The organism is Thalassovita taeanensis (genome assembly GCF_900110775.1).
Classification (GTDB): Bacteria; Pseudomonadota; Alphaproteobacteria; order Rhodobacterales; family Rhodobacteraceae; genus Litorimicrobium; species Litorimicrobium taeanense.
Map to the genome: position 1 here is coordinate 1 of NZ_FOEP01000007.1, position 111,570 is coordinate 111,570.

Annotated in this window: 109 protein-coding genes, 3 tRNA genes, 2 rRNA genes, 1 other RNA gene and 2 pseudogenes (1 of these 117 only partly in view); 69 read left to right on the forward strand and 48 right to left on the reverse strand. The window is 60.4% G+C overall.

Going from position 1 to position 111,570, the window contains the following annotated elements:
* The first annotated feature begins 441 nt into the window (after positions 1–441).
* The 4 genes and pseudogenes from BSF79_RS10840 to BSF79_RS10855 form a co-directional block, all read left to right on the forward strand.
* Positions 442–3,867, forward strand: a 23S ribosomal RNA gene (locus tag BSF79_RS10840).
* Positions 3,868–3,959: 92 nt separating this feature from the next.
* Positions 3,960–4,074 (forward strand): 5S ribosomal RNA (gene rrf / locus BSF79_RS10845).
* Between the two features lie 70 nt (positions 4,075–4,144).
* A tRNA-Met gene (locus tag BSF79_RS10850) sits at positions 4,145–4,221 on the forward strand.
* A 232-nt stretch (positions 4,222–4,453) separates the two neighbouring features.
* Positions 4,454–4,780 (forward strand): annotated as a pseudogene (locus tag BSF79_RS10855) (hypothetical protein); the annotation flags it as partial.
* Positions 4,781–4,869: 89 nt separating this feature from the next.
* Here the strand turns inward: BSF79_RS10855 and BSF79_RS10860 are convergent.
* The 4 genes from BSF79_RS10860 to BSF79_RS10875 all read right to left on the reverse strand — a co-directional run bounded on the left by BSF79_RS10860 (position 4,870) and on the right by BSF79_RS10875 (position 7,784).
* Entirely contained in the window at positions 4,870–5,085 is a 216-nt protein-coding gene (locus BSF79_RS10860) for a hypothetical protein (protein WP_090269932.1), read from the reverse strand.
* A 424-nt stretch (positions 5,086–5,509) separates the two neighbouring features.
* Positions 5,510–6,244 carry an amino acid ABC transporter ATP-binding protein gene (locus BSF79_RS10865; protein ID WP_090269933.1) on the reverse strand — a complete coding sequence of 245 codons (735 nt, stop codon included), beginning with the start codon at positions 6,242–6,244 and terminating at the stop codon, positions 5,510–5,512.
* Positions 6,241–6,894, reverse strand: coding sequence for an amino acid ABC transporter permease (locus tag BSF79_RS10870; RefSeq protein ID WP_090269934.1), 654 nt, complete (start codon positions 6,892–6,894; stop codon positions 6,241–6,243). Before BSF79_RS10870 ends, BSF79_RS10865 begins: the two co-directional genes overlap by 4 nt.
* 107 nt (positions 6,895–7,001) lie before the next feature.
* Positions 7,002–7,784 carry an ABC transporter substrate-binding protein gene (locus tag BSF79_RS10875; RefSeq protein ID WP_245776379.1) on the reverse strand — a complete coding sequence of 261 codons (783 nt, stop codon included), beginning with the start codon at positions 7,782–7,784 and terminating at the stop codon, positions 7,002–7,004.
* Positions 7,785–7,900: 116 nt separating this feature from the next.
* Here BSF79_RS10875 and BSF79_RS10880 point away from each other — a divergent pair, with 116 nt between their 5' ends.
* The 7 genes from BSF79_RS10880 to BSF79_RS10915 all read left to right on the forward strand — a co-directional run bounded on the left by BSF79_RS10880 (position 7,901) and on the right by BSF79_RS10915 (position 16,541).
* The gene (locus BSF79_RS10880; RefSeq protein WP_090269936.1) at positions 7,901–8,569 is read left to right on the forward strand and encodes a cupin domain-containing protein; all 669 of its coding nucleotides are present in this window, start codon (positions 7,901–7,903) and stop codon (positions 8,567–8,569) included.
* A gap of 17 nt (positions 8,570–8,586) precedes the next feature.
* The gene (locus BSF79_RS10885; RefSeq protein ID WP_090269937.1) at positions 8,587–9,879 is read left to right on the forward strand and encodes an NAD(P)/FAD-dependent oxidoreductase; all 1,293 of its coding nucleotides are present in this window, start codon (positions 8,587–8,589) and stop codon (positions 9,877–9,879) included.
* A 221-nt stretch (positions 9,880–10,100) separates the two neighbouring features.
* Positions 10,101–11,171 (forward strand): plasmid recombination protein, encoded by a 1,071-nt coding sequence (locus tag BSF79_RS10890; protein WP_139246428.1) that lies wholly within the window; start codon positions 10,101–10,103, stop codon positions 11,169–11,171.
* 438 nt (positions 11,172–11,609) lie between these two features.
* A complete protein-coding gene (locus tag BSF79_RS10900) occupies positions 11,610–12,563 on the forward strand; it encodes a BMP family lipoprotein (RefSeq protein ID WP_245776380.1) in 954 nt (317 codons plus the stop codon).
* Positions 12,564–12,631: 68 nt separating this feature from the next.
* Complete coding sequence (locus tag BSF79_RS10905) at positions 12,632–14,143, forward strand: ABC transporter ATP-binding protein (RefSeq protein ID WP_090269941.1); 1,512 nt, start codon at positions 12,632–12,634, stop codon at positions 14,141–14,143.
* Positions 14,140–15,261: an ABC transporter permease gene (locus BSF79_RS10910; protein WP_090269942.1), complete on the forward strand. Its 1,122-nt coding sequence runs from the start codon at positions 14,140–14,142 to the stop codon at positions 15,259–15,261. Before BSF79_RS10905 ends, BSF79_RS10910 begins: the two co-directional genes overlap by 4 nt.
* Positions 15,262–15,266: 5 nt before the next feature.
* On the forward strand, positions 15,267–16,541 hold the full coding sequence (locus tag BSF79_RS10915) for an ABC transporter permease (protein ID WP_245776381.1): 1,275 nt from the start codon (positions 15,267–15,269) through the stop codon (positions 16,539–16,541).
* Positions 16,542–16,547: 6 nt separating this feature from the next.
* Here the strand turns inward: BSF79_RS10915 and dtd are convergent, their stop codons facing one another.
* Positions 16,548–16,985, reverse strand: a complete 438-nt coding sequence (dtd, locus tag BSF79_RS10920) for a D-aminoacyl-tRNA deacylase (RefSeq protein ID WP_090269944.1) — start codon at positions 16,983–16,985, stop codon at positions 16,548–16,550.
* A gap of 135 nt (positions 16,986–17,120) precedes the next feature.
* On the opposite strand from dtd, the gene BSF79_RS10925 reads away from it, so the two are divergent.
* On the forward strand, positions 17,121–17,537 hold the full coding sequence (locus tag BSF79_RS10925; RefSeq protein WP_090269945.1) for an Hsp20/alpha crystallin family protein: 417 nt from the start codon (positions 17,121–17,123) through the stop codon (positions 17,535–17,537).
* Positions 17,538–17,593: 56 nt separating this feature from the next.
* Here the strand turns inward: BSF79_RS10925 and BSF79_RS10930 are convergent, their stop codons facing one another.
* From BSF79_RS10930 to BSF79_RS10960, 7 genes are all read right to left on the reverse strand, one after another.
* Entirely contained in the window at positions 17,594–18,268 is a 675-nt protein-coding gene (locus BSF79_RS10930; RefSeq protein WP_090269946.1) for a nitroreductase, read from the reverse strand.
* Between the two features lie 15 nt (positions 18,269–18,283).
* Entirely contained in the window at positions 18,284–19,411 is a 1,128-nt protein-coding gene (locus BSF79_RS10935; RefSeq protein WP_090269947.1) for a TFIIB-type zinc finger domain-containing protein, read from the reverse strand.
* Between the two features lie 68 nt (positions 19,412–19,479).
* Positions 19,480–20,607, reverse strand: coding sequence for an SPFH domain-containing protein (locus tag BSF79_RS10940; protein ID WP_090269948.1), 1,128 nt, complete (start codon positions 20,605–20,607; stop codon positions 19,480–19,482).
* 27 nt (positions 20,608–20,634) lie between these two features.
* Positions 20,635–21,606, reverse strand: a complete 972-nt coding sequence (locus BSF79_RS10945) for a DUF2927 domain-containing protein (RefSeq protein WP_090269949.1) — start codon at positions 21,604–21,606, stop codon at positions 20,635–20,637.
* Between the two features lie 8 nt (positions 21,607–21,614).
* Complete coding sequence (locus BSF79_RS10950; protein ID WP_090269950.1) at positions 21,615–22,814, reverse strand: toxic anion resistance protein; 1,200 nt, start codon at positions 22,812–22,814, stop codon at positions 21,615–21,617.
* 58 nt (positions 22,815–22,872) lie between these two features.
* Positions 22,873–23,763: a 5-bromo-4-chloroindolyl phosphate hydrolysis family protein gene (locus BSF79_RS10955; protein ID WP_090269951.1), complete on the reverse strand. Its 891-nt coding sequence runs from the start codon at positions 23,761–23,763 to the stop codon at positions 22,873–22,875.
* Positions 23,764–23,971: 208 nt separating this feature from the next.
* Positions 23,972–25,054, reverse strand: coding sequence for a pseudouridine synthase (locus BSF79_RS10960; protein WP_090270087.1), 1,083 nt, complete (start codon positions 25,052–25,054; stop codon positions 23,972–23,974).
* Positions 25,055–25,177: 123 nt separating this feature from the next.
* Here BSF79_RS10960 and BSF79_RS10965 point away from each other — a divergent pair, with 123 nt between their 5' ends.
* The gene (locus BSF79_RS10965; RefSeq protein WP_090269952.1) at positions 25,178–25,645 is read left to right on the forward strand and encodes a nucleoside deaminase; all 468 of its coding nucleotides are present in this window, start codon (positions 25,178–25,180) and stop codon (positions 25,643–25,645) included.
* Here BSF79_RS10965 and BSF79_RS10970 read toward each other — a convergent pair whose 3' ends face one another.
* Positions 25,646–26,338 carry a metal-dependent hydrolase gene (locus BSF79_RS10970; protein WP_090269953.1) on the reverse strand — a complete coding sequence of 231 codons (693 nt, stop codon included), beginning with the start codon at positions 26,336–26,338 and terminating at the stop codon, positions 25,646–25,648.
* Positions 26,339–26,400: 62 nt separating this feature from the next.
* Between BSF79_RS10970 and BSF79_RS10975 the strand changes: the two genes are divergently transcribed.
* The 6 genes from BSF79_RS10975 (at position 26,401) to rnpB (ending at position 30,773) form a co-directional block, all read left to right on the forward strand.
* The gene (locus BSF79_RS10975) at positions 26,401–27,057 is read left to right on the forward strand and encodes a ceramidase domain-containing protein (RefSeq protein WP_090269954.1); all 657 of its coding nucleotides are present in this window, start codon (positions 26,401–26,403) and stop codon (positions 27,055–27,057) included.
* A 33-nt stretch (positions 27,058–27,090) separates the two neighbouring features.
* Complete coding sequence (gene gatC, locus BSF79_RS10980; protein ID WP_090270088.1) at positions 27,091–27,378, forward strand: Asp-tRNA(Asn)/Glu-tRNA(Gln) amidotransferase subunit GatC; 288 nt, start codon at positions 27,091–27,093, stop codon at positions 27,376–27,378.
* On the forward strand, positions 27,378–28,865 hold the full coding sequence (gene gatA, locus BSF79_RS10985) for an Asp-tRNA(Asn)/Glu-tRNA(Gln) amidotransferase subunit GatA (protein WP_090269955.1): 1,488 nt from the start codon (positions 27,378–27,380) through the stop codon (positions 28,863–28,865). The genes gatC and gatA overlap by 1 nt, the downstream gene beginning before the upstream one ends.
* 34 nt (positions 28,866–28,899) lie before the next feature.
* Positions 28,900–29,661: a hypothetical protein gene (locus BSF79_RS10990; RefSeq protein ID WP_342741865.1), complete on the forward strand. Its 762-nt coding sequence runs from the start codon at positions 28,900–28,902 to the stop codon at positions 29,659–29,661.
* A gap of 30 nt (positions 29,662–29,691) precedes the next feature.
* On the forward strand, positions 29,692–30,357 hold the full coding sequence (locus BSF79_RS10995) for an N-acetylmuramoyl-L-alanine amidase (protein ID WP_245776382.1): 666 nt from the start codon (positions 29,692–29,694) through the stop codon (positions 30,355–30,357).
* An 11-nt stretch (positions 30,358–30,368) separates the two neighbouring features.
* An RNA gene (rnpB, locus tag BSF79_RS11000) (RNase P RNA component class A) lies at positions 30,369–30,773 on the forward strand.
* Between the two features lie 9 nt (positions 30,774–30,782).
* On the opposite strand, the gene BSF79_RS11005 is transcribed toward rnpB, so the two are convergent.
* On the reverse strand, positions 30,783–31,541 hold the full coding sequence (locus BSF79_RS11005; RefSeq protein WP_217650058.1) for an SDR family NAD(P)-dependent oxidoreductase: 759 nt from the start codon (positions 31,539–31,541) through the stop codon (positions 30,783–30,785).
* A 203-nt stretch (positions 31,542–31,744) separates the two neighbouring features.
* Between BSF79_RS11005 and rpmG the strand changes: the two genes are divergently transcribed.
* Together rpmG and BSF79_RS11015 are read left to right on the forward strand one after the other, a co-directional pair.
* Positions 31,745–31,912 carry a 50S ribosomal protein L33 gene (gene rpmG, locus BSF79_RS11010; protein ID WP_007814563.1) on the forward strand — a complete coding sequence of 56 codons (168 nt, stop codon included), beginning with the start codon at positions 31,745–31,747 and terminating at the stop codon, positions 31,910–31,912.
* Between the two features lie 90 nt (positions 31,913–32,002).
* On the forward strand, positions 32,003–32,692 hold the full coding sequence (locus BSF79_RS11015; protein ID WP_090269958.1) for a VIT1/CCC1 transporter family protein: 690 nt from the start codon (positions 32,003–32,005) through the stop codon (positions 32,690–32,692).
* A gap of 76 nt (positions 32,693–32,768) precedes the next feature.
* On the opposite strand, the gene BSF79_RS11020 is transcribed toward BSF79_RS11015, so the two are convergent.
* Together BSF79_RS11020 and BSF79_RS11025 are read right to left on the reverse strand one after the other, a co-directional pair.
* Entirely contained in the window at positions 32,769–33,506 is a 738-nt protein-coding gene (locus BSF79_RS11020) for a Bax inhibitor-1/YccA family protein (RefSeq protein WP_090269959.1), read from the reverse strand.
* Between the two features lie 112 nt (positions 33,507–33,618).
* Complete coding sequence (locus BSF79_RS11025; protein ID WP_245776383.1) at positions 33,619–33,876, reverse strand: DUF1127 domain-containing protein; 258 nt, start codon at positions 33,874–33,876, stop codon at positions 33,619–33,621.
* Positions 33,877–33,958: 82 nt separating this feature from the next.
* Here BSF79_RS11025 and BSF79_RS11030 point away from each other — a divergent pair, with 82 nt between their 5' ends.
* Entirely contained in the window at positions 33,959–34,810 is an 852-nt protein-coding gene (locus BSF79_RS11030) for a LysR family transcriptional regulator (protein WP_090269961.1), read from the forward strand.
* Between the two features lie 4 nt (positions 34,811–34,814).
* On the opposite strand, the gene BSF79_RS11035 is transcribed toward BSF79_RS11030, so the two are convergent.
* Positions 34,815–35,774 carry an NADPH:quinone oxidoreductase family protein gene (locus BSF79_RS11035; RefSeq protein ID WP_090269962.1) on the reverse strand — a complete coding sequence of 320 codons (960 nt, stop codon included), beginning with the start codon at positions 35,772–35,774 and terminating at the stop codon, positions 34,815–34,817.
* Positions 35,775–36,051: 277 nt separating this feature from the next.
* Here BSF79_RS11035 and BSF79_RS11040 point away from each other — a divergent pair, with 277 nt between their 5' ends.
* From BSF79_RS11040 to BSF79_RS11050, 3 genes are all read left to right on the forward strand, one after another.
* Positions 36,052–36,423: a helix-turn-helix domain-containing protein gene (locus BSF79_RS11040; protein WP_090269963.1), complete on the forward strand. Its 372-nt coding sequence runs from the start codon at positions 36,052–36,054 to the stop codon at positions 36,421–36,423.
* A gap of 48 nt (positions 36,424–36,471) precedes the next feature.
* Positions 36,472–37,287, forward strand: a complete 816-nt coding sequence (gene hisN, locus BSF79_RS11045; protein ID WP_425443238.1) for a histidinol-phosphatase — start codon at positions 36,472–36,474, stop codon at positions 37,285–37,287.
* 89 nt (positions 37,288–37,376) lie between these two features.
* The gene (locus tag BSF79_RS11050) at positions 37,377–38,735 is read left to right on the forward strand and encodes an 8-oxoguanine deaminase (RefSeq protein ID WP_425443239.1); all 1,359 of its coding nucleotides are present in this window, start codon (positions 37,377–37,379) and stop codon (positions 38,733–38,735) included.
* A gap of 85 nt (positions 38,736–38,820) precedes the next feature.
* On the opposite strand, the gene guaD is transcribed toward BSF79_RS11050, so the two are convergent.
* On the reverse strand, positions 38,821–40,113 hold the full coding sequence (gene guaD, locus BSF79_RS11055) for a guanine deaminase (RefSeq protein ID WP_175545312.1): 1,293 nt from the start codon (positions 40,111–40,113) through the stop codon (positions 38,821–38,823).
* Between the two features lie 121 nt (positions 40,114–40,234).
* Here guaD and mgtE point away from each other — a divergent pair, with 121 nt between their 5' ends.
* The 3 genes and pseudogenes from mgtE to BSF79_RS20080 all read left to right on the forward strand — a co-directional run.
* Complete coding sequence (mgtE, locus tag BSF79_RS11060; protein ID WP_090269965.1) at positions 40,235–41,647, forward strand: magnesium transporter; 1,413 nt, start codon at positions 40,235–40,237, stop codon at positions 41,645–41,647.
* Complete coding sequence (locus tag BSF79_RS11065) at positions 41,644–42,201, forward strand: 5-formyltetrahydrofolate cyclo-ligase (protein ID WP_090269966.1); 558 nt, start codon at positions 41,644–41,646, stop codon at positions 42,199–42,201. Before mgtE ends, BSF79_RS11065 begins: the two co-directional genes overlap by 4 nt.
* 25 nt (positions 42,202–42,226) lie before the next feature.
* Positions 42,227–42,522, forward strand: a pseudogene (locus BSF79_RS20080) (IS5/IS1182 family transposase); the annotation flags it as partial.
* Positions 42,523–42,599: 77 nt separating this feature from the next.
* On the opposite strand, the gene BSF79_RS11070 reads toward BSF79_RS20080, so the two are convergent.
* Positions 42,600–42,674: transfer RNA gene (locus BSF79_RS11070), tRNA-Thr, on the reverse strand.
* Between the two features lie 116 nt (positions 42,675–42,790).
* On the opposite strand from BSF79_RS11070, the gene BSF79_RS19765 reads away from it, so the two are divergent.
* From BSF79_RS19765 to BSF79_RS11130, 13 genes are all read left to right on the forward strand, one after another.
* Entirely contained in the window at positions 42,791–42,952 is a 162-nt protein-coding gene (locus BSF79_RS19765; protein ID WP_175545313.1) for a hypothetical protein, read from the forward strand.
* On the forward strand, positions 42,952–44,223 hold the full coding sequence (murA, locus tag BSF79_RS11075) for a UDP-N-acetylglucosamine 1-carboxyvinyltransferase (protein WP_090269967.1): 1,272 nt from the start codon (positions 42,952–42,954) through the stop codon (positions 44,221–44,223). The genes BSF79_RS19765 and murA overlap by 1 nt, the downstream gene beginning before the upstream one ends.
* On the forward strand, positions 44,220–44,690 hold the full coding sequence (locus tag BSF79_RS11080; RefSeq protein WP_090269968.1) for a DUF2948 family protein: 471 nt from the start codon (positions 44,220–44,222) through the stop codon (positions 44,688–44,690). Before murA ends, BSF79_RS11080 begins: the two co-directional genes overlap by 4 nt.
* 110 nt (positions 44,691–44,800) lie before the next feature.
* Positions 44,801–46,102 (forward strand): histidinol dehydrogenase, encoded by a 1,302-nt coding sequence (gene hisD / locus BSF79_RS11085; RefSeq protein WP_090270092.1) that lies wholly within the window; start codon positions 44,801–44,803, stop codon positions 46,100–46,102.
* 223 nt (positions 46,103–46,325) lie between these two features.
* Positions 46,326–46,805, forward strand: coding sequence for a UPF0262 family protein (locus BSF79_RS11090; protein WP_090269969.1), 480 nt, complete (start codon positions 46,326–46,328; stop codon positions 46,803–46,805).
* Between the two features lie 5 nt (positions 46,806–46,810).
* Positions 46,811–47,269 (forward strand): arsenate-mycothiol transferase ArsC, encoded by a 459-nt coding sequence (locus BSF79_RS11095; protein ID WP_281248637.1) that lies wholly within the window; start codon positions 46,811–46,813, stop codon positions 47,267–47,269.
* Complete coding sequence (locus tag BSF79_RS11100; RefSeq protein ID WP_090269971.1) at positions 47,269–47,664, forward strand: ketosteroid isomerase-related protein; 396 nt, start codon at positions 47,269–47,271, stop codon at positions 47,662–47,664. The genes BSF79_RS11095 and BSF79_RS11100 overlap by 1 nt, the downstream gene beginning before the upstream one ends.
* Entirely contained in the window at positions 47,661–48,251 is a 591-nt protein-coding gene (locus BSF79_RS11105) for a GNAT family N-acetyltransferase (RefSeq protein ID WP_090269972.1), read from the forward strand. The genes BSF79_RS11100 and BSF79_RS11105 overlap by 4 nt, the downstream gene beginning before the upstream one ends.
* Positions 48,252–48,325: 74 nt before the next feature.
* On the forward strand, positions 48,326–49,207 hold the full coding sequence (locus BSF79_RS11110; RefSeq protein WP_090269973.1) for a carbon-nitrogen hydrolase family protein: 882 nt from the start codon (positions 48,326–48,328) through the stop codon (positions 49,205–49,207).
* A gap of 84 nt (positions 49,208–49,291) precedes the next feature.
* Positions 49,292–49,510, forward strand: coding sequence for a translation initiation factor IF-1 (gene infA, locus BSF79_RS11115; RefSeq protein ID WP_005978431.1), 219 nt, complete (start codon positions 49,292–49,294; stop codon positions 49,508–49,510).
* The gene (locus BSF79_RS11120; RefSeq protein ID WP_090269974.1) at positions 49,511–50,086 is read left to right on the forward strand and encodes a Maf family protein; all 576 of its coding nucleotides are present in this window, start codon (positions 49,511–49,513) and stop codon (positions 50,084–50,086) included.
* The gene (locus BSF79_RS11125; protein ID WP_090269975.1) at positions 50,083–51,105 is read left to right on the forward strand and encodes a ribonuclease E/G; all 1,023 of its coding nucleotides are present in this window, start codon (positions 50,083–50,085) and stop codon (positions 51,103–51,105) included. Before BSF79_RS11120 ends, BSF79_RS11125 begins: the two co-directional genes overlap by 4 nt.
* Positions 51,102–51,284, forward strand: coding sequence for a DNA gyrase inhibitor YacG (locus tag BSF79_RS11130; RefSeq protein ID WP_090269976.1), 183 nt, complete (start codon positions 51,102–51,104; stop codon positions 51,282–51,284). Before BSF79_RS11125 ends, BSF79_RS11130 begins: the two co-directional genes overlap by 4 nt.
* 34 nt (positions 51,285–51,318) lie before the next feature.
* Here the strand turns inward: BSF79_RS11130 and BSF79_RS11135 are convergent, their stop codons facing one another.
* From BSF79_RS11135 to BSF79_RS11145, 3 genes are read right to left on the reverse strand one after another with little or no spacing between them, the layout of a single operon-like run.
* Positions 51,319–52,530 (reverse strand): ABC transporter permease, encoded by a 1,212-nt coding sequence (locus tag BSF79_RS11135; RefSeq protein WP_090269977.1) that lies wholly within the window; start codon positions 52,528–52,530, stop codon positions 51,319–51,321.
* Positions 52,520–53,245 carry an ABC transporter ATP-binding protein gene (locus BSF79_RS11140; RefSeq protein WP_090269978.1) on the reverse strand — a complete coding sequence of 242 codons (726 nt, stop codon included), beginning with the start codon at positions 53,243–53,245 and terminating at the stop codon, positions 52,520–52,522. The genes BSF79_RS11135 and BSF79_RS11140 overlap by 11 nt, the downstream gene beginning before the upstream one ends.
* Positions 53,242–54,495 carry an efflux RND transporter periplasmic adaptor subunit gene (locus BSF79_RS11145; protein WP_090269979.1) on the reverse strand — a complete coding sequence of 418 codons (1,254 nt, stop codon included), beginning with the start codon at positions 54,493–54,495 and terminating at the stop codon, positions 53,242–53,244. Before BSF79_RS11145 ends, BSF79_RS11140 begins: the two co-directional genes overlap by 4 nt.
* A 74-nt stretch (positions 54,496–54,569) precedes the next feature.
* On the opposite strand from BSF79_RS11145, the gene BSF79_RS20225 reads away from it, so the two are divergent.
* Positions 54,570–54,698 carry a hypothetical protein gene (locus tag BSF79_RS20225; protein ID WP_281248638.1) on the forward strand — a complete coding sequence of 43 codons (129 nt, stop codon included), beginning with the start codon at positions 54,570–54,572 and terminating at the stop codon, positions 54,696–54,698.
* Between the two features lie 129 nt (positions 54,699–54,827).
* Here BSF79_RS20225 and BSF79_RS11155 read toward each other — a convergent pair whose 3' ends face one another.
* The 6 genes from BSF79_RS11155 to ectA form a co-directional block, all read right to left on the reverse strand.
* Complete coding sequence (locus tag BSF79_RS11155) at positions 54,828–56,867, reverse strand: TRAP transporter permease (RefSeq protein ID WP_090269981.1); 2,040 nt, start codon at positions 56,865–56,867, stop codon at positions 54,828–54,830.
* 74 nt (positions 56,868–56,941) lie between these two features.
* Positions 56,942–57,919 (reverse strand): TAXI family TRAP transporter solute-binding subunit, encoded by a 978-nt coding sequence (locus BSF79_RS11160; RefSeq protein ID WP_090270093.1) that lies wholly within the window; start codon positions 57,917–57,919, stop codon positions 56,942–56,944.
* A 440-nt stretch (positions 57,920–58,359) separates the two neighbouring features.
* Positions 58,360–59,784: an aspartate kinase gene (locus tag BSF79_RS11165; RefSeq protein WP_090269982.1), complete on the reverse strand. Its 1,425-nt coding sequence runs from the start codon at positions 59,782–59,784 to the stop codon at positions 58,360–58,362.
* Between the two features lies 1 nt (position 59,785).
* Complete coding sequence (locus BSF79_RS11170) at positions 59,786–60,184, reverse strand: ectoine synthase (protein WP_090269983.1); 399 nt, start codon at positions 60,182–60,184, stop codon at positions 59,786–59,788.
* Between the two features lie 5 nt (positions 60,185–60,189).
* Positions 60,190–61,482 (reverse strand): diaminobutyrate--2-oxoglutarate transaminase, encoded by a 1,293-nt coding sequence (gene ectB / locus BSF79_RS11175; RefSeq protein WP_090269984.1) that lies wholly within the window; start codon positions 61,480–61,482, stop codon positions 60,190–60,192.
* Positions 61,483–61,519: 37 nt separating this feature from the next.
* Positions 61,520–62,053, reverse strand: a complete 534-nt coding sequence (ectA, locus tag BSF79_RS11180) for a diaminobutyrate acetyltransferase (RefSeq protein ID WP_090269985.1) — start codon at positions 62,051–62,053, stop codon at positions 61,520–61,522.
* 227 nt (positions 62,054–62,280) lie between these two features.
* Here ectA and BSF79_RS11185 point away from each other — a divergent pair, with 227 nt between their 5' ends.
* Positions 62,281–62,793, forward strand: a complete 513-nt coding sequence (locus tag BSF79_RS11185; protein ID WP_090270094.1) for a MarR family winged helix-turn-helix transcriptional regulator — start codon at positions 62,281–62,283, stop codon at positions 62,791–62,793.
* A gap of 150 nt (positions 62,794–62,943) precedes the next feature.
* Here the strand turns inward: BSF79_RS11185 and BSF79_RS11190 are convergent, their stop codons facing one another.
* On the reverse strand, positions 62,944–63,138 hold the full coding sequence (locus BSF79_RS11190) for a hypothetical protein (RefSeq protein ID WP_090269986.1): 195 nt from the start codon (positions 63,136–63,138) through the stop codon (positions 62,944–62,946).
* Between the two features lie 227 nt (positions 63,139–63,365).
* Here BSF79_RS11190 and BSF79_RS11195 point away from each other — a divergent pair, with 227 nt between their 5' ends.
* From BSF79_RS11195 to BSF79_RS11255, 10 genes are all read left to right on the forward strand, one after another.
* Entirely contained in the window at positions 63,366–64,091 is a 726-nt protein-coding gene (locus tag BSF79_RS11195) for a sterol desaturase family protein (protein WP_090269987.1), read from the forward strand.
* Between the two features lie 264 nt (positions 64,092–64,355).
* Positions 64,356–71,117: a calcium-binding protein gene (locus tag BSF79_RS19485; RefSeq protein WP_139246429.1), complete on the forward strand. Its 6,762-nt coding sequence runs from the start codon at positions 64,356–64,358 to the stop codon at positions 71,115–71,117.
* A gap of 460 nt (positions 71,118–71,577) precedes the next feature.
* Complete coding sequence (locus tag BSF79_RS11220) at positions 71,578–72,867, forward strand: tyrosine-type recombinase/integrase (protein WP_090269988.1); 1,290 nt, start codon at positions 71,578–71,580, stop codon at positions 72,865–72,867.
* Positions 72,864–73,586, forward strand: coding sequence for a hypothetical protein (locus BSF79_RS19490; protein WP_139246430.1), 723 nt, complete (start codon positions 72,864–72,866; stop codon positions 73,584–73,586). Before BSF79_RS11220 ends, BSF79_RS19490 begins: the two co-directional genes overlap by 4 nt.
* A 90-nt stretch (positions 73,587–73,676) precedes the next feature.
* Complete coding sequence (locus BSF79_RS11230) at positions 73,677–73,862, forward strand: helix-turn-helix transcriptional regulator (RefSeq protein WP_217650059.1); 186 nt, start codon at positions 73,677–73,679, stop codon at positions 73,860–73,862.
* Positions 73,863–73,968: 106 nt separating this feature from the next.
* On the forward strand, positions 73,969–74,253 hold the full coding sequence (locus tag BSF79_RS11235) for a winged helix domain-containing protein (RefSeq protein WP_217650060.1): 285 nt from the start codon (positions 73,969–73,971) through the stop codon (positions 74,251–74,253).
* A gap of 94 nt (positions 74,254–74,347) precedes the next feature.
* The gene (locus BSF79_RS11240; RefSeq protein WP_090269991.1) at positions 74,348–75,454 is read left to right on the forward strand and encodes a bifunctional DNA primase/polymerase; all 1,107 of its coding nucleotides are present in this window, start codon (positions 74,348–74,350) and stop codon (positions 75,452–75,454) included.
* 199 nt (positions 75,455–75,653) lie between these two features.
* On the forward strand, positions 75,654–76,157 hold the full coding sequence (locus BSF79_RS11245) for a hypothetical protein (protein WP_139246431.1): 504 nt from the start codon (positions 75,654–75,656) through the stop codon (positions 76,155–76,157).
* A complete protein-coding gene (locus BSF79_RS11250; protein WP_090269993.1) occupies positions 76,147–76,416 on the forward strand; it encodes a hypothetical protein in 270 nt (89 codons plus the stop codon). The genes BSF79_RS11245 and BSF79_RS11250 overlap by 11 nt, the downstream gene beginning before the upstream one ends.
* A 214-nt stretch (positions 76,417–76,630) precedes the next feature.
* Positions 76,631–76,843 carry a hypothetical protein gene (locus BSF79_RS11255; RefSeq protein WP_217650061.1) on the forward strand — a complete coding sequence of 71 codons (213 nt, stop codon included), beginning with the start codon at positions 76,631–76,633 and terminating at the stop codon, positions 76,841–76,843.
* Positions 76,844–77,129: 286 nt separating this feature from the next.
* Here the strand turns inward: BSF79_RS11255 and BSF79_RS11260 are convergent.
* The 3 genes from BSF79_RS11260 to BSF79_RS11270 all read right to left on the reverse strand — a co-directional run bounded on the left by BSF79_RS11260 (position 77,130) and on the right by BSF79_RS11270 (position 81,823).
* A tRNA-Ser gene (locus tag BSF79_RS11260) sits at positions 77,130–77,219 on the reverse strand.
* Between the two features lie 310 nt (positions 77,220–77,529).
* Entirely contained in the window at positions 77,530–79,422 is a 1,893-nt protein-coding gene (gene prpE / locus BSF79_RS11265) for a propionate-CoA ligase PrpE (protein WP_090269994.1), read from the reverse strand.
* Positions 79,423–79,543: 121 nt separating this feature from the next.
* A complete protein-coding gene (locus tag BSF79_RS11270; RefSeq protein WP_090269995.1) occupies positions 79,544–81,823 on the reverse strand; it encodes an NADP-dependent malic enzyme in 2,280 nt (759 codons plus the stop codon).
* A 196-nt stretch (positions 81,824–82,019) separates the two neighbouring features.
* Between BSF79_RS11270 and BSF79_RS11275 the strand changes: the two genes are divergently transcribed.
* The 6 genes from BSF79_RS11275 (at position 82,020) to BSF79_RS11300 (ending at position 87,972) form a co-directional block, all read left to right on the forward strand.
* On the forward strand, positions 82,020–82,412 hold the full coding sequence (locus tag BSF79_RS11275; RefSeq protein ID WP_090269996.1) for a cytidine deaminase: 393 nt from the start codon (positions 82,020–82,022) through the stop codon (positions 82,410–82,412).
* A 4-nt stretch (positions 82,413–82,416) separates the two neighbouring features.
* Positions 82,417–83,721 carry a thymidine phosphorylase gene (locus tag BSF79_RS11280; RefSeq protein WP_090269997.1) on the forward strand — a complete coding sequence of 435 codons (1,305 nt, stop codon included), beginning with the start codon at positions 82,417–82,419 and terminating at the stop codon, positions 83,719–83,721.
* Positions 83,721–84,932, forward strand: coding sequence for a phosphopentomutase (locus BSF79_RS11285; RefSeq protein ID WP_090269998.1), 1,212 nt, complete (start codon positions 83,721–83,723; stop codon positions 84,930–84,932). Before BSF79_RS11280 ends, BSF79_RS11285 begins: the two co-directional genes overlap by 1 nt.
* Positions 84,929–85,915, forward strand: a complete 987-nt coding sequence (locus BSF79_RS11290) for an adenosine deaminase (protein ID WP_090269999.1) — start codon at positions 84,929–84,931, stop codon at positions 85,913–85,915. The genes BSF79_RS11285 and BSF79_RS11290 overlap by 4 nt, the downstream gene beginning before the upstream one ends.
* Positions 85,912–86,544: a uracil phosphoribosyltransferase gene (gene upp, locus BSF79_RS11295; RefSeq protein WP_090270000.1), complete on the forward strand. Its 633-nt coding sequence runs from the start codon at positions 85,912–85,914 to the stop codon at positions 86,542–86,544. Before BSF79_RS11290 ends, upp begins: the two co-directional genes overlap by 4 nt.
* 66 nt (positions 86,545–86,610) lie before the next feature.
* Positions 86,611–87,972 (forward strand): SPOR domain-containing protein, encoded by a 1,362-nt coding sequence (locus BSF79_RS11300; RefSeq protein WP_090270001.1) that lies wholly within the window; start codon positions 86,611–86,613, stop codon positions 87,970–87,972.
* 67 nt (positions 87,973–88,039) lie between these two features.
* On the opposite strand, the gene BSF79_RS11305 is transcribed toward BSF79_RS11300, so the two are convergent.
* Both BSF79_RS11305 and BSF79_RS11310 read right to left on the reverse strand, forming a co-directional pair.
* The gene (locus tag BSF79_RS11305) at positions 88,040–89,068 is read right to left on the reverse strand and encodes a hypothetical protein (RefSeq protein ID WP_090270002.1); all 1,029 of its coding nucleotides are present in this window, start codon (positions 89,066–89,068) and stop codon (positions 88,040–88,042) included.
* A gap of 115 nt (positions 89,069–89,183) precedes the next feature.
* Entirely contained in the window at positions 89,184–90,809 is a 1,626-nt protein-coding gene (locus BSF79_RS11310) for an AMP-binding protein (protein WP_090270097.1), read from the reverse strand.
* A 147-nt stretch (positions 90,810–90,956) separates the two neighbouring features.
* Here BSF79_RS11310 and BSF79_RS11315 point away from each other — a divergent pair, with 147 nt between their 5' ends.
* Entirely contained in the window at positions 90,957–91,610 is a 654-nt protein-coding gene (locus BSF79_RS11315) for a sulfotransferase family 2 domain-containing protein (protein ID WP_090270003.1), read from the forward strand.
* Between the two features lie 129 nt (positions 91,611–91,739).
* Here the strand turns inward: BSF79_RS11315 and BSF79_RS11320 are convergent, their stop codons facing one another.
* The 8 genes from BSF79_RS11320 to BSF79_RS11355 all read right to left on the reverse strand — a co-directional run bounded on the left by BSF79_RS11320 (position 91,740) and on the right by BSF79_RS11355 (position 99,572).
* Positions 91,740–93,941 carry a 3-hydroxyacyl-CoA dehydrogenase NAD-binding domain-containing protein gene (locus BSF79_RS11320; protein WP_090270004.1) on the reverse strand — a complete coding sequence of 734 codons (2,202 nt, stop codon included), beginning with the start codon at positions 93,939–93,941 and terminating at the stop codon, positions 91,740–91,742.
* Between the two features lie 51 nt (positions 93,942–93,992).
* On the reverse strand, positions 93,993–94,436 hold the full coding sequence (locus tag BSF79_RS11325; protein WP_090270005.1) for a hypothetical protein: 444 nt from the start codon (positions 94,434–94,436) through the stop codon (positions 93,993–93,995).
* A 3-nt stretch (positions 94,437–94,439) separates the two neighbouring features.
* Positions 94,440–95,651: an acetyl-CoA C-acetyltransferase gene (locus BSF79_RS11330; RefSeq protein WP_090270006.1), complete on the reverse strand. Its 1,212-nt coding sequence runs from the start codon at positions 95,649–95,651 to the stop codon at positions 94,440–94,442.
* An 18-nt stretch (positions 95,652–95,669) separates the two neighbouring features.
* A complete protein-coding gene (locus tag BSF79_RS11335; RefSeq protein WP_090270007.1) occupies positions 95,670–96,305 on the reverse strand; it encodes a glutathione S-transferase family protein in 636 nt (211 codons plus the stop codon).
* A gap of 135 nt (positions 96,306–96,440) precedes the next feature.
* Positions 96,441–96,653, reverse strand: a complete 213-nt coding sequence (locus BSF79_RS11340) for a hypothetical protein (protein WP_090270098.1) — start codon at positions 96,651–96,653, stop codon at positions 96,441–96,443.
* A gap of 108 nt (positions 96,654–96,761) precedes the next feature.
* On the reverse strand, positions 96,762–98,540 hold the full coding sequence (locus BSF79_RS11345) for an acyl-CoA dehydrogenase C-terminal domain-containing protein (protein WP_090270008.1): 1,779 nt from the start codon (positions 98,538–98,540) through the stop codon (positions 96,762–96,764).
* Positions 98,541–98,563: 23 nt separating this feature from the next.
* Positions 98,564–98,968, reverse strand: coding sequence for a MerR family transcriptional regulator (locus tag BSF79_RS11350; protein WP_090270009.1), 405 nt, complete (start codon positions 98,966–98,968; stop codon positions 98,564–98,566).
* Between the two features lie 229 nt (positions 98,969–99,197).
* On the reverse strand, positions 99,198–99,572 hold the full coding sequence (locus BSF79_RS11355; RefSeq protein WP_090270010.1) for a MerR family transcriptional regulator: 375 nt from the start codon (positions 99,570–99,572) through the stop codon (positions 99,198–99,200).
* Positions 99,573–99,684: 112 nt separating this feature from the next.
* On the opposite strand from BSF79_RS11355, the gene BSF79_RS11360 reads away from it, so the two are divergent.
* Genes BSF79_RS11360 through BSF79_RS11370 form a run of 3 tightly spaced genes read left to right on the forward strand, consistent with a single transcriptional unit; the run spans position 99,685 to position 101,955 of the window.
* The gene (locus BSF79_RS11360) at positions 99,685–100,107 is read left to right on the forward strand and encodes a PaaI family thioesterase (RefSeq protein WP_090270011.1); all 423 of its coding nucleotides are present in this window, start codon (positions 99,685–99,687) and stop codon (positions 100,105–100,107) included.
* On the forward strand, positions 100,107–100,616 hold the full coding sequence (locus BSF79_RS11365) for a PaaI family thioesterase (RefSeq protein ID WP_090270012.1): 510 nt from the start codon (positions 100,107–100,109) through the stop codon (positions 100,614–100,616). The genes BSF79_RS11360 and BSF79_RS11365 overlap by 1 nt, the downstream gene beginning before the upstream one ends.
* Positions 100,609–101,955: an MATE family efflux transporter gene (locus BSF79_RS11370; RefSeq protein ID WP_090270013.1), complete on the forward strand. Its 1,347-nt coding sequence runs from the start codon at positions 100,609–100,611 to the stop codon at positions 101,953–101,955. Before BSF79_RS11365 ends, BSF79_RS11370 begins: the two co-directional genes overlap by 8 nt.
* Here BSF79_RS11370 and BSF79_RS11375 read toward each other — a convergent pair.
* The 4 genes from BSF79_RS11375 to BSF79_RS11390 form a co-directional block, all read right to left on the reverse strand.
* Positions 101,928–102,725: a class I SAM-dependent methyltransferase gene (locus BSF79_RS11375; RefSeq protein ID WP_090270014.1), complete on the reverse strand. Its 798-nt coding sequence runs from the start codon at positions 102,723–102,725 to the stop codon at positions 101,928–101,930. The genes BSF79_RS11370 and BSF79_RS11375 overlap by 28 nt on opposite strands.
* A 189-nt stretch (positions 102,726–102,914) precedes the next feature.
* A complete protein-coding gene (gene arsC / locus BSF79_RS11380) occupies positions 102,915–103,253 on the reverse strand; it encodes an arsenate reductase (glutaredoxin) (RefSeq protein WP_090270015.1) in 339 nt (112 codons plus the stop codon).
* On the reverse strand, positions 103,250–104,308 hold the full coding sequence (locus BSF79_RS11385) for a quinone-dependent dihydroorotate dehydrogenase (RefSeq protein WP_090270016.1): 1,059 nt from the start codon (positions 104,306–104,308) through the stop codon (positions 103,250–103,252). The genes arsC and BSF79_RS11385 overlap by 4 nt, the downstream gene beginning before the upstream one ends.
* On the reverse strand, positions 104,305–104,643 hold the full coding sequence (locus tag BSF79_RS11390) for a DUF952 domain-containing protein (RefSeq protein ID WP_090270017.1): 339 nt from the start codon (positions 104,641–104,643) through the stop codon (positions 104,305–104,307). The genes BSF79_RS11385 and BSF79_RS11390 overlap by 4 nt, the downstream gene beginning before the upstream one ends.
* 121 nt (positions 104,644–104,764) lie before the next feature.
* Between BSF79_RS11390 and BSF79_RS11395 the strand changes: the two genes are divergently transcribed.
* Positions 104,765–106,339, forward strand: a complete 1,575-nt coding sequence (locus BSF79_RS11395) for a bifunctional metallophosphatase/5'-nucleotidase (RefSeq protein WP_090270018.1) — start codon at positions 104,765–104,767, stop codon at positions 106,337–106,339.
* Positions 106,340–106,391: 52 nt separating this feature from the next.
* On the opposite strand, the gene BSF79_RS11400 is transcribed toward BSF79_RS11395, so the two are convergent.
* A complete protein-coding gene (locus BSF79_RS11400; protein ID WP_090270019.1) occupies positions 106,392–106,937 on the reverse strand; it encodes a cysteine hydrolase family protein in 546 nt (181 codons plus the stop codon).
* Between the two features lie 78 nt (positions 106,938–107,015).
* On the opposite strand from BSF79_RS11400, the gene BSF79_RS11405 reads away from it, so the two are divergent.
* The 5 genes from BSF79_RS11405 to BSF79_RS11425 all read left to right on the forward strand — a co-directional run bounded on the left by BSF79_RS11405 (position 107,016) and on the right by BSF79_RS11425 (position 110,468).
* Positions 107,016–107,966 (forward strand): GlxA family transcriptional regulator, encoded by a 951-nt coding sequence (locus BSF79_RS11405; protein ID WP_245776384.1) that lies wholly within the window; start codon positions 107,016–107,018, stop codon positions 107,964–107,966.
* Positions 107,967–108,015: 49 nt separating this feature from the next.
* Complete coding sequence (locus BSF79_RS11410; protein WP_090270021.1) at positions 108,016–108,324, forward strand: DnaJ family domain-containing protein; 309 nt, start codon at positions 108,016–108,018, stop codon at positions 108,322–108,324.
* Between the two features lie 228 nt (positions 108,325–108,552).
* Entirely contained in the window at positions 108,553–109,311 is a 759-nt protein-coding gene (locus BSF79_RS11415; RefSeq protein ID WP_090270099.1) for an energy-coupling factor ABC transporter ATP-binding protein, read from the forward strand.
* Positions 109,292–109,891, forward strand: coding sequence for a CbiQ family ECF transporter T component (locus BSF79_RS11420; RefSeq protein ID WP_090270022.1), 600 nt, complete (start codon positions 109,292–109,294; stop codon positions 109,889–109,891). Before BSF79_RS11415 ends, BSF79_RS11420 begins: the two co-directional genes overlap by 20 nt.
* Positions 109,892–109,928: 37 nt before the next feature.
* Entirely contained in the window at positions 109,929–110,468 is a 540-nt protein-coding gene (locus BSF79_RS11425; protein ID WP_090270023.1) for a biotin transporter BioY, read from the forward strand.
* Positions 110,469–110,685: 217 nt separating this feature from the next.
* On the opposite strand, the gene BSF79_RS11430 is transcribed toward BSF79_RS11425, so the two are convergent.
* Positions 110,686–111,570, reverse strand: the 3' portion of a protein-coding gene (locus tag BSF79_RS11430; RefSeq protein ID WP_090270024.1) for a hydrogen peroxide-inducible genes activator. Its footprint extends 57 nt past the window's final position; the window shows 885 of its 942 coding nt (coding positions 58–942); the start codon falls outside the window, past its right edge; its stop codon occupies positions 110,686–110,688.

Genomic DNA, 111,570 nt, shown 5'->3' on the forward strand with positions numbered 1-111,570 from the left:
AGGAGTTCGATCCTCCTAGGCTCCACCAAACTTCCGCATAAGAACACATCTTCAAGCAGTCATGTGACTGTTTGAACGTCTGTTCTGCAGACGTGGTCGATACTTTCCTTGAAAGTTCGACTTATTGACATCGTATAGAGAGATACAATCAACACTGTTTGGTGTTCCCGAGTAAGGGAAACACCTCAGTTTGGTGCCGAGCCTTCGGGTGAGGCAAGCTTGTGACCGCGTCTGTTTCCTCGGACGCCCATAAGTATGCCGGACTGAAACGAACAGAGTTGTCCAAGTCAAGTACACTAACCAGGTTCAATTCGCACGGATTGAACCAAGAAGTTCGATCGCTAGACGATCGAGCGGGATAGTATGCTTTTGATCCGGGATAGAGTGCCGACCTTACCAGAGCGGCACGCGCTTGGCGCAAGCCTTGCTCTTTCTGGATCAAATCAAGCGCGAGAAGGGCGTTTGGTGGATGCCTTGGCAGTAAGAGGCGATGAAAGACGTGATACTCTGCGATAAGCCATGGGGAGCTGAGAATAAGCTTTGATCCATGGATTTCTGAATGGGGCAACCCACCTGATATTCTGTTATTGTTACCCGCAAGGGTGATCAATAATGGGGTAAAACAGGTACTTATAGACTGAATACATAGGTTTATAAGAGCAAACCCGGGGAACTGAAACATCTAAGTACCCGGAGGAAAGGAAATCAATTGATACTCCCCTAGTAGCGGCGAGCGAACGGGGACCAGCCGAGCCTTGAGAGTGACCAGAATGCGTTGGAAAACGCGACCATAGTGGGTGACAGTCCCGTATGGGTAGCTCGATAGGACGTATTAAGTAGGGCGGAACACGTGAAATTCTGTCTGAAGATCGGAGGACCACCTTCGAAGGCTAAGTACTCCTTACTGACCGATAGCGAACCAGTACCGTGAGGGAAAGGTGAAAAGCACCCCGACGAGGGGAGTGAAACAGTACCTGAAACCGAACGCCTACAATCAGTCGGAGCTTGACTGGACTCTAATGACAATCGTGATTGTCTGTTGTACGCCCCCTAGGGAAACCTAGGAGAGTGGAATGGACGGAACATTTGCAGTGCTATTTCTGTTGGCTGGTCTGACAGATATGAGCGTGAACTATTGTGGAGATGGATGCCTTGCTGAGCGTGATGTTCAGAAGAGGTTCTCGATCTCTGCTGGCGATGTTCAGTTCCAGGACAACAGTATCGCAAGTGAGGTTTACGCCCGCTACGAGCTTGCTCGCAGCTATGGGCCGTTCCAACCCACTTTCGGTGTGTCCGTAACCGACGAAGGCTCTGCCTGGGTCGGGTTCGGAGCAACATACACGGGTAAATTTGCGCGGGATCGCGGCTATGTACAGCTGCACCTGATGCCGGGGCTTTATGCCCGTGGCAGTGGCCCTGATCTGGGCTTTCCGATCGAGTTTCGATCGGGGGCAGAGATCGGCTATGAAGCGCGAAACGGGATACGTGTCGGGATATCCTACGACCATCGGTCGAATGCGGATATCAAGAGCGTGAACCCCGGTCTTGAAACCATTCAACTGCGCGTCAGCGTGCCGTTGAATTAGGTTGTCATTAGTGTCCAGTCTTGTGACGGCGTACCTTTTGTATAATGGGTCATCGACTTGGTCTCACGAGCAAGCTTAAGCCGATAGGTGTAGGCGTAGCGAAAGCGAGTCTTAATAGGGCGAATGAGTTCGTGGGATCAGACCCGAAACCGAGTGATCTAGGCATGGCCAGGTTGAAGGTTAGGTAACACTAACTGGAGGACCGAACCCACATCCGTTGAAAAGGATCGGGATGAGCTGTGCCTAGGGGTGAAAGGCCAATCAAACTCGGAGATAGCTGGTTCTCTGCGAAATCTATTTAGGTAGAGCGTCATCCGAATACCCCGGGGGGTAGAGCACTGGATGGGTAATGGGGCCTTACCGGCTTACTGATCCTAACCAAACTCCGAATACCCGGGAGTACTAGATGGCAGACACACGGCGAATGCTAACGTCCGTCGTGAAGAGGGAAACAACCCTGACCTACAGCTAAGGCCCCCAATTCATGGCTAAGTGGGAAAGCAGGTGGGACGACCAAAACAACCAGGAGGTTGGCTTAGAAGCAGCCATCCTTTAAAGATAGCGTAACAGCTCACTGGTCTAAATAAGTTGTCCTGCGGCGAAGATGTAACGGGGCTCAAGCCATGAGCCGAAGCTTAGGATGCCGTAAGGCATGGTAGCAGAGCGTAGTGTGACATAGTATCTATCCTCTTTAGCCTTCTTCGGAAGGTCATGGAGGACATGATGCTTTCTGTGAAGCCGGCCTGTGAGGGATCCGGTGGAGAGATCACTAGTGAGAATGATGACATGAGTAGCGACAAACAGGGTGAGAGACCCTGTCGCCGAAAGTCCAAGGGTTCCTGCTTAAAGCTAATCTGAGCAGGGTAAGCCGACCCCTAAGGCGAGGCCGAAAGGCGTAGTCGATGGGAACCAGGTTAATATTCCTGGGCCAGTAAGAAGTGACGGATCTCGAAGGTAGTTCATCCTTATCGGATTGAATGGGCTGCTTAGAGGTTCCTGGAAATAGCTCTTACATAAGATCGTACCCTAAACCGACACAGGTGGACTGGTAGAGAATACCAAGGCGCTTGAGAGAACTATGTTGAAGGAACTCGGCAAAATACCTCCGTAAGTTCGCGAGAAGGAGGCCCGGTTTCTAGGCAACTAGAGGCTGGGGGCACAAACCAGGGGGTGGCGACTGTTTACTAAAAACACAGGGCTCTGCGAAGTCGCAAGACGACGTATAGGGTCTGACGCCTGCCCGGTGCCGGAAGGTTAAAAGGAGAGGTGAGAGCTTTGAATTGAAGCCCCGGTAAACGGCGGCCGTAACTATAACGGTCCTAAGGTAGCGAAATTCCTTGTCGGGTAAGTTCCGACCTGCACGAATGGCGTAACGACTTCCCCGCTGTCTCCAACATAGACTCAGCGAAATTGAATTGCCTGTCAAGATGCAGGCTTCCCGCGGTTAGACGGAAAGACCCCGTGCACCTTTACTACAGCTTCACACTGGCATCAGGCCAAGCATGTGCAGGATAGGTGGTAGACTTTGAAGCAGGGACGCTAGTCCTTGTGGAGTCATCCTTGAGATACCACCCTTGCTTTGCTTGATGTCTAACCGCGGTCCGTTATCCGGATCCGGGACCCTGTGTGGCGGGTAGTTTGACTGGGGCGGTCGCCTCCTAAAGAGTAACGGAGGCGCGCGAAGGTTGGCTCAGACCGGTCGGAAATCGGTCGTTGAGTGCAATGGCAGAAGCCAGCCTGACTGCGAGACTGACAAGTCGAGCAGAGACGAAAGTCGGTCATAGTGATCCGGTGGTCCCAAGTGGGAGGGCCATCGCTCAACGGATAAAAGGTACGCCGGGGATAACAGGCTGATACTGCCCAAGAGTCCATATCGACGGCAGTGTTTGGCACCTCGATGTCGGCTCATCTCATCCTGGGGCTGGAGCAGGTCCCAAGGGTACGGCTGTTCGCCGTTTAAAGAGGTACGTGAGCTGGGTTTAGAACGTCGTGAGACAGTTCGGTCCCTATCTGCCGTGGGTGTAGGATACTTGAGAGGAGTTGCCCCTAGTACGAGAGGACCGGGGTGAACGATCCACTGGTGTACCAGTTGTTCCGCCAGGAGCAGTGCTGGGTAGCTATGATCGGACAGGATAACCGCTGAAGGCATCTAAGCGGGAAGCCCCCCTCAAAACAAGGTATCCCTGAGGGCCGAGGTAGACCACCTCGTCGATAGGCCGGAGATGTAAGTGCAGTAATGCATTCAGTTGACCGGTACTAATTGCCCGATAGGCTTGATTTGATCCAGTAACAGCAAGACTGATACTGAATTGATCAGAAGCATACATCACATAAATAAATGTACACGACTTGGACAACGTGGTTCTTTCTCGGTTTGGTGGTCATAGCGCGAGCAAAACACCCGATCCCATCCCGAACTCGGCCGTTAAGTGCCGTCGCGCCAATGGTACTGCGTCTTAAGACGTGGGAGAGTAGGTCACCGCCAAACCTAGTAAGAACCACAAAACGTATCTCTCTACGATGCGCCCCATACCAAAAAATAAGGGGCACCAAATTGGCGCGGGATGGAGCAGCCCGGTAGCTCGTCAGGCTCATAACCTGAAGGTCGTAGGTTCAAATCCTACTCCCGCAACCAAAATATCACGCTAGATCAAAAGCTTAGAGCCCGACCTAACCAGTCGGGTTTTTGCGTTTGCAACCTACATCAACGCCACATCAACACCGGACCAGAAAAACCGCACCCGCACGCATAAACGCGCAGCGACAGGACGCCGCGTGCGAAGAAGGCGACTCGCCGTCACCCACCGTGTTGAACGCCTATCGCTTTGCATCTGGCCCCGCGAAAAATCCCGTGGCAGCATCATGTCATGATCACCTTTCGCTCCCTTTCCGATGACGATCCCGACCTTGCGCATTCGCCGCTCCTGCGTGCGGCTTTGTTGACTCTACAGTACGTTCAGGAACACGGAGCCATTGGGTTGACCGAGATGAAAGCATTCAAGCGCGTCTTCGTCCATTGGGCGGTGGAACACTTCGACTGGCCCGGTTCAGGCGGGGAGGAAATGTTCCGCTACAACAAAGTCATCAATGAATACGAATTCCCGCCGCTCGAGGTGCTGCACTACCTGTTGATCACCCTGCGCCTGGGACGGCACTTCAAGGGCGAATTCCGGCTGACCAAACGCGGCGCAGACCCAACATGGGCATCGGCGGCGTGACACCCGCTATGAAACTGAAAACAGCCGCGTGAATTCTACGGCTGGACCCCATTAAAATGGGGGGATTACCATGTCATCTCTAAAGCGAATGGCATACCGACGACCGAGTCCTCGTCACCATAGGTCGGCGACCATTCACTGCCTTCAACTTGCAAGCCAACTAAGTGTTGCTCAGCGCAATACAGGATAGTGTCTTCTGCATTCACTGGCCGAGCCACAACCAAGAACGCCAACATCAGGATAGACCATTTCAACTGCGTCCGACCGAACATTTGTTTCATTTCCTTCTCTTTCAAAGGCCTTGTAAGTTCTCGATCGCCGTTTAGTCCAGTCTGCAGCTGGACAAGAAGGTCAAAGGAGTCTTCGGGCCGACACAGATAATGCAAAACTCTGACTGTGAAGCGCTAAGAGGACGGCCCTTAGTCGCCGTTCGCGTACTGAATATACTCAGTGTTGCGGCCTGTCAGTGCAGCCATTCATGGATAGTGCAACATTCTGGCTACTCATTTGCGAAAGTCCAGATCCGCATCGCGGTCATGAACGGCTACTCCGCGTTCGGCATGCCCGTCACAATGGCTTTGGGTTAATTCCGTCCGAAGAAGGGAGGCCTGACCTTAAGCCGATTTGTGCAACAAAGACGTGCTAACGGCGACATCAAATAAATCCTGAAACCTGATGCCGCCAGGCAAGCGCGCGGCAGGCTTCCTAGTCGAGAGGATGAAGAACCCTGTGGAGAAAGTCCTGTGTGCGTAGCTCTTTCGGGTTGCGCAGGACCTCTTGGGCCGTTCCTTCTTCGACGATCGTGCCACCTTCGAGGAAAAGCACTCGGTCGGCAACCTCGCGGGCAAAGCCCATCTCATGCGTCACCACAACCATGGTCATGCCCTCTTCTGCTACCTGTCGCATGACGCCGAGAACATCTCCTACGAGCTCCGGGTCAAGCGCGGAGGTCGGCTCATCAAACAGGATGGCTTCGGGCTCCATTGCCAGCGCACGAGCGATGGCAACCCTTTGTTGCTGTCCGCCTGATAGATTGTCGGGAAAGTTCTGCATCTTGTCTCCTAGGCCAACCTTTTCAAGATACATTGCGGCGAGGTCACGGGCTGCCTTGCGCTCCATGCCTTTAACATAAACAGGGCCTTCCATGACGTTTTCCAGGGCAGTGCGGTGTGGGAAGAGGTTGAACCGCTGGAACACCATAGAAACCCGTTGGCGTAGAGCGATAATAGAACGTGCGCTAGGATCGATGAGTTGTCCATCAATCCGAACCTCGCCTTTCTGGTAGGTCTCTAGCCCGTTCAAGCAACGCAAAATAGTGGATTTACCGGACCCGGAAGGCCCAATGACGCAAACGACTTCTCCTGGGGTGACGTCGAAGCTGACCCCCTTGATCACCTCCAGCTGGCCGTAGCTTTTGTGTATATCGCGGACCGATATCATGTTTTCTTATATCTCCGTTCTAGGCGGTGGGTGAGGTATGTGAGAGGTAGAGCCATCAGCAAATAGATGACGGCGACAAGACTGAAGACGGTCATGTTGTCAAAGGTAGACGCGGCGATCAGCTGTCCTTGACGCGTTAGTTCCGCGACCGTGATGGTTGATACGAGCGAGCTGTCTTTCAGCATCATAATCATTGTATTGCCATACGGCGGCAACGAGATACGGAAAGCTTGCGGCAAGATTACCCGACGAAGGATTAGACTGTCCTTCATCCCGATGGAATGGGCCGCCTCGATCTGCCCGCGGTCGATCGCCTCGAACCCAGCGCGGAAATTTTCAGCCTGATAGGCAGAATAGGCGATGCCCATTCCGAACACACCCGCTTGAAAGGCGGTTAAGTTGATCCCGATCTCGGGCAACACAAAATAAATGTAGAACAGTTGCACGATGATCGGCAGGCCGCGTATCACAGTGATAAATGTGCGGCTGAATACCCTAAAGGGCAGGAAATTTGATCGTCCCATGACGGCCCAAATCAATCCCAAGACAGTGCTGATAAGAAGGGAAAGCAGGGTAACGGCGATCGTCAACCAGACCCCCTGCAAGAGAACGGGCAAGTATTCAGAGGCACGCTCGAAGGCGGAAAGCATATTGGTGTTCCGTTTCGTTGATTACTTGTTGGGGGCTGCCTCCGGGGCTTGAAGTGCCGCCCCGGAGCTTTGATGTCGCAGAGTGGTGCGACCTTAACTTTGACTGATCACTTGAGGCCCCACTTGACCAAGATCTCATCAAGCTCGCCTGAGGATTTAATCGCGGCTAGACCTGAGTTGAGCGTGTCAAGCAGCTCGGTATTGCCCTTGTTAACAGCAATCGCAACTTCGCCTACGACTGTGGATTCATAGGTTTTGACGAGTCGGACCTTTGCCGCACCTTGGGCTACTTGGTATGCGACGATTGGTTGGTCAGCAAAGCCAGCGTCAATCCGGCCAAGTTGCACATCACGCATAATATCCGCGATAGCGTCGTAGATCTTCACTTCTTTGAACACGCCAAGCGATTCCATCGGCTCCACATAGGCCGTGCCAACCTGAACGCCGACGGTCTTGCCCGCAAGATCTTCGGGCTTGGTGTAATCGGCGGTATCGTCGGTCGCGACGAACAGGCCCTCACCATAAGGATAGACTGTCTCGGTGAAATCCACGATTTCGGCACGCTTTGGCGTTGCATACATTGCAGCGGCGATAATATCGATCTTGCCGCTCGTAACCGAGGGGATCAACGCCGACCATTGCGTCGCCTGGACATCAGCCGAAAAGCCTTCTTTTTCACCAATAGCTTCGATGATGTCGACCATCACACCCTGAACCGAATTTTTCTTCACATCAAGAAAGGTGAAGGGCACACCGGACGTGGTAGAGCCGACCTTGTAAACCGGCGTGTCCGCCAGGGACGGTCCGGTCATCGCGCTCAGCGCGAATACGGCAACGGCGGCCATGCCGGACAGGGCACGGCGCGATACGAGGCTAGGTTTCTTCGTCATTTTCTCTCTCCACTGATGGGCCATCGAGAATTGTTTGGCTTTCATTCTTCAAATGGCATTGAAATTTTTAGTCAACTATTTCAAGATGAGCGAAACATGGGAGCATTGTCAACGCCATGAGCGAGAAATCTAGTAGGCCTCAACAGCCGTTGCCGAAGAATGCGGCCCTTGGCGAAGATACAGCGGCCGAGCGCCCCCAAGGCGCCGGAGGCGACAGAGCAGAGTCGTGGACCAGGAACAAGATCGGCGAGCGAATGCGTCAGCGGCGCAAGGTGCGCGGTGCCTCACTTAAGGTCGTCGCCGAGCGCGCTGGCGTATCTATTGGGTTGTTGAGCCAGATTGAGCGAGGGCTGACCATGCCGTCGGTTCGATCACTGGGGTCGATCTGCAACGCCCTAGAGATGCCGGTTAGCTGGTTGTTCGAGGCCGAAGGAAAGAGTCATGAGCCGTATGTTGTGCGGACCCATCAGCGCCGGGCGCTCGACCTTGGCGACAAGGGAATGCGCAAGGAACTGATGACCCCTGACGAAATGACAGGCATCCAGATGATGCGCCTGATCATCCAGCCCGGCGGATCAACAGGAGATACCCCTTATTGTCACGAATCTGGGTCGAAATGCGGCACCGTTTTAAGCGGTGCCCTCGGCTTGGAAATCGACGGTGAAACCGTGGTGCTTAACCCCGGAGATAGTTTTGCTTTTCCGGCAAAAGCGATGATTCGATTCTGGTGCGAAGGCAATGACGTCACCGAGGCGCTCTGGATTGTGACGCCGGCTGTATACTGAACTGTGGAGAGAACGGAATGACCAGAGTTATAGAAAACGAGCTACCCTTCATCGCGCAATCTGTTTGGAACGACACTGCAAATCAGGTGCCAGACTGTCCGCCATTGACCGGAAAACACGAGTGTGACGTTGCTATTGTTGGCGGCGGTTTTACTGGGCTTGCTGCAGCATTGCACTTGGCCGAAGCAGGCGTGAACGTGCGCTTGCTCGAAGCCGAGACACCCGGATGGGGGGCATCGGGGCGGAATGGCGGACAGGTCAATCCGGGTCTTAAAGAGGACCCCGATACGATCCTCCGTCGATTTGGTCCTGATATGGGCAAGCGTATGATCGATCTAGCAGGCGGCGCGGGAGATTTCGTGTTCGACCTCATCCGACGGCTGGATATTGATTGCGCAGCAACACAACCCGGTTGGCTGCAACCTTATCATGACGAAGAATCCAGACGGATTGTGGAAAATCGGGTCAAGCAGTGGGAGCCGTATGGCGCACCTATGCGATTGCTGGACCGCGCCGAGGCCTCTGAATTGCTTGGAAGCGAGGCCTATCTCGGAGCCATGGTCGACACGCGTGGTGGTCATCTCCACCCACTCAATTACGCTCTTGGCCTGGCCGCCGCCGCACAGCAGGCGGGTGCCACCCTACACGGCCACAGCCGAGCCGAAAGGTTTGAGCAAACCGGCGAGAGGGTGGTGATCCATACTGGGCAAGGCCAACTGACCGCTCGTCAATTGGTGATTGGCACCAATGGTTATGCTGATAGGTTTGCGGGTGGAATTGGACGCACCGTCGTGCCCGTCCGTTCGGTTCAAGTCGCCACTGAGCCGCTTTCGGCCGAGGTCTTCGATTCGATCTTGTCTCAAGGTCATTCGGCATCAGACAGTCGCCGTTTGCTGCTCTATTTCCGGCGGGGCCCCAACAACAGTTTTGTCATGGGAGGACGCGGGGACTACAACGAAAAAGGTACTGAACGGCAGTTCGAGCAGCTTCGCAAGGCTAGCGTGGAGCTCTATCCGCAACTCGCGGGAGCAAAATGGCGCTATAAATGGGGTGGGTTCGTCGCCATGACCGTTGACCACTATCCGCACCTCACGAAATCAGGCAGCAATGTTTGGGCGTCAATGGGTTACAATGGGCGAGGTGTGGCGATGGCTTCGGTTATGGGAAAGGTGCTCGCAGATGCCGCTCGTGGCATACCTGAAAATGATCTGCCATTTCCCGTCACGCCGGTCCGACCTATCCCGTTCCATTTTATGCGACGCTACGCAGTTGCTGCAGCCGTTGCGTGGGCTAGGCTGCGTGATAGTTGAGCAACGAGATTGGACAAGTGCGCTCAGAAAGTTGTCGTGGCACAGGTTAGGCCGACCCTGACTGTTCGACCATCCGGACCGATTCCGGAGGGTCGGGTATCCGGCCGAGCTGGGTGGCGGCGTAGTGCTGAAAACTGTGGAACACCGCGCCGTCCCGTTTCCCGATAAGCCGGGTCTCTGAAGCGACTTCTTTCACCTGCAACCGTCTGCGCGTCCAGATTATGGTCTCGAAAACCGCACAACCATTTTTTCGTCTCCACCCCCAAGGAGATCAAAAAATGGATGGTTCGACATTTGAAACGCGCTACCCGGTTGTCCTGCGCTTTGAAGGCATCGGGCCTGAACACCTTGCAGGCTATGAGAAACACCGCAAGCGAAAGAAAGACATCCAGAAACGGCTGGCAGAAGGACCACATAACCCCTGGCGGCCAACGCGGCACGGGCCGATGCGCGAGGTGATCTTGACGGTCAACAAGGCGTGGTTCGATGCTGACCCCGCGGCTGTGTTCGGCGAAGGCGTCGAGCACAATCAACGGATTGCAGATTTTGAACGGCTGTCCATCGCTTGGCTGAAGGATGTTTTTGTCGATGATGTCATCCACGCCCGCGCTGACCTCGATGAAGAGGCCTACCACATTCACGCTGTGATCCTGCCGCGCGTGCTGGTTGAGATGACACGCACGGACAAAAAGACTGGCGAGAAAAAAGTCATTGCGACGCGGCAGATGCTGCAGCCTTCCAAGTTTGATGTGATCGAACACTACGAACGCGCCCAAGATAGCGTTGGCGAATGGTTCTCCGAGATCGGTCTTGATCGTGGGGAACGGCGCAAGGCGGCATACCGCGATGCCATCGCCAAGGGCGAGACACCGCCTCCAAAGCGGATGCACAGTAAAACACGCGACTGGCGGCGCAAGAAGGACCGTGAGTTGGCCAAGCGTGAGCGCGATCTTGAGACCCGCTCGGCCGCCGTCGAAGAGAAAGCGGCGGAGGCAGAGACCATCATTGAAATCACCGAGGCGGTGGCGCAGGGCGCGGTCGATCCCAGCGCGCAAACCGCCGGGGGTGCGTTGATTCCGGTCAAAGGGTGTGAGCAGGACGAGGTGTTCTTGCGGGCACAGCGACATGCAAAGTTCTCTCCCAAAGGTGCCGCCCGCATTGCAAAGGTGCTTCGCCGTAGATGCCCGAGGGGGTCTTCGAGCGGGTTGAACATGATCTGCGTGAGCAGAAGGAAGAGGCGCAACGCGAGGCGGAGAACCAGCAAGGCACAGAGGATGATGCCAAAGAGCTGATCTCGGAATAACCCTCAGCCGCCGACATTGAAGAAAGTTCGCCACAGTCCAACTCCTACTCGCGCAACCAAATATAGCGAACATATAGACACCCAAAATAGCCTCCCTCGGGAGGCTTTTGGCGTGTCCAAAATATCAAATATTGCCAAACATAGACCCCGGGGGCGAAAGGCATTTCGAGTGCAAACTGATCGGGGTTTCGCGCCCGTTCGCATTGATACGGATCAAGGACCGGGGGTCTGAAATCTGTATCCTCTTTGATTATGGTGGCCGCGATGGGGGCCATATTAAACGGGAGGAGGCTCGGGTCGTGAGAAACGATTCATGTCTTTTTGCTGTTCAACATTGTCGGGAGGACGCCAAGTGTCAGTATCAACAACAGCAATGAAGCGGTTTGGGGCGGGGATTTGTGCCTGGTTTTCAGCGGCATCGATAGCGATGGCTTTTTCGGCCTGTGAAGTCACCGATACCGGCGGGATTGACGACAATAGTTTCAACCAAACCGCGTGGAAGGGTGTTTTGGACGCTCAGGAGAAGCACAATATCTCTGGGCGGTTCCTCGAATCTCAGGCGGAAACCGACTATGAGGCGAACATCAATTCGCTGTTGGGTGGCGAGTGCGACCTGATCATTACCGTGGGGTTCTTGCTGGGAGACGCGACAAAGTCGGCCGCCGAAACCAATCCAGAGCAGAAGTTTTCGATTGTTGACTACTCGTATGATCCGGCGATCGCGAATGTTCTGGGGCAGATTTACGCCACAGATGAGGCCGCGTTTCTGGCCGGATATCTTGCAGCTGGCGTAAGCAAAACCGGGGTTCTGGGCGTATTTGGCGGCATTAATATTCCGACCGTGACTGTCTTCATGGACGGGTTCTCGCGCGGGGCGGCGTATTACAACGCGCAAAAAGGAACCAACGTGATGGTTCTGGGCTGGGACCCGGAAACCAAAGAGGGCCTGTTTACCAACAACTTCGATTCACTTGATGACGGGCGGGCATTTGCGCAGAACCTGTACGACGAGGGCGCGGATATCGTGTTGCCTGTGGCCGGTCCGGTTGGTCTGGGCTCGGCCGCGCTGGCCGATGAGTTGGGCACGGATAAGCTGAAGATCATCGGCGTCGATGCGGATCTGTATTTCACCGACACCGAAAAGCAGCACGTTTATCTGACGTCGATCACCAAGCAGATGGATGCAACCGTTCTGCAAGTGATCGAAAGCGCGATGGACGGTACGTTCAAGGGCGGCAATCTGTTGGGCTCGCTTGCCAACGGCGGGGTTGATCTGGCGCCGTTCCATGACATGGACGCTTTGGTTTCTGACAGCCTGAAGCAAGAGTTGGCCGACATCCGGCAAGGTATTATCGACGGCGCCATTCCGGTCCGTCCCTGAACACGCTCACCCGGCGCCGGGCGTTTCCGGTGCCGGGTGTATTTTGCGCGCGATGAAGGAATACGAGTATGGATGTCGAACTCCGCGGTATCACCAAACGCTTCGGCGAGGTGGTCGCAAACGCCGATGTGAACCTGACGATCCGGGCGGGCGAGGTTCTTGGCCTGCTGGGCGAAAACGGTGCCGGGAAATCGACGCTCATGAATGTGCTGAGCGGGCTGTACCGTCCTGACGAAGGCGAAATTCTGATCGACGGCAAGCCGGTTGCGTTTGATGGCCCGGGCGATGCGATCCGCGCAGGCATTGGCATGGTTCATCAGCATTTCATGCTGGTTCCGGTGTTTTCGGTTGCCGAGAATGTTGTGCTTGGGGTTGAACCCACCGGTAAGTTCGACTTTCTGGATCTGAAGACGGCGCGGCGTCAAGTGCGGGAAATAAATCAGAAATACGGGCTTGAGGTCGACCCTGACGCCAAGATCGAGACCCTTCCGGTTGGGGTGCAGCAGCGGGTGGAAATCATCAAGGTGCTGTTTCGCTCGGCGGATGTTCTGATCTTGGACGAGCCGACTGCGGTGCTGACGCCGCAAGAGGTGCTTGAGTTTTTCGAGATCGTCAAAGCCCTGCGCGATGCCGGCAAAGCGTTGGTTTTCATCACGCATAAGCTGAATGAAATTCTGGAAATTGCGGATCGGATCAGTGTCATCCGGGCCGGGCGGATCGTGGGCGAGGGCGACCCCAAAAAGCTGAACCGGAAAGAGCTGGCAGAGATGATGGTCGGCCGTCCGGTGAGCTTTGACGTGATCAAGGCGCCTTATGCGCCGGGCCGCGACATTCTTGAGGTCAAGGACGTGACCATTCTGCGTGACAACGATGAGATCGCCGTTGATCACGTCAGCCTGTCGGTGAAAAGCGGAGAGATTGTCGGCATTGCTGGTGTGCAGGGCAACGGGCAATCTGCGCTGATCGAAGCGCTGACCGGACTTCGGCGCGTGGCCAGCGGTGCGGTTTTGTATCTGGGTGATGATATCACGCATGCGTCGGTTCGGGCGCGGCACAAGATGGGGGTCGCGCATATTCCCGAAGACCGTCACCGGGCCGGTATGATTGCGGATTTTACCGTGGCGGAGAACATGGTTCTGGACACCTATTATGACGAGCGGTTTTCGAGCGGGCCGCAAATCAACTGGAAGGCGGTCAACGCGCGCACCGCGGAGTTTACCCACGATTTCGATATCCGCACGCCGTCGGTGTTTGCACAGGCGGGGCACCTTTCGGGGGGCAATCAGCAAAAGCTTGTCGTGGCACGGGAATTGTCGCGCGAAACCAAGCTGGTCGTGGCGGGGCAACCGACGCGGGGGCTTGATGTGGGGTCAATCGAATATATCCATCAGCGGCTGGTCGAGGCCCGTGACACGGGCGATGGCGTGCTGATCGTGTCGTCGGAGTTGGACGAGATCCTTGCGCTTTCGGATCGCATTCTGGTGATGTTCAAGGGGCGTATCGTGGCCGAATTCGATGCCACGAAGGGCACCGTCGACAAAGGCGCCATAGGGCTTGCGATGGCAGGGGTGGCGGCATGACCAATGAGACAACAGACCGGGTGGTGAAAGCCAAGCTGATCGGGCGGACCGACTTTGAGGATATGATCCTTGTGCCGGTGATTGCGGTGGTGGCGGCGCTTTTGTTGGGGGCGCTGACGATGTTGCTGACCAATGTCGATCTGGCGACGATTGTGCGTTCTTACGTGGCGCTTGCCGTTGGATCGTTTGGTTCGCTGAACGCGCTGTCCGAGACACTGACCGCCGCGACGCCGCTTGTTTTGGCTGGGCTTGGGCTTGCTTTGGGATTTCGGGCCGGGCTGTTCAACATCGGCGCCGAGGGGCAGATATTGATGGGCGGAATGGCCGCCGTGATTTTCGGCTTCAGCTTTGCCGGTTTGCCATCTGCAATCTTGTTGCCGCTTTCATTGCTGGCGGGGGTGCTTGGCGGGGCTTTGTATGCGTCGATCGCGGGGTGGTTGCGGGCCACGACGGGGGCGCATGAGGTGATCCTGACGATCATGTTGAACTCGATCGCTTACCGGCTTGTGGATTTCATGCTGAGCATGCCTGCGATCCAGAAGGCAGGGCGGGCGGACCCGATATCGAAACCCGTGCCCGAGGCGGCCGAGCTGCCGCGCCTGCTGACGTGGATTGATCCGAACCTGAGGGTGCATGCAGGTGTGTTCCTGATGCTGGCCGCTGTGATCGTGGTCTATTGGGTGCTGTTCAAGTCGAAGCTTGGGTTCGAGTTTCGGGCAAGCGGCAAAAACCCAGAGGCCGCGCGTTTTGCAGGTATGCGGTCGGGGCTGATCATCGTGTCGGCCATGGCGGCGGCGGGCGGTTTGGCGGGGCTTGCGGGGGCCAATCAGGTTCTGGGCGTTCTGGGGCGTGCGACGCCGGGGTTTTCTGCGGGCATCGGGTTTACCGCCATTTCGGTGGCGCTACTGGGGCGATCGCATCCGGTTGGCGTTCTGATTGCGGGGCTTTTGTTCGGCGCGCTTGAGGCGGGCGGACGCCAGATGCAGGTCGATGCCGGGGTCAGTATTGACCTGATCAGCATCATTCAGGCCCTTATAATTGTCTTTATCGCCGCACCGCTTCTGGTGCGCGCGATCTTTCCCTGGGGCTTTCGAAAAGCCGCGGGATCAAGGGAATAGATGCCGTGACAGTGACAACAGAAATGACACCCGTCCCCACCGCCCGCAAGATTGACACGGGCAAGCAGCGCCAGGCGCGTATCGTTGGCGGTCTTTTGATCGCCCTTGCGGTTCTGGTGCTGTTCGTTTTCGCGCCCGACGCCCCCGGAGCGGCGACCTTTCGGCTGTCGCGCCCAACGGATCCGTGGGTGGTGCCGAATCTGGTGATCCCGGCGGGGCCCTTTACGTACGCAATCGCGGCTTTGCTGGCATTTCTTGGGGTGCGGCAATTCTTGCGCGGCGGCGTGCGCTGGACCTCGATTTCGCTGGGGTTCGGGTTGGCCCTGCTGGTGGCGGCGTTTCTGGTCTGGGCCACGACGGGCAAGGCGTTTTCGCTGACCGGCATGTTGCAGGCCACGGTGGTGCGCGCCGTGCCAATCGCACTTGGCGGGTTGGCGGGCGTGCTGTCCGAACGGGTTGCGGTTGTGAACATCGCCATTGAGGGGATGCTGCTGGCCGGCGCCTTTGCGGGGGCGCTGGCAGGATCGGTTCTTGGCGGGGTGGGCGGGTTGTTCGCCGCGGTGGCCATCGGCGGGCTGTTCGGGTTTATTCTTGCGGCGCTGGTTGTGACCTACCGGATGGATCAGATTATCGCGGGTGTGGTGATCAATCTATTTGTGCTGGGCCTTACGTCATATGTCAGCAGTCAGGTGTTTCAGGAATACCGTCATCTGAACAATGCGCCTGTATTCCGGTCGATCAAAATCCCGCTGTTGGGGGATATCCCGGTGATCGGGCCAGTGTTCTTCAACCAGAATTTATTCGTTTATGGCGCCGTGATCATGGTGCTCGTGGCGACATATTATCTGTTTTACACCCGCACCGGCCTGCGCGCCCGCGCGGTTGGCGAGCACCCAAAGGCAGCCGATACATTGGGGATCAATGTGTATCGGGTGCGCTATATCAACGTGACGCTGGCGGGCATGGTTGCGGGGTTTGGCGGGGCTTGGTTCACGCTAGGGTCGGTCGGTCGTTTTGACGAGGGCATGACGGGCGGGCGCGGCTATATCGGGCTGGCGGCGATGATCTTTGGGCGCTGGCATCCGGTGGGCGCGTTGATGGCGGCGCTGGTTTTTGGCTTTGCGGACTCGTTGCAGCAAAAGCTTGCGCTGTTGCAGACACCGATCCCGTCGGAATTTCTGGCCATGGCGCCCTATATTGCCACGATCATTGTTGTTGCCGGCCTGATCGGGCGGGCGCGTGCCCCTGCTGCGGATGGCGAGGCCTATGTGAAGGAGTAGGCCGGATCAGGTTTCGATCCAGATGGTGATGGGGCCGTCGTTGACCAGCTCCACCGCCATGTCGGTCCCGAACTGGCCAGTCTCAACAGCGATGCCCTGCGCGGCAAGTTGTCGGGCGAAGTATTCATAGAGCGCTTTGCCCTGATCGGGCGGCGCTGCGGCGGAAAAGCCGGGGCGATTGCCGCGCGAGGTGTCAGCGGCCAGCGTGAACTGGCTGACCACCAGAGCGCCGCCACCAGTATCCAGAAGCGAGCGGTTCATCTTGCCGTCGTCGTCTTTGAAAATCCGCAATTTAGCGATTTTTGCGCTTAGCTGATCAGCCTGCATTTCGGTGTCGCCCTGCATGGCGCAGATCAGGATCAGCAGGCCGGGGCCGGTCTGACCGATCAGCATGCCGTCAACTGTGACCGAAGCATGTGAGACGCGTTGCACAAGGGCGCGCATGGGCTGTCCTTTCAGGCGGATTTCGTCAGTGGTCGGGGATTTTATGCACGGGCGCAAGAGTGGAATTGACGCATGTCAATGCGACTCAGGCAGTTTGGTCGGAGGATGACACATCTGTAGCGAGGAGTGCATGAGATGGTTGAGAAATCACATACGGCGGGGCTTTTGCCTTCGTTTTACGAACCGTTCCGGGCGATGGGGCAGAAGGTATCGGATTGGCTGGCACCTGCGGCAGAAGCATCGACCGGCGAGAACAGCTATACGATCACGGTCGAGTTGCCGGGGGTCGAGGAGAAGGATATCGACGTTTCCGTGCAGGAGGGGGTTGTGACCGTCAAGGGCGAGAAATCCGCCAGCCGCGAGGAAACCGGCGAGACCTGGTATTTCAGCGAACGGCAATATGGCGCGTTCAGCCGGTCGTTCCGGTTGCCTGCTGATGCCGACGGCGCGGCGGTCGAGGCGCATCTGAAGGATGGTGTGTTGCAGGTGTCCGTGCCCAAGAAAGGCCCGCAAGAGGCGGCGACAACCAAGGTGAAAATCAACAAAGCCTGATTTAGCTTGAGCCGGTGGTCGGCCCCCGCTGCAATGATGGCAGGGGCCGGGACGAATTAATCGCGCCAGTCGATGACCTCGGACAGGGGCGCGCGTTCAGTGCGGAAGGTGTTGGCAGGGTTGCTGCTGTCCGCGTATCCAAACGAGATGGCGCAAAGGATTTTGCGGTTCTCGGGGATGTCGAAAAACGCCCGCACGGTCGGGGCGAAGGCGGCCACGGCAGCTTGCGGCACGCTGGCCACGCCCAACGCCTGCGCGGCAAGGGTGAACGCTGAGACAAAGCCGCCGCAATCCATCGCGCCATAGGGGCCAAGATCGGCCTCGGAGGTGACGATGGCCACGTGTGGCGCGCCAAACAGTTTGTAGTTTTCCATCATCTGGCGGCCCGAGGCTTCGCGGTCGCCTTTTTCGATGCCCAGCGATTGATAGAGCTGCAACCCGCAGGTGCGGCGGCGGTCCTGATAGACGCCGGTATACCGCGCGGGCCATTCAAGGTCGGGCTGTGGCTGTTGCGTGGTGGCGGCCTGCCAGAGGACGTCGCGGAAGGCGTCGGTCTGTGCGCCGCGGGTGATGATCACCTGCCACGGTTGCGCGTTGCACCACGATGGCACGCGACCGGCGGCGGTGGCGATCTGTTCGATCACCGGGGTCGGCACCTGATCGGGCAGGAAAGCGCGGCAGCTGTGGCGGGTATGAAGCAGATCGTTCAGCGTATCGTAAGAAGCGGTCATCGGCGGCCTTTCAAGTCACATCTGCCCTTGGTTCTGGGCAATCAGGTAGCCGACAATCCCGGCTGCAATCGCCCCCAAAACAACGGCGACGGCGATTTTCCAGGCCGACCAGGGCCGTTCACCCTGTACGCGGCCAGTGCGACCGTTGACGACAAAACGATAGGTCTTGCCTCGGTATTTATACGCCGCAAGCCAGACCGGCAACAAAATATGCTTGAAGGTCACATCACTGACGGTGGTCTGGATGTCGTGGACACGCTGGCGGTCACCGCCGATGTCGAATTTCACGTCACGCTCGATCACGCGGTCCATATGGGCGCGAGCCTGATCGAAGCCCTCGTCAAGCTCGACCGTGTAGCCTTCGGCACGGAAACCGGCCAGGTATTCGGGGTGGTAGGGTTCAAGCGCGGCCAGATCCCAAGGCTCTAGCGCGTCGGTATAGCGTTTGGGCAGGCTGCGCGAGGCCAGCACCAGCACATCATCAAAGAACCGCGCCACCCGCCCCGAGGCGGGCGACCAGCGGATTTTCATCACCTGTTCCTGCTGGCGTTTGCCGTCGCGGACGACAGTGCGGGTTTCGTAGTAGATCGTGCCACGCTCGCCGCGGTAACCTGATTTGGTGTCGGCGTCGAAGGTCCAGTAGGGGACATAGATCCCGTCCATCCGGCGACCGTTGCGGGCATATTCCTGCAAGCCGCCGGGGGCGAACCATAACCGGCCCAGCCAGTCGCTCATGGCCTTACGGGCGGTGGTTTCGGTCAGCGCGAAAGGCAGCACGCCGCGCGGTTTGATATGGCGGTGGGTGCCGGTATCGGTCACGACAGGGGTGGCGCAGAACGGGCATTCGGTGGCATGGGTGACGCCATCAAATTCCACCTGCGCACCGCAATTGGGGCAGCTGGTGACGCGGGTTTCCTCGATCTCTTGCGCGGGCAGAAGATTGTCGAGGGCGCGGCGGAAATCCAATTCCTTGATACCGCCGGTCCACGGGGTTGATTGCGCCACCGCAGCGGTGTTGCCGCAGTGGTCGCAGACAAGTTGCCCGGCGCCGGGATCATAGCGAAAGTCCGCGCCGCATTGGTCGCAAGGGAAACGGTGTTCCTCGGTCACGGAGGTTGGCGCGAATGGTGGGGTGTGCGGCATGGGACTTACTTGCCTCCGGCGGGAGTGTTTTCAGCAAGATGAACAGGGGGCGCGTGGCCCCCTGCGTGTCACGCGCCTGGGGGCGGAGGCGGCAGGATGGTGAAAAGTTGCGCCAGTTCCTGCACATCCTCGGCCCGCAACCAGCCATCCTGACCGGGGGTCCAGACATAGGTATCGCGGGTGATCTGCCCGTCGCTTGCCATACGGCCAAGCGAGGCTTTGGAGAACGGCCCCTTGGTTTCACCGGCTTCGGCGATGTGCCAGACATGTTCGACCGGCGGGGGCGGCGGCGGTGTGGAGGTGGTTGTTTGCGCCGCAGCGGGGTGGGCGGCGCCCCAAGGGCCGGGGTGGGCCATCTGACCTGCCATTGCCATGCCCATACCCATCCCAAGGCCCGCGCCCATGCCACCACCACCGCTGGGGTTTTTGGCGGCTGCGGTCATTGCCTCGGCGGCGGAATATTGCGTGAAGCGGCCCAGATCGCCCGCCAGCCCCATCGAGGTGCGTTTGTCCAGCGCCTCTTCCACGGCGGGGGGGAGCGATATGTTTTCGATGTAAAGCTCGGGGATCGACAGGCCGTAACCGGCAATCGTGGCCGAGATTTCCGAGGCGACAAGTTTGCCCAGGTCGGCGGTATTGGCGGCCATATCAAGCACCGGAATGCCAGAGGAGGCGATCACGCGGGAAAATTCCTGTACGATGATGTTGCGGATCTGGAAGCTGATCTCGTCCATGGTGAATTCGCCGTCGGTGCCGACGATTTCAGACAGGAATTTCGCCGGGTCCACGACGCGCACCGAATAGGTGCCGAAGGCGCGCAGACGAACCGGGCCAAATTCGGGGTCACGGGCGATGATCGGGTTCTTGGTGCCCCATTTCAGATCATTGAACCGGGTGGTGTTGACGAAATAGATCTCGGATTTGAAGGGCGATTTGAACCCGTGATCCCAGTGCTGAAGCGTCGTCAGAACCGGCATGTTGTTGGTTTCCAACATATAAAGCCCGGGGGTGAAGACATCGGCCAGCTGGCCTTCGTGCACGAAGACGGCGGCCTGACCTTCACGCACGGTCAGCTTGGCGCCGTATTTGATCTCGTGGCCTTCGCGCTCGAAGCGCCAGACCATGGTGTCGCGCGTGCCGTCGACCCAATGGATGACGTCAATGAATTCGCCGGTGAGAAAATCGAAAATACCCATGTTACAGGTCTCCTTGGCCGTCGTGGCTTAGCTTGGTCCGCTGATCAGATCGGATGCGATTTGGCGCAGGATCGGGCGGGCCTCGTCGGGACTCATCCCGGCGCTGACGCGCGGATCGTAGAGCATTTTCAGCAGCATTTCATCATGTGTGGTCAACAGCGCGAATTCATCGTCGTCGTTGAAGATCGAGGGGCGGGCCTGAGGGCTGTCATTGGCAAGGCCAAGACCCTGGGCCAATTCCTCGTGAAGGCAGGATTTGCGCAGCAGGTCGGGGTGTTCAGCGCGCACCAAGGCGATGGCCTTGCGGTAGATGTGATCGTTGTCGGAGCCTGAGAACGCGATCACCAGACAGTGGATCGAGCGGGGTATGTCTTCAAGGATCGACAGCGAGGCGGGGTTGATATTGGGCACGATCTGCCGAACACGGGGCATGGCGGCGGCGCGATCATCTTCGCCCATAATGAGCACAAAGAAATTGGCGTTGTCGGGACTGACCGAAATCGGGTGTCCGGTGACGCGCGCCAACCGCGCGGCATAGGTCTGGACCTCGGCTCGGTCGCTTGTGCGCTGGGCTTCGGGAACCGAGGCCCCGAATTCGACACTGAAGCGCACCGGTCGGTCCCAACGGCGCAGGCGACCCGGCCCGCCGCGCGAGGTGCGCAGCCCCGCGCCGCGCTCGTATTCGTCAAAAAACGCGATCTTTTCGAAATTGCGCAACAGGTCATCAGAGGAATAGGGCGTATCGGGGCCACCACCATCGGTGCGCAGCAGCCCTTGCGCCAGCAAATCGGCCTGCACGCGGGCATAGTAGGTGCCGAGCGCCTTGCTTTGTGCCGAAGGTGTCGCCTGTGTCGGGGCGGCGGCGGGGCGCACCAGCCCGGCGGGGCGCGCCTGCGGAGAGGTGCGCGGCGTCGCGGGCACGACCGGCGCGCAGGCTGCTGAGAGCAGCAGCCCGCCGAGAGCCACCACAGTTGGTGCTATGGCTTTGAGGCAGCGCACAGGCGTTCTCAGGCCTCCGGTACGGCGGTGCCCGCCGTATCGCCCAGACCGGTCTTGCGCGCCTTGGCCGAGGCCAGCGTGTCGCGCAGCTCTTTTTCCATATGCTTCAGCTCGACTTCGGCGGCGGCACGGCGTGCCTTGCCTTCGTCGGCGATTTGGAGGCTTTCGTTGATGGTGGCGATCAGGTCGGCATTGGCCTGTTTGACGGCTTCGATGTCGAACACGCCGCGTTCCATTTCTTCGCGGATAACCTTGTTACTGTCGCGCAGGTTCTTGGCGTTGGAGGTCAGCAGTTCGTTGGTCAGGTCGTTGGCGGCGCGGACGGCGACGGCGGCCTCGGCCGAGCGTTGGATGGTGACGGCCTGCGCCAGTTGGGTTTCCCAAAGCGGCACGGTGTTCACCAGCGTCGAGTTGATCTTGGTGACCAGCGATTTGTCGTTTTCCTGCACCAAGCGGATCGAGGGCAGCGATTGCATGGTCACCTGGCGGGTCAGTTTCAGGTCATGCACCCGGCGTTCCAGATCGTCACGCGCGGCGCGCAGGTCGCGCAGTTCTTGGGCGACCATCACCTGATCGGCTTCGGGGGCGGCCTTAACGGCGGCTTCCTTGGCGGGGATCACGGTTGTGTCCAGATCTTTCAGCTTGGCCTCGCCCGCAGCGATGTAAAGCGCCAGCTCGTCATAGAACGCGAGGGTTTTCTGATAGAGCAGGTCGAGCGATTTGATGTCTTTCAGCAGTTTGTGTTCGTGGCCTAGCAGGTCATCGGTGACCTTGTCGATCTGGCCCTGCACGGTTTCAAACTTGGCGGTGAATTTGGCAAACGGGGCGGCACGGCCCAGCAGTTTTTCCCACCAGGTGCGTTTGCGGCGCACGTCCAGCTCGGACACGGAAAACCCGCGGATCGCGGTCACGATATTGCGCAGGCTGTCGCCCGCCGGGCCGACATCCTTGTTGCGCACATCGGTCAGCATGGCCTGGCTGATTTCTTGAAGCTCGGCCTGCGCGCCCGATCCGAACGAGACGATCGAATTGGTGTCGCCCATATCCAGCTCGTCCATCCGCTTACGGATTTCGGCACCGACGGGGGCGGTTGCTGCCTCGAGTGCGACGACTTCTTCGGCTTTGACAGGCTCGGGCAGGATGACCGCGTTGACCTCTTCGACGAGCGCCAGCGTTTCCTTTGCTTTCTGCTGAATGGTTCCAGACATGTGTGTTCCCCTTCGTTCCCGTTTCTAACGGATTGTAATTCTGTGCGGTCTTCGCGGTTTATTCGGTGCGAATGCCTTCGCGTTTGAGCCGGTCACGCAGCACGTCGATTTCGATTGTCAGATCGCTACGGTCGTCCAGCAACAACTTTTGCGTGCGGGCGGCGAAGTTCTGCTCAAGGTCGTCCAGCAGCGCGGCATAGTCGGCGCGCGCCTGCGCATCGCGCGAGCGGCCATAGATATCGGCGAACTTGATCGTCGCATCGCGGGCACCCATCAAATAGACCGACATATATTTGCGGGCCGCTGTCAGGTCGCGCGGGTCTTCTTCGACGGTGCGGAACAAGGTGCGTGCGGTCGTTTGGAATTTTTCCAGCCGTACGGCCATTTGCCGATCACCGGCGCGTTTCATCGCTTCGGTCATGGCGGTCAGGTGTTTCTCGGCCTCGGTCACGGCGCGGGCGACGCGGTCGGTCTGGAAGCTGTCGATGCCATCCATGCCTTTGTTGGTCAGCGGATCGGGGCCAAAGGCCAGTTGGTGCAGCGTGGTGCCAATCACCAGATAAATCACCGGGGCCAGCAGCCCGCCAGTGGCGGCATATCCCGCCAGCCCAAGGCCAAGCCCGGTCAGAATGCTGCCAGTGATCTTGCGTGGAAAGGCGGGGCGGCGGGCAACTTTGCGCGCCTCATACGCCTCTTGCGCGATCAGCCCCTCGCGGGTCAGCCAAGCGGCCAGCAGCATCAGGGCCAAGGCGCTGAGATTCAGCGCCAGCGCAGTCGGGCCGTTGCCAAAGGCGGAAAAGATCAGCGGCAGCGGCGCCAGAAACAGCAGGTTGATGCGGCCGCCCGCACGGGTGCGGCGGGCGTCACGAAAACTACCGGTGTCGGGCAACTTGGCCCCCGGAGTTGATTCGCCCTCGGGGCTGTATTTTCCGCCGAATTTTTGCGCCATCAGACACCCCCTGCGATCGAAACGTAGAGGATCAGTATGACAAGCAGGACAAAGGCCAGCTTCTGTAGTCCGGTTTCTGACATCAGGCCCCCGCCATTGAACGCACGCAGAAAACCTATGCGTTTGCCGCCGTGGTGGCTAGGGGGAAGATTGTCTGTGCCGCATCAGTTCAGCGGGTTCGGCGTTCAAGCGGACCGTTGCCCAAGGATCAGTCTTTGCGGCGACGCTGCACGCGGGGGCGGGGTTTGCCTTTGTCCGAGGGGCGGGTGGTGCTGAGCTCGGCCGGGCCGGAGTTCAGGCTGCCGCCCCGTCGTGCGCCGGGTTTTGCGCCGCTGGATTTGCCAGACCCGGGTTTGTTGGGGCCGGATTTGCCGGGGGCGAAGTTGTTGGCGGGTTTTGCGCCGCCGGATTTATGCGGTGCGCCCGAGCGGGTCATTGTTTCGCCGGTGCTGAGGCCGGGTTTGCCCGCACGGCTGGCGCGGGGCCTGGTGCCGGGCTTGCTGCGCGGGGCGGGTTTGTCGTCGTCGAGGTCGGTAAGGCCGAAAAGCTCCATCGCTTCTTTGTCCAGCCCAAGCTGGTCGCGGACCACGCGGCGGCGCAGTTCCTCGACCGCGCCGGGTTTCAACTGACCCAACTGGAACGGGCCATAGGAAATGCGGATCAGCCGGTTCACGGTAACGCCGATCGCATCCATGGCGCGGCGAATTTCGCGGTTCTTGCCTTCGCGCAGCCCGACTGTCAGCCAGGCGTTGGCGCCCTTCTGCCGATCCAGCGTGACAATCATCGGCTGGAACGTTTCGCCATCGGCGACGATGCCCTGACGCAGTGGTTCCAGCATCGCATCGGTGACGCGGCCATTAACCCGCACGCGGTAGCGGCGCAGCCAGCCGGTCGAGGGCAGTTCAAGCTGACGCTTGACCGCGCCATCGTTGGTCAGCAGCAGCAGCCCTTCGGAGTTGAGATCAAGCCGCCCGATGCTGAGCACGCGGGGCATGTCTTCGGGCAGTTCGTCAAAGATCGTGGTGCGGCCCTGTTCGTCGCGGTTGGTGGTCACCAGCCCGGTGGGCTTGTGATACAGCCACAGGCGCGGGGGTTCGGGGGCGTCCAGCGGTTTGCCATTGACGACGATTTTGTCGGCGGGCGTGACGTTCAGCGCCGCGCGGTCGATCACCACGCCGTTGACGCTGACCTGACCAAGTTCAATCATCCGCTCGGCTTCGCGGCGGCTGGCAACGCCGGCACGGGCGATGACTTTGGCGATACGGTCGCCCTTTGGTGGGGTCTGCGGCATGATCGATTCTTTCGCTGATGGCGGCGCGGTCTGAGGCATTTCGCGCCTGCCGAAGGTGTTGTGAGCGGCTTTAGCGGAAAATCCGCCATTGCGAAAGCGCGGATCGCGGGGCAATCAGGGCGGATGGTGTTCACAAGCTTCATGGATCAGGCGTTGGAAGAGGCGCGCGCGGCCGCCGCGCGCGGCGAAGTGCCGGTGGGGGCTGTGCTGGTCGATCCGGCGGGGCGGGTGGTGGCGCGCGCGGGCAACCGGACGCGCGAGCTGTGTGATCCAACGGCACATGCCGAGATCTTGGTGATCCGCGCGGGCTGTGCTGCGGCGCGCAGCGAGCGATTGCCGGGATATGACCTGTATGTGACGCTGGAGCCCTGCCCGATGTGCGCCACGGCCATTTCTGCTGCCCGGATTGCGCGGCTGTATTACGGCGCGGATGACCCCAAAAGCGGCGGGGTGGCGCATGGCGCGCGGATATTCTCGCACGCGCAATGCCATCATGTGCCCGAGGTGTATGACGGTATCGCCGCAGCCCCCGCAGCCGAGCTGCTGCGGGAGTTTTTCACGTTAAAGCGCCTTGGAAACCAGTCGGGTTGATCAGAGTGTGATCGGCGTCATCACCTCGGGTTCGATCACGTTCACGTCTGGAAGGGCGGCTGCCAGTTCGGCGGCAGACTGTTCCAGAAGCGGGAAGGTACGGTAGTGGCAGGGAATCACCGTCTTGAAATCAAAGAAGGTTTTCGCGGCATAGGCGGCGCGCTTCATGTCCATCGTGAAATGCCCGCCGGAGCAGAGGATCCCGATATCGGGGGCGTGCAGGTCGTTGAAGATTTTCATGTCGGCCATCACGTCGGTATCGCCGGAGAAATAGATCGTATGACCCTCGCCCGCGATCATGAAGCCCGACTCGGTGCCTGCATAAACCGGGCCGACATCGGTACTGAACGACGAGGAATGCACGGCATTGACCATTGTCACCGCGACATCGCCCAGACTGACGGTGCCGCCTTTGTTGAAGCCGATGGTTTTGACCTCTTCTTTGGCTTCCCAGAAGCTCATCAGATCATAGATGCCGACCAGCGGGATATCGAGCTGCTTCGACAGCGCCAGCGCGTCGCCGGTATGGTCGCCGTGGCCGTGGCTGATCAGAATCGCGGTGGCGTCTTCGATCGCCTCGGCGCGGCTGTGGGCGGGAAACATCGGGTTGCCGGTCAGCCACGGGTCGACCAGCAAGATCTGATCGGCGATTTCGATGCGGAAGCTGGAATGGCCTAGCCAGATGATTTTCATGTCGATCCTCCTATAAGCAATGTAGCAGACCCTAGCACGGTGCCCCTGTAAGGAAAGAGCCTATGGACTGGACCCGGAACATCGACAGTTATTGCGAGCGGTTGGGGCCTGAGGTCTGGGCCGAGCCGGTCAATGCGCTGAGCAATCTGGCCTTTTTGTTGGTGGCGGCGATGATGTGGGGCAGGGTGCGCGGGCTGCCGTTGGCGCAGGCGATGGTATTGGTGCTGGCGGTGATCGGGGTCGGGTCGTTCCTGTTTCACACGCAGGCGCAGGTTTGGGCGGCTTTGGCCGATACGCTGCCGATTCTGGGGTTCGTGCTGTTGTATCTGTTTGCTGCCAATCGCGATTATTGGCGGTTGAGGCTTTGGCCCGCGCTGGGGCTGACGGCGCTGTTCGTTCCCTATGCGGCGGCCACGATACCGGTGTTCGCGAAACTGCCGGGGTTGGGCAGCTCGGCCGCATATGCGCCGGTGCCGCTGTTGATTGCCGTTTACGCCGTGGCATTGTGGCGGCGCGTGCCGCTGGTGGCGCGCGGGCTGATGGTCGGGGCCGGGGTGCTGGTGCTGTCGCTGACGTTTCGTAGTCTTGATTTGCCGCTGTGCGGGCGCTGGCCGTTGGGCACGCATTTTGCCTGGCACCTGCTGAATGCGGCCATGCTAGGCTGGATGATCGAGGTCTATCGCCGCCATATGCTTGCAGGCGCGGCGCCCCGGCGCTAAATGCTTGTCCGACTGGAAAACGGAGATCTTCAGATGTCGATCGACACCACAATTGCCGCCCGCGTGGCCAAACTGGCCCGGATCAAGGTGGAAGACGAGGCGCTGCCGGCGCTGGCGAATGAATTCAACACCATTCTCGGCTTTATCGAACAGCTGAACGAGGTGGATGTCGAGGGGATCGAGCCGATGACGAGTGTCACGCCGATGCAGCTGCGGCGGCGCGAGGACGTGGTGACCGATGGTAACCAGCAAGACAAGGTGCTGTTCAACGCGCCCGATGCGCGCGAAGGGTTTTTCGCGGTTCCGAAGGTGGTGGAATAATGTCTGATCTGAACAAACTGACCCTGGCAGAGGCCCGCGACCGGTTGCGCGCCAAAGAGGTCACCTCGGTCGAGCTGACCGAAGCCTGTCTGGCGAAAATCGAAGCATCCGGCGCGCTGAACGCGTTTGTGCACAAAACGCCCGAGATCGCGCTGGAGCAGGCCAAGGCCGCCGATGCGCGGCTGGCGGCGGGCGATGCGCCTGCGATGTGCGGCCTGCCGGTGGGTATCAAGGACCTGTTTTGCACCAAGGGCGTGCCCAGTCAGGCCGCCAGCCGGATTCTGGAGGGCTTCTTGCCGCAATACGAATCCACCGTGACCCAGAACCTGTTTGATGCGGGCACGGTCATGCTGGGCAAGCTGAACATGGACGAGTTTGCCATGGGCAGCTCGAATGAGACCTCCTGCTATGGCAATGCGGTTAACCCGTGGCGGCGCGGCAATGATGATACGGCGCTGACGCCGGGCGGCTCGTCCGGTGGGTCGGCCAGTGCGGTCGCGGCGGATCTGTGTCTGGCGGCGACCGGCACCGACACTGGCGGGTCGATCCGTCAGCCTGCGGCCTTTACCGGCATCGTCGGGATCAAGCCAACCTATGGGCGCTGTTCGCGCTGGGGCGTGGTCGCGTTCGCCTCTTCGCTGGATCAGGCCGGGCCGATGACCAAGACCGTGCGCGATGCGGCGATCATGCTGGGCACCATGGCGGGGTTCGACCCCAAGGACAGCACCAGCGCCGAGCTGGAGGTGCCCGATTTCGAAGCGATGCTGACCGGCGATGTCAAGGGTAAGAAAATCGGAATTCCGCGCGAATATCACATGGACGGGATGCCCGAAGAGATCGAGGCACTGTGGGCCGAAGGCACTGCGATGCTGAAGGCGGCAGGGGCCGAGATCGTCGATATCTCATTGCCGCATACAAAGTACGCGTTGCCTGCCTATTATGTGATCGCGCCTGCCGAGGCATCGAGCAACCTCGCGCGCTATGACGGGGTTCGCTATGGCCACCGCGCCAAGCTGGCGGCGGGCGATGGCATCACCGAGATGTATGAAAAGACTCGCGCCGAAGGCTTTGGCCACGAGGTGCAGCGCCGTGTGATGGTGGGCACCTATGTGCTGTCTGCCGGGTTCTATGACGCCTATTACAACCGCGCCCGCCGGGTGCGCACCTTGATCAAGCGCGACTTCGATGAAGCGTTTGCCGCCGGTGTCGATGCGATCCTGACCCCGGCCACGCCGTCCGCAGCCTTTGGGTTGGGCGAGATGTCCGAGGCCGATCCGGTGCAGATGTATCTGAACGACGTGTTCACGGTGACGGTCAACCTGGCGGGGCTGCCGGGGATTTCGGTGCCGACCGGGGTGAGCAAACAGGGTTTGCCACTTGGGTTGCAGCTGATTGGTCGCCCGTGGGGCGAGGCGGATTTGCTGAACACCGCTTATGCGCTGGAAACTGCCGCAGGATTTGTGGCCAAGCCCGGCCAATGGTGGTAAAATTATTAAAACAAAATGAGGCAGGATGTCAGTGATGCGGTATTTTCTTTGTGGCGCGGCTTTGTTGGCGCTTGCGGCCTGCGATCCTGTGGTGCCCGATAGCGGCGCGGGTGTGGGGTTTGGCGACTATACCGAATTCCAGCAAAAACAGGCGCAGCGTGATGCGCAGCTGAGCGGACAGGCGGCTTTGCCCGCCGCATTGGCAGTATCGCAGGAAAGCTTGCCGACGTCAGCCGGGGGGGCAGTTCCCGCCGCACCGGACGTGAGTTCCGTGCCGATTGAAGCCACGCAGGGCACCGAGGCCGAGCAGTTGGCTGCGGCAACCGCCGCCGCGCTGAACTCGGGTCAGGCCCCGATTGAGGCCAGCCCATCGAACCCCGCGCCGCAGGTGGCGATAGGGCCGAGCGGGATTTCGCGGGAAAATGATTTCGCCGGGGTTTCGGCGCTGCGCAGCATTGAAAGCGATGCCCAGCTGATCGCCACGAACCGGGCGCATTACGAGCAGGTGCAACCGACGGCAGTGCCGACACGCACAGGCTCGGATGGGCCGAATATCGTGGATTTCGCGTTGAAAACGTCGCATCCTGTGGGCAAACCAATGTATCGCCGTGGCGGCCTTGGACTTGCCAGCCGCACCGAACGAAACTGTGCCAAATACCCTTCGCCGGATATGGCGCAATCGGCTTTCCTGTCCAAAGGCGGGCCGGATAAGGACCGTTTGGGGCTGGACCCGGATGGCGACGGATATGCTTGCGCATGGGATCCGCGCCCGTTCCGCAAGGCTGTCGGCGGTTAAGCGATGGTGGGCACACCTGCCCACCCTGCGATGATTTCGCACCCCTGTTGCAGTTTTGGGCCGCGCCGTGATGGTGCGCGGCCAGATATGGTGGTGATCCACTATACTGCGATGCACAGCGCTGAGGCCGCGCTGGAGCGGCTGTGCGACCCCGCTGTGGAAGTGTCGGCGCATTACCTGATCGGCCCGCAGGGGCAGGTCTGGCAGATGGTGGACGAAGACATGCGCGCTTGGCACGCCGGTGCGGGGCAATGGGGGGCGGTGAGCGATGTGAATTCGCGCTCGATCGGGATCGAGCTGGCCAATTTGGGCGATCACCCTTTTGCCGAACCGCAGATGGCCGCATTGGAGGCGCTGTTGGCTGGGATCATGGCGCGCTGGGCGATCCCGCCAGAACGGGTGATCGGTCACTCTGACATGGCGCCCGAGCGCAAGATCGACCCCGGCCCGCGCTTTGACTGGCTCCGGCTGGCGCGGCAGGGCCTGTCGGTCTGGCCGCAGGCGGCCGCGCCGGGGGATTTTTGGGCCGATGCGGCGCGGTTTGGGTATGGCTTGGCCGACGAGGCGCTTGTTCTGAATGCGTTTCGGATGCGGTTTCGCCCTTGGGCCGAGGGGCCGGTATCAGAGGCAGACCGCAGCCTGATGGCGGATCTGGCGGCGCGTTTCCCCGTTGACCGCAACGGCCCGACTGCCTAAGTGAGCTTTGCGCGGAGGGCTGGATGGCCGCGGGGGGCAACCTTCGAGGAAAGTCCGGACTCCACAAGATAAGGGTGCCGGGTAACGCCCGGCCGGGGAAACCCGAGGGAAAGCGCCACAGAAAACAAACCGCCTTCGTGTCCCTCGCGGGATACTGGGGTAAGGGTGAAACGGTGGGGTAAGAGCCCACCGCAGGACTGGCAACAGGACTGGCACGGCAAGCCCCACCCGGAGCAATGCCGAATAGGGATCTCGCGCGGGGCCGGTCGGGCAACCGATACCGCCGCAGGGCACGTCTTGGCCCAGAGATCCGGGTTGGCAGCTGTAGGCGGGTTGGTAACAGCCCGCTCAGAGGAATGGTCATCCAGAGGGGGCAACCCCTTGGACAGAATCCGGCTTACAGGCCCTCCGCGCATTTATTTCCACTATACGACAGACCAGCCGCCATCGCAGGGCAGGATCACCCCGTTGATGTTGCTGGTCTCGTCAGAAGCGAGCCAGCAGATGCTTGCCGCCAACTGATCGGGCTTTGCCGCGCTGGGCATAGTGGCCTGCATGATCGGGCCGATTCGGGCGGCGGCCAGCGCAGAGTTGAAGGGGGCCTCGATCGAGGTTTCCACCGCCCCCGGCGCCACCGCGTTGCAGCGTACGCCGCTGGGGCCATACATGAAGGCCGTGCTGCGGGTCAGCCCGATCAGCCCATGTTTGGAGGTGGTATAGGCCGCCCCGGCGATGGAGCCGCGCAGGCCAGCTTCGGAGGTGACGTTTACGATCGCCCCGTTGCCGCGCGCTAGCATCCCCGGCAGCACCGCGCGGGTCAGGCGCATTGGCGCGGTCAGGTTGACGGTCATCACCTTGTCCCACATCGCATCGTCCAGCTCGGCGGCAGGCAGGAACGCGTCCATGATCCCGGCATTGTTGATAAGAATATCGACTGCCCCGGCGACCTGCATGATGCGTTCAATCGTGTCGGACAGGGTGATGTCGCCCGCGACGATGGCATGGCCGGTGCCGGGCAGTTCGGCCTGCACCGTGTTCAGCCGATCTTGTTTCATGTCGGTGGCGATGACGCGGGCCCCGGCGCGGGCAAAGCGCAGCGCTGTCGCACGGCCAATGCCTGCGCCTGCGCCGGTGATCACCACGCATTTGGCGTCGAAGCGGGGCGGGATTTGTGAATTTGGCACGGACTTTGTCCTTCTGCGATCAGGTTTCAACTGTGCAACTGCGTTCCAGTATGGCGGTCCCAGGTGACGCAGGCCATGATCGGGATCAAGCACAACAGGGAAAACACGCTCGGAAAGCTGTTGACTCGCCCTGAGCAATCAGTAAAAGGCAGGCTTCATGAGATTTTCACCGGGGCGCACCCGCCCGGCGCAGGAGAACACCAATGGCGAAGCCAACGACGATCAAGATCCGTCTGAACTCGACCGCGGGCACTGGGCACTTCTATGTGACCAAGAAAAATGCGCGCACCATGACCGAGAAGATGGTCGTCCGTAAATATGACCCGGTTGTGCGTAAGCACGTCGAGTATAAAGAAGGCAAGATCAAGTAATTGATGCCATCTTTCGGACCGGACAGGGCCACGCCAAGCGCGTGGCCTTTCTCGTTTCTGATCCATTGCAATTGAGACGCAGGTAAAGCCATGCCGAAGGACGGACATTTTGTGAACCGCAGCAGTTGGCTGCGTGCGGCAATCTTGGGGGCGAATGACGGCATCGTGTCGACCGCCAGCCTGTTGGTCGGAGTGGTCGCCGCCGGTATGGACCGCAGCGGCATTCTGCTGACCGGCCTCGCGGGGCTGACGGCAGGGGCGTTTTCGATGGCGGCGGGGGAATATGTGTCGGTCTCAGCGCAGTCGGATACCGAGGCGGCTGATCTGAAGCGCGAGTTGCGCGCGCTGGAAGAGGATCCGGATTATGAGCTTGAGGAACTGGCGCAGGGGCTTGAGGCGCGTGGGGTCGAGGTCGGCCTGGCGCTGACCGTGGCCCGTCAGATGACTGAACACGATGCGCTGGATGCCCATGCGCGCGAAGAACTGGGGATGACCGAGCTGTCGTCGTCGAACCCGCTGGAGGCGGCGATGGCTTCGGCGCTGAGCTTTGCTGTGGGGGCGGGGCTGCCGTTGGCGGGTGTTATCCTGGCGCCCTCGGGACAGACGACTGTGGTGGTGGCCTTGCTCACGCTGATGGCGCTGGTGGTGCTGGGTGGATTCGGGGCTAGACTGGGCGGGGCACCGATGCGCCCGGCGGTGCAGCGTGTGCTGGTCTGGGGCAGTCTGGCGATGGTGGTGACAGCCCTTGTGGGGCGGTTGTTTGGTGTCGTCGCAGCTTAGGAATATCGCCGAGTGTGGAATTAAAAAGGCCGGTCCAAACAGACCGGCCTTTTCATTCAGGTGGTGCAGCGTGTGCTTATTCGCGGTTGCCGAACAGTTGCAGCAGCATCATGAACATGTTGATGAAGTCCAGATACAGGTTCAGCGCGCCCATGATGGCGGCTTTGCCCAGCCATTCGGTATCGCCGTGATGCGCATGGGCCAGATAGGTCGTCTTGATCGTCTGGGTGTCATACGCGGTCAGGCCGGCGAAAATCAGCACCCCGATGGCCGAGATCGCGAACATGATCGCGGGCGAGCCGAGGAAGATGTTGACGATAGACGCCACGATCAGGCCAATCACACCCATGATCAGGAACGCGCCCCAGCCAGAGATGTCTTTCTTGGTGGTGTAGCCGTAAAGCGACAGACCCGCGAACGCGATCGAGGTGATCAAGAACACTTGCGCGATCGAGAAGCCGGTGAAGGCGACAAAGATCCAGCTGAGCGACAGGCCCATGACCGCCGCGAAGACGTAGAAGAACAACTGCGCACCCGCCGCTGACAGGCGGTTTATGGCCGCGCCGAAGGCGAAGACCATGATCAACGGTGCGAACATCACGATATAGCCAAGGATATTCGGCTGAAGTGTCATCGGGTCGCGGAACACACCCAGCAACTGTGGGTTTGAGCCAACAGCCCATGCCACAGCGAATGTGATCAGCATGCCCACGGACATCGTGCCGTAGACCTTGTTCATGTGGGCGCGAAGCCCTGCGTCGATCTCGGCCGTGCGGATGCCCGCACCGGCCCGGATCGTGTTGAAATCAGCCATTTAAGCCTCCGATGGTGAACCATGTGCCCCGTTACCGGGACTTGTTTCGAATATCGGTGAGCCGGGGCCTGTTTTCAAGTGTCGTGATGGCGGAACGGGGCTTTTTCCCGCCTTAGCCGCGCCAATTGTGCGGCACATCCCACAGCGGGCGACGCGCTTCACGCAGGGCCTGACGATAGCTGAGGCCGATATCGGCAAGCCGGGCGTCATCCATCTCGGCTAGAGCAGAGCGCTGACGGTACAGGCTGAGCAAAGCAAACGTGCGCTGGATCAGCGAGGGTTTGCAGCTGTGGGAGAGTGCGGCGCGGGTGGTGATCATCGAGGACATCGTATTACCTTTCCATTTTGTGCGATTGAGTCGCTGTCTCATCATTTCTGTTGATGTATATGGGGGAATGTGGTTCATTTTGAAAATGAATGTTTGGCGACGCAATCATCAAGGAATGTGATGGATGAGAAACTTGGATGTGACCACGCTGCGCTCGTTTGTGGCCGTGGCGGAATTGGGCGGGGTGACGCGGGCGGCTGGGTTTCTGAATCTGACGCAATCGGCGGTCTCGATGCAGCTGAAGCGACTGGAGGAGTTGCTGGGCATCACCCTGCTGGATCGCTCTAACCGCAGTATCAGCCTGTCGGCGCCCGGCGAGCAACTGCTGGGCTATGCCCGGCGCATGGTTTCTTTGAACGACGAAATCATGGCCAGGCTGACAGACCAGATATATGAAGGCGAGATCGTTCTGGGCGTGCCGCATGACATCGTCCTTCCGGCGGTGCCGCGGGTGCTGCAACGGTTCAATGCGCAATTCCCGCGGATGAAGGTGCAACTGCTGACCAGTTTTACCCGCGAGCTGAAAGACAGGTTCCATCGAGGCGAGTGCGACGTGATCCTGACGACCGAGGCGGGGGTGGACAAGGGCGGCGAAACGCTGGTGACCAAACCGCTGAAATGGATCGGCGCACAGGGGGGCTCTGCGTGGAAGCAACGACCGCTTCGTTTGGCATTCGGGCGGCACTGCATCTTTCGTGGCGGGGTAATTGCGGCGTTGGATGCGGCCGGCATCGACTGGGACATGGCGGTGGAAACCGAATCAGACCGCACGATCGAGGCGACGGTCAGTGCCGATCTGGCGGTGCATGCCATGATTGATGGCACCGAGCCGCCGCATCTGGAACAAATCGACCACGGCGGAAGCCTGCCCGAGCTGACATCGCAGAAGATCAACATGTATGCGACCGACAAGGGCCGGGGGGAAGTTCTGGACACGCTGGCGGATCAACTGCGCCAAGCGTTTCGCCATATGTGAGCGCTCAGAGCGTGATCACGACCTTGCCGGTGGACTGGCGGGTCCGCAGAAGTTCCAGCCCTTCAGCCACGCGCGCCAGCGGTAAAACGTGGCTGACATGCGGCTTTAACCGCCCTTGAGCATACCAGCCCATCAGCGTCGTCAGGCTGCCGGTTACAACCTCAGGGCGAAATTTCAGGTAGCCGCCCCAATAGACGCCCAGAACGCTGATATTTTTCACCAGCAGGTGGTTGGCGGGAATCTGCGGCACTTCGCCGCTAGCAAAGCCGATCGGCAGCAGCCGCGCCTCGGGGTTGCAGGCGCGAAATGCCGCTTGCCACTGCTCCCCTCCGACCGGGTCATAGACCACATCAGCCCCGCCCAGCGACTTGACTATGGTGCGGATGTCTTGGGTCTTGGCGTCGATCAGATGATCGGCCCCGGCGGTGCGCGCGGCCTCTAGTTTGTCGGTGCCGCGGGCGCACGCAATGACGGTGGCCCCCATCAGTTTACCGATCTCGACAGCCGTCAGTCCGACCCCGCCTGCGGCCCCCAGCACCAGCAAGGTTTCACCCGGTTGCATCTGCGCCCGATGGGCCAGGGCAACGTGGCTGGTGCCATAGGCAATCTGAAAGGCGGCGGCCGCTTCGAACGACATCGCATCGGGCATTTCAACCACACGATTCAAGGGGAAACAGCCATATTCGGCCAATCCGCCCTGACCGCCAAAGACCGCCACGCGGGTGCCGGGGGCGGGGCCGTCGGTGTCGGGACCAAGCGCCTCGACCACGCCTGAAACCTCCATCCCCAGCGTGAACGGCGCCTGTGGCGTATCTTGATATTTGCCTTCGATCATCAGCAGATCCGCGAAGTTCAAACCGCAGGCTGCGATTCGCACGGCGACCTCGCCTCTGGCGGGAATCGGGCGGGGAATATCGGTGATGGTCGGGCGTAGAGTCGGGGCGGAAATGTGATAGGCGCGCATGCAATCCTCCGGTTTGATTGGCTTATGCAAATCCAATACGCGCGTGTCAAATTGGCAGACCAATATTATCTGCTGTGAAACGAGCAATCCCGTTATGATTGTTAGTCGAAGCAAAACTTTCATCTAAATAGCGAGTAATATTCTTGATCAATTATAATAGATTGATACATTCCCGATTACGGACAATCGGAAGCTGTGTGTGATAGGGAGGGGCTGGTTCGGTCCCGCGCGGCAGTGGATATTGATTTTTTGTGACTGGTTGAAAAGGAGCCGCTTGATGGCACACCCTGTTGATGAACACGTCGGAAAACGCATTCGCCACCGACGGTGGCTTGTCGGAATGACGCAGCAGCAGTTGGCTGAAAAAGTTGGTATCAAGTTTCAGCAGATCCAGAAATACGAGACCGGCGCCAACAGGGTAAGCGCATCGCGGCTGTGGGATATCGCCGACGCTCTTGAGGTGAAGGTCGGCTTTTTCTTTGAAGGTCTGGAAGAGACTGATGACGGCGGCCCCGCAGGTCAGGTCATTCCTGCCGATTTGATCGGCGATAAAGAAGCGTTGGATCTGGTGCGGTCCTATTATGCCATTCCCGAGAATCAGCGCCGCCGCTTGTTCGAATTGGCCCGTGTTCTGTCCGACGTGGCTTGAGCGCGAACGCCCCTTGGAGTACGCCTGCGGCGAATAAACCGGGGGCGAATGAGGGCAATGTTGGAAAGCGATGAAGCGCAACGCGTGATGGTCACGGCACATAGCGTGGCTGACGCCGCCCGAGCTGCTATTCTTCCCTATTTTCGGCAACCGGGACTTGAGGCCGAGAACAAGCTGAACAGCGGGTTCGATCCGGTGACTGTTGCGGATTGCGCGGCTGAGCAGGCGATGCGCGCCGTTTTGGCGCAGCAGCGGCCAGAAGATACAGTTGTCGGCGAGGAATACGGCACGCAGGCGGGCACAAGTGGGCTGAGCTGGGTGTTGGACCCGATTGATGGCACCCGAGGGTTCATGAGCGGCACGCCGACCTGGGGGGTGCTGGTGGCAGTGTCGGACGCGAATGGCCCACTGTTTGGGGTGATCGACCAGCCCTATATCGGTGAACGGTTCTGGGGCGGGCTTGGCCAGTCCGGGATGACCGGACCGCAGGGCGCGCGCGATCTGGCGGTGCGCGGCACGCGCGGCTTGGATCAGGCCGTTCTGTTCACCACATTTCCAGAAGTTGGCACGGCAGCAGAAGGTGCAGCATTTCAAGAGGTTGCACGGCATGTACGCCTGACGCGCTATGGCATGGATTGCTATGCTTATGCGATGCTCGCGGCGGGACAGATCGATCTGGTGATCGAAGCGGGGCTGAGCAATTACGACATTCATGCCCCGATCGCTGTCATCGAAGCGGCGGGCGGGATCGTCACCGACTGGCAGGGCGGTCCGGCGCATCAGGGCGGGCGGGTGATTGCTGCGGCGGGAGAAGAGCAGCACCGAGCGGCGTTGGAGATCCTGAGCCGCGTCCCGCTTGATTAACATTCCCTAACGCGTCAAAATGGACTTGCTGCGCGAGTCCTTTGCCCCTTTCTGTCGCGCGGTTCCACACACATCCGAAGGGGGTTTACATGTGTGTGGGGGACCAAGTGTCTGAAATTATCATAAAAAATGCCGACATTCTGTTGACGATGGATGATCGCCGGACCGAGTTGCAACGGGCCGATATCGTGCTGCGCGCCGGGGTGATTGTTGGCGTGGGGCAGGGATTGCAGAGTTCGGGTGAGGTCATCAATGCGCGCGGATGCGTGGTGACGCCGGGCTTGGTGAACACCCACCACCATCTGTATCAGAGCCTCACGCGGGCCGTGCCGGGTGGACAAAATGCGTTACTTTTCGGATGGTTACAGACGCTTTACCCAGTTTGGGAGCGGTTCGGCCCCGAGGAAATGCGGGTGTCGGCGACGGTGGGGCTGTGCGAGTTGGCGCTGTCGGGGTGTTCGCTGAGTTCGGATCATCTGTATTTGTATCCCAACGGGGCGCGGCTGGACGATACGATCGAGGCGGCAATGCAGGTGGGGATGCGATTCCATCCGACGCGGGGCGCGATGAGCATTGGCGAAAGTGACGGCGGCCTGCCGCCGGACAGTCTGGTGGAGCGGGAAGAGGCAATCCTAAGTGATTGTATTCGTGTAATAGATCGGTTCCATGATGCCAGCGAGGGCTCGATGTGCCGGGTGGGTGTGGCGCCCTGTTCGCCGTTTTCGGTCAGCCGGGACTTAATGCGGGATGCCGCCGTGCTGGCGCGCGACAAGGGCGTGATGCTGCATACGCATCTGGCGGAAAACGATGAGGATGTGCGCTATTCTTTGGAAAAATTCGGCTGCCGTCCGGGGCAATATGCCGAGGATCTGGGCTGGACCGGGGCGGATGTCTGGCACGCGCATTGCGTCAAGCTGAATGGACAAGAGATTGATTTGTTTGCGAAATCCGGGACAGGCGTGGCGCATTGCCCGTGTTCGAACTGCCGGTTGGGCAGTGGGATTGCGCCGGTGCGGGGGATGCGGGATGCGGGGGTGAAAGTGGGGCTGGGGGTCGATGGATCGGCCAGCAATGACACCGGCAACCTGATGGCGGAGGCGCGGCAGGCGATGCTGTTGCAGCGGGTGACGCGCGGGGCCGATGCGATGAGCGCGCGCGAGGCGCTGGAGATCGCAACGCGGGGCGGGGCAGAGGTGCTGGGGCGTGACGACTGCGGCCAGATTTCCGTTGGAAAACGGGGGGATATCGCAATCTGGGACGTCAGCGGCATCGAGAGTGCAGGCAGCTGGGACCCGGCGGCGCTGCTGCTGGCGGGGCCGATGAAAGTGCGGCATCTGCTGGTTGAGGGACGCCCAGTGGTGCGCGATTTTCAGATGGTGACGGTGGATTTGCCGCGCATCATTGAGCGACAGAATCAGTTGGCGCGGCGGCTGGCCGAGGCGCTTTGACCCGCGAAAACGACCGCGAAAATGGCCGTGCACGCGGTATGCACATGACATGCACAAACCATGCATATCGCAGGTGCAGCATTTTCTAGCGCGGGATTGCCGTGCCGTTGACCCATGTGGCGGCGATGGCGCGGTCGTCGCCCATCATGATGGTGGGGAAGATCGCCTCCCATATATCCGTCGCGCGGGCGGTGCGCTGGGCGATGGCGGGGGTCGAGGCGAGGTCGAGCACGATCAGGTCGGCCTCCATCCCCGGCGCGAGGTTGCCGATCTGGTCCTGCATCCGCAGCGCGCGGGCCGAGCCAACGGTGGCCAGCCACAGAAGTTGCGCGGCATGCAGCGGCGCGTGGCGTAGCTGTCCGATCTCGTAAGCGGCGGCCATGGTGCGCAGCATCGAGAACGACGAGCCGCCCCCGGTATCGGTGGCCAGCCCGACCCGCTGCCCGGCGGCGATCATGCCAGCCATATCAAACAGCCCCGAGCCGATGAAGGTGTTCGAGGTCGGGCAGTGGATCAGCGCGGCGCCGACGTCGCGCAGGCGGTCACGTTCGCGCGGGTCCAGGTGGATGGCATGACCGTAAAGGCCATTGGCCCCAAGCAGCCCGTGCGATTCGTAGGTGTCGAGGTAATCGCGGGCCTCGGGGAACAGGGATTTGACCCATGCGATTTCATCCAGCTGCTCGCTGAGGTGGGTTTGCATCAGGCAATCGGGGTGTTCCGCCCAGAGCGCACCGAGGGCCGAGAGCTGTTCGGGCGTGGAGGTGGGGGAAAACCGCGGGGTGATGGCATAGCTGAGCCGGTCGCGCCCGTGCCATTTTTCCAGCAGCGCCTTGCTGTCGTCATAGGCGCTTTGGGCGGTATCGCGCAGGGTGTCGGGGGCGTTGCGGTCCATGCAGGTCTTGCCCGCGACGACGCGCTGACCGCGCGCCTGAGCGGCGGAAAAGAAGGCATCGACGCTGGTGGGGTGGATGGTGCAGTAGCTGACCACGGTGGTGGTACCATGGGCCAGCGTCAGGTCAAGATAGCGCCCGGCGACCTCGGTGGCATAGGCGGGATCGTGAAAGCGGGTTTCTTCGGGGAAGGTATAGGTGTTGAGCCAGTCGATCAGGCGCTTGCCCCAGCTGGCGATGATCGCGGTCTGTGGATAGTGGACATGGGCATCGACAAAGCCCGCCATGATCAGCCCATCCCCATAATCGACCACGCGGGCCTGCGGGTGGGCGGCGCGCAGGGTGTCGGCCTGACCCACGGCAGCGATTCGCCCCTCGTGCAGCAAAACACCGCCGTGCGTGGCGTGCCGGGCCGCATCTGGCCCGTCGGAGAACGGGTCAGTGGCATAGCTGAGCGTCTGGCCCAGAAGAAGCGTGTCGATTGTCATGGCAGGGTCCTTTCCGGGGCAGTCTATTGCGCCGTGTTTGCAAGGTAAATCGCCGCTTGCCATTGTTTCATCCCGCTCAGGTCCGGTATGACAGGGGCAAAAGGACGCAAAGGGGTCAGGCATGAGTGACGACAAAGATGAGCGCATCGAGGACCTGACAGACGAGGCGTCCGAAGCGCAGGAAGAGGGCAGTTATCTGCTGGAGCGGCGGGCGATTGCCGCGATCCTTTATGCGGTGGACATCAACGACGCGGCCAAGCTGACCGAGCTGATGGAGCCGCTGCACGCGGCCGACATCGCCGACCTTCTGGAACAGATGAACGCCTATGACCGGCGGCGGCTGGTGCAGCTGTATGACCGCGAGTTCGACGGTGAGATTCTGTCGGAACTGGACGAGCGGATCCGCGAAGAGGTGATCTCGGTGCTGCGGCCGGATGTTCTGGCGGATGCTGTGCGCGAGATGGACTCGGACGACGTGGTCGATCTGCTGGAGGATCTGGACGAGCCGCAGCAAGAGGCGATTCTGGATGCGCTAGAGGATGCGGACCGGGTCGCGGTCGAGCAGGCAATGAGCTATCCTGAATACTCTGCCGGGCGATTGATGCAGCGCGAGGTGGTGGCCGCCCCCGAGCATTGGACCGTGGGCGAGGCGATTGATTTCCTGCGCAGTCACGAAGATCTGCCGGATCAGTTCTATCATGTGGTTCTGGTCGATCCGCGGATGCACCCGGTGGGGAACGTGACGCTGGGCAAGATCATGCGCTCGCGTCGCGACGTCGGGCTGAGAGAGATCATGGAGGAAGTGTTTCAGGTCATTCCGGTGACGCAGTACGAGGGCGACGTGGCCTATGCGTTCAACCAGTATCACCTGATTTCCGCGCCGGTTGTGGATGCCGATGACCGGTTGGTCGGGGTGATCACGATTGACGACGCCATGGCGGTTCTGGACGACGAGCACGAGGAAGATATCCTGCGGATGGCGGGTGTTGGTGACGATGCCAGCCTGTCGGACACGATCATCGAGGCGGCAAAGGGCCGGGCCTTGTGGCTGTTTGTCAACCTGCTGACGGCGATTTTGGCCTCGTTGGTGATCGAGGCGTTTGCCGAGACGATCAACCAGATGGTGGCGCTGGCGGTGCTGATGCCGATTGTCGCCTCGATGGGGGGCAATGCGGGGACGCAGACGATGACGGTGACGGTGCGCGCCCTGGCGACGCGCGACCTGACCGCGCAGAACGCGATGCGGGTGGTGATACGTGAGGTGTCGGTGGGGGCGCTGAACGGGGTGCTGTTCGGGCTGACGATGGCGGCGGTGACCGGGCTGTGGTTCGGCGTGCCGATGCTGGCGGTGGTGATCGGCGTGGCGATGCTGGCGACGCAGGTCGCGGCGGCGCTGGGCGGGATCGTGATCCCGATGACGTTGGACCGCTTCAATATCGACCCGGCGCTGGCCTCGGGGCCGTTTGTGACGACGGTAACGGATGTCGTCGGGTTCTTTGCCTTCCTTGGTCTGGCGGCCTCGGTGCTGATGTGAGCGATCTGGCGGCGATCAAGGCAGAGGCGCGCAAGGCGGCTTTCGCGCGGCGCAAGTTGGCCCACGAAGGTGCGCGCGGCGGTCGGGCTGGCGTGCTTTCGAGTTTTCTCGCGGGCTATCGCGGTGCGCCTTTGGCGGGCTATATGCCGATCCGCACCGAGATCAGCCCACTGCCCGCGATGGAAGAGGCCGCAGCACACGGGCCAGTCTGTGTGCCGGTGATTCAGGGCCCGGATCTGCCGTTGCGGTTTTCGCGCTGGGAACCGGGGTGCGCGTTGAAACCGGGCCCGTTTGGCGCGATGATCCCGGCTGTGGATGATTTCATCCGCCCCGAAATCGTGATTGTGCCGTTGGTGGCGTTTGACCGGCATGGCGGGCGGCTGGGCTATGGCGGCGGGTTCTATGACCGCACGTTGGAGCAGCTGCGGGCGCAGGGTCCGGTGCTGGCTGTGGGCTTCGCCTATGCCGCGCAAGAGGCCGACGCGTTGCCGCTGGAGCCGACCGATCAGCCGCTGGATATCATCATCACCGAACAAGGGGTTCTGGACGTCTGACCGCCGGTTCCCTCATGGCGGCCCGTCGGGGGCTGAGGCCTTGCCGCGCAGCCGACCCGAAGCGGGATGGCTGTTGGCTGACAGGGATATGACGCGGATTGGCGCCGGGACGCATTGATTGCAAAGGGAATAAGGCCCGCATGCCTGGCCGAAAGTCACGGGGAAAGCCCGTCTGATGCGACAAGTGCCGCTATGCGTGCGCAACAGGATCAAGATCATGTTCGGACGGCTGAAGAATTGGCGGCACCTGGCCAATCGCAATGGCTGTTGCCCCACGTGGTCCTGCACCCCGTCGCTCCCGCCGCAACGGTGATATTCTGAGGCTGAGGTCTGAATTCGGACAAAGCCGTGGACATGCCACTGACTTCAGCGAAGTTTAGCGAGAAAAGCGGGGTGGATGGTGCTGTGAGAGAGGATTGAACTCTCGACCTCACCCTTACCAAGGGTGTGCTCTACCACTGAGCTACCACAGCATCCTTCGTCGATCAGGCTTGATGGCCGTTCGACCGTGGAGGGGTGATTAGCCGCAATTCCCAAAGGGTGCAAGGGTAATCTGGACGGTTTTTTTCCTCTGCTGTAAGACTGGGATATGAAGCAGAAAACACCCGACAAACTGGTCCCGGCAAAGGGCGAAACCCGCGAGCAGCGGTTGAAAGCAGCGCTGAAGGCCAATATGGCCAAGCGCAAGGCGCAGATGCGCGCGAGGACGCAGGCCGATGGCCGGGGCGAAAAGGATAAAGGGCAGGACTGATGGATTCGATTATCGTAACGGGCAATGGCCCCCTGAACGGGCAGATCCCGATTGCCGGAGCCAAGAATGCGTGCCTGACCCTGATGCCGGCAACCTTGCTGAGCGAAGAACCGCTGACGCTGACCAACGCCCCACGGCTGAGCGACATCAAGACGATGACGGCGCTGCTGCAATCGCTGGGCGCGGAAGTGACGCAGATGCAGGGCGGGCAGGTGCTGGCCATGTCGAGCCATGATATCAACAACCACACTGCCGACTATGACATCGTGCGCAAGATGCGTGCCTCGATCCTGGTGCTGGGGCCGATGCTGGCGCGTGATGGCCATGCTGTCGTCTCGCTGCCTGGTGGGTGCGCAATTGGCGCGCGGCCGGTGGACCTGCACCTGATGGCGCTTGAAGCGATGGGGGCCGAGCTGGACCTGCGCGAGGGGTATGTTCATGCCAAGGCGCCGCTGGGCGGGCTGCGCGGCGGGATGATCGATTTCCCGATCGCCTCGGTCGGGGCCACGGAAAACGCGCTGATGGCGGCGACGCTGGCCAAGGGCACCACGGTGATCAAGAACGCCGCCCGCGAGCCAGAGATCGTTGATCTGGCGGACTGCCTGCGCAAGATGGGCGCGCAGATTGACGGCGATGGCACCAGCACGATCACCATTCAAGGGGTGGATCGGCTGAGTGGTGCGACCCATCCGGTGGTGACCGACCGGATCGAGCTGGGCACCTATATGCTGGCGCCCGCGATCTGCGGCGGCGAGGTTGAGCTTCTGGGCGGCCGGATCGATCTTGTTGGCGCGTTTTGCGAAAAGCTGGATGCGGCGGGCGTGGATGTGACGGAAACCGCGCGCGGTTTGATGGTGAAGCGCCGGGGCGACCGGGTGCGTGCGGTGGATGTGGTGACGGAACCGTTCCCCGGTTTCCCGACCGATCTGCAAGCGCAGATGATGGCGCTGCTGTGCACCGCCGAGGGGACGAGCGTGCTGGAAGAAAAGATCTTTGAAAACCGGTTCATGCATGCGCCCGAACTGATGCGGATGGGCGCGAAGATTGATGTCCATGGCGGCCATGCCACGGTCACGGGCGTCAAGCGGCTGAAGGGGGCGCCGGTGATGGCGACGGACCTGCGGGCGAGTGTTTCGCTGATCCTGGCGGGGCTTGCCGCTGAGGGCGAGACGATCGTGAACCGGGTGTATCACCTTGATCGCGGGTACGAGCGGGTCGAGGAAAAGCTGGGCAATGTCGGCGCAAAAATCGAGCGGGTGAGTGGAACATGACCGAAGATGCACGGTTTGAAGACGGGCGCGAGGCGCCGCTGAATCTGGGCGCGATGGACGCAGAGGATTTGAGCGTGATCTCGGCGCTGGTGCAGGACGCGGTGTTTCCGGTGACGGAGATGACCTGGCGCGCCAGCGAGCGACGTTTCGCGCTGCTGCTGAACCGGTTCCGGTGGGAGGACAAGGGCCGCGAGCGGCATGGCGCCGAACGGGTGCAATCGGTGCTGGCGGTGGATAACGTGCTGAGGGTGTCCTCGCAGGGGATCAGCCGCGATGACAAGGATATGATCCTGTCACTGCTGGCGCTGACCTGGATGCCGGGCGACGATGCCGAAGGTGTGCTGGAGCTGGTCTTGGCCGGTGATGGTGCGATCCGGCTGACGGTTGAGGCGTTGGAAGTGACGCTGAAGGATGTGACGCGGCCCTATCGCGCGCGGTCCAAGCGCGAGCCGGGGCACCCGGCCTGACGATCGGAGGCCTCCGGCGGGAGTATTGACGTCAGAAAGAAACCCGACGTGCGCAAATGCTTGAGGCCGGGCGCGCGGGCGGGTATGTCGATCCGAGACCCGGAGGGACCATGCCTGTTTTTCTCAATACCGCCGATGCCGATTTCGAAACCGCGTTTGCGGCCCTGTTGGGGGCCAAGCGCGAAGACAGCCCTGATGTCGATAACGTCGTGGCGGGGATTATTGCGGATGTGCGCGCGCGCGGGGATGCCGCGCTGGTTGATCTGACGCAGAAGTTTGACCGGCTGGTGCTGACGCCTGAAACGCTGCGGTTTTCCGAGGAAGAGATCGAGGCCTTGGTGGCGGCGGTGCCTGCGCATGAACGTGCGGCGCTCGAGCTGGCTGCGGAGCGCATTCGCGCATACCACGCGCGGCAGATGCCCGAAGATGCGCAGTGGACCGACGAGAGCGGTGCGACGCTTGGCTGGCGCTGGACGCCGGTGTCGGCGGCGGGGCTGTATGTGCCGGGGGGGCTGGCGTCTTATCCGTCCTCTGTTCTGATGAATGCGATCCCGGCCAAGGTGGCGGGGGTTGAGCGGTTGGCGATGGTTGTGCCGACACCAGACGGGGTAGCCAACCCGTTGGTATTGCTGGCGGCGCGGATCGCCGGTGTGAGCGAGATCTATCGCATTGGCGGGGCGCAGGCAGTTGCGGCGCTGGCCTATGGCACCGAGACAATTGCACCGGTGGACAAGATCACCGGGCCGGGCAATGCCTTTGTTGCGGCTGCCAAGCGGCGGGTGTTTGGCAAGGTGGGCATCGACATGATTGCCGGACCGTCCGAAATTCTGGTGATTGCGGATGGTGACAATGACCCTGACTGGATCGCGCTGGACCTGCTGAGCCAGGCCGAGCACGATGAGAGCGCGCAGAGCATTCTGATTACCGACAGCCCTGCGATGGCCAAAGCCGTGGTGGCGTCGGTTGAAAAATATCTGGAAACGCTGGAGCGGCGCGCGATTGCCGGGCCAAGCTGGCGTGACTATGGCGCGGTGATTGTGGTCGAGGATATGGACCGCGCAGTTGCCTTGTCGAACCGGGTGGCCCCTGAGCATTTGGAGCTGTGCGTGGCTGACCCCGATGCCTTGGCCGAGAAGATCACCCACGCTGGGGCGATCTTTCTGGGCGCTTGGACGCCCGAGGCGATTGGCGACTATGTGGGCGGGCCAAATCACGTTCTTCCGACCGCGCGCTCGGCCCGCTTTTCGTCCGGCCTGAGCGTGATGGATTTCGTGAAACGCACGACATTGGCAAAGATGACACCTGCGGCGCTGCGCAGCATCGGACCTGCGGCGGAAACGTTGGCGATCTCGGAAAGTCTTGAGGCGCATGGTTTGTCGGTGCGCGCACGCCTGAGCCGTCTGAACGAGTGACGCCGAATGAAGCCGCAATTTGTTTTGCAAACGTCCAAATACGTGGTCGGGGTCCGCGCTGCGCTTGATGGATCGGATTTCATCGTGCAGAAAGGTTCGACAACCTGTCAGGCGCTGTGCTGACCGGCGGCCTGCGAATGGTCGGATCGTATGAAGCTGGCAAGTGACGGCCAGAGTTGCAAGAACTGGGCGGTCGACCAGTTGAAGGAAGGGGTGAACTGAGATGTCCCGTATCAGCCATATCGAACTGGATGACAGCAATCTGCCGCCGCCCACGCCCGAGATCGAGCAGGAGCGCAAAGTCGCGATGTTTGATCTGCTGGAGGACAACTCGTTCGACCTGCCCAAGCGTGACGACCGTGCAGTGCCTGAAGGTCCATACCGTGTTGGCCTTTCGATCCGGGACAAGCGGCTGGTCTTTGATATTCTGACCGAACTTGAAGAGAAGGCGGCAGAATTTCATCTGAGCCTCAGCCCGTTCCGGCAGGTGGTCAAGGATTACTGGGCGATCTGTGAAAGCTATTTCGATGCGGTCAAGAACATGCCGCCCAGCCAGATTGAAACCATCGATATGGCCCGGCGCGGTATCCACAACGAAGGTGCGCGCATTCTGCAAGAGCGGCTGGAGGGCAAGGCCGATATCGATACCGACACGGCCCGGCGGCTTTTCACGCTGATCTGCGTGCTGCATTTCGGGGGCTGATGCGCGTGGCAAAACCACTGCCCCAGTCGATCTTGTTCTGCTGCGACCACAATGCGGTGCGCTCGCCCATGGCCGAAGGGATCATGAAGAAATTCTATGGCACCGGCACATATGTGCAATCGGTGGGCGTCAAGGGCGAGATGGAAATTGACGGCTTTGCGATTTCCGTCTGTCAGGAACTGGGGGTGGAGCTGTCGCGCCACCGGGCGCGCAGTTTCGAGCAGCTGAAGGATTGCGGCGACGACCTGTCGTCATTCGATCTGATCGTGGCGCTGTCGCCCGCAAGTCGGCATCAGGCGTTGGAACTGACCCGCGTGTTCCATCTGGAGGTCGAATACTGGCCGATCTCGGACCCGACCGGGCAGGGTGAAACGCGCGAGGCGAAGCTTGATGCCTATCGCCAGAGCCGGGACCAGATTGTTGAGCAGTTGATTGCCCGTTGGGGCCAACCAAGGGGAAGCTGATGAACGCGACGGTTCAGGCCTATTTCAAGGCATTCAATGCCGGGGACGTGGAGGCGATGCTGGCCTGTCTGTCCGACGATGTGGCGCATCACGTGAATGAGGGCAAAGTGCGGGTCGGCAAACCGGCGTTCACCGAGTTCTGCGCCCACATGAGCCGATGTTACCGTGAGAACCTGACGGACCTTGTGGTTTTTGACGCGGTGAACGGCACCCGTGCCGCTGCGGAATTCACCGTGAACGGCACCTATCTGGCGACCGATCCGGGCCTGCCAGAGGCGAAGGGGCAGGGGTATTGCCTGCCTGCGGGATCGTTCTTTTCCCTGAAAGACGGCAAGATTACGCGGGTGGTCACCTATTACAATCTGGCGGACTGGATTGCGCAGGTTTCTGCATGATCCGGGTCGCGGCACTGACCGGTGACGCGCTTGAGGCGGTTCTGGACGATGTCGCACAGCTGAGGATCGGCGTGTTCCGCGACTGGCCCTACCTTTATGATGGCGATCTGGCCTATGAAAAGGTCTATATGCAAAGCTATCGCGACAGTGCCGAGGCCGTGGTGGTGGGAGCCTTTGACGGTGATCGCCTGATCGGTGCCGCGACCGGCACCCCGATGGAGGATCACGCCAGCGATTTCGCCGCGGCATTCGACGGCACTGGCGCGCAGTTGAGCGAGATTTTCTATTGCGCCGAGTCGGTGCTGTTGCCCGAGTATCGCGGGCAGGGCATCGGGCATCGGTTCTTTGATCTGCGCGAGGCGCATGCCCGCAAGCTGGGGCGCAAGAAAGTAGCCTTTTGCGGTGTGATGCGCCGGGCCGATCACCCAGCCCGGCCGGATGAGTTTCGGTCCTTGGATGAGTTTTGGCGCAGCCGTGGGTATCGCCCGCTGGCGGGCGTGGTGGCGCGGTTCCACTGGACGGATATTGGCGAAAAGGCACCTAGTGCCAAATCCCTGCAATTCTGGATTCGCACACTTTCGGAGTGAGGCGTGATGTGGCGGGGGAAGAGGCCTCCGGCGGGGATATTTGAAAAATGTGAATTCCTGAGAAAGGGAGCACGATGAAAGTAGCAGCAGCGGCGTATCCGTTAGATGTTTTTGAAGACTGGGCCGGGTATGAGGCCAAGATGCGGTCCTGGGTGGCTGAGGCGGCTGGCGAAGGCGCCGAGTTGCTGGTGTTTCCTGAATACGGCGCGATGGAGCTGGCGTCTTTGGCCGGGGCTGCGGTGGCGGCGGACCTAAAGGGGTCGATCGCAGCGGTGTCGGATAGGGTTGCCGCCTCGAACGCGGTGCTTGCGGGACTGGCGGCCGAGTTTGGTGTGTATATCCTTGGCGGTTCGGCCCCGGTGGTCGACGGGGATCTGGTGGTCAACCGCGCGCCGTTTTTCGGGCCAAAGGGCGGGATCGGCGCGCAGGACAAGCAGATCATGACGCGGTTCGAGCGTGATGATTGGGGCGTGTCGGGGGGCGGGCCGTTGCAGGTGTTTGATACGGCGCTTGGAAAGATCGGCGTGCTGATCTGTTATGACAGCGAATTTCCCTTGTTAGCGCGGGCGCTGATCGACGCGGGCGTAGAGGTCTTGCTGATCCCGTCCTGCACAGAGGCACTTGAGGGATATTGGCGGGTGCGCATCGGCGCGATGGCCCGCGCGCTGGAGGGGCAATGTGTCAGCGTCATGGCTTCGTTGGTCGGCGACCGGCCCGAGATTTTTGCAGTTGAGGAGAACACCGGCATGGGCGGCATCTTTGGCCCGCCCGATGCTGGGTTCCCGCCCACCGGGGTGGTGGCCGAAGGGGTGTTGCGGCAGCCGGGCTGGACCTATGCGCGGGTCGATCTTGATCAGATCCGCGCGGTGCGCGCTGACGGTCATGTGCTGAACATGCGTCATTGGGAAGAGCAGGACCCAAGGACCGGGCCGCTGTCACAGACGCAACTGCGCTAGAGATTCCTCTTGAAAATCCGCTCGAATGCGCCCATTTAACCGTCGTCCCTCAAATTGGACGGGATAATTGATAAAGGAGAGACCATGGCCAAGGAAGATACGCTCGAATTTCCCGGTGTCGTGAAGGAACTCCTGCCCAATGCGACGTTTCGGGTCGAGCTTGAAAATGGCCATGAGATCATCGCACATACGGCAGGAAAGATGCGCAAGAACCGCATCCGTGTTCTGGCTGGCGACAAGGTACAAGTCGAAATGACCCCCTATGATCTGACCAAGGGTCGGATCAACTATCGCTTTAAGTAAGTGCGTCTGATCTTGGGATCGGGCAGCCCCCGCCGCAAGGAATTGCTGGCGCAAATCGGGGTTGTGGCGGATGATATCCGCCCCCCTGATATCGACGAAACCCCGATGAAAGCCGAACTGCCGCGCCCGTATTGTGCCCGAATTGCACGCGAAAAAGTGCTGGCAGTTCAGGCGGATAGCGATGATGTCGTGCTGTGCGCAGACACCACCGTGGCGCTGGGGCGTCGGATCATGGGCAAGCCGGAAAATGTCGGACAGGCGGCGGAGTTTTTGCTGGCCATGTCGGGGCGGCGCCACAAGGTGATTACCGCCGTGGCGGTGCGCCGGGGCGCGCAGGTGTGGGAACGCGATGTCGTGACCACAGTGCAGATGAAGCGCTTGTCGGATGAAGAATTGAACGCCTATCTGGCCACCAATGACTGGCAGGGCAAGGCGGGCGGTTACGGGATTCAGGGGCCTGCGGGCGCGCTGATTCCATGGATTTCGGGGTCGTTTACCGCAGTCGTCGGTCTTCCCTTGGCAGAGGCCGCAGGGTTGCTGCGGGCCGCAGGGTATCCGGTTTGGGGGCACGCATGATAGGCCGACAGATTATTTTGGACGAACTGGCTGGCAAAGAAGCGGCGGCGCTGATCGTCGATGGACAGCTGCATGATCTGCTGGTTGATTCGGATGCGCCGCGCGTCGGGGCGATTTATCGCGCCGTGGCCGAGCGCCCGATGAAGGGGCAGGGCGGTTTGTTCCTGCGCACCCCCGATGGGCAGGCCTTTTTGCGGCAGGTCAAGGGGATCGCGCCCGGCGATACGATGCTGGTGCAGGTCACCGGATATGCCGAAGCGGGCAAGGCACTGCCTGTCACGCAAAAGCTGCTGTTCAAAAGCCGTTTCGCCATCGTCACCCCGGATGCGCCCGGCCTGAACATCAGCCGCAAAATCCGCGACGAAGGCCTGCGGGATACTTTGCTGGCAATCGCGCATGACGTGATGGATGGCGTTGAAATGGGGCTGATCCTGCGCTCGTCCTGCGAAGGGGCGGACGCTGACGAGATCGCCGAGGATATCGCCGCGATGGCCGACCTGGCACAGGCGGTGGTGGCTGATGCCGAAGGCGCGCCCGAGAAGCTGACCGAAGGCGAGGGGCCTCATGGTCTGGCCTGGCGCGACTGGGTCGAGCCTGCGCAGATCGTGACCGAGCCCGGTGGATTTGCAGCGCATGGCGTGTTGGACCTGATCGCGGACGCGCGTGGCCCGCAAGTCCGCTTGTCTGGCGGTGCCTCGATGTTCGTGGAGCCTACCCGCGCGCTTGTGGCAGTGGATGTGAACACAGGCGGCGATACCTCGCCTGCTGCCGCGCTAAAGGCCAATATTGCGGCGGCCCGTGACCTGCCGCGGTTGTTGCGGGTGCGGGGCCTTGGCGGACAGATCACGATGGATCTGGCGCCGATGCCCAAGAAGGACAGGCGCAGCTTCGAAATGGCGCTGAAAGCCGCGTTTCGCACCGACCAGATCGAAACGGTGATGGCGGGCTGGACCCCTCTGGGGCACTATGAATTGCAGCGCAAACGCGAGAGGTTGCCCCTGTCGGACGCGCTGTCATGAGCTGTCCGATCTGCCACGGCGAAACCGATCAGAAATACCGCCCCTTCTGCTCGCGCCGCTGCGCGGACATCGATATGGGGCGGTGGCTTGGCGGGCAGTATGCGGTGGCTTCCAACGACCCGGACGACATCGAACAGGTGATCGAAGCGATGGAGCAGCGCCCCGAAAAACCGCACTGATCGCGGCGGGCGCGCCGCTTTTTCCGATGCCACTCTATTGATGGCGCAGGGCGACAATCGGGTTCATCCGCGCCGCGCGCCTTGCGGGAAAATAGCCAAAGATCACCCCAACCACGGCTGAAAACCCAAAGGCCAGCAGGATGATGACGGGATCAGGCGCAAACGGGATCGCAAGCATATTCGACCCGACCACAGCCAGCGCAAGACCCAGAAGAATGCCGATCAACCCGCCGAGCAGCGACAAGACAATCGCCTCGACCAGAAACTGCATCAGAACCTGACGCTCGGTCGCGCCAATCGCCAACCGGATGCCGATTTCACGGGTCCGTTCGGTGACTGACACCAGCATGATGTTCATGATCCCGATGCCGCCGACCAACAGGCTGACCGCAGCAACAGCGGACAAAAGCCCCGTCAGAACGCTGGAAATTCCGGTCAGCATCGAGGTGATCTGCTTCATGTCGAACACGTTGAAATCGTCGTCTTCCCCCGGTCCAATCCGCCGTCTTTCGCGCATCAGCAACTCGATATCGACTTTGGCCTTGTCGGTCGAAATGCCCTCCCTGATCGCGGCATAGATCATCGAGACGTCCTGATTTCCCGCGACGCGGCGATGAAATGTGCGGATTGGTATCAGGATACGGTCGTCCTGATCGTTGCCGAAACTTGACGCGCCCTTGGCTTCCAGCACGCCGATCACCCGGCACGAAATTTGCTTGATGCGGATCACGTCCCCCAATGGGCTAGAGCTGCCGAACAGCTCTTTTCGCACGGTTTCGCCCAAAATACAGGCCGCAGTTCCGCTACGCAGCTCGCTGTCATAGAAATCCCGCCCCTCGGTGATGGCCCAATCGGTGGCCTCAAGATATCGGTTGTCCGTGCCGGTCACATTGGTGGAGTAGTTGGTATTGCCAAGGATCGCCGTCATCATCCGCGAATTCATCGGGGTCGCGACGTTGACGCTGCTTACCTGATCCTGGATCGCGTCCACATCCTTGAGCGTCAGGCTCGCGGCGGTGCTTGAGGCGCCACCGGGGCCGCCCTGACCCTGACCGGGGCGGATCATCAGAAGGTTGGTGCCCAGCTTGGAGACATCCGCCTCTACCTGATCGGTCGAGCCTTGCCCGACCGTAACCATGGCAATCACCGCCGCCACCCCGATCACAACCCCAAGAATGGTCAGAAACGACCGCAAGGCGTTGCGCAGGATGGCCTGAAGGGCAAGGTGTAGCGTTTCAAGAAACATTTGCGATCTCCGCAGGGTTGGTCGTGTCAGATGCAACGCGACCGTCAATGAACTGCACCAACCGCTTGGCATATGCGGCCATGTCAGGCTCGTGCGTGACCATCAGAATGGTGATGCCCTCGTCACGGTTCAGCTCGGTCAGCAGCTCCATGATTTCCTGACCGCGCGCGGTATCAAGGTTGCCGGTTGGCTCGTCCGCCAGCAACACATCCGGGCGGGTGACGATCGCCCGCGCAATTGCGACGCGCTGTTGTTGCCCGCCCGACAACTGCGATGGGTGGTGATGTTCGCGCCCGGTCAACCCGACCCGCGCCAGCGCCCGCAGCGCAAGGGCGCGGCGTTCGGTTCTGGCCATCCCCTGATAGATCAACGGCAGTTCGACATTATCGAGCGCCGACGTCCGCGCCAGCAGATTATAGCCTTGAAACACAAAGCCAAGATAGTTGCGCCGCAGAAGCGCGCGCTGGTCTCGCCCCAGTGATCCGACCTCGGTGCCAAGAAAGCGATAGCTGCCACTGGTCGGGGTATCGAGGCAGCCAATCATATTCAGCGCCGTCGATTTCCCCGATCCGCTGGGCCCCATGATGGCCACGAACTCGCCGCTCAAGATCGCCAAGTTGACGTCCTGAAGCGCCCGCACTTCGGTCTCGCCCTCGCCATAGGTTTTCGCGATGCCCGTCAGCGCAATCACCGGCGTTTCATCTGCGAGGGTCATTGGGTCACCATATCCACGACAACGCTGTCACCGGCCGCCAGCGGCCCGTCCAGAATTTCGGTGATCATGCCATCTGTTTCGCCGGTCTTGATTTCGACTGCGGCAAGCGCGTCATCGTTCTGCACCCAGATGGTGCGCAAATTACTGTCGGTATCCGTCCGGGGGGCGGGGGTGTTGGTGGGGCGGGTGAACAGCATGCCGATCAACCCGCTGCCGCCGGATTCCTGCTCGACCTCGACGGGCGGGGCAAATCGCAACGCGGCATTCGACACCGTAAGCGCGTCAGGAATTTCCGAAACCGTGATATCGGCCGTGGCCGTCATGCCGGGGCGCAGCAGCAGATCGGCGTTGTCGATCGCAAGAATCGCCTTATAGGTCACAACCCCATCAATGGTTTGCGGCGAAAACCGCAGTTCGGAAATCACCGCCGGAAACGTGCGCCCCTGATAGGCCTCGACCGTGAATTCCGCCTTGTCGCCCACCTCGACCTTGCCAATGTCGGCCTCGTCGATATCAACGCGCAGCTCCATCCGGGTCAGGTCTTCGGCGATGGAAAACAGGATCGGCGCCTGCAGCGACGAGGCGACGATTTGCCCGACATCGACATTGCGCTCTAGCACCACACCGTTGATCGGCGAACAGATACACGCCTTGCCCAGATTGGCCTCGTCAACCTTCAGGTCGGCGGCAGCCACACGCACGTCAGCCTCGGCGCTGGCCTGCGCGGACTGCGCACGGGCCAAGGCGGCCCTTGCGGCGGTGAAGCTTTGCGTGGTGCTTACCCCGCGCCGGTCAAGCTCTTGCGCGCGCTCATATTCTTCCTGCTTTTCAGTCAGGGTTGCCGCAGCTTCGGCCACACGCGCCTCGCGCGCCAGAAGTGTGGCGCGCGAGTGCTCAAGCTGAGCGTTCAGCTTGTCCGTGTCCAGCTCCGCCAGTATCTCGCCCTGGGTGACTGAGCTGTTGTAGTCCACATAGACAGAGCGGATCGTGCCGCTCAGCTCGCTGGAGATCTCGACAAGGTTGGTGGGCTCGACCGTCCCGGTGGCGGTTACGGTCACGATAATCGGCCGACGTGCAACCTTCACGGTTTCATAGGTGTTCAATGCGCCAGCGGTTTGCGCGCTGAACCACCACCAACCACCCCCAAGGCACAGCACAGCAACAACCGCCCACAACGCCCACTTGCGGACATTCCGTCCGGTGCCGCCTTGGGCGACAATCTGGTTAATGTCGGTTTTTGGTGCTGGCATGGTCGGTATCCTTGCTGTCCGCGCGTTATGTCTGGCGCTCTGAAAGTGCCTGTCAGGGCGCAGGTTTGGTTATCGTGTCTGCCCTGGACCCGGTCTTTGATACGGGTCAAGTTCGCGGTTTCGTCGGTCAAGATGGCGTATTTGATGACATTCTCAAATTCAGTGTGCGCAAAATTGTGCATCACGTCGGTGAATATTCCTGATTTTACTGACACCTGGGCGGGATCATTGCACAAAAAAGAAACGCCCCACCGGCACAAACCTATGGGGCGTTTTTTAATCTGCGGCACGTGTTGGTCTATCGGCCCGCCACGCCGCCCCTGACAGGGTGATCACGCCTCAGCAAGCGGCGCCCGTTTCTTTGCCCGAAGCTGTAGAACGACAACCGGCAATATCGCCAACATCCCGATCCCCATCGTGATCAGCCCCGGTGCGATAAACAGAAAGGATGCTATCGCCACCCACCATCGTTCAAACTTGCGAAGGGGCGCGAACAGGAACCCCGAAAACGCAACGCCCAGCGACGCAATTCCCATCATTGCACCGGCCAGCGTGACCGTGAATGCCCCCCAGGTGAAGCCATCCGCAACCAACAACAAGGCGGGCGAATATACGAACACGAACGGCACCAGCGCCTTGGCGATCCCAAGCCGGAAGGCCGTGTTGCCTGTCTTGAACGGGTTCGACCCGGCGATGCCTGCCGCCGCATAGGCCGCAAGCGCGACGGGCGGCGTGATGTCTGCCAATACCCCGTAATAAAACACGAAGAAATGCGACACCAACGGCTGTACTTGCAACTGCGCAAGCGCGGGCGCGGCCACCGCAACAAGGATGATATAGGTCGCCGTCGTGGGGATCCCCGCGCCCATGATGATGCAGGACACGGCAATCAACACGAGCGAGAAGAACAGCGCCCATTGCTCAAGCGCGAAATAGCTGAGCGGCCAGATGCTGCCCACAAACGCACCGATATCGGTGGCGGTCTGCACCACCACATAGCCCAGCCGGAAGCCAACCCCGGTAAGGGTAACGACGCCCACAACAACGCCCACCGTCGCTGCGGCCGCCCCAACGGCCAGCGTGTTTTTGGCCCCCGAGGCCAGACTGTCCCAAAGATCGGGAATGGTCAGCCGGTTCACCGGGTTCAGGAACCCCACCACAACGCAGGCGATGATGCCGTAAACCGCCGCATAGTCGGGCGTCTTCCCCGACAGGATCAGGTACACCAGAATGCCCAAGGGGATGAGGCTGAGCCAGTGCTCTTTCAGCACGACGGCGGCCTTGGGCAGCTCCTCGGCGCGCAGGCCGCGCAGGCCCAGCTTCTTGGCCTCAAGATGGACCATGATGAAGATCCCGAAATAGTGCAGCAACGCCGGGAAAAGTGCGGCGGCAAGCACATCGCGCAGGGGAATTTCAAGATATTCCACCATGATAAACGCAGCGGCCCCCAGGATCGGCGGCGTGATCTGCCCCCCGGTCGAGGCTGTCGCTTCGGTCGCCGCCGCGAAATGCGCCGGGTATCCCACGCGCTTCATTGCAGGGATGGTCAGCGCGCCGGTGGTCACCGTGTTGGCAATCGACGACCCTGAGATCGTGCCCATAAACGCGCTTGAGAAAATCGCGACCTTTGCAGGCCCCCCGGAATACCGCCCCGCGATAACCATGGCGAGGTCGATGAACAGCTGCCCCAAACCGATCCGCGTGGCAAGAACCCCGAACAGGATGAACAGGAACACATATTGCGCCATCACACCGATCGCGACGCCGTAAATGCCTTGGTTGGTCATATAGAGGTGGTTGATCAGGCCCAGCCAGGACGCCCCCCCATGTTTCAACGCGCCGGGCATCAATGGCCCGAAAAGCGCGAAACAGATAAACAAAAGTGCGATGATCGGCAGGGTCGGCCCCACCGAACGGCGCGTGGCCTCTAGCGTCAGAATCAAAAGCGCCGTGCCCATCAATACATCTGATTGCGAGGGGTTGCCGACGCGTTCGGCCACGATTTCCGGCGGCAGCAGCGGCAGATAAAGCGCCGCCCCAACGGCCATGATCGAAAACACGATATCAAGCCAGGGCACACCCTGAAACCGTAGCGCCCCGGCGCGCGGCTCGGTGCCGTCTTCCTTGCGCCAGCCGAACAGCACGAACACCAGACCCAGCACGAAAGAAAGGTGAATACCGCGGTGCAAAAGCTCGCGGATCAGGCCAAAGCCCGAGGCATAGAAATGATAGACCGACATCGTCACCAGGACCGCCGAGATCACCATCCCGATCTGTTTCCCGGTCGGCCTGAAGGCAGTTTCCGGGTCATACTTGCGCTCAATCTCGGCCAGAAGTTCCGGCGTTAGCTCTGGTTGCTTGTCTGACACCATTTGTCCAAATCCTGCCCCGTGAATTCAAATACCCCGGGCCCGCATTGGCGCCCGGGGTGTCCTGAGTTGCCTGCTTATTTCAGCAGACCGGCTTCTTTGTAGAACCGCTCGGCACCGGCATGCAGCGGCACGCCCACACCGTTCAGCGCGGTTTCGAGCGTGATGGTTTTGCCCTTGGCATGGCCCACATCCAGCAGCTTGCGCGACTGTTCGTTCCAAAGCGCCTTGGTGATGTTGTAGATCAGCTCTTCGTCCTCGTTGGCCGAGGTGAACCACTGTGCGCCAACAGCCACGGTTGGGGTCGTGGCCACGCCTTCATACGCGCCTTCGGGAATATCCGAGGCGGCGAAGAAGCCGTATTTTTCGACCAGAGCGGCCGCACCTTCACCCTCGATCGGGACCAGCTTGATCGGTGCCGCCGACGCCAGCTCGACCAGCGACCCCGTAGGGAAGCCGGCGACCACGAAAAACGCGTCGATCTTGCCGTTGCGCAGCGCCTCGGATGCGGCGCCGCCCTTCAGGGCCTCTGCGGTCACATCGTCAACCGACAGCCCTGATGCTTCGAGGATCAGCTTGGCGTCCACATAGGTGCCCGATCCCGGCTCATCCAGCGACACGCGCTTGCCCTTCAGATCGGCAACCGAGTTGATGCCACTGTCAGCCAGCGCCACCAGGTGGATGTGCTCTTCGAACAGGGCGGCAATCGTGCGCAGATCCTTGGCAGGCTCTTTGCCTTCCATCGTGCCGGTGCCGGTATAGGCCCAATAGGCCACGTCCGACTGGGCAAAACCAGAGTTCCGCAGACCGGAATTGATGGCGTTCACGTTGTCCACCGACCCGCGCGACGACACGGCCGATGCAATCAGCCCCTCCACGCCGCACGACCCACCTTCACCGCATTCGCGCGATCCGGGCGGTTTGGAAATCGCGTTGGCGATCACGCCGCCAACCGGATAATAGGTATAGGCTGTGCCGCCCGTCCCAATGGTAAAGAATTTCAGCTCTTGCGCCGTGGCCGTCACACCGACAGTTGCCAACAAGACGGCGGACATGGCTGCCGCTTTCAGATTTCGAAACGAAAATGACATTAGTCTCTCCATGTTGTTTTTTATCCCGACCAGCACAATCGGCATTGGTCCGGGTTTCAGAGTTCTGTGTTTACTCTGAGCGAGAAGCTAGATGGTGCCGACCAAGAATGCAAACGTGGCTAAACTTCTGAGGAAATGGCGTTTTTGACCATGCTCGGCACGGCGACTCGGCCCCGATTTTCCACGCCCAGCCGTGCAAAGCGCTTGGGGCACAGGGCGGCGCCGCAAGCCGCTTCTTGTTCCCCAGCAGCAAAATGCCACGCGCGCCATCAATGGCAGCGTTGCGGGATCGGCCAAAAAGTTCAGGCGGCGCCCAAAAAGGCGCCGCCTGAACACATGTAAATAGGGGACGGTATGCTGGGCTGGACCCGAGCCGACGCCAGAATCAAGCGTCCCGGGGCGCCTTATGCGGCGCGCGACAGATGCGCTGGGCGCGCTTCTATCAGCTCGGAATGCAAAGCCTTGATCGCAGGCTTCAGCGCGTCGCGGTCAACGACGAACTGCACGTCCACATTCCGTGGCCCTTGGCTTGCCCCGACCGCGTAAACGCCCGCACCAGACAGGGCCAGCAACCCGCGCGACAGAACGGAAAGCCCCGACAGATCGCGCCCGATCACGGCCACCATCGACAGGGTGCGGGTGGTGATCTCGGCCGTAGGATAGGCCCGCGCGAGGTCCTTTTCGACCCGGCGCATCGTTTTCAGCGAGGTATCAAGGTAATGCGTGATCGTGTTGGCGTTCGAGACCTTGGAAACGATCCTGACTTTGTGGCGTTTCAGCACGTCAAGGATCGTGGCGTCATAGCCTTTGACCCCGACCATGTCCTGCTCGAACACCTCAAGCATCACGACATTGAGGCCGGTGACGATCTCGGCGGCGGGGGTCTTGGCGGGCTGGTCGTCAATCAACGTGCCCGGATCGCCGGGATCGAACGCATTGGTGACCCGCAGCGGCACATCCGCCTGTCGCAAGGTCTTGGCGGCCTTTGGGTGGATTGCCTCCATCCCCATATTCGAAAGCTGGTCAGCGACGTCATAATTCGTCCGGCCGAGCTTCCGCACTGCGGTCTCGCCGACCAGTTTCGGGTCACAAGACGACAGGTGGAATTCCTTGTGAATGATCGCCTCGCGCGCGCCGGTCAGTGCGGCCAGCCGCGAAAACGTCACCTCGGAATACCCGCGATCATATTCGCCCATCAGGCCTTCGGCGCATTGGGCATAGCCGGTGATGATCGGCATCTCGGTGGTCGGATCGACACCGTCCAGGGCCTGGGTGATCCTTTCGTCCAGCGTCACGTTGCCTTCGTCCCGCCATCCCGAAAGGTCGACAAAACGGGCATTCACGCCAACGCGGCTGAGCATAAGGGTGGTGACAAACGCGGAATGCGCCTCGCCCAGTCCCGAAAGCAGCTCGCGGGTCTGGCCCATATGTTCGGTCAGGCGGAAATGCCCATAGGTGCACAGGCGCTGCAAGTCGACCAGACAGTTGCGGGCCCCATGCAGGCGCTCCTCGACAAAGGCATCGGCCTGCTGGACGTCTGCCGCATTGTCCAGAATTTCATTGTGGGCCGCCTTCATCGCCGTGGCGACGCGGTCCAGCTGATCGTGCCAACCATGATTGGCGTCATCATTGGCAAAGAGGGCGTAAACACCCGGCTCGCCGGATTTCTTGTGCTCCAGCAGCAGGTTGGTAATTCCGCCAAAGGCGGACACCACGAAAATGCGCCCGTAGAGATCGGCACCTTTGGCGTCACCGACAAAAAGCGTATCGCGCAACTCTTTTAGGCGGGACATTGATGTCCCGCCGATCTTTTCAACAGTATGGCTCATCTCAGGCGTCCTCGGTCACTAGGCCATAGGACCCATCCTCGCGGTGGACCTCGGTGCCCGTCACGGGGGGATTGAAGGCGCAGGCCATGACCAACTCTTCCTCGGCGCGCAAGGTGTGGCGGTCATGCTTGTTCAGCGCATACATCACGCCCGGCGTGATCGCGTGGGTTTCCCCGGTCGCCAGATCGGTGATCGATCCCTTGCCCTTCATGCAATACACGCTCTCGAAGTGGTTCTTGTATTCGAACGTGTGCTCAGACCCTTCCTCAAGGAAGGTGATGTGGAACGAAAATCCCATCCCGTCATCGGCCAGAAGCATACGCACCGAGGTCCATTGCGCGTCCGATACGACGCGGTCACGGTCGTTTTCGACGATCTTGTTAAAGTCTCTGACGATCATGTCTATTACTCCGCTGCAATTTTAGATGGTTGTTCGATGATTTCGCGCGCTGCTTCCAACAGGATGTCAAACCCCTTGCGGAAGGTTTCGACCGGCGTGGTCAGCGGGGCAAGCACCTTGACCACCTGGTCTTCGTTGCCTGAGGTTTCGATCACCAACCCTTTTTCATACGCACGCGCACAGATGGCAGAGGCCAGCTGACCCGAGCCAACATCGACGCCCCGCATCAAACCGCGCCCCTTGAGCGTGCCAACGGGCACGAGCGCGGCCAGATCGGTCAGCGCGTCGTGGATCAGCGCCGCCTTGTCGGCCAGTTCGTTCTGGAACGCGCCATCGGCCCAGAATTTTTCGATCGCGACCCGCGCGGTCACAAAGGCATGGGTATTGCCGCGGAACGTGCCGTTATGTTCGGCCGGACCAAACACGTCATGTTGCGGGCGCACCAGCAGCATCGCCATCGGCAAGCCAAAGCCAGACAGCGATTTTGCCATCGTCACGATATCGGGGGTCACGCCCATCTCTTCGAACGAGAAGAACGTACCGCAGCGGCCGCAACCGGCCTGAATATCGTCGATGATCAGCAGCGCGCCGTGCTTTTTCGCAATGGCAGCAATGCGCTTTACCCAGGTTGGGCTGGCGACGTTCAGACCGCCTTCGCCCTGAACCGTTTCCAGAATGATCGCCGCCGGGGCATCGACGCCGCCGGATTTGTCGGCCAGCATCTGTTCAAGCTGCGCGGCGGTGTCGGTATCCTGACCGAAATACCCGTCATAGGGCATCCGCGTCACACCTGTCAGCGCCATACCGGCCCCGCCACGGTGATACCCGTTGCCGGTCGCGGCCAAGGCCCCAACCGTGACGCCATGAAACCCGTTGGTGAAAGCGATGATGTTGGTCCGCCCGGTGACCTTGCGGGCGATCTTCATCGCCGCTTCCACCGCATTGGCCCCGGTGGGGCCGGTGAACATCACCCGGTGATCCATGCCGCGCGGGGCAAGGATGTGATCCTCGAACGCCGTCAGAAAGGCGCCTTTGGTATCGGTGTGCAGGTCCAGCCCGTGGGCAATCCCATCGCCCGCGATATGTTCGATCAGCGCCGCTTTCATATCAGGGTCGTTGTGGCCATAGTTCAGCGACGAGCAGCCGGCGAGGAAATCAATCCAGCTCCGTCCTTCGGTGTCTTTGAGCTCTGATCCGCTGGCGGATGCGAACATCGCGGGCATGCCGCGGCAATAGGAGCGTGCCGCGCTTTCGCGGCGGTCAAAAATCGTACGGGTTTCGGTCATATCCTTAGGCATGAAACGTCCTTTCAGGAATAAAATAGGAGGAAGGGGATCAGGCTGCGCGCGCCAGCTCTTTGGGGGCGCGCAGTGTGATCGTCACCATATGTTCGGTGTCGTGATGGCCTTCGAAATGCGTGTCGCGTTCGAAGTGCGGCTGGTCTTCCAGGTCGCCACCAATCACACGCGCAAAGCTGCTAAACAGCGCCCACGAGGCATCGTTGCCCTTGGTGATCGTGGTTTTCAGGTGCACGGCGTCATCGCAGGCTTCGCGTTCGACCAGTTCAAGCAGCATCTTGCGGCCAAGGCCCAAGCCACGCGCCTTCGGGCTTACAGCCACTTGCCAGACGAACAGTTGTTGCTTGTCCGGGATCATGTGACCCGAAATCCAGCCCACGACCTCTCCATCCATCTCCGCAACCACGCAGGTATCGCGGAAATGATCAGCCTGGATCAGATTGCAGTACATGGAATTTTCATCAAGCGGCTTGCAGCTTTTTACAAGCGCCCAGATTCCAGCCCCGTCCGTCGCATCAGGTTTGCGCAGGCGGGGCATACGCGTTCGAGGGGTGTCGGTGTCTTTCGGCATGGGTTCGGGCCTCTCATTTCGTTTGATTAGCTAAGTAATGAATTTCGACCGCAATTTCAACGCCCAAAGAAAAATAGTTGAAAACAGCGTTTTTTGCATGGTTTTACGAGGGGTTCTTCGGATTTGTTATTCGCATGCCGAATTACTTCGGGGGCGCGGCGCCCGTGGAAAATTGCCCAGATGTTTCACCGATTGAAGCATATGCCGTTTTCATGCGATACTGCGTCATGACAACGAACCCGCCTGACCGCACCGACGAGAGTCTGATTGCTTTGCGGCGCATCCTGCGCGCGACAGAACTGTTTGCGCGTGACCTTGCGCACGCCGTGGGGTTGACGCCTGCGCAGCTCCGCGTTCTGCAGATCGTCGCCGAAAAAAGCAGTGTCACGCCAAAAATGCTGGCCAACCAGATGGGGGTGAGCCAAGCCACGGTGACGGCTCTGGTCGACAAGCTGGTGACGCGCGAACTGGTTCAGCGCGTCCCATCCGAGCAGGACCGGCGTCAGATCAACGTGGTGGTGACGGCGCAGGGCCTCAACCGGCTTGTGGATGCGCCTGACGCGCTGCAACAACGGTATGTGCGCGCCTTCACCGGGTTGGCCGACTGGGAGCAGGCCCAACTTGTATCGTCGCTGGAGCGTGTCGCGGACATGCTTGACGCGCAAGACATCGACGCATCACCTGTCCTGACGACCGGCGATATCCGCACGGGCAAGAAAACGGATGGCGGCACGTCATAAAATTATGCGCATGTGTTTGCCAAAGGCCGGTACTTGCGGCCCAATACCGGGCAGGCATTCACGCGGGGCGCCGCAAAAGCCGGCTTTCCACCCATTCTGCTGAAGCGGCGCGCGTTGCAAACGCGGCAGGGCAGGGACCAACCCGCAAGATCACTTCTTGCCGCGCACGGGCTTCTTGTCGAGCACAGCCTTTTCTTCTTTGGTCAGCTTGTTGTTCCAAGCATTGTTGCTCAGGCCAAGCTCTTTTGGCAGGGGTTTGGTTTTGCCAACGCTGACCTTGCCTCCCTTGTTCAGGAATTCCTGAATAAGCGCATCATCGGTGGTTTCTTTGGGGACATGTTTCATGAAAACATACCTACCCCAGAGGGGGCGCACTTGTCACGCGCCATCCCCTCTTCAGGCTCATTGGGCGGATGCAGCTTCAGGGGGAATGGGATGCCTTTGGCGGGTTTCCTGACGGCGCTTTGGGACAGACAAATCCCGACGCCTTCGCTGACGGGTGTCGCAACGTATGATTTGATTTCTTTTGATCGGTGCGATCAAATTCGATGCAGGGGATTGGAGGGGCAAGGATGACGCGGCTTAAACTTATGTTTTCTCACGTCGGCGTGTTGGCTATGGGGTTCGCTGCACTTGTCGGCATCGCCATCCTGATTGCGCAAGCTCCGTGGTGGGCCTGGCTTTTGATCCCGCTGGGGTTCGCCGCCCAGATGCTGAATGAATACAACCTTCACAGGTTTGTTTTTCACCTGCCCCCGCCCAAGCGCCAATGGGCGTTCAATCTGCTTTATCGGGCGCATTATGGCCATCACGATTTCCCGACCAACCATGGTTTGTTTTTTGTTCCTGTTTGGGTCGCTTGGCCGGTGCTTGCCTTCAACTTTTGCATGGTTTGGGCTGTGGCGGCGCTGCTGGGCTTGCCTGCCGCCTTTCATATCGCCGTTGCCATTGTGCTGGTGGGCGGGGTCTTGATGTTCATGGGGTATGAATGGTTTCACATGACGTCACATTTGAACATCCCCAAGACAAAGGTCGAGCGCTATGTCACGACACTGCACAATCAGCACCACTTTCGGGATTTTTCGAAATGGTTTCATGTCTCGCCGGGTGGTGAAGTGATTGATCGCACGATGGGAACTTCGATTGACCGCGAGGCGCTAAAGACGCAACAGCGGGTCGAGTTCATCCGCACATTGGGTCTGCGTCCAGACGATCCGCGCCTTGTCGCAGCCCGCACGCAATTTGCCGCCAAATACGGGCTGTCGCAAGATGAAGTCGCGCGCGCAGCGGTTTCTTGAAATAGGGCCGCCCCTGACACGATCAATGTGGGGCAAACAACCGGCTCGTAGAGCAATACGGAAGCCTTGCGATGCAAATCCTTGGCTCTAAAATTTTTTTAGGTGTTAAAATTTCGTTAGCCGTGCAATCAATAGGAAGCGCCGACGGCGTGCGATAGACGAAAATATTTTTGTTTTTCAAATGCTTATTTTCACCAAGCTTCCCGAGGGCACTCAATCGGAGCGCTCGTTATTTTCTAAGTAATTTATATCGGAGCAGAACACATGCCCATCAGAAACGGAACACCCAACGCTGAAACCGTTACTGGAACGGCCATCGAGGACACGATCAACGGTGGTGGTGGCGCGGATACGCTGATCGGGCTGGCGGGCGACGATACCTATATCGTGGGCGAAGCAGGTGTCACGATTGTCGAGCAGAACCTCGAAGGGAATGATCTGGTGATCTATTCGGGGCCGGACGGCTACGAACTTCCCGATTTCGTCGAGCGGCTTGAATACAGAGGCACATCCAACGCGGCGCTTGTGGGCAACCAGCTCGACAATACGATCGACGGCGGTTTGACCCAGAAAGGAACCGGAAGCATCTATATTCTCTCCGGTCCCAGCGGCACCACATTCGAGAGCAATGATTACTTTTTCAATGCGGACTTCATCTTTGCCGGGGCAGGCGATGACACCATTGAAGGCGCGTATGTCGGTGGATCCGGGCAGCTCCAAGGCCAAGCAGGCGACGACCATATCACCGGATCTGCGGGCAACGCGTTCATCGCAGGCGGAACCGGGTCGGATACAGTCATTGGCGGCACCGGATCCGAGCTTATTACGGGCGCAGACCGGAGCGGCAGTTCACCCATAAACGAAGACGACACCCTTTTCGGGGGCGATGGCGATGATACCATCTTCGGCGGGCAGCACCAGCAATACACCACCTACAGCCTGCTAGAGTTTGACGGCAATAACTCTCTGGACGGCGGCGCGGGCAATGACTCGCTGTTTGCCGGGGGTGGCAACGATACGCTGGTCGGGGGCGAAGGGAATGACACCCTGATCTCGGCGAGCGGGAACAACACGCTGCGTGGTGATGCCGGAAACGACACCCTGATCACGGGCGAGGGCAACGGGTTGCTCGAAGGCGGCGCGGGCAATGATTCTTTGGTGTCGGGGGCAGGCAACGACACGCTGAATGGCGGCATCGGGACCGACACGATGAGCAGCGATTCCGGCGACGACGTCTTCTATGTCGATACCACATTGGATGTTATCGACAACCGAGGCACCGGGATCGACGAAGTCCGCTCGTCCCTGGAAACCGCGAGCCTGACCAGCACCCAATTCTATTCGGGCGGCACCGATGACAAGATCGAAAACCTGACGTTAATCGAAGGCGGCGCCAGGGGGTTCGGAAACGAGTTGGACAATGTCATCACTGGCAACGCGGCCAATAACGCACTGGCGGGCCGTGAGGGCAACGACACGGTTATCGGCGGCGGCGGCAATGATGGCCTGTATGGCAATGATGGCAACGACACGCTGATCGCTGACAGCGGCAATGACTCTCTGGATGGCGGCGCAGGCGACGATTTGATGGTCGGCGGCTTGGGCGCGGACCAATATGTCATCGACAGCTTGGCGGATCAGATTACCGAGACCGGTACCGATATCGATGAAATCCGCACCGCGCTTGCGTCCTTCTCGCTTGACCGGGTGGAATGGGAAGGCGCGGATGGCGGCATCGAGAACCTGCGCCTTTTGACCGGCGCGACCGAAGGCCACGGCAACGCGCTGGATAACACGATAACCGCAAGCGCGTCCTCAAGCCTGCTGACGGGGGCCGAAGGCAACGACACCCTAGGCGGCCAACTTGGCGCGGACACGCTGCGCGGCGATGATGGCATGGACGTGCTCTATGGCAGCGCGGGAAACGACAGGCTTGAAGGCGGAACAGGCGACGACACGCTTTACGGCAATAACGACAACGACACATTGGATGGCGGTGACGGTGCGGATTCGCTGAATGGCGGCGATGGCAGCGATAGCCTGATCGGTGGCGCGGGCGATGACACGCTCTATTCGCTGTACGGTTCCAACACGCTGGAAGGTGGTTCGGGCGCGGACCTCCTGCAATCACAGGGGTCTGGCGATCAGCTGATGGCAGGCGGCACAGGCGAGGACAGCCTGTATGCCGGTATTGGGAACGACACGCTTGATGGTGGCGCGGACAACGACCTGATACTTGCGCGAGATGGCGAAAACTCGGTCACTGGCGGTACGGGCAACGATACCATTACCTCCGGTGACGATAACGATACGGTAGACGGCGGCGCTGGTAACGACAATATCAAGGTGCAGTCCGGCGACAACTATGTATCGGGTGGCGCAGGCAATGACGTGCTGGTCAGCACGGACGGCGACGACACGCTGCTGGGAGAGGACGGCAACGACACGCTTGTCTCTGGCGAGGGCGCCAATGAGCTATTCGGCGGCGACGGCGATGATAGTCTGACCGGCGGCAGCCGCGACGATACGCTGGATGGCGGCACGGGTGTCGATACGATGGACGGCGGTCTGGGCAGCGATGTCTTCTATGTCGACGATGAAAACGACGTGATCAAATCGCTTGGCACAAGCGGCATTGACGAAATCCGCACCAATCTGGCCCGGTTCAGCCTGAATGATGCGCGCTACAATCAAGCGTCGCGGCCGATTGAGTTGCTGACCCTGCTTGCTGGCGCGGTGGACGGTGAAGGCAACCAGTTTGACAATATTATCATCGGCAATGACGCGGATAACACGCTTAGCGGGCTCGGCGGCGATGATAGCCTGCAGGGCGGCAGCGGCGACGACACGCTTGACGGTGGCACCGGTGCAGACACGCTGAATGGCGGCGGCGGCGGCGATGTCTTTGTTGTCGACAACGCGGGCGACGTGGTCCTGAACTCGGGGTCCGGCATCGACGAAGTGCGCAGCAGCTTGGACAGCTTCAGCCTTAATCAGGGGCAGCTTGGCAATGTCAGCGCACTGAGCGGCGGTGTGGAAAATCTAACGCTTTTAGCGGGCGGGCGGTCCGGTGAGGGCAACGGGCTGAACAATCTTATGGTTGGCAACGCAGAGGACAACAGCCTGACTGGTTCGGGGGGCGCCGATATTCTGCGCGGGCTTGATGGCGCTGATTTCCTGGGCGGCGGCTCCGGTGACGATTTCCTGAGCGGCGGCGAAGGCAATGACCGTTTGGATGGCGGCAGCGGGGACGATACGATGGAAGGCGGCGAGGGTGACGACACCTACACCGTCGATGACGCCGGTGACCGCATCACCGACACTGGCGGCGCGCTGGATGTGGTCTATAGCTCGGTCAGCTATACGCTTGCCGCAGGGCTTGAGAATCTGTTTCTGGAAGGCACAGCCCCCCTCAGTGGGACCGGGAACACGTTGAACAACCGGATCCAGGGGACGTTGGCGGGAAATACCTTGGATGGGGGTGCCGGAAACGACACCCTGATTGGTTCCAGCGGGAATGATACCCTGATCGGCGGCGACGGCGATGACCAGCTAAGTGGTAACAACGACGATGACGTGCTGCGTGGTGGGGCCGGAAATGACACGCTGTCCGGCGGGACGGGGAATGACACCCTATCCATCGACGCGGGCACCGGGGAATATCGCGGCAACGCGGGGGACGATGAATTCGTCCTCTACAGCGACTTCAGCGGTGGGGCTGAGATATACGGCGCTGATGGTATCGACTATTTGCGCACGAACAGCTTTGGCGCTGTGCAAAACCTGATTGTCGAACTGTCCACGCCGGACGGAGATACCGAGACCGCCGGCACAATCAGCTTTGACGGGATGACGGCTGCCAGCGCCATTACCGGAATCGAAAACGCATATATCTTCCAAGCGGGCGGTATTTTGCGTGGCTCCAACAGCGACAATTACCTGCTCGGCTCTGCGACGGGGCAGCGGCTTGATGGGCGCGGCGGCAACGATACGTTAGAGGGCCGCGCGGGCGATGATACCTTGTTTGGCGGCGACGGAGCAGACCTGCTCGACGGCGGCGACGGGACCGATGTCTTGAGTGGTGGTGCGGGCAACGACACGATGATCGGTGGCGCGGGCTACAGCAGCATGGTTGGTGGCGCGGGCGATGACCACCTGTTGGGCACAGGCCACCTCGATGGCGGCGCAGGCACCGACACCATGGAATCTGCCGATGGAGATGACGTCTTTGTTGTGGATCTTGCCAGCGACAGCATCATCAATAATGGCACCGGCACCGACACGGTCTTGGCGGGCTTCAATTTCGATCTGCGGACCCCCAACGATGGAACCGATGCCATCGAAAACTTGGTCCTTACCGATGGCGCAACCCTTGGTCATGGCAATGAGCTGGCCAATTCCCTCTCCGGCACCGATGCGGAAAACACATTGTACGGCCATGACGGCAACGACAGGCTTTATGGGCGTGCGGGGGACGATGCTCTTCTCGGGAATGCCGGCGACGATTCCATATTCGGCGAGGCCGGAAACGATACGATCTATGACGATTTGGGCGATGATTTTGCCGATGGCGGATCTGGAAACGACCGTTTTTATGTTGCCCAAGGTGCAAACTCGCTAAGCGGCAATACCGGGGACGATACGTTTATTCTGAGCGCGGCATCCGGTGCATCGACGCTCAGCGGCGGCGCCGGGACAGATACGATCCAACTGCGGTTCACGACGGGCGCCCCCGACGTTGTATTCTCACTGGTAACAGGTAACTTCAGTACGAGAACCGTTCAGGGCGAGTCTGTCCTTGCCATTCAGAGCGTGTTCTCCCTCTCCTCTATCGAGAACGTCGAGGTCGGAAATACCACCACGCAGGGCGATTATGTCCTGAGGGGATCAGCCGAGGCGAATGCTCTGACCGGTGGAACAGGCAATGACTACCTGTTTGGCGAGGGGGGCAATGACCGGCTGTATGGCTTGGTCGGAAATGACACGCTGGCAGGCGGCGCCGGTATCGATACGCTGACCGGTGGGGAGGGCAACGACACCTACGTCCTGTCCCAAACGGGCGATTTGGTGGTCGAGGCCACGGATGCCGGCACCGACCTGATTATCAGCGCTTTCGATAACACCTTGAATATGGTGCTATATCAGAACATCGAGAACCTGACCCTAACCGGCGCTGCCCAAAGTGCTGAGGGTAATAGCAACGACAACGTGATCCGCGGCGGCAATTTGGCCGACGTGTTGGCAGGGCTTTCTGGCGACGACACGCTCTATGGCGGCGACGGCAACAGTAGCGACACCCTGGATGGCGGCATCGGGGCCGATCGGATGGATGGCGGGGCGGGCAACGATGTCTACTATGTCGAGAACGCGGGGGATGAGGTTGTTGAACTTGATCGGCCCAAGGTCGTAGGGTCCAGCGATACAGACACCGTAATCACAAGCATCAACTACACGCTTGTGGACAATGTCGAGAACCTGACGCTGTCAAGCACGACCAATAATATCATCATAGCAACCGGCAACGCCGCCAACAATGTCATAACCGGGCGTGATAACGCGACTGCAAACGATGTTCTGATCGGCGGCGATGGAAACGACACCATCAATGGATTGGGTGGCCGCGATACGCTGGAGGGTGGCGCCGGGTTCGACAGCCTGGATGGCGGCGACGGAAACGACGTCCTGAGCGGTGGCACCGGCCCCGACATTCTGATCGGCGGGGCGGGCGACGACATTTTTAAAGATGTCTTCGACTTGGGCAACGTGATCCGTGGCGGCGACGGGCAAGACGTTTTTGATGCGGGACTGCAACCCAGATTTGGGGGTGATGGTCTCGTCGACCTCGACGCTGGCGAATACACCATCAACGGACAGCGCGTCGCATCGCTTGAAAGCATCGAATCCTTTTCGGGGACGTCGGCCTCTGAAATTATCCGAGGAAGCGCTGCCGCCAACGCCCTGTATGGGCGGCTGGGCGATGATATTCTTGTGGGCCGGGCGGGCAACGACACCCTTGACGGGAGCAATGGCCATGACGATCTGCTCGGCGGTGATGGCGACGACTCGCTGTTGGGCGGCGATGGTAATGACACGCTGACCGGTGGCGCGGGCAATGACACCCTGACCGGCGGCGCGGGCGAAGACACGGCTTTCTTTTTCGTCTCCTCAGCGGATGTCGTGGTGCAAACGGCGACCAATGGCCTGCTGTTGGTTTCCAACGACGGCAATGATGTCCTGACTGACAACATCGAATTTATCCGCTTTTCGGACACCACCTTAGCCTATGACGCCCTGGTCGCGATGGCCACGCAAGTTGGAACCGCGGGCAGCGATGTGCTGACGGGCGGCTCGGGCAATGACAGTATTGAAGGTCTGGACGGCAATGACACCCTGCGCGGTGGCGATGGCAACGACACCCTGCGCGGCGGCGATGGCAACGATACGCTGAACGGTGGGGCGGGCGATGACTTTATCTTCGGCGGCGCGAGCGAGGCCGATTTGCGCGATGTGGTCTATGGCGGCGAAGGCAACGACAATATCGACGGCGGCTATGGCAATGACGAGCTGCGTGGCGACAACGGTGACGATACGGTTTCGGGCGGCTTCGGCACCGATACGGTCATTGGCGCGGACGGCAATGATGTGCTGACGGGCGGGGCGTGGTCTGACGTGCTCTACGGCAACGCCGGCAACGATTTCCTCAACGGCGGCTTCGGCTATGACCGGATGAACGGCGGAACGGGGGCCGACCGGTTCTTCCATCTCGGGGTCGCGGATCACGGCTCGGACTGGATACAGGACTATACGGCAGCGGATGGTGATGTTTTGGTCTTCGGCCGCGCGGCCACGATTGATCAGTTCCAGGTGAATCTGATCGAGACCGCCAATGCCGGTGCGGCCGGTGTCGAGGAGGCCTTTGTCATCTATCGCCCCACGGGTCAGATCTTGTGGGCGCTGGTTGATGGCGGCGGGCAGGACGAGATCAATCTGGTTATTGGCGGCGTCGAACATGACCTTCTGGCCTGAACCGGCCCGGTTCGCCGCGTGAAAGAAAGACAAAGGCGATCCCAAACGGTGTCGAAGTCTGCCAATCGGCCCCCAACGTTGACCGCCTTCAGGCGTCCAACAATGCCCCTTTGCGCGCCATAGCTGGCCCGATGCGGAGTCGCCAAAGGCCACGTCGGACGGAAACAGCAAGACGCGATTCCATGCAATCAAATACAATAAATCAAAGGTTTAAGAGTTTTTCTATAAGAGGCATTGTCTAGCGTGCGTCACGCGGGATCTAAGCCTATTCAACTAAATCAGCGCCTAGTGGCGGAGACGATGCCCGCCATAGAGGAGATGCAATCGTGCGCAATCTGCAACTCAAGTCACTGATAAGTAGTCATAAAATAATAAACCTCTCTCCCTTCTCTATGCAATCTTGCACAATGATATGCAGACAATTACACTGTTTATGTGGGGTATATTGTTGGGTAGGTAGATGCCGAAAGTCTCAAGCGAGTTGTCCGCCATAGATGTGAAACGTCTTGCCCATCCCGGCGGCAAGCGAAACGTGCTTTTCTCTGTCGGTGGCGTTCCGGGCCTGCATTTACAACTGACTCCGAAAGATGGCCGCTCTTGGGTGCTACGCGCAAAAATTGGCGAATTGCGCCGTGATATTGGTTTGGGCGGCTTCCCTGCCGTGACGCTGGCGCAAGCGCGTGAAAAGGCGCGTGAAGCCCGCGCTAAGATAGCAACCGGCATTGACCCGGTAGAGGAACGCAAAGACGCTAAAGCCGCGCTTGCCGCCGCCCAGCGCCGTGGCCTGACCTTTGCAGATGCCGCTGACAAATATCTTGCCGCCAAGCTGGACGCCTTCAAAAACGCCAAACACCGCCAGCAATGGGAAAACACCCTTGCGACCTATGCCAAGCCCGAACTTGGCGACATGCTGGTGCAGGATATTGCCGTGCAAGACGTGCTGCGAGTCCTGCAACCCATTTGGACCGATAAGACCGAAACCGCGTCACGCCTTCGGGGCCGGATAGAGGCGGTGCTCTCTTGGGCAACGGTCGCGGGGCACCGGACGGGCGACAACCCGGCGCGCTGGGCTGGCAACCTCAAAGAGCTTTTGCCCGCCCCTTCCAAGGTGGCAAAAGAGGGCAATCAACCCGCCCTGATGATTGACGATGCCCCGCGCTGGTTCAAGGCGTTGCGGGGCCGTGAAGGCTTTGGCGCGCGGGCGCTGGAATTTTTGGCCCTGACCGCAACCCGCTCACAAGAGATACGCGGCGCGGTTTGGGATGAAATAGACTTGGACAAGGCGCTGTGGATCATTTCAGGCCCCCGCATGAAAATGGACCGCGAACACCGCGTTCCGCTGTCGGGCGAGGCGGTGGCGCTGTTGCAAGCCTTGCCCCGGATGAAAGACAACCCGCTTGTGTTCCCGGCGGCGCGCGGCGGGCAACTCTCTGATATGACGCTATCGGCAGCAATGAAGCGGATGCACGAGGCCGAAGTAGCGGCGGGCGGTGCGGGCTATGTGGATCGCACGTCAAAGCGCCCCGCCGTACCGCATGGCCTGCGCAGCACGTTCCGCGATTGGGTGGCAGAGCGCACCAACTATCCCGGCGATATGGCAGAGGTCGCACTGGCCCACCGGATCAGCAACGCGGTTGAGGCGTCCTATCGGCGCGGCGACATGATCGAAAAGCGCCGCAAAATGATGGGCGATTGGGCGGGATATTTGGCAAATATTCGCAAAAATGGTGAAGTGGTAAAATTAGCGTGAAGCGATATGAACCATGTGAATGCGAAATGGGGCGTTTTAAAAAATGTTTCCGCTGCGCCGTTGATTTTGTCATCAACCGTTTTGGAGTAGACCCAAATTGCGATTGTCGCACAATGCCCGGCCCGCTTTGCATCCGCTGTGAATGTGGAGGCCTTGAACAGGATTGCCCTCCACTGCCTGCGTTTCAAGCCGCCGAACCGCCATATTCGGAATTGGCGAGCCTATATGCAGGATACGCGGGTTCCTACACTGTACAAAAGGCAGAAGGGATTTTCATGTTTTGCAGCAATACAGAGAAAGCTGCGCTGAGGCTGTTGGCGTCTGCCCGCACTGACCCTTTGGCCTATGATGCAGCCGTTTACTTGTTAGCAGATTGCGTTCGATTTAATTTTGACGTTCCAAAGCCACTTCGTGAATGGGGGTTTTTTGCTTTGACTGGTCAAATCAAGCGACCAAAACAGGGGGGGAAGTATCCCCCCGCACTTATTTGGAGAGACCAAGCAATCGTTTCGATGATCAATGACGTTGTGCAATACTTTGGCTTAAAGGCAACATCTGCCGCCGTTGATGGCGGTGAAAGCGCCTGCAAGGCGGTTGCCGAAGGCCTGCGGCTTATGCGCTTGCAACCGGACAGCTACCCTACAATCAAACGAATTTGGCAAAGCCGAAAAAAACAAAAAATTGTGCCCATATTTATCAGACCGGAACAGTCATTATGAAATGGCTCAATTCCCGATTGGGAGTTGAGCCACGATTTAGTTTAGGATGCACGGTAATTTGCAAACCATAGCAACCCTATGGAGGTGCACATGCCTACAACCTATCTCACGGACCGCCAAATCGGGGCGCGGTACAACGTTCACCACCTTACCCCGCGCCGCTGGCTTAAAACCGATCCGACCTTTCCCAAACCGATCCGCCTGACCCCCGGCTGCACACGTTGGAAGCTGTCGGATATCGAGGCTTGGGAAGCCGCCAAAGCAAACGCCGCATAACGAAAGACCGCCACCCATTGAACGGGCGGCGGCGTTATTCGGCATAGCTTTCACAGGCGCAGAATACCCCCGTCCCGTTCTGGTTTCAAGAAAGGAAACCGGACAGATGAAACTCAAAGCCAAGATCGAAACGGGCGTAATGCCCATCACTTTGCACCTGAAAGGCCGTTTAGCTTGGACGATGCTGGAACTGGTCAAAGCGGGCGAAAGTGGCATCACATCGCTGCACAACCCCGCGCCGCGTATCTCGCACTATGTCATGACCTTGCGCCGCAAAGGCGTTGTCATTGATACTGAAATGCAGCCGCATGGCGGGGCGTTCCCCGGTGAACATGGCGTCTATCGCCTGAAAAGCGCCGTGACGATTGAACAGGTGGAGGGGCGCGCATGATGGCCCTGCGCATTGCCCGTCTTTGCCGTGAGTTGGGGGTTTCCCGGTCGGTGGCAAAATCCATTGCCGCCCTTGCCTATGGGGAGGGAAAGCAATGAAAGCCCTTCGGGTTTCCACGTTGCCCGATCCCATCCGCTCCGAAATGGCCCGCCTGAAAGGGGCGGGCCTGCACCTCTTGCCGTTGGGTGGTGGTGCGGATGGCAAAGCGCCATTGATACGCGCATGGGCAGGCCCCAGCCTGACCTTGGGGCGAATCCTGGCCCCCATGCATCGGACCGGCTCACAAGCCTATGGGGTGCGCCTAGACGGGCTGGCAGTGATCGACTGCGATAGCGATGACCCCGCGCTTGTTGCGCAAATGGAAGCGCGCTTTGGTAAAAGCCCTGTTCACGTCAAGACCCCACGCGGGCGGCACCTCTACTATCGGGCGGGCGGGACCGCGACGAACCTGCGCAGCGAAGGTCTGCCCGTGGATATAAAGACCGGCGTGCGCAGCTATGTGGTGGGGCCGCTCTCAATCCGCCGTGATGGCGGTTTCTATACGCCAGCCAAGGGAGTGCTGGGGAAGGATGCTTTGCCTTTCCTGCGTGGCGCAACACCCCCGAAGGTCGCGCCGATCCTGAGCGGGCATCGGCATGTTGAATTGGTGAAAGAGGCGATGCGCATGGTCGAGCTGGTGGATAGCGCCGAAGAACTGCAAGCCAACCTTGCGGGCATCCGTGACGATTGGTGCGCAGATCCGGCAACGATGCCTGACAGCGAGCTGCGCGACCTTGCCGGATGGGCATGGAAGTGCCGTTTGGAAAATCGCATTTACCGGGGCCGTGATAGCGCCTTTCCCATTCACCGGCTGGCCCTTGACGCTTTGCGGGGCCAAGCCAACGGAGCAGATGCAACCGCCCTGTTGGTGACTCTCATGGATCAGCACGGCCACACCCCCGGCAAACGCTTTCCCCTGAACTTTGCAGCCATGCGCGCGGCGGGCCTGATCAATCTGTCCACGCCCCGGCTACGGGCTGCACGGCGCACCCTAGAACGCGCTGGGCTATTGCGCCTGACAAGCAACCATCGGGCAGGCTCAAAATGCCAGACCTATGCCCTGACCCGACCACATCCCGGCGCATCCGAAGCCGAAAATATTGCCCCTCTGACAAGTGCCACGCCCCGCAAGGTGCAAGGTAAGGCAGGGGGGAGGGGCTAGTATTACTTATGACGCGCGATTTCCGACCAACAAACTGCGAGGCCACAAGATGACGAAAACACCCGAAGCACTCAAAACCGATTGCGCCGAAACCACGCAAACGCCCCCGCCTGCAAAACGCTCCCCCCATAGACCGGCGGAACAAGCCCGCATCAAATCTGTCGCAGCCAAAAACGCGGCGCGGGCGGATGGCCCTGCAATGAAATTGAAAATGTCCGGTGACGTTTTGGAAATGACCTTCACGCATGAAGACCCGGCCTTAGCCCATATCCTGCTGATGGCCGACCTTGGAACCTGCGATCCGCATTTCATGGAAGGGGTACAAAGTCAGGTTTCCGTCATCGGCGCGCATGGTCGAAAGATTGACGAAGTGAGTAGTAATTTCCTGCTGTCGGTGGTGCGCGGGGTGCAGCCGCGCGATGAACTAGAGGCAATGCTTGCGGTGCAGATGGGCGCTATTCATCAAGCGACGATGATGATGGCGCGGCGGCTCAATCATGTGGAGAACATTCCCCAACAAGACGCCGCCGAACGGGCGTTGAACAAGCTGGCCCGGACCTACGCCACCCAAATGGAAGCGCTAAAACGCTATCGCACGGGCGGGCAACAAAAGGTGACGGTGGAGCATGTGACGGTGAACAAAGGCGGGCAAGCGATTGTTGGGGCCTTGTCGCATGGGGGGGCGGGTAGCAATGAAAAGTGACGCCAACCCCATGCACAAGGCCCACAACGCCCCCAGATGCCGCGCCAAGGCCAAGACAACGGGCAAGCGCTGCAAGGCCCCGGCCAAACGCGGCTGGAAGGTTTGCCGGATGCACGGCGCGGGCGGTGGTGCGCCAACTGGCCCCGACAATGGTGCTTGGGTGCATGGTGACAGGTCGCAAGCGGTGGAGCAAAACAGGCGCACCCTGATGGCACTCTTGAAAGTGGCGCGGGGTGGCGCTGCATCATTGGCACGCTAAGCCGCCGAAGGCACTTTGACACTTGAGGCCCAATGCCTACCCCCTTTTTGGGCGGCTCTTGGTGCGAACGAAGGGGCAAGATACGGTCCCGGTGCATTGGTCTACAACTTTTGGATGCCCCCCGCGCGCGGGCGTGAACTTTCGCAATGCGTTTGGATGCTGACAGTTTATCCCCGCAGCCGATTATGTCGCCGCCGCCGCGCGCCTCAATGAATTGCGGGAAAACTGGCTCAACCCCGCCGATCTGGTCAACCGCGTGCCAGAGGTGGTTCCCGGCTACCCTGACCGCATCTTGCCCAAGGATGAAGCCGTGGCCGAGGCCTACGGTTGGGGTGATGATTACCGCGCGGGCCTACTGACCGAAGACGAAACCCTGTCACGCCTGTTCCACCTCAACCAATCCCGCGCGGCGGCGCAAGCCAAGTGACACCAAAGCACATTCCCCCGGCCTGATAGATGGGAGCCGTAAATTTGCTTTTGCACTAAACCGCGCGGCAAATGTTGGGGGGGGAGGTGCAAACCCTAGCGGCGTCAAATCAGGACCGGACGGGGTAGCAATTTTTCCGTGTGTGCACTTCGGAGGAAAAAAGCGGGACGCCATTACACGCAGTCAAATACAATAAACCCAAAGGTTTAAGCGTTTTTTCTATGTGGGGTATTATGTGGGGTAGATGGTGCAGTCTTTGATTTTATTCAATGATTTCAAAGCCTAGTGGCGGAGACGATGGGATTCGAACCCACGAGACCCTTCCGGGCCTACTCCCTTAGCAGGGGAGCGCCTTCGACCACTCGGCCACATCTCCGCCGACGGGTATAACCGCCCAAGCCAAGGAAATACAAGGCAAAATTGCCTCGCTTTGCGAGATGGTCCACGAAGGTCTCAAGTCATTGAAATAGCACAAAAAGGCGCCGCGAAGCGCGGGGTTTTGGCAACGTGCTGTCCCTTCAGGCAACGGTTTTTCACCGCCCGCAAACCTGAACGCCCGCGAACATCACCGGCCCAAACCGCTCAACCTCAACCATGTCCCGCGCCCAAAATACAAAGGCCCCGGCGAAAAGCTCTGCCGGGGCCTTCTTGGTCTTGAGCCTGGCCCGCGTCAGCAGGCAGGAGGATCAGCCGTTGGCAAGCCCGATCAACTTCAGTGCCGCGGCGATCTCGTCCAGAATGTCTGGATCGTCGATGGTCGCGGGCATTTTATATGGCTTGCTATCGGCAATCGACACCATCGTGCCGCGCAAGATCTTGCCGGATCGCGTCTTGGGCAACCGATCCACCACCACGGCCAGCTTGAAGGCCGCGACCGGTCCGATCTTGTCGCGCACCATCTTGACCACTTCGCTGACCACCTCGGCTTCGTTGCGATCTGCGCCCGTGTTCAGGCACAAAAAGCCCACCGGCAATTGCCCCTTCAGCGCGTCCGACACCCCGATCACGGCGCATTCCGCCACATCCGGGTGCCCGGCCAGAACCTCTTCCATGCCGCCGGTCGACAACCGATGCCCGGCGACGTTGATCACGTCATCGGTGCGCGCCATGATGTAAAGGTATCCGTCCTCGTCGATCATCCCGGCATCGCCGGTTTCATAATATCCGGGGAAATGCTCAAGATAGCTTTTCTTGAACCGGCCTTCGGCATTCCACAGCGTCTGCAACGTGCCCGGCGGCAAGGGCAGGGGGGTCACAACCGCGCCCAGCTCTCCGGCAGGCAATTCGTGCCCGTTGTCATCCAGGATCTTCATCGCATAGCCTGGCAGCGGAACCGAGGGCGAGCCCAGCTTGACCGGCAACAACTCGATCCCGACCGGGTTGCAGACGGCAGGATATCCCAGCTCGGTCTGCCACCAATGGTCGATCACCGGCACCTTCAAATGATCCTGCGCCCAGACGATGGTGTCAGGGTCGGCGCGCTCGCCGGCCAGATACACCGCCTTCAGACCCGACAGATCGTATTTTTTCACGAACTCGCCGGTCGGGTCCTCGCGTTTGACCGCGCGGAACGCTGTCGGCGCGGTGAAAAAGCTTTTGACCTTATGCTCTTCGATCACCCGCCAGAAGGTGCCCGCATCGGGCGTGCCCACCGGCTTGCCTTCGAACACGACCGTCGTGTTGCCGTGAACCAGCGGGCCATAACAGATATAGCTGTGACCAACGACCCAGCCCACATCCGACGCGGCCCAGAACACATCGCCGGGATCGACGTTATAGATGTTCTTCATCGTCCAGTTCAGCGCAACCAGATGCCCGCCGGTCGGGCGCACAACGCCCTTGGGCTGACCCGTGGTGCCCGAGGTATAGAGGATATAGGCCGGATGGCTGCCCTCGACCGGAACACACTCTGCAGGCTCGACACCGTACTGGAAGCCGTGCCAGTTGTAATCGCGGCCCTCTTCCAGATGCGCCACTTCCTGCTCGCGCTGATAGATCACGCAGAACTCCGGCTTGTGCGTCGCCAGATCAATCGCCCCGTCCAGCAACGGCTTATAATGCACCACGCGGCCCGGCTCGATCCCGCAGGAGGCGGCGATGATCGCCTTGGGCGTGCAATCGTCGATCCGCACCGCCAATTCATTGGCGGCGAACCCGCCAAACACCACCGAATGCACCGCGCCCAGACGGGCACAGGCCAGCATCGCCTCCAGCGCCTCGGGGATCATCGGCATATAGATGATGACCCGGTCGCCCTTGCCGATCCCCTTGGCCCGTAACGCGCCGGCCAAATTGGCCACGCGGTTGCGCAGCTCGACAAAGGTGATCTCGCGCTTGGAGTGGGTGACAGGGCTGTCGTGGATGATCGCCACCTGCTCGCCACGGCCATTCTCGACATGCCGGTCCACGGCGTTCCAGCAGGCATTGACCATGCTGTCGGCAAACCATTCATACATCGGCGCCTTGTCATCCGACAAAGCCTTGACCGGGGCCTTGACCCAATCAATCCCCTTCGCAGCCTCCAGCCAGAACCCCTCGGGGTCCGTCTTCCAGCTTTGATAAACGTCATTGTATGCCATTGTATGCCTCCTCCTCAGCCATGTTGACTGTGTTACGCAGCGTTGATGCTCCCCGCAAGAACGCGACCGGTCGCAGCGACAGAATTACGCAAGCACCGGGGGACGACGCTTGCGCCTGTGCTTAACCGTAATGCGCCACCGGCGTTCCCGCAATCGCGGCCATGTTCAGCAATCCGCGCGGCGTGATCGAGGGCGATACGATATGCGCCCGGTTGCCCATTCCCATCAGGATCGGACCCACCTCCAGCCCGCCGCCCTTCATCTTCAGAATGTTGCGCACCCCCGAAGCCGCATCCGCATGCGCAAAGATCAGCGCATTGGCCACACCCTGCATCCGGTTCTCCGGGAACACCCGCTCGCGCAGTTCTGGGTCCAGCGCCGCATCGACATTCATTTCGCCCTCATAGGTGAAATCGCGCGGTTCGCTGTCCAATATCTGCATCGCGGCGCGCAGCCTCTCGCCGGTGTCGCAGGCCATATTGCCAAACTGCGACTGGGCGCACAGCGCGATGTTCGGCTTCAGCCCGAACCGGCGCACATGCCGCGCCGCGCCGATCACCGTGCTGGCGATCTCCTCGGGCGTCGGAGTGGTGCGCACCTGCGTGTCGGCAATGAACAGCGGCCCATCCTCAAGGATCATCAGCGACAGCGCGCCGCTGGCCACATGCCGCGTATCGCCCAGCAACTGCGTGACATAATTCAGATGCCAGCGGTATTCGCCAAAGGTGCCACAGATCAGACTGTCCGCCTCGCCGCGATGTACCATGACCGCACCAATCGCCGTCGTGTTGGTGCGCATGATTGCCTTGGCCAGATCGGGCGTGACGCCGCGCCGCGCCATGATCTGATGATACGTGCCCCAGTAGTCGCGGTATCGCGGGTCGTTTTCCGGGTTCACGATCTGGAAATCCCGACCGGGCCGGATTGTCAGCCCTGCTCGCTCGCACCGCGCCTCGATCACCTCGGGCCGCCCGATCAGGATCGGTTGCTCGGTGGTTTCCTCCAGAATCGCCTGCGCCGCGCGCAGCACGCGTTCATCCTCGCCCTCGGCAAACACGATCTTGCGCGACGCCGTGCGCGCCGCGTCAAACACCGGCCGCATCAGCAGCGCCGATTTGAACACCGACTGGTTCAGCTGTGCTTTATAAGCCTCGAAATCCACGATCGGCCGGGTCGCCACGCCGCTTTCCATCGCCGCCCGCGCCACAGCGGTCGAGATGACCCCAGACAGCCGCGGATCAAACGGTTTCGGGATCAGATAATCCGCGCCGAAACTCATCTGCTCGCCCTGATAGGCCGCCGCCGCCTCGGCGCTGGTGGTCGCCCGCGCCAGGGCCGAGATCCCCTCGATACACGCCAGCTCCATCGCGTCGTTGATCACCGTTGCACCCACATCCAGCGCGCCCCGGAAAATGAAGGGAAAACACAGTACGTTATTGACTTGGTTGGGATAATCGCTGCGCCCGGTGGCGATAATCGCATCCGGCGCCACCTTGCGCGCCTCCTCTGGCAGGATTTCAGGCGTCGGGTTGGCCAGCGCGAAAATGACCGGGCGGCGGGTCATCTTGGCGACCATGTCCGGCGTCAGAACCCGCGGTCCCGACAGACCAAGGAACATGTCCGCCCCGTCAATCACCTCGTCCAGCGTCCGCAACTCGGTCTTTTGCGCAAAGGCCGCCTTTTGCGGGTTCATATCCACCTCGCGGCCCTCGTAAACCAGCCCGTGAATATCGCACAGCCAGACATTCTCGCGCCGCACCCCCAGCTTCAGCAGCATGTTCAGACAGGCAATGCCCGCCGCCCCGCCGCCGGTGCTGACGATCTTGATCTCGGCGAAATCCTTGCCCGCCACGTGCATTGCGTTTTTCGCAGCCGCGCCCACCACAATCGCGGTGCCGTGCTGATCGTCGTGAAACACCGGAATGTTCATCCGCTCGCGGCACAGCTTTTCAACGATGAAACACTCGGGCGCCTTGATGTCCTCAAGGTTGATCGCGCCAAACGTTGGCTCCAAAGCACAGACAATATCCGCCAGCTTTTCCGGGTCGCTCTCGTTCACCTCGATATCGAAACAGTCGATATTGGCGAATTTCTTGAACAAAACCGCTTTGCCTTCCATCACCGGCTTGCTGGCCAGCGCGCCGATATTGCCCAGCCCCAACACGGCCGAGCCATTGGTGATCACCGCCACCAGATTGCCCCGCGCGGTAAACCGGCTGGCATTGGCGGGGTTGTCCTTGATCTCCAAGCAGGCCTCGGCCACGCCGGGGCTATAGGCCAAGCTCAGGTCGCGCCCGTTGGCCAGCGGCTTGATCGCGCGGATTTCCAACTTTCCCGGCTTGGGGAATTCATGATATTTCAGCGCCGCCTGACGCAAGCTCTCATTCTGACTGTCGGACATCTGCCCCTCCCTGAATTCGGCCTGAAACCGTTTGTTTAATATTAAACTATACCTGACGCAGAGGAAAGATGCTGAATTCAGCCGCCACAATTTGCCTCGCCTTGCAAAACTACGCGGGGGAGGTCACAGTTTTCCAATTCCCCGAACCGGGGCGGCGCGGTCTTCGGGCCCGCCATATACGTCAGGAGGTGTTAATATGTCTTTGCTTGATGCGGCGCGCGCGGTGCGTGAAAATGCTTATGCGCCCTATTCCAATTTCAAGGTCGGTGCGGCGATCCGGGGCAAATCCGGCGCGATCTATGTCGGCTGCAATGTTGAAAACGTGTCCTATCCCGAAGGCACCTGCGCCGAGGGTGGCGCGATTGCCGCCATGGTCGCCGCGGGCGAGGTCGAACTGACCGAGGTCTGCGTGATCGCCGACAGCCCGCACCCCGTCAGCCCCTGCGGTGGCTGTCGCCAGAAACTGGCCGAATTTGGCCGGGGCAATGTCATGGTGCGAATGGCCACCGTGGATGGCCCCGAAACCACGATGACCATCACCGAACTGCTGCCCGGCGCCTTCGATCAAAGTCACATGGAGCGGAACTGAGCCAATGGATGCCCGTGCCATTATCGTGCGGCTGCGCGACCGCCAGCCGCTCAGCCGCGAGGACCTGTCGTGGTTTGCCCAAGGTCTGGCTGATCGCGCCGTCAGCGACGCACAGGCCGGGGCCTTCGCCATGGCCGCGCTTCTGAACGGGCTGGGCAAGGAAGGCCGCGTTGCCCTGACGCTGGCGATGCGCGATTCCGGCCACGTGCTGCGCTGGGACATGGATCGCCCGGTGTTGGACAAGCATTCCACCGGCGGTGTCGGCGATTGCGTCAGCCTGGTGCTCGCCCCGGCGCTGGCCGCCTGCGGTGCCTATGTGCCGATGATTTCCGGGCGCGGCCTTGGCCACACCGGCGGCACGCTCGACAAACTCGAAGCCATCCCCGGCCTGCGCACCGACCTGAGCGAGGCGCAGTTTCGCGCCGTGGTGGGGCAGGTGGGCTGCGCCATCGTCAGCGCCAGCGCCGATATCGCCCCGGCGGACAAGCGCCTCTATGCCATCCGCGACGTGACCGGCACCGTCGAAAGCCTCGATCTGATCACCGCCTCGATCCTGTCCAAGAAACTCGCCGCCGGCCTCGAAGGGCTGGTGCTTGACGTCAAGGTCGGCTCGGGCGCCTTCATGAAACATCCCGACGAGGCCCGCGCGCTGGCGCAGGCGCTGGTCAGCACCGCCAATGCCGCAGGTTGCCCCACCTCCGCCGTGATCACCGACATGAATCAGCCGCTTGCACCCGAACTGGGCAACGCGCTCGAAGTCGCCAGCTCGATGCGCGTCCTGACCGGTCAGGTCAGCGGCCCGCTGGCCGATCTGACCGCCATCCTTGGCGGCGTGGCGCTGGCCAATGCCGGGCTGGCCACCGATGTCGAAGCCGGCGCCCGGGCCATTGCCGACAGCATCCGCGATGGCCGCGCCGCCGAAATCTTCGGGCGCATGGTCGCGGCTCAGGGCGGCCCGCTGCGCTTTGTCGAGGACTGGCAGCGCTTCCTGCCCGAAGCCCCGGTCATCCGCGAAATTCCCGCCCCCCGCGCGGGCTTCGTCGCCGCGATGGATGGCCACGCGATGGGCCTGTCCGTCGTGGCCCTCGGCGGTGGCCGTCAGGTCGAAAACGATGTGGTGGACCCGGCCGTGGGCATCTCTGACGTGGTGCCACTGGGCACATGGGTCGAACAGGGCCAGCCGCTGGCGCGCATCCACGCCGCCCGCGAATCCGCCGCGGACGAGGCCGCAGCAACCCTGCACGCGGCCATCACCCTGTCCGACACCGCGCCAACCCTGCCGCCGCTCGTGCATGAAAGGATCGGCTGATGCCCCGCGCTTTCCTTCTGGTGATCGACAGCGTCGGCATCGGCGGCGCGCCCGACGCCGCGCAGTATTTCAACGGTGACCTGCCCGATACCGGCGCCAACACGCTGGCCCACATCGCCCAAGCCTGCGCCGCAGGGCAAGCCGACCAGAGCCGCAGTGGCCCGCTGCATGTCCCCGTGATGGACAGCCTCGGGCTGGGCGCCGCCGTGCGCCTGGCCTCGGGCGATGCCACGCCGGGCCTCAGCGCCGACCCGCAGGGCCTTTGGGGCGCCGCCACGGAAATCTCGCGCGGCAAAGACACCCCCTCGGGCCATTGGGAACTGGCCGGCGTACCGGTTCCGTGGGACTGGCATTATTTCCCCGACACACTCCCCTGCTTCCCACCCGACCTGACCGCACAGGTCAGCACGCTGGCGGGCACTCCCGGCATTCTTGGCAATTGCCATGCCTCGGGCACCAAAATCATCGCTGACCTTGGCGCCAAGCACATCGAAACCGGCTGGCCGATCTGCTACACTTCCGCCGACAGCGTGTTTCAGATCGCCGCGCACGAGCAGCACTTCGGCCTCGACCGCCTGCTGACCCTATGTCAGGCCGTCGCGCCGCTGGTCCACGCCATGAAGGTGGGCCGCGTGATCGCGCGGCCTTTCATCGGTACACCTGAAACCGGCTTTACCCGCACCACCAACCGCCATGATTATGCCATCGCGCCCCCGGCCCCCACGCTCTGCGATTGGGTGCAGGACGCGGGCCGCCCTGTCTATGCCATCGGCAAAATTGGCGATATCTTCTCGATGCGCGGCATAACCGAGGTCCGCAAAGGCGCCGACACCCAGCTGATGCAGCACCTCTCCGACCTGATTGATCAGGCCGAAGACGGCAGTTTGACCTTCGCCAACTTTGTCGAGTTCGACAGCCTGTTCGGCCACCGCCGCGACGTGTCCGGCTATGCCCGCGCGCTTGAATGGTTCGACGCCGAACTGGCCCGCCTGCTGCCGCGCCTGCGCCCGGATGACCTGCTGCTGATCAGCGCCGATCATGGCAACGATCCCACTTGGCACGGCACCGACCACACCCGCGAACGTGTGCCTGTCCTTGGCCACGGCCTTGGCCCGCGCGCCATCGGTCAGGTCGCTTTTACTGACGTCGCCGCCAGCATTGCCGCCCACCTTGGCGTGCCATCCCAAGGCGCTGGGCGGAGCTTTCTATGAGCTGGAAAACCTTCCCCAAGGTCGAACTGCACCTGCACCACGAAGGCGCGGCGCCCCCGGCCTTCATCCGCGGCCTTGCCAAGGAAAAATCCGTAAACATCTCCGGCGTCTTCGCCGAGGATGGTTCGTACGTCTTCACCGATTTTGTGCATTTCCTCAGCGTCTACGAGGCTGCAACCCAAGTCCTTAAAACCCCCGAGGATTACCACCGCCTGACCCTTGCCGTGCTGGAACAAAGCGCCGCCAATGGCGTGGTCTATTCCGAAACCTTCCTCAGCCCCGATTTCTGCGGCAATCGCGATCTCAGCGCATGGCGTGAATTCCTGCACGCGATCCGCGAAGCCGCAGATCAGGCCGAGCGTGACATGGGCATCACCCTGCGTGGCATCGTCACCTGCGTCCGGCACTTCGGCCCCGACAAAGCCAAGCAAACCGCGCGCTGCGCCGCTGAAACCGCTGGCGACTGGATCACCGGTTTTGGCATGGGGGGCGACGAAGGGCAGGGCAGGCAGGGCGATTTCGCCTATGCCTTCGACATGGCCCGCGAGGCGGGCCTGCGCCTGACCACGCACGCCGGTGAATGGGGCGGGCCGCAATCCGTCCACGACGCCCTTGATGATCTGCGCGTTGAACGCATCGGCCACGGTGTGCGTGCCATCGAAGATCCCGCGCTGATCGAACGCCTCGTCGCTGAAAACATTGTGCTGGAGGTCTGCCCCGGCTCGAACGTTGCACTCGGCCTGTACCCTGATGTGGCCAGCCACCCCATTGCCCGCCTGCGCGACGCCGGTGTAAAAGTGACCGTGTCCACCGATGACCCACCGTTCTTCCACAGCACGATGACGCAGGAATATGAACAGTTGGAACAGGCATTCGGCTGGGACGAGGAAGACTTTGCAGCCCTGAACCGCTCAGCGATTGACGCGGCCTTCTGCACCGAAGATACACGCGCGCGGATCATAAAACGACTGGAGAGCCAATGACCGACCATCTGACCATCGTCACCCACCCGCTGGTGCAGCACAAACTGACCCTGATGCGCGACAAGGGTGCCTCCACCGCCGTTTTCCGGCAACTTCTGCGCGAGATCAGCCAGATGCTGGCCTATGAGGTCACCCGCGAGCTGGAGATGACCACCCAAACCATCGAAACCCCGATGACCGAGATGGAAGCCCCGGTTCTGAAGGGCAAGAAGCTGGCGTTGATTTCGATCCTGCGTGCCGGAAATGGCATGCTCGACGGTGTGCTCGAACTGATCCCCTCGGCCCGCGTCGGCTTTGTTGGGCTTTACCGTGATGAAAAAACGCTCAAGCCCGTGCAGTACTATTACAAAGCCCCCGAAAGCCTGGAAGACCGGCTGGTCGTCGTCGTCGATCCGATGCTTGCCACCGGCAACAGCTCGGTCGCCGCGATTGATCTTCTCAAGGCCGCGGGTGCCAAAAATATCCGGTTTTTGTGCCTTTTGGCCGCCCCCGAAGGCGTCGCCCGGATGAAAGAAGCACACCCCGATGTGCCGATCATCACAGCTTCGCTTGATAAGTGCCTGAACGACAAAGGTTACATCATACCGGGACTAGGTGATGCGGGCGACAGGATGTTTGGCACTAAATAGGCCGCCCACAGCTTTACTCAGGGTTATATATCGTGCACAGTGATCCTCATTCGTGTGGGGGCACAAATGAAGATAACCAGTCTGATCGCTTATACCGTCATCGTCGCGTCACTGGGGCTGGGCACCGTTCAGGCCCAGTCGCTCAGAAACGCTGACGAACCGGCGGAATTCCCGCCATCGTCCTACAAAGGCAGCCAGTATGTAGACAGCAAAGGCTGCGTCTACATCCGGGCGGGGATCAACGGCAACGTCACCTGGATTCCGCGCGTGTCGCGGGCCAGGCAACAGCTGTGCGGCGCTCAGCCGACCTTTGCCAATGCCAAACCAGCAGCGCCCGCAGCCCCGGTGATCGTGGCTGCGGCCCCGGCGCCCAAGCCAGCGCCCGCGCCAACGCCGGTTCGCAAACCCGTGGTCAAAGCCGTGGCGCCCGTTGTTGTCGCCAAGCCCGCGCCGCGGGTTGCGACCGCCAAGGTGGGGCAGCCGATGCGCACAACCGCGACCCTGTCCACACCTCCCAAAGTTGTCACCGTCAAACCCGCGCCGAGATACGTGACCAAAACCGCAGCCAAGCCCAAAACCGTGGCGGCCCCTGCACCCCGGCCCGTGGCCGTCGCATCGGCCTGCACCGGGGGCACAGCGGTCAGCCAGCGTTATGTCGGCACCGGCAGCGACGTGCGCTGCGGACCGCAGGCAGAGCCGCCCGTGACTTATGGCACCCGCTCCCGCGCGGGAACCCCGGCGCGGTATTCCGCTCTAACCTCGGCCCGCGTGGGTCAGGTCGCCACCCCGGCCACTGTCTCGCCGCAGACCCGCGTGGCCCCCAAACATGTCTACACAACGCAGGTGCAGGCACGGCAGGGCGTGCACGTCCCCAAGGGCTATCGCAAAGTCTGGGATGACGACCGGCTGAATACCAAACGCGGGCATCAGACCTTTGCAGGCAAAGCCCAGATGGATCTGATCTGGACCAAAGACACCCCGCGCAAGCTGATTGATCGCAGCTCGGGGCGCGACATGACCCGCTATAACCCCAATCTGGTCTACCCCTATACCGATCTGGCCACCCAACAGCGCACCCTTGCCGCGACCGAGCGTCAGGCACTGCAACCGCAGCCGCGCATCGTTGTCTCGTCCAAATCGCGTACACCGCAGGCGGTCAGCGCCCCGGTCAAGTCTTCGACCAAGACCTCGGCCAAGGCTGCGCACCGCTATGTGCAGGTCGGCACCTTCGGTGTTGCCGCAAACGCGCAGAAAAGCGCCGCACGCCTGCAACGGGCCGGGCTGCCGGTGCGGATGGCCAAATACAGCAAAAGCGGCAAGCAATACCGCATCGTCTTGGCTGGCCCCTTCACCACACAGGCACAGCTTGGGCAGGCGCTGGGCACCGCCCGCAAGGCCGGGTTCCGCGACGCCTTCGTGCGCAAATAACTGCGGCCTGAACCTGATCTGAAATCAATCTGAAATGCCCCGCTCCGGCGGGGTTTTTCTGTGCGGCTCAGCCGCCGCAAATTCCCTGCAACCGCACCCAGTCGCTGTCCGACAAGACCGGGCTTGGCGCCGCCTGCGGATAGGGATCAGCCTCGATCAACGGCAAGGTCTGCTCGCCCGAGACATCCAACGCATAGGCATAGGGGCTTGCCCGCACCCCCGCCGCGCGGAACCCCTCCAGCAAATCCGCCAGCGGCACCGGCTGCGTTGGCCGGGTCAGCAAAGTCTCGGCATAGGCGCGCAGCGTCTTGTCGGGCAGAGTGCCCGTCGTCAACAGCCGGAAACTGCTCATCCAGCCGCTTTCGTGCAGCAGCCGCTCCAAAGGGTCTTCCATGCGGGCGCGCTGCAATTCGGCGATCAGAAAACCGGCGGCCACGTCGGGTTCTTCGTAATCCTCGATCAGCGTGCTGCTGATCAGCAGAATACGCCCCGGCAGAAAAACCGTGCTGTTGACCCCGGCGCGCACAACGGTCAGCCGCAGCGGGCGGTCCTGCGGCGCGCGCACCCGGTCCGCCAACCGCGCCAGCGCTGGCAGCGCCTGCGCGTCGCTGCACGGCTGGCCGGTCACACGCTGCACATGGGTCATCAGTTGTTGGCCGATCTCGACCCGCTTGACCAAGGGCACGACCGACAGCGCATGTTCCTGCATCGCGCCGGGCAGCCAGAACACCCCCAACGCCAGAACCGACGCCGCCGAGGCCGCCAGAATCACCGCGCGCAACCGGCCCGGACGCGGGCGACGGCGCTCAATGGCGCTGCGCAGCTTTTCGATGGCGCCGATCATCTGGGCTTCGGCCTCTGTCAGCTCCAGCGTTTCTCCGGGGTCGCCGTCGGGGTAAAAGATCGCCGGGTGTTCGCCGGGGTTGGCACGGGCCACCGCAGGCAAAGACCAATGCGCCAGCGCCCGGTCTTGCAAGTCGGAAATCACCAGCGTTGCATCCCCGATCGACACGATCACCTCGCGGCGCTGATCCTGCGGCGTGGCGCGCCACAGGCCGGTGGCCTCGATCCGCTGGTATTGCTGCAATGCCGTCATCGCTCTGGGCTGCCCTGCCTCTTGTTCGATGCCGAAGCTAACACGCGGCAGGCCGGGGCGGCAATCCGCACCGACGTTTTACCGACGTAATACCGACGTGATACCGCAACGAAAATTACAGCGTTTTGGCCAATGTCCGCAGCTCGAACTTCTGGATCTTCCCGGTCGAGGTTTTGGGCAATTCCAGAAACACCACCTGCTTCGGCGTCTTGAAACCGGCCAGCCGCTCGCGGGCAAAGGCGATCATTTCGGCCGCATCCCCGGTCACGCCATCCTTCAGTTCGACAAAGGCGCACGGCACCTCGCCCCACTTGTCATCGGGCTTGGCCACCACCGCACACAGCAGCACATCGGGGTGCGACATCAGCACGCCCTCGACCTCGACCGAGCTGATATTCTCGCCGCCCGAAATGATGATATCCTTGGCCCGGTCGGCAATCTGAACATAGCTGTCAGGGTGCTGCACCGCGATGTCACCGGTGTGGAAATACCCGCCCGCAAAGGCCTCTGCCGTGGCGTTTGGGTTCTTCAGATATCCCTTCATCACCCCGTTTCCGCGCATGACAATCTCGCCCTGCGTTTTGCCATCCATCGGAATTTGCTGCATTTTTTCGTCGACGACCGTGATGTGTTCGTAAATTGGCATCGCCACGCCCTGCCGCGCCTTGATCGCGGCGCGCGCGTCGCCTTCCAGGTGGTCCCACCGCTCGGCCCAAGTGCATTCCGTGGCGGGGCCGTAAACCTCGGTCAGCCCGTAGACCTGCGTGACGTTGAAGCCCATCGGCTCGATCTTCGACAGGGTCGCGGGGGCAGGCGGGGCGCCTGCGGTAAAGACCTCGACCGTGTGGTCAAAGCTGCGCCGCTGCGCCTCGGGGGCGTTGACCAGCATGTTCAGCACGATCGGCGCACCGCCAAAATGCGTGGCGCCCTCGTCGGCAATGGCATCGAAAATTGCGGGCGCGGTGATGTCGCGACAGCAAATCACCGTTCCGCCATAGGCTGGCATCAGCCAGGAATGGCACCAGCCATTGCAGTGAAACAGCGGCACAATCGTCAGATACCGCGGATGCAACGTCAACCGCCAACTGATCGCCTGCCCCATCGCATTCAAGTACGCCCCGCGATGATGGTACACCACCCCTTTGGGCCGCCCCGTCGTGCCCGAGGTATAGTTCAGCGCGATGCTCTCCCATTCGTCCTGCGGCATGATCCAGTCGAACGCAGGGTCACCCGTCGCCAGCAGGTCTTCATATTCCATGTAATGCCCATGCGCATGCACGCCCGCGTGATCATCCGCCACCTCGATCAGGATCGGGGCAGGGCCTTCCATCCGTTCGACCGCTTCGGCCACGGTTGGCAGGAACTGCGGATCAACCAGCACCACCTTGGCGCCACCGTGATCAAAGATATAGGCAACGGTGTCGGGCTCTAGCCGGGTATTGATCGCGTTCAGCACGGCGCCACAAGCTGGCACACCGAAATGCGCCTCGACCTGCGCGGGCAGGTTGGGGATCAGGGTGGCCACCACGTCGCCGGGCTGCACGCCCAGCTTGACCAGCGCCGAGGCCAGCCGCGTGACCCGCTCGTGATACTGCGCATAGGTCTTGCGGTGCGGGCCATAGACCACCGCCATGTGATCGGGGAACACCTGTTTGGCGCGGGTGAGAAAAGACAACGGTGTCAGCGGCACATAGTTCGCAGCGGTCTTGTCCAACCCGGTTTCATCTGCCATCCAACCCATGTTTTCCTCCTGTCGGCTGCGCTTTGCGTGCATATTGCGTTGGAACCCCAGCCATGGAAAGGCCCCGGCTGAGGAAATTTGCAGCGTTGTCACAGATCGCCAAACCAGCGGCTTTTCCGCATGGCCGGTATGGTTTAGCGTCCCGGCATGATCATCTCGCACGGGCGTCAGTATATCTTTATTCACATCCCCAAAACCGGGGGGACAGCCATGGCGCTGGCGCTTGAGGCGCGGGCCATGAAAGATGACGTGATGCTTGGCGACACACCCAAAGCCCGCAAGCGGCGGCGCAAGATCAAAGAGACGCCCACCGCCGGGCGGCTATGGAAACACTCAACCCTGGCCGACATCGAAGGGTTGGTCGGAATGGAGGAGATTGACAGCTATTTCATCTTCACTCTGGTCCGGAACCCGTGGAACCGTGCGGTCAGCTATTACCACTGGCTGCGGGCGCAAGCATTCGACCACCCTGCCGTCACACTGGCGCAAAACGACGATTTCAGTGGGTTCCTCAGCCACCCGCAAACCTGGCACGCCCTGCGTGCCACACCCGCGCGGCACTATATGACCGATGCGCGCGGAGACGAGTTGTGCGATGCCTATATCCGGTTGGAGCATTTCGAACAGGACGTCACCTCGCTTGAGAAACACCTTGGCTTTCAGTTGCAGTTGGAACAGGTCAACGCCTCGCCGCGCAATGCGGACTATCGCAGCTATTATTCGGATCGTGATGCAGCGTTTCTGGCCGATATCTGCGCCGAGGATATCGCGCGTTTCGGATATAGGTTCGACCCAGCCTGACCCGCGCTGCCGGTCAGAGAGACGTGCCTTCGGCGGCGGAACTTTGGCACGATGAACGACAAAACAAACCCCTGAAACGCAAAGCGCGCCCCCGAGGGGACGCGCTGTTTTCTTTCTATGCCTTTGAAATCAAGCGGCTTTGGCGTTTTGGCCAAAGCGGCCATAGAAGCTTTGGGTCTTGTCGGCCATTTCGCGCAGCAGTGCAGGTGTAGTGAAGCGTTCGCCGAATTTCTCGGTCAACTCATCACAGCGTTCTGCGGCATAAGGCGTGCCGATGATGTCCAGCCAGCTGAACGGGCCACCGGACCAAGGCGCAAAGCCCCAGCCAAGGATCGCGCCGACATCGCCTTCGCGGATGTCTTCCAGCACGCCCTCTTCCAAGGCGCGGACGGCTTCCAGAACCTGTGCGAACATCAGGCGATGCTGCACCTCGATCAGGTCGGGTTGCTCTGCCGCGCGCGGGCAGTGCTGGGCCAGACCCTCCCAATAGCCAAGGCGCTTTCCTGCCTCGTCGTAGTCGAAGAAACCGGCTTTGGATTTCCGGCCAAGACGGCCCTGATCGACCATCGCAAACATCAGATCATCCACAGGCTTGGCATCGGCAGGATAGGCATCGCCCATCGCGGCTTTGGTCGCTTTGGCGATGCGCACACCCAGGTCAAGGCTGGTTTCGTCCATCAACTGCAGCGGCCCGACAGGCATGCCCAGCATCCGCGCGGCATTGTCGATCAAGGCAGGCGCCACACCTTCTGTGACCATCCGCGCGCCTTCGTTCAGGTACGGAATGATGCAGCGGTTGGCATAGAAGAACCGCGCATCATTGACCACGATCGGGGTCTTGCGGATCTGGCGGACGTAATCCAGCGACTTGGCCACGGCCCGATCGCCGGTTTCCTTGCCCTTGATGATTTCCACCAGCAGCATCTTTTCGACAGGCGAGAAGAAGTGGATGCCGATGAACTGCTCAGGGCGCTTGGAGGCTTTGGCCAGTTCGGTGATCGGCAGGGTCGAGGTGTTGGAGGCGAAGATGCAGGTGTCGGGGATCACGGCCTCGACATTCCTGGTCACTTCGGCCTTTACGCCCATGTCTTCGAACACGGCTTCGATGATCAGGTCAGCATCAGCCAGCGCGGAGTAGTCGGTGGTGGCGTTGATCAGACCCAGAACGGCGGCCTTCTTTTCGGGGGTGCCTTTCTTACGCGCGATCCCCTTGTCCAGATAGGTCTCGACATAGGCTTTGCCCTTGTCGGCGGATTCCTGTTTCTGGTCGATCAGCACGACCTGAATACCGGCCATGGCCGACACCAGCGCAATGCCCGCACCCATCATGCCAGCGCCCATGATGCCGACCTTTTTGACGGTTTCATCGGCCACATCGGGGCGGTTCGCGCCTTTTTCCAGCGCTTCCTTGTTCAGGAACAGCGACCGGATCATGGCCGACGATGACGGGTTCATAAGAACATGGGTGAACCAGCGCGCCTCGATCTTGAGGGCGGTGTCGAATGGCACCATTGCGCCTTCATAGACGGCGCTCAGCAGGGCCTTGGCTGCCGGGAACGCGCCCTGCGTCTGGCCGTTGACCATGGCGTTGGCACCAACGAAGGTCTGGAACCCCATCGGATGATATGGCGCGCCACCGGGCATTTTATAGCCTTTGGTGTCCCAGGGTTTGACGATGTCGGCATCCTTGGCGTTCAGCACCCATTCCTTGGCGGCTGCGACCGGATCGGCTGCGACCTCGTCAATGATGCCCGCGGCCTTGGCTTTTTTGGGGTCGACCAACTTGCCTTGCAGCAGGAAGGGGCTGGCGGCCATCGCACCCATTTTGCGCACGAAACGCGTGGTGCCACCCGCGCCGGGGAAGATGCCAACCATGATTTCCGGCAAGCCGATTTTGGCCTTGGGATTATCAGCGGCAAAAATCCGGTGCGTGGCCAAGGGCAGTTCCAGCCCGATGCCCACGGCGGTGCCGGGCAAGGCGGCGGCGATCGGCTTGCCGCCTTTCAGGGTTTTCGGGTCCATGCCCGCGCGTTCGATCTTACGCAGCGCGGCGTGCATCTGCATGATGCCTTCGAACAGGCCGCGCTCGGGTTCGTCGCCCGCGTCAGCTTTCATCTTGGCCAGCACGTTCAGATCCATCCCGCCGGCAAAGTCTTTCTTACCAGATGTGATGACGATGCCTTTGACGGCCTCGTCGGCCAGCGCGTCGTCGATCATTCCGTCCAGCGCCATCAGCGCCTCGGTGGACAGCACGTTCATGGACTTGCCGGGGCAGTCCCAGGTGATCAGAGCGACGCCGTCGGCGCCTTTTTCCATTGTGAAATCAGTCATAATAGCCTCCGTCAGGCGGATGTGTGTTTGAGGACGTTGGGCGTGTGCAGGTCAGTCATCGGTGAACCGCCCATCGTCAGAAATTCGGGATCGTGCCAGTGTCCAGTTGATATGCCCGATCGAGCTGCGGATCATCGAGATCCCCCAGCTATCTTCCGTTGGGCGCAACAAAAACAGAGTATTGAACGGTTCGACCACAGGTGCTGTATCGTGCAGGATATGGGTCACGCAGGTGACCTCGATCAGGTCATCGGCAAGCTGATTGTGAACGATATTTTCGCGGAAAATATCGTTCACATCATTGAGTGCGATGACATCGTGATAGAGTTCGAAATCCTGCTGCAACGACGTGTCCGTGTGCAACTCGTACGGCTGACCGCCGAGCGGTTCAATCCGCAAAGGCAGCCGCATGACTGACCTGTACAGTTTGAAGTCGCCCGTCAGGACCGCTTGAGTGAGCCGCGTGCCGACTGGGCCGAACACATCGTTTGCCATGGATCAGATCCTCTCGATGATCGTGGCAGCTCCCATGCCGGACGCGATGCACAATGTGGCAAGGCCAACACCTTTGCCGCTGCGTTCCAGCTCGTCCAGCAGCGTGCCGATAATGATCGCGCCGGTCGCGCCCAGCGGGTGGCCCATTGCGATCGAGCCGCCGTTGACGTTGACCAGCGATGGGTCGACATCAAACGCTTGCTGGAACCGCAACACGACCGAAGCGAAGGCTTCGTTGACCTCGAACAGATCAATGTCGCTGATGCTCATGCCGCTGTCGGCCAGAATTTTCTGGGTCGCGGGCACGGGGCCGGTCAGCATGATCGTCGGCTCGGTGCCGATCTTGCAGGTGGCCCGGATGCGCGCGCGGGGCTTCAGCCCGAACTTCTCACCGAACTCTTTGTTGCCGATCAGAACACCGGCCGAACCATCCACGATGCCCGAGCTGTTGCCCGCGTGGTGGATGTGGTTGATCCGCTCAAGGTGCGGGTATTTCATCAATGCGATCTTGTCGAAGCCGGGCATCACCTCGCCCATATCCTTGAAGCTGGCCTTGAGCGCGCCCAATGTCTGCATCGTGGTTTCTGGCCGCATGTATTCGTCGCGGTCGAGAATGGGCAGGCCATTCACGTCACGCACGGTGATTACCGATTTGGCAAAACGGTTGTCGGCCCATGCGGCTTCGGCACGCTTTTGCGACTCAACGGCCAGCGCATCGGCCTGATCGCGGGTAAAGCCATACTCGGTCGCGATGATGTCTGCCGAAATTCCCTGCGGAACAAAGTATTTCTCCATCGCCACAGTCGGATCCACCGCAACGGCCGCGCCGTCGCTGCCCATGGGCACGCGGCTCATCATCTCGACACCGCCAGCAATGTACGCCATGCCCGCGCCGCCCTTGATCTGGTTGGCAGCCAGGTTCACGGCCTCCATGCCAGAGGCGCAGAAGCGGTTGATCGACAGGCCGGGGATGCTTTCATCCAGGTCCGAGGCCAGAACGGCGGTCCGCGCCAGACATGCACCCTGTTCCATGACCTGCGTGGCATTGCCCCAGATCACATCCTCGACTGCGTGGCCTTCCAACCCGTTGCGGTCCTTGAGTGCATTCAGCACATTCGCAGACATGCGCGCGCTGGTCACCTCGTGCAGCGAGCCATCCTTGCGGCCCTTGCCACGCGGGGTGCGCACAGCGTCATAGATATAGGCTTCGGTCATAGTGCCTCTCCTTCTTCATCAAGTCCGGTCGGCGGGCGAGCCGGGCATAAGGTCATAGGGGTGTTTCCAACCGGGCTGCGCACTGATGTTGCTCAGCCAGCGGTCGATATTGGGCCACGCGGCCCGGTCAAACCCAAAGGGTTCGGGGTAAAACAGATAGCCACAGCAGGACATGTCTGCATTGGTGATGCTGTCGCCCACCAACCAGTCACGGCCCTCAAGGGCGGCGTTCAGCGTGATATAGGCGGCCTTCAGGCGGCCTTGCAGAAAGCCGATGACCTCTTTGGGACGCTTGTCTTCGGGCAGGAAATTCATCAGGAAACGGGCGGTGCCGGCCTGGCTGGACATTTTGTGATTGTCCCAGAACATCCAGCGCATCACTTCGCGCGCTTCCTCGGGCGTGGTGCCACCGAATTTGCCGCTTTTTTCTGCCACATACATCTGGATCACGCCGGATTGGGTCAGCGTCACGTCGCCATCCTGCAAAACCGGCACTTCGCCCATCACGTTCATCTCGCGATACTCCGGGCTGCGCGCCGCGCCGCTGAAGAAATCAACATAGGCGGGGGTCCAGTCCAGCCCCGACAATTCAAGGGCCAGAGCCGCCTTATAGGCGTTCCCGCTTTCTCCGAAACAATGCAGTGTAATTGTCATGTCTTTCCTCCCTAATGCCGTGCCCTTGGCAAGCCGCAGGCCTAAGTATTTCTGGGAAAACGAAAAAGCCGTACTTTTCCATTTCATCTTGCCAGAAATGCCGATCTTTCCAAGCTCCTCCTTTGCCCGGTGTACCTAGCGCTTTCGCGCGTCCAGTTCGGAATTGAAGATGCGCAACCGATGCGAGAACGTATCTTCGTCAATCACGCTGTCAAAGTTTTCGAACAGAAAAGACAGGGCCTCGCCTTCGTCCAATCCCGCTTGGGTGGCAAATCGTTTGAGCCGACGATAGCCGTCTTCGGTCATTGCCACCGGAAAGCGGCGGGTCAGTCTGAATCGTTTGGGCATCTTGTTCTCCTTGTTCTCGGCGTGCCGGTATCGGAACAGTCCAATACCGGCTTGCCGTGAGTGGGGCATGTCCCCCGTCAGGTTACAAGACGTAGGTTGACCCTACGCTCAGAAATTGGCCGCATCCAAGGCCATCACCGTATCGGCACCGCTGTTGATGCGGGCCAGGTGCATGCCGGTGGCGGGCAGGCGGCGGGCCATGTAATAGCGGCCCGTCGTGATTTTGGTCTGATAGAATTCAGCGTCGGATGCACCCGCAGCCAGCGCTTCGTTCGCGGCCTTGGCCATCTGCGCCCACATCAGGCCCAGGCAGACATGGCCGAAAAGGTGCATGAAATCATACGACCCGGACAGCGCGTTGTTTGGGTTCTTCATGCCGTTCTGCATGAAATACATGCCCGCAGCCTGAAGATCCTTCGATGCGGCTTTCAGCGGTGTCAGGAAGTCGTCCTTGAGCGCCTCGTTGCCGTCATTGTCCTTGATGAAGTTTTTCACCAGATCGAAGAAGGCCATGACGTGTTTGCCACCGTCCTGTGCCAGCTTGCGGCCGACCAGATCCAGCGCCTGAACGCCGTTGGCCCCTTCATAGATCATGGCGATACGTGCATCGCGGGTGAACTGCGACATGCCCGATTCTTCGATATAGCCGTGGCCGCCATAAACCTGCTGCGCCTGAACGGTCATGTCATAGCCCTGATCGGTCAGGAAGCCCTTGATCACCGGGGTCAGCAGGCTGACCAGCCCGTCGGCTGCCTTGTCCTCGCCGCGGTGGGCCTGATCAATCATCATCGAGCCCCACATGATGAAGGCGCGCGCGCCCTCGATGAAGCTTTTCTGGTCCATCAGGTTGCGGCGGATGTCGGGGTGCACGATCAGCGGATCGGCGGGACCATCCGGGTTTTTCACGCCGGTCACGTCGCGGCCCTGAAGGCGATCCTTGGCATAGATCACGGCGTTCTGATATGCGGCTTCGGCCTGTGCCAACCCCTGCATTCCGACGCCGATCCGGGCCTCGTTCATCATGGTGAACATGGCGCGCATGCCTTTATGCTCATCGCCCAGAAGATACCCGGTTGCCTCGTCATAGTTCATGACGCAGGTCGAGTTGCCGTGGATGCCCATCTTTTCTTCGATATTGCCGCAGGCCACGCCATTGCGCGCACCAAGGCTGCCGTCTTCGGCGACCATGAATTTGGGCACGATGAACAGTGACACACCCTTGATGCCATCGGGGCCACCGGGGATCTTGGCCAGAACCAGATGGACGATGTTTGATGCCATGTCATGTTCGCCGGCAGAGATGAAAATCTTCTGGCCAGAGAGCTTGAAGCTGCCATCGGCCTGCGGCACGGCTTTGGTGCGCATCAGACCCAGATCGGTGCCGCAATGCGGCTCGGTCAGGTTCATCGTGCCGGTCCATTCGCAGGATACCATCTTGGGCAGATAGGTCGCTTTCTGCTGATCGGTGCCGTGCGCCAGAATGGCCGAGGCCGCGCCATGGGTCAGGCCCTGATACATGGTGAATGCCTGATTGGCAGAACTGAACATTTCGCCCATGGCAGTGCTCATGACATAGGGCATTCCCTGGCCGCCGAACTCTTCGGGCATGTCCAGCCCGGTCCAACCACCCTCGCGGACCTGATCAAAGGCGGATTTGAAGCCGGTGGGCGTGCGAACCACGCCGTTTTCCAACACGCAGCCCTCTTTGTCGCCAACCACGTTCAGCGGGGCCACCACTTCGGAGGTGATCTTGCCAGCTTCTTCCAGCACGGCCGAGGTGAAATCGGCTTCAAGCTCGGAATATCCCGGAATATCGGCTTGGCTTACTTTCAGCAGGTCGTGCAACACGAACTGCATGTCCTTGGTGGGTGCGGTATAGCTTGGCATGTCTCTCTCCCTAAACGCCGGAGTTACTCGGCAGCTTTCTTCGGTTCATCCAACGAGGCGATCATTTTTTCGCCCCAGCTCATTTGCTCTTTCAGGTCGTCGATGGCTTTTGTCAGCTCATCGCGCTGTTGTTCCATGTCCCGCAGGCGGTCCTGCGCAATTTCATAGGTGCGCGTCAGCTGCGTTTGCTGGGCGTCTCCCATATTGTAGAGATCCAGAAGCTGGCGGATCTCTTCGAGGCTGAAGCCGAAACGCTTGCCCCGCAGGATAAGTTTCAGCCGTGCCCGGTCACGATGTGTGAACAGACGCTTTTGTCCTTCGCGGATCGGGAACAAAAGTTCCTTGGCTTCATAAAAACGCAATGTGCGCGGTGTTACCTGAAACGCATCACACATTTCGCGGATCGTCATCGTATAGTCTGTTGTCATGTTTCTATCCCTTCGGCTGGTGCCTGTCGGGATGAATTGTGGCGGATGACGAGTCGATACAACACAGATTGACGTTGACGTAACCGGGACGTCACGTCACTTCCGTCTTGACGTAAGATCAATCAACGTAACAGCGGGATGAACGCAACTTCCTTTCGTGCGAAATCCCAACGAAATAAGGGCCTGGTAAGGAAATCCTTACCCCGGTTGGTGCCGCAAACCGGCCGTATTACATCCGGGTAAGCGCGTCGGCGGTGACATCGCGCAGGCGTTTCAGCTCGTCCATCGCCTCTTCCAGCTGCTGACGTTGCTCGGCCAGTTCGCTCAACTGTTTGTCTGCCATCGTGACCCAGGTGCGCATCTGGGCTTCATTGCCTTCGTTCTCGTAAATCAAAAGCCACTGGCGGATCCCCTCCAGTGAATAGCCGAATTTGCGCCCACGCAGAATCAGCGTCATTCGGGCACATTCGCGGGCGCCGTAAAAGCGTGACCGCCCCTCGCGTTCGGGGTGAAGTAATTCGATATATTCATAATAGCGCAAAGTCCGTGGCGTTACTTCGAACTTGGTGCACATTTCTTTGAATGTCAGACGTTTTTCGGACATTGTGATCGCTCCCTTGAGGGTAGGGTAATTTCTGGCTGCGAGAAGGGCAACCTGTGGTCTTGCGGTTTCCGGCGTTTGAAGGACATAAATATGCAAACGGAAGAGGGGCAGCATGAGCGTAGACAATATTAAGATGGCCCAGCAGTTCACCGAGGCAATCCCGCATGTAAAAGCGTTGGGGATGCAACTGACAGAAATCGGACAGGGACGGGCGGAAATGCGCATGCCCTATGACCTGCGTTTCGTCGGTGATCCCGAAAGCGGCGTAATTCATGGCGGGGCGGTCTTTGCGCTGCTGGATACGACTTGCGGAGCAGCGGTCATGTGCCATCCGTCCTCGCCAGGGGAGACCGCGACCATTGACTTGCGCATCGACTATATGCGCGCTGCGACGCCGGGACAGGCAATCCGCACGCGGGCGCATTGCTATCGTCTGACCAGTTCCGTGGCGTTTGTCCGTGCCGAGGCGCTGGACGATGATGACGACCTGCCTGTCGCCACCGCCAGCGGTGCCTTTACTGTAGCGGCGAACTGATGGCGCGTTCACGCCCCGAGCCCGTTCAGGTGGTCAAGCAGCGCCGCGATGCGGCGCTGAATGCGCTGGTACAAGGTGTGCCATATATCCAATTTTTGGGCATCGAATTCGACCGCCGCGGAGACGAGTTAACTGCGGTGCTGCCGTTTTCCGACAAGTTGATCGGCAATCCGCTGTTGCCCGCCATTCACGGCGGTGTGACCGCCGCGTTTCTGGAGGTCACGGCGATCATCGTGCTGAGTTGGACCACACTGTGGGACGAGATCGAAAGCGGAAGTTTTGATGCCGAACAACTGGTGGCAGGCAAACTGCCACGCCTGCCCAAGACGATTGATTTCACCGTTGATTATCTAAGGTCCGGTCTGCCGCGCGATGCCTATGCCCGCGCGAAGGTCAATCGGTCGGGACGGCGGTATGCCTCGGTGCATGTCGAGGCGTGGCAGGACAATCGCAACCGGGCCTTTGCGCAGGCGTCCGGGCACTTTCTGATGCCGAAGCGCAATGACTGAAACGCCCGGCGCGATCAGGGGTATCACCCACGCGCGGGTTTTGAAGATTGCGCTGCCGATCGTTCTGTCCAATGCCACTGTGCCTATTCTGGGCGCGGTGGATACCGGTGTTGTCGGCCAGTTGGGGCAGGCCGCCCCGATTGGCGCGGTGGGTGTCGGTGCCATTATCTTGACGGCGATTTACTGGGTGTTTGGCTTTCTGCGCATGGGTACGACTGGGCTGACGTCGCAGGCCCTTGGTGCAGGGCAGACGGGCGAAGTGGCAGCGTTGCTGACCCGTGCCTTACTGATTGGGGTGTCAGCCGGGGTGGCTGCGATCCTGCTTCAGGTGCCACTGTTCTGGGCTGCATTTCAGCTTTCACCAGCCAGCCCAGAGGTAGAAGGCCTGACGCGCGCCTATATGGGTATTCGCGTGTACTCGGCTCCGGCGGCAATAGCGCTGTATGGAGTCACTGGTTGGCTGATCGCGCAAGAGCGGACACGGGCGGTTCTGATCATCCAGATTTGGATGAACGGGCTGAACATTCTGCTGGATCTGTGGTTCGTGCTGGGGCTTGGCTGGGGCGTCGAAGGCGTGGCGATTGCGACCTTTCTAGCGGAATGGAGCGGTTTGGCGCTTGGGCTGTGGATGTGCCGCGCGGCGTTCGGCGTGCCCGCCTGGCGCGACTGGCCGCGGGTGTTTGACCGGGAACGGTTGCGGCACATGCTGGGGGTGAACACCGATATTCTGATCCGTTCGCTGCTGCTTGAGGCAATATTCGTGTCCTTCATGTTGCTGGGCGCGGACTTTGGCGATGTCACTTTGGCAGCCAATCAGGTATTGCTGCAATTTCTGCACATCACGGCTTATGCGTTGGATGGGTTTGCATTCGGGGCAGAGGCGCTGGTCGGGCAGGCGATGGGCGCGCGGGATCGGGGGGCGCTGCGTCGCAGCGCGATCCTGTCCAGCAGCTGGGGTTTGGTGATTGTGTCAGGCATGGCGGTGGCCTTTGCTGCTGGCGGCAGCACTTTGGTTGATCTGATGACGACATCAGAACCCGTGCGCGCCGAGGCCCGCGAATATATTGGCTATATGGTTGCAGCCCCTTTGTGCGGGGTTGCGGCCTGGATGTTGGACGGGATTTTTATCGGGGCCACGCGGTCGCGTGATATGCGCAACATGATGGTGGTCAGTTTTGTCGTTTATGTAGTTACGGTCCTGGCGTTGGTGCCATGGCTGGGCAATCACGGGTTGTGGTTGGCGCTGTTGATCTCGTTCGTTGCGCGGGGCGTGACGCTGGGCCTGCGATATCCCGCACTGGAGCGATCAGTTCAGGCCCGCGTCGCCGTCAATAGATAGCTGAGCGGGAGTTGCGCAGGTTGGCCTTGATAGAGGGCATATTCCACCTCCCGGATCGAATGCGGAAATTCCTCCAGCCGGTCTAGGCGTAGCCCCGCTCCGATGCAGGCGGTCACGATGGCGCCCACAGTGTGGATGAACCAATGGCTTTCCGCCCCTTCGGCCTGCAGGCCATCATAGGTGAGGGCCGCGGTTTCAGTGAAAGGATCACGGCGAAAATAGGAAAAATCCGGGGTCAGGGGCGTTTCGCTGTCCGGGTTGAACATCTCTAGAAACGGGTGGGTTTCATAGATCACCAGCCGCCCGCCGGGGCGCAGCAGCCCGGCGACTGAGGCAAAGAAGCCCGGCAGGTCTGGCATCCAGTTCAGCACGCCGATTGTGATCAGCGCCACGTCAAAATCGCTGGGGGCATTCTGCGGCAAATCATAGATATCCGCGCGCAGGAAATTGCAATCCGCCCCGGCAATATCGCGCAGGGTTTCGGCTTGCGCCAGGAATGCGCCCGACTGGTCAATGCCCAACCCCTGCCGCGCGCCCAAGGCAAAGCACGATAACAGTTCGCGCCCGTTATTGCATCCGACCTGCACCACGCGCGATCCTGCGATCCCCGCGTCGGTCAGCGCGGCGGACAAGAGTGTATCCAGACGGGAATAGCCGGGGGTCGCAAAACCCGCCGTGAGCCCGTCCCAATAGGCCCCCTGTCCGTGATGCGGCGCCGAGGTGTCCCAAGCAGTGCGATTGGCGGCGGTGATCCTGACCGTGTCTGTCATCTGAGCCTCGCGTATATCAATCCGATGTTAACTCTCAGATGCCAGACTGCCCAGATATTTGCGTACTGAGGGAGGATATTTTGCTGAATTTAACGCTATGAACGCAGGCGCAGGGCGATGCTGCCGCGCGCTCTGGTCGGGTTGACGGCAGGCTTGGCCTGGATCTTGGTGTTTCCTGTCTGAGCGATGTCAAAGCAGGGCGAGAACAGCCTCAGGCGGGCGACCGACGGCGGCGCGTGAATCGCTAAAAACGATAGGGCGCTCGATCAGGATCGGATGGGCAGCCATGGCGGCAATCAGGGTGACATCCGGGTCGGCTTTTGACAGGTTCAGCTCTTTGAACACGGCCTCGCCGGTGCGCATCATGGCAATAGGCGACAGGCCAAGCGCGGTGCTTGCGGCATACAGCTCGTCAATGCTGGGGGCGTCTTGCAGGTAAAGGCGAATGGTGACCGGACCGCGCTCTTGCAGCAGCGCCAGTGCCTGGCGCGACTTGGAACAGCGCGGATTGTGCCAGATGGTGATCATAGCCAATCCTCGCGTTTGCTGCCGACGGCATCTGCGACATTGGAAAATCCGTCGCGTTCCAGCAGGCGATCCAGCCCTCGGGCGATTTCGGCGCCAAGAGACAGGCCGCCAAAGACCAGCGCCGTATACAGTTGCACCGCCGAGGCGCCCGCGCAGATTTTGGCATAGGCTTGCTCTGCAGAGGATACTCCACCAACTCCGATCAGCGGCAGTTGCCCATCGGTCAGTTGCGACAGATGGGCCAACACGCGCGTGGATTTTTCAAACAGGGGCGCGCCAGACAGCCCCCCGGTTTCCGTTGCGTGGCAGCTGTGCAGCCCCTCTCGGGACAAGGTGGTGTTGGTGGCAATGACCGCATCCACGCCCGAGGACAACGCCACGCCAGCGACCTCTTCCAGCTCGATTTCAGTCAGATCCGGCGCGATCTTGAGAAAGACCGGAATCCGCCGCTCCAGCCCATCACGAGCGTGCATCACCCCAGTCAGCAGTGCCGACAGCGCTGCCTTGCCTTGCAGATCGCGCAGCTTTTCAGTGTTGGGCGACGAGACATTGACCGTCGCAAAATCCAGATGCGGGCCGCAATGGGTCAGAACGCGGGCGAAATCGTCAGCGCGATCCGCACTGTCCTTGTTTGCCCCAAGGTTCAGCCCCAGCACCATGTCACGGGGCCGCTTGGCTAGCCGGGTTCTGATCGCCTCCATCCCGTCATTGTTGAACCCGAAGCGGTTGATCGCAGCACGGTCTTCGGTCAGGCGAAACAGGCGCGGGCGCGGGTTTCCGGGTTGCGGGCGCGGTGTGGCTGCTCCCACTTCAATAAACCCAAATCCCGCACGGCTGAGCGGCAACAGCGCGGTGGCGTTCTTGTCAAACCCGGCCGCCAAGCCCACGGGGTTGGGCAGGTTCAGCCCGGCCACCGTCGTGCGCAGCCTGTCGGATGTCACCAGCCCGCTTAGCGGCACCGCGCCCAATTGCAGTGCCCTGAGCGCCAACCCATGCGCCGTTTCGGGGGCGAATTTTCGCAGGCAGGTCAGCCCCAGACGTTCCAGCAGGCTCATTCCACACCCTCCGGAAAAACATGCTTGTTGTCTGTCAGCGGCAGCGCTTTGGACCACAGCACGTCCGCGGTTCGCAAAGCGCGATAGAGGTGCGGGAATAAGGCCCCGCCGCGTGAGGGTTCCCATCTCAGCGCATCGCCCAGGGTGTCGGCCTCCAACGCCAGAAGCATCAGGTTGTCCTCATCGGCGAAATGTTTGGTGACGGTTTCGGCCACCTGCTTTGCGGTTGAGAAATGAACATAGCCGTCGGCCACATCCACCGGCGCACCGGGGGTTTCGCCCATTTTGACAAGCTCTGCCCATTCGGGCGCGCGGAAGATTTTGTATATCAGCATAGGCGATCACATGCCTCGCTCCTGACTTGTGGTCAAGATGCTAGGCCGCTGATCATCTTTGACAGAATGCCGCGAAGGGGGCACGATCATATTTGAAGAGCAACCAATTGGGGATTCTGCCATGTTTTTGCGTTTTCTGGGCGGCGCTGCCGCCATCGCGTTCAGCGCCGGGGCCGCTGCGGCGGACTATTCGCTGACAATCTTGCACACCAACGATTTCCACGCCCGGTTCGAACCGATCAGCAAGTATGATTCGGGATGTTCCGAGGCTGACAATACCGAGGGGAAATGCTTCGGCGGGACCGCCCGTTTGGTGGCGGCGGTGGAAGAGGCACGCAAGCGGTCGAACAACGCGATTCTGGTGGATGGCGGGGATCAGTTTCAGGGCACGTTGTTTTATAGCTATTATAAGGGCAAAATGGCGGCCGAGTTCATGAACAAGCTGGGCTATGACGCGATGACCGTGGGCAACCACGAATTCGACGACGGCCCCGAGGTTCTGAGTGGGTTTATGGATGCGGTCGATTTCCCGGTGCTGATGTCAAACGCCGATGTTTCGGGCGAGGCGATGCTGGCGGGGAAGCTGGCGAAATCCACGGTGATTGAGCGCGGTGGCGAAAAGCTGGGCCTGATTGGCCTGACCCCGCAGGATACCGACGAACTGGCCAGCCCCGGCCCGAATGTGATTTTCACCGATCCGGTGCATGCGGTGCAGGGCGAAGTGGACAAGCTGACGGCCGAGGGCGTGAACAAGATTATCGTGCTCAGCCATTCGGGGTATAGGGTCGATCAGCGCGTGGCGGCCGAAACGACCGGTGTTGATGTGATCGTCGGCGGGCACACAAATACCTATCTGTCGAATACCTCTGATCGCGCTGAAGGACCGTATCCGACCATGGTGGGCGACACGGCGATCGTGTCGGCCTATGCCTATGGCAAGTTTCTGGGCGAGTTGAACGTTACCTTTAGCGACGCGGGCGCGTTGATCGAGGCGAAAGGTGAGGCGCTGATCATGGATGCCGCCGTGACGGAGGATGCACCGACGAAAGAGCGGATTGCCGTTCTGGCGCAACCGCTGGACGAAATCCGCAGTAAGGTTGTGGCGGAAACCGCTGAGGCGATTGATGGCGATAAAGGCTCTTGCCGCGCGGGTGAATGCACCATGGGCAATCTGGTGGCCGATGCGATGCTGGCCCGCGTCAAGGCGCAGGGCGTACAGATCGCCATTCAGAACGGCGGCGGTTTGCGCGCCAGCATTGATGGGGGTCCCGTGACCATGGGCGAGGTTCTGACGGTGCTGCCGTTCCAGAACACGTTGTCGACCTTTCAGGCCAAAGGCTCCACCCTCATCGCAGCGCTGGAAAACGGTCTTAGCCAGATCGAAGACGGTGCAGGTCGCTTTCCGCAGGTCGCAGGCATGAAGCTGGTCTATGATCCCGCTGCAGCGCCCGGTTCGCGTGTGGTTTCGGTCGTGGTGGCCGAAGGCGATACCTTCGTGCCGCTCGACCCTGAAAAGGTCTATGGCGTGGTGACCAATAACTATGTCCGCAATGGCGGTGACGGGTATAAGGTGCTTGGGGTCGAGGGGATGAATGCCTATGACTTCGGTCCCGATCTGGCAGATGTTACCGCCGAATATTTGGCGCAGCACACTCCCTATAGCCCATATCTGGATGGGCGTATCACCGCCAAATAAGCCGGTTTGAAATGCTTGAGACGGCGCGCCACCCCGGCGCGCCGTTTTGCGTTCAGGTGGTTAGATAGGTATCGGTGGTGATGACCTTGGCATAGCTCATTGCCAGCGGGGCCATGAACGCGGCATGGACCATCGCGGCGGGTACATCCTGGCCATTGAATGTCGCTTCCTTTGCTGCGCAAGCGTCGTCAATGACCGTAACGCGAAAGCCATAATCGGCTGCAGCGCGGGTGGTCGCGTCTATGCACATCTGACTTTGCGCGCCGCAGATTGTGATCTGCTTGATGTTTCGGTTTTGCAAAAGCGCCAGCAATCCGGTGCCTTGAAAGCTGTTGGGGCGATGCTTGACGATCACCGCCTCGTCCGGGGTTGGTTGCACCGTGGTGCGAAGTTCGGCGCCCGGGGTGCCGGGGCGAAAGAACGGAGCCTGCGCACTGGCCTCATGTCGGACATGCACCACAAGATCGCCATGCGAACGAGCGGCGGTCAACAGGCGGGCTGCATTGGCTGCTGCCTCCTCCATCTGCGCCACGGGCCAGGCCCCGCTGGGGAAATAGTCGTTTTGAATGTCCACAAGGATCAGGGCGGTGTCGGTCATCGGAGTTCCTTTCTGTTGGGTTGCTATGGTTCTTGCAGGGATTGACGGGCGGTGAAATTGGCGGATATGACCAATACTATGCGGAATACGACAATTCAGGATTTTAAGGTCGCGTTAGTCAACTATCCCGGCGCGCAGTTGGCCGCGATTGAGGGGCTGGCCGATCTGTTTCTTGTTGCGTCGCGCAAGAGCATGTCAGAGGGCGGTGGGCAGGTGATCATCCAGCGGATAAGCGCGCCGCTTGAGGCTGCGTTTGATGCGGTGATCTTTCCGCCCAGTCTGGATGGTGCGCGTGGCACAGGCGAGGATAAGTTGATCGCTTGGGCCGTGGGGCAGCACCAACGCGGTGCACGTCTGTGCTCGGTCTGCGCGGGGGCATTTTGGCTGGGGCATGCGGGGCTTCTGACGGGACGGCCCGTGACCACACATTGGGCATTGGAGGATGAATTTCGCGCAGCTTTCCCCGCCGCACGGCTGTGCCCCGAACATATCCTAATTGACGATAATGACATCGTTACGGCGGGCGGGCTGATGGCCTGGGTGGATCTGGGGCTGTTTCTGGTCGGGCTTTGGGGCGGTCAGGCGCTGGTATCGGCCACGGCACGGCACCTTCTTGTTGACCCATCGGGGCGTGAACAGCGCAATTATCGCAGCTTCCGCCCCAACCGTGCCCACGGCGACGCCGCCATTCTGAATGTGCAGCATTGGCTTGAGGCGCATCCCGATGGCGCAGCTTCGGTGGAGCAACTGGCAGCGGTTGCGGGGCTGAGCGGTCGAACATTTCTGCGCCGGTTTCAGGCAGCAACTGGGCTGCCCCCTTCGACCTATGCGCAGCAGCTTCGGGTGGAAAAGGCGCGCGGGTTGTTGGAGCGCACACGCAATCCGGTGGCGCAGATCGCCTGGGCTGTGGGATATGCTGATCCATCGGCTTTCGCGCGGGTGTTCAAAGGGGTGACAGGCTTGTCGGCGGGTGAATACCGTCGGCGTTTCGGCACCGTCCGGATGGGGCGCGGTCTGCACTCGACCTGACGCAGGGAGGTCGCTAGGTTGGTCGAAACTCTTGGGACTGATGAGACAGATGGACCACCCGCTGATTGATCTCATCAACGCCAGAGTTGAACAAGCTGAGGCTGATGGCGCGTTTGACGATCTGCCGGGCGTTGGCAAGCCCTTGGCAAAATGCGATGACCCCGAAAACGCGTTGCTGAACCGGATTTTTCGCGAAAATGGGGCGGTGCCGGAATTTGTCAGCCTCTCGCGCGAGTTGGTCAAGCTGCGCGGGGTGATGCGAGAGACCGGCGATCAGACCGAGAGGCGCCGGATTATGCAGGACATGTCGATGATGGAGGCCCGGATCGGTATTGTCCGCAAGAATGACAGCCGTTGAGAGGGGCAGGGCATATGGTCCGAAGTTGGTATTTGATCCCACGCATCACAAGAAAACCCGGCCTCTTGAAAACCCGCTGGGGCGTTCATTTTGGTGCACAACAGGGTGTCCGCTTCCACCCAACGGCGAATACCGTATAAATACCGTAAGAATTGGGCGGATAGAGATGCTCTGGCTTGTATTGAGATGGGGTTTGACTGTAAGGACCTCCCCCAATGGAGGGGCATGATGCAGTCGCCGCGTGAATTCAGCATTCAAGAGTACGGGCCGACAGCGTGTTCGGTGGTGCTCAACGATGTGGCCTATGCCCGCGACGGCAGGGCAGTCTTTTCCGGGCTGTCGCTAGAGTTGACGCAGTCACGAGTGGGTATCGTCGGGCGCAACGGATCCGGAAAATCCCAATTGGCGCGGTTGATAGCGGGACTCGCGGCGCCTGATGCCGGAGTGTTGAGGGTCGGCGGCGCGGATGTCGCGCGCGACAGAAAGGCGGCGTTGGGCCTTGTCGGGATCCTGTTTCAGAATCCCGATCATCAGATCATTTTCCCGACTGTCGGCGAAGAGTTGTGTTTCGGCTTGACCGCTCAGGGCGCGAACCGGCCACACGCCCGCCAGCGGGCTCAGGCGATGCTGGACCAGTTCGAGCGCAGTGATTGGTTCGACCGGTCCGTGCATGGCTTGTCACAGGGGCAGCGGCATCTGGTCTGTCTGATGTCGGTCTTGGTGATGGCCCCAAAAGTGATTGTTTTGGATGAACCATTCGCCGGTCTCGATCTGGCGACTACTGTGCGGCTTGGGCGATATCTGGACGGGCTGGAGCAGCGACTGATTCATATCAGCCACGATTTGCCTGCCTTGACCGAGTATGACCGGGTTATCTGGCTGGAGCGCGGTACGGTGCAGATGGATGGACCGCCACAACAGGTGCTTCCTGCCTATGAAGCTGAAATGCGGGAACAGGGGGGACGCAATGATTTCACTGACCTCTGAGATCCGCACGCCTTATCATGGCTGGCCCACCGTGGCCAAGCTGGTGGGGCTGTGCCTGTTTACACTGGCAGTGTTTTATCTGGACAGCGTCACAGTTGGCGCAGGGGTCATGGGCATCGTCATGCTGGCTTATCTGGTGGGCGGAGGGCTGTTTGCCATGCAAGGGCTGCGCATGATGCGACCGGTGCTGTGGTTTGTGGCCATCATCATGCTTTGGCATCTGGCCGTGGGGCGGACAGCCGAGGGGGCGGTGGTGATCCTGCGGTTGCTTGCTGCAGTGGCCCTGGCCAATCTGGTGACAATGACGACGCGGCTTGAGGATATTCTGGCCGTGGTCGAGCGGGCGCTGGCGCGCCTAGGGGTTTCGCCCCGGTTGCGGCGCAGACTGGCGTTGTCGGTTGCGCTAGTGGTGCGGTTCACGCCGCTTCTGGTGCAAAAGGGCGGCGCGCTGAGCGAGGCGTGGCGCGCCCGCACGCACAGGCGGCCGGGCTGGCGTTTGGTGCTGCCATTCGCGCTATTGGCGGTTGATGATGCCGAACAAGTGGCCGAGGCGCTGAAGGCGCGCGGCGGTGCCTTGTGATGAAAAATTTTGACAGGACGCAAGAAAAGGATCCAAAATGGAACGCAACCTGACACTGATCGCCCTTTTTGCAGCACTAATTGCTGCGCTGGGGCTTGTCCCGAAACTGACGCTTATATCGGGTGTGCCGATTTCCGCGCAAAGTCTTGGTATCATGCTGTGCGGCACAGTTCTGGGTGCCAAGCGCGGTGCGCTGGCTGTGCTGTTGTTTCTGGCCCTTGTAGCGCTTGGTCTGCCGCTGTTGGCCGGCGGTCGCGGCGGCTTGGGTGTCTTTTCAGGCGTAACCATGGGCTATCTGATCGGCTTCCCTGTCGCGGCTTTCGTAACCGGCCTCCTGGCCGAGATGTGGCGCAGTCGCGGTGGGTTCATCTTTCCTGCTGTTGCCGCGTTGATCGGTGGCGTTGTGGTGTTGAACGTGCTGGGTATCATCGGCATGTCGATCAAACTGGACAAGACATTGGCCGACGCCGCGCTGCTGGCAACGCCGTTCATTCCGGGTGACGTGCTTAAATGCGTGCTGGCCGGTCTGATCACTCAGGGGCTGCTCAAGGCGCGCCCCGGTCTGGTTCGCGCCTGATTCGATGCCGGGCGGGGCCAGACTGGCCCCGCCTTATTCCAGTGACAAGGCCGCTCGATCTTGTGCAATATGTGACTTTCTGAAAGCGCGCACATGCAGGCGTTGCGAAATGGTAAGATCTTCGCCTTCCAAGACAGCGACGTGGCTGTCATCAAGTTGCTTTGATATTCTAATAGCCCGATTTTTTAGTAGTGGCTCAACTCTTTCAGGCATCGCGCTATCCGTCACTCTGCGCCGGGCGCATTAGAGTGCCGCCGAAAGCACTGGTTCGAGACTTCGTGAAGTCTTGCAGCACTTGGGCGATCTGGCCGAATTTGTCGGCAAGCGGGCTCGATTGCCGCCATACCATACCGATCCGTCGTCTCGGGCGGGGCTTCGGTAGCCTGGCAATGGATACTGGCGCGGATCTGGATTCGATTGGTACGGCCATCTCGGGAATCAGGGTCACGCCAATGCCAGCCCCCACCATCTGCACCAGGGTCGAAAGCGAGCTGCCTTCCATCAGGTCACGCGGGGGGCTCGACTGTAAATTACAGAACGAGATCGCCTGATCGCGAAAGCAGTGCCCCTCCTCCAGCAAGAGAAGCCGCATTTCACGCAGGGTTTCGGGCCTGGGCACCGGTTTGCCCGCGTCTTCCAATGGTCTGACCAGCACAAACTCTTCATCCAGAAGAGGGGCTTCGAACAAGGCAGGCTCTGACATCGGCAAGGCGACCACAGCGACGTCGAGCCGACCGTCGACAAGATCTCGGATCAGAGTCTGCGTCACCGTTTCTCGTGGCCTGACGTCGAGATCCGGATAGTGCGCTGCCAGATGTTTGATCAGATCCGGCAGCAGGTAGGGCGCCACGGTCGGTATGATCCCGAGCCGAAGAGGACCGGCCAGAGGCCCCTGAGATTTGCGGGCGAGGTCCTCCAGCTCATCAACTGCGCGAAGGATGCTGTGCGCGCGAATTATCAGCTCTTCGCCAAGGCCGCTCAAACGGATTTCTCTGGCGCTTCGATCGATCAGCGGCGCGCCGAACAGCGCCTCCAGTTCCTTCATCTGAATTGAAAGCGCGGGCTGCGAGATCCCACATGCCTCGGCGGCCCGTCCAAAGTG

What these genes read in the sequence shown, in the direction of transcription:
- BSF79_RS11335 (WP_090270007.1), bottom strand. Translation starts at nt 96,305, where the DNA reads ATGACAATTACACTGCATTGTTTCGGAGAAAGCGGGAACGCCTATAAG.
- BSF79_RS11245 (WP_139246431.1), top strand. Translation starts at nt 75,654, where the DNA reads ATGAAATTGAAAATGTCCGGTGACGTTTTGGAAATGACCTTCACGCAT.
- BSF79_RS10995 (WP_245776382.1), top strand. Translation starts at nt 29,692, where the DNA reads ATGATTTCGCACCCCTGTTGCAGTTTTGGGCCGCGCCGTGATGGTGCG.
- ectA (WP_090269985.1), bottom strand. Translation starts at nt 62,053, where the DNA reads ATGCCGAAAGACACCGACACCCCTCGAACGCGTATGCCCCGCCTGCGC.
- BSF79_RS11410 (WP_090270021.1), top strand. Translation starts at nt 108,016, where the DNA reads ATGGACCACCCGCTGATTGATCTCATCAACGCCAGAGTTGAACAAGCT.
- BSF79_RS11025 (WP_245776383.1), bottom strand. Translation starts at nt 33,876, where the DNA reads ATGAGACAGCGACTCAATCGCACAAAATGGAAAGGTAATACGATGTCC.
- BSF79_RS11365 (WP_090270012.1), top strand. Translation starts at nt 100,107, where the DNA reads ATGGCGCGTTCACGCCCCGAGCCCGTTCAGGTGGTCAAGCAGCGCCGC.
- hisD (WP_090270092.1), top strand. Translation starts at nt 44,801, where the DNA reads ATGCCTGTTTTTCTCAATACCGCCGATGCCGATTTCGAAACCGCGTTT.
- BSF79_RS10975 (WP_090269954.1), top strand. Translation starts at nt 26,401, where the DNA reads ATGGACTGGACCCGGAACATCGACAGTTATTGCGAGCGGTTGGGGCCT.
- BSF79_RS11015 (WP_090269958.1), top strand. Translation starts at nt 32,003, where the DNA reads ATGCCGAAGGACGGACATTTTGTGAACCGCAGCAGTTGGCTGCGTGCG.
- BSF79_RS11270 (WP_090269995.1), bottom strand. Translation starts at nt 81,823, where the DNA reads ATGTCCGACAGTCAGAATGAGAGCTTGCGTCAGGCGGCGCTGAAATAT.
- BSF79_RS10890 (WP_139246428.1), top strand. Translation starts at nt 10,101, where the DNA reads ATGGTCTCGAAAACCGCACAACCATTTTTTCGTCTCCACCCCCAAGGA.
- BSF79_RS11050 (WP_425443239.1), top strand. Translation starts at nt 37,377, where the DNA reads ATGTGTGTGGGGGACCAAGTGTCTGAAATTATCATAAAAAATGCCGAC.
- BSF79_RS10990 (WP_342741865.1), top strand. Translation starts at nt 28,900, where the DNA reads ATGCGGTATTTTCTTTGTGGCGCGGCTTTGTTGGCGCTTGCGGCCTGC.
- infA (WP_005978431.1), top strand. Translation starts at nt 49,292, where the DNA reads ATGGCCAAGGAAGATACGCTCGAATTTCCCGGTGTCGTGAAGGAACTC.
- dtd (WP_090269944.1), bottom strand. Translation starts at nt 16,985, where the DNA reads ATGCGCGCCCTTGTGCAACGCGTCTCACATGCTTCGGTCACAGTTGAC.
- BSF79_RS11405 (WP_245776384.1), top strand. Translation starts at nt 107,016, where the DNA reads ATGCGGAATACGACAATTCAGGATTTTAAGGTCGCGTTAGTCAACTAT.
- BSF79_RS11290 (WP_090269999.1), top strand. Translation starts at nt 84,929, where the DNA reads ATGAGCTGGAAAACCTTCCCCAAGGTCGAACTGCACCTGCACCACGAA.
- BSF79_RS11350 (WP_090270009.1), bottom strand. Translation starts at nt 98,968, where the DNA reads ATGACAACAGACTATACGATGACGATCCGCGAAATGTGTGATGCGTTT.
- BSF79_RS11030 (WP_090269961.1), top strand. Translation starts at nt 33,959, where the DNA reads ATGAGAAACTTGGATGTGACCACGCTGCGCTCGTTTGTGGCCGTGGCG.
- BSF79_RS11170 (WP_090269983.1), bottom strand. Translation starts at nt 60,184, where the DNA reads ATGATCGTCAGAGACTTTAACAAGATCGTCGAAAACGACCGTGACCGC.
- BSF79_RS10865 (WP_090269933.1), bottom strand. Translation starts at nt 6,244, where the DNA reads ATGATATCGGTCCGCGATATACACAAAAGCTACGGCCAGCTGGAGGTG.
- BSF79_RS11130 (WP_090269976.1), top strand. Translation starts at nt 51,102, where the DNA reads ATGAGCTGTCCGATCTGCCACGGCGAAACCGATCAGAAATACCGCCCC.
- BSF79_RS10970 (WP_090269953.1), bottom strand. Translation starts at nt 26,338, where the DNA reads ATGAAAATCATCTGGCTAGGCCATTCCAGCTTCCGCATCGAAATCGCC.
- BSF79_RS11355 (WP_090270010.1), bottom strand. Translation starts at nt 99,572, where the DNA reads ATGTCCGAAAAACGTCTGACATTCAAAGAAATGTGCACCAAGTTCGAA.
- BSF79_RS11220 (WP_090269988.1), top strand. Translation starts at nt 71,578, where the DNA reads ATGCCGAAAGTCTCAAGCGAGTTGTCCGCCATAGATGTGAAACGTCTT.
- BSF79_RS11390 (WP_090270017.1), bottom strand. Translation starts at nt 104,643, where the DNA reads ATGCTGATATACAAAATCTTCCGCGCGCCCGAATGGGCAGAGCTTGTC.
- BSF79_RS11155 (WP_090269981.1), bottom strand. Translation starts at nt 56,867, where the DNA reads ATGGTGTCAGACAAGCAACCAGAGCTAACGCCGGAACTTCTGGCCGAG.
- gatC (WP_090270088.1), top strand. Translation starts at nt 27,091, where the DNA reads ATGTCGATCGACACCACAATTGCCGCCCGCGTGGCCAAACTGGCCCGG.
- BSF79_RS11195 (WP_090269987.1), top strand. Translation starts at nt 63,366, where the DNA reads ATGACGCGGCTTAAACTTATGTTTTCTCACGTCGGCGTGTTGGCTATG.
- BSF79_RS11165 (WP_090269982.1), bottom strand. Translation starts at nt 59,784, where the DNA reads ATGAGCCATACTGTTGAAAAGATCGGCGGGACATCAATGTCCCGCCTA.
- BSF79_RS11160 (WP_090270093.1), bottom strand. Translation starts at nt 57,919, where the DNA reads ATGTCCGCCGTCTTGTTGGCAACTGTCGGTGTGACGGCCACGGCGCAA.
- BSF79_RS10930 (WP_090269946.1), bottom strand. Translation starts at nt 18,268, where the DNA reads ATGACCGCTTCTTACGATACGCTGAACGATCTGCTTCATACCCGCCAC.
- BSF79_RS10925 (WP_090269945.1), top strand. Translation starts at nt 17,121, where the DNA reads ATGGTTGAGAAATCACATACGGCGGGGCTTTTGCCTTCGTTTTACGAA.
- BSF79_RS10870 (WP_090269934.1), bottom strand. Translation starts at nt 6,894, where the DNA reads ATGCTTTCCGCCTTCGAGCGTGCCTCTGAATACTTGCCCGTTCTCTTG.
- BSF79_RS11040 (WP_090269963.1), top strand. Translation starts at nt 36,052, where the DNA reads ATGGCACACCCTGTTGATGAACACGTCGGAAAACGCATTCGCCACCGA.
- arsC (WP_090270015.1), bottom strand. Translation starts at nt 103,253, where the DNA reads ATGATCACCATCTGGCACAATCCGCGCTGTTCCAAGTCGCGCCAGGCA.
- BSF79_RS19485 (WP_139246429.1), top strand. Translation starts at nt 64,356, where the DNA reads ATGCCCATCAGAAACGGAACACCCAACGCTGAAACCGTTACTGGAACG.
- hisN (WP_425443238.1), top strand. Translation starts at nt 36,472, where the DNA reads ATGAGGGCAATGTTGGAAAGCGATGAAGCGCAACGCGTGATGGTCACG.
- BSF79_RS11090 (WP_090269969.1), top strand. Translation starts at nt 46,326, where the DNA reads ATGTCCCGTATCAGCCATATCGAACTGGATGACAGCAATCTGCCGCCG.
- prpE (WP_090269994.1), bottom strand. Translation starts at nt 79,422, where the DNA reads ATGGCATACAATGACGTTTATCAAAGCTGGAAGACGGACCCCGAGGGG.
- BSF79_RS11395 (WP_090270018.1), top strand. Translation starts at nt 104,765, where the DNA reads ATGTTTTTGCGTTTTCTGGGCGGCGCTGCCGCCATCGCGTTCAGCGCC.
- BSF79_RS10905 (WP_090269941.1), top strand. Translation starts at nt 12,632, where the DNA reads ATGGATGTCGAACTCCGCGGTATCACCAAACGCTTCGGCGAGGTGGTC.
- BSF79_RS11375 (WP_090270014.1), bottom strand. Translation starts at nt 102,725, where the DNA reads ATGACAGACACGGTCAGGATCACCGCCGCCAATCGCACTGCTTGGGAC.
- BSF79_RS10965 (WP_090269952.1), top strand. Translation starts at nt 25,178, where the DNA reads ATGGTGTTCACAAGCTTCATGGATCAGGCGTTGGAAGAGGCGCGCGCG.
- BSF79_RS11100 (WP_090269971.1), top strand. Translation starts at nt 47,269, where the DNA reads ATGAACGCGACGGTTCAGGCCTATTTCAAGGCATTCAATGCCGGGGAC.
- BSF79_RS11080 (WP_090269968.1), top strand. Translation starts at nt 44,220, where the DNA reads ATGACCGAAGATGCACGGTTTGAAGACGGGCGCGAGGCGCCGCTGAAT.
- BSF79_RS11370 (WP_090270013.1), top strand. Translation starts at nt 100,609, where the DNA reads ATGACTGAAACGCCCGGCGCGATCAGGGGTATCACCCACGCGCGGGTT.
- BSF79_RS11310 (WP_090270097.1), bottom strand. Translation starts at nt 90,809, where the DNA reads ATGGGTTGGATGGCAGATGAAACCGGGTTGGACAAGACCGCTGCGAAC.
- BSF79_RS11190 (WP_090269986.1), bottom strand. Translation starts at nt 63,138, where the DNA reads ATGAAACATGTCCCCAAAGAAACCACCGATGATGCGCTTATTCAGGAA.
- ectB (WP_090269984.1), bottom strand. Translation starts at nt 61,482, where the DNA reads ATGCCTAAGGATATGACCGAAACCCGTACGATTTTTGACCGCCGCGAA.
- BSF79_RS11125 (WP_090269975.1), top strand. Translation starts at nt 50,083, where the DNA reads ATGATAGGCCGACAGATTATTTTGGACGAACTGGCTGGCAAAGAAGCG.
- BSF79_RS19765 (WP_175545313.1), top strand. Translation starts at nt 42,791, where the DNA reads ATGAAGCAGAAAACACCCGACAAACTGGTCCCGGCAAAGGGCGAAACC.
- BSF79_RS11020 (WP_090269959.1), bottom strand. Translation starts at nt 33,506, where the DNA reads ATGGCTGATTTCAACACGATCCGGGCCGGTGCGGGCATCCGCACGGCC.
- BSF79_RS11250 (WP_090269993.1), top strand. Translation starts at nt 76,147, where the DNA reads ATGAAAAGTGACGCCAACCCCATGCACAAGGCCCACAACGCCCCCAGA.
- BSF79_RS11400 (WP_090270019.1), bottom strand. Translation starts at nt 106,937, where the DNA reads ATGACCGACACCGCCCTGATCCTTGTGGACATTCAAAACGACTATTTC.
- BSF79_RS11285 (WP_090269998.1), top strand. Translation starts at nt 83,721, where the DNA reads ATGCCCCGCGCTTTCCTTCTGGTGATCGACAGCGTCGGCATCGGCGGC.
- BSF79_RS11280 (WP_090269997.1), top strand. Translation starts at nt 82,417, where the DNA reads ATGGATGCCCGTGCCATTATCGTGCGGCTGCGCGACCGCCAGCCGCTC.
- mgtE (WP_090269965.1), top strand. Translation starts at nt 40,235, where the DNA reads ATGAGTGACGACAAAGATGAGCGCATCGAGGACCTGACAGACGAGGCG.
- BSF79_RS11415 (WP_090270099.1), top strand. Translation starts at nt 108,553, where the DNA reads ATGCAGTCGCCGCGTGAATTCAGCATTCAAGAGTACGGGCCGACAGCG.
- BSF79_RS11275 (WP_090269996.1), top strand. Translation starts at nt 82,020, where the DNA reads ATGTCTTTGCTTGATGCGGCGCGCGCGGTGCGTGAAAATGCTTATGCG.
- BSF79_RS11425 (WP_090270023.1), top strand. Translation starts at nt 109,929, where the DNA reads ATGGAACGCAACCTGACACTGATCGCCCTTTTTGCAGCACTAATTGCT.
- BSF79_RS11330 (WP_090270006.1), bottom strand. Translation starts at nt 95,651, where the DNA reads ATGACCGAAGCCTATATCTATGACGCTGTGCGCACCCCGCGTGGCAAG.
- BSF79_RS10860 (WP_090269932.1), bottom strand. Translation starts at nt 5,085, where the DNA reads ATGAAACAAATGTTCGGTCGGACGCAGTTGAAATGGTCTATCCTGATG.
- BSF79_RS11315 (WP_090270003.1), top strand. Translation starts at nt 90,957, where the DNA reads ATGATCATCTCGCACGGGCGTCAGTATATCTTTATTCACATCCCCAAA.
- upp (WP_090270000.1), top strand. Translation starts at nt 85,912, where the DNA reads ATGACCGACCATCTGACCATCGTCACCCACCCGCTGGTGCAGCACAAA.
- BSF79_RS11420 (WP_090270022.1), top strand. Translation starts at nt 109,292, where the DNA reads ATGATTTCACTGACCTCTGAGATCCGCACGCCTTATCATGGCTGGCCC.
- BSF79_RS11140 (WP_090269978.1), bottom strand. Translation starts at nt 53,245, where the DNA reads ATGACCCTCGCAGATGAAACGCCGGTGATTGCGCTGACGGGCATCGCG.
- guaD (WP_175545312.1), bottom strand. Translation starts at nt 40,113, where the DNA reads ATGACAATCGACACGCTTCTTCTGGGCCAGACGCTCAGCTATGCCACT.
- BSF79_RS10880 (WP_090269936.1), top strand. Translation starts at nt 7,901, where the DNA reads ATGAGCGAGAAATCTAGTAGGCCTCAACAGCCGTTGCCGAAGAATGCG.
- BSF79_RS10955 (WP_090269951.1), bottom strand. Translation starts at nt 23,763, where the DNA reads ATGGCGCAAAAATTCGGCGGAAAATACAGCCCCGAGGGCGAATCAACT.
- BSF79_RS10875 (WP_245776379.1), bottom strand. Translation starts at nt 7,784, where the DNA reads ATGACGAAGAAACCTAGCCTCGTATCGCGCCGTGCCCTGTCCGGCATG.
- murA (WP_090269967.1), top strand. Translation starts at nt 42,952, where the DNA reads ATGGATTCGATTATCGTAACGGGCAATGGCCCCCTGAACGGGCAGATC.
- BSF79_RS11360 (WP_090270011.1), top strand. Translation starts at nt 99,685, where the DNA reads ATGAGCGTAGACAATATTAAGATGGCCCAGCAGTTCACCGAGGCAATC.
- BSF79_RS11230 (WP_217650059.1), top strand. Translation starts at nt 73,677, where the DNA reads ATGCCTACAACCTATCTCACGGACCGCCAAATCGGGGCGCGGTACAAC.
- BSF79_RS11110 (WP_090269973.1), top strand. Translation starts at nt 48,326, where the DNA reads ATGAAAGTAGCAGCAGCGGCGTATCCGTTAGATGTTTTTGAAGACTGG.
- BSF79_RS11235 (WP_217650060.1), top strand. Translation starts at nt 73,969, where the DNA reads ATGAAACTCAAAGCCAAGATCGAAACGGGCGTAATGCCCATCACTTTG.
- BSF79_RS11320 (WP_090270004.1), bottom strand. Translation starts at nt 93,941, where the DNA reads ATGACTGATTTCACAATGGAAAAAGGCGCCGACGGCGTCGCTCTGATC.
- BSF79_RS11345 (WP_090270008.1), bottom strand. Translation starts at nt 98,540, where the DNA reads ATGCCAAGCTATACCGCACCCACCAAGGACATGCAGTTCGTGTTGCAC.
- BSF79_RS11105 (WP_090269972.1), top strand. Translation starts at nt 47,661, where the DNA reads ATGATCCGGGTCGCGGCACTGACCGGTGACGCGCTTGAGGCGGTTCTG.
- BSF79_RS10935 (WP_090269947.1), bottom strand. Translation starts at nt 19,411, where the DNA reads ATGCCGCACACCCCACCATTCGCGCCAACCTCCGTGACCGAGGAACAC.
- BSF79_RS11185 (WP_090270094.1), top strand. Translation starts at nt 62,281, where the DNA reads ATGACAACGAACCCGCCTGACCGCACCGACGAGAGTCTGATTGCTTTG.
- gatA (WP_090269955.1), top strand. Translation starts at nt 27,378, where the DNA reads ATGTCTGATCTGAACAAACTGACCCTGGCAGAGGCCCGCGACCGGTTG.
- BSF79_RS10960 (WP_090270087.1), bottom strand. Translation starts at nt 25,054, where the DNA reads ATGCCGCAGACCCCACCAAAGGGCGACCGTATCGCCAAAGTCATCGCC.
- BSF79_RS11035 (WP_090269962.1), bottom strand. Translation starts at nt 35,774, where the DNA reads ATGCGCGCCTATCACATTTCCGCCCCGACTCTACGCCCGACCATCACC.
- BSF79_RS10910 (WP_090269942.1), top strand. Translation starts at nt 14,140, where the DNA reads ATGACCAATGAGACAACAGACCGGGTGGTGAAAGCCAAGCTGATCGGG.
- BSF79_RS10940 (WP_090269948.1), bottom strand. Translation starts at nt 20,607, where the DNA reads ATGGGTATTTTCGATTTTCTCACCGGCGAATTCATTGACGTCATCCAT.
- BSF79_RS11385 (WP_090270016.1), bottom strand. Translation starts at nt 104,308, where the DNA reads ATGAGCCTGCTGGAACGTCTGGGGCTGACCTGCCTGCGAAAATTCGCC.
- BSF79_RS11135 (WP_090269977.1), bottom strand. Translation starts at nt 52,530, where the DNA reads ATGTTTCTTGAAACGCTACACCTTGCCCTTCAGGCCATCCTGCGCAAC.
- BSF79_RS10950 (WP_090269950.1), bottom strand. Translation starts at nt 22,814, where the DNA reads ATGTCTGGAACCATTCAGCAGAAAGCAAAGGAAACGCTGGCGCTCGTC.
- BSF79_RS10885 (WP_090269937.1), top strand. Translation starts at nt 8,587, where the DNA reads ATGACCAGAGTTATAGAAAACGAGCTACCCTTCATCGCGCAATCTGTT.
- BSF79_RS11305 (WP_090270002.1), bottom strand. Translation starts at nt 89,068, where the DNA reads ATGACGGCATTGCAGCAATACCAGCGGATCGAGGCCACCGGCCTGTGG.
- BSF79_RS11340 (WP_090270098.1), bottom strand. Translation starts at nt 96,653, where the DNA reads ATGCCCAAACGATTCAGACTGACCCGCCGCTTTCCGGTGGCAATGACC.
- BSF79_RS11325 (WP_090270005.1), bottom strand. Translation starts at nt 94,436, where the DNA reads ATGGCAAACGATGTGTTCGGCCCAGTCGGCACGCGGCTCACTCAAGCG.
- BSF79_RS11240 (WP_090269991.1), top strand. Translation starts at nt 74,348, where the DNA reads ATGAAAGCCCTTCGGGTTTCCACGTTGCCCGATCCCATCCGCTCCGAA.
- BSF79_RS10900 (WP_245776380.1), top strand. Translation starts at nt 11,610, where the DNA reads ATGGCTTTTTCGGCCTGTGAAGTCACCGATACCGGCGGGATTGACGAC.
- BSF79_RS11300 (WP_090270001.1), top strand. Translation starts at nt 86,611, where the DNA reads ATGAAGATAACCAGTCTGATCGCTTATACCGTCATCGTCGCGTCACTG.
- rpmG (WP_007814563.1), top strand. Translation starts at nt 31,745, where the DNA reads ATGGCGAAGCCAACGACGATCAAGATCCGTCTGAACTCGACCGCGGGC.
- BSF79_RS11145 (WP_090269979.1), bottom strand. Translation starts at nt 54,495, where the DNA reads ATGCCAGCACCAAAAACCGACATTAACCAGATTGTCGCCCAAGGCGGC.